This is a genomic window from Shewanella aestuarii, from assembly GCF_011765625.1.
In the GTDB taxonomy this organism is placed as follows: Bacteria; Pseudomonadota; Gammaproteobacteria; order Enterobacterales; family Shewanellaceae; genus Shewanella; species Shewanella aestuarii_A.
Genome location: NZ_CP050313.1, coordinates 3,758,132 through 3,873,474, shown reverse-complemented (window position 1 = coordinate 3,873,474; position 115,343 = coordinate 3,758,132). Strand labels below are relative to the sequence as shown.

90 protein-coding genes and 9 pseudogenes (1 of these 99 cut by a window edge) are annotated in these 115,343 nt (G+C 42.5%); 57 read left to right on the top strand and 42 right to left on the bottom strand.

Annotated elements, in window-relative coordinates; translation table 11 throughout:
* The first annotated feature begins 39 nt into the window (after window positions 1–39).
* The gene (locus tag HBH39_RS16810) at window positions 40–516 is read left to right on the top strand and encodes a CYTH domain-containing protein (protein WP_167679783.1); all 477 of its coding nucleotides are present in this window, start codon (window positions 40–42) and stop codon (window positions 514–516) included.
* A gap of 131 nt (window positions 517–647) precedes the next feature.
* On the opposite strand, the pseudogene HBH39_RS16805 reads toward HBH39_RS16810, so the two are convergent.
* A pseudogene (locus HBH39_RS16805) lies at window positions 648–2,175 on the bottom strand (DUF3612 domain-containing protein).
* A gap of 158 nt (window positions 2,176–2,333) precedes the next feature.
* On the opposite strand from HBH39_RS16805, the gene HBH39_RS16800 reads away from it, so the two are divergent.
* Together HBH39_RS16800 and HBH39_RS16795 are read left to right on the top strand one after the other, a co-directional pair.
* Entirely contained in the window at window positions 2,334–2,852 is a 519-nt protein-coding gene (locus tag HBH39_RS16800; RefSeq protein ID WP_167679782.1) for a malate synthase, read from the top strand.
* 284 nt (window positions 2,853–3,136) lie between these two features.
* On the top strand, window positions 3,137–4,072 hold the full coding sequence (locus HBH39_RS16795) for a YeiH family protein (RefSeq protein WP_167679781.1): 936 nt from the start codon (window positions 3,137–3,139) through the stop codon (window positions 4,070–4,072).
* Between the two features lie 63 nt (window positions 4,073–4,135).
* On the opposite strand, the gene HBH39_RS16790 is transcribed toward HBH39_RS16795, so the two are convergent.
* Both HBH39_RS16790 and HBH39_RS16785 read right to left on the bottom strand, forming a co-directional pair.
* Window positions 4,136–4,324 carry a hypothetical protein gene (locus HBH39_RS16790; RefSeq protein ID WP_167679780.1) on the bottom strand — a complete coding sequence of 63 codons (189 nt, stop codon included), beginning with the start codon at window positions 4,322–4,324 and terminating at the stop codon, window positions 4,136–4,138.
* Between the two features lie 93 nt (window positions 4,325–4,417).
* On the bottom strand, window positions 4,418–5,062 hold the full coding sequence (locus HBH39_RS16785) for a paraquat-inducible protein A (protein ID WP_167679779.1): 645 nt from the start codon (window positions 5,060–5,062) through the stop codon (window positions 4,418–4,420).
* Window positions 5,063–5,253: 191 nt separating this feature from the next.
* Between HBH39_RS16785 and HBH39_RS16780 the strand changes: the two genes are divergently transcribed.
* Genes HBH39_RS16780 through HBH39_RS16765 form a run of 4 tightly spaced genes read left to right on the top strand, consistent with a single transcriptional unit; the run spans window position 5,254 to window position 9,507 of the window.
* The gene (locus tag HBH39_RS16780; RefSeq protein ID WP_432280166.1) at window positions 5,254–5,883 is read left to right on the top strand and encodes a methylamine utilization protein; all 630 of its coding nucleotides are present in this window, start codon (window positions 5,254–5,256) and stop codon (window positions 5,881–5,883) included.
* A 28-nt stretch (window positions 5,884–5,911) separates the two neighbouring features.
* A complete protein-coding gene (locus HBH39_RS16775) occupies window positions 5,912–8,203 on the top strand; it encodes a bifunctional diguanylate cyclase/phosphodiesterase (RefSeq protein ID WP_167679777.1) in 2,292 nt (763 codons plus the stop codon).
* Between the two features lie 27 nt (window positions 8,204–8,230).
* Window positions 8,231–9,079: a DUF3034 family protein gene (locus tag HBH39_RS16770; RefSeq protein ID WP_167679776.1), complete on the top strand. Its 849-nt coding sequence runs from the start codon at window positions 8,231–8,233 to the stop codon at window positions 9,077–9,079.
* Window positions 9,079–9,507: a group I truncated hemoglobin gene (locus HBH39_RS16765; protein WP_244325699.1), complete on the top strand. Its 429-nt coding sequence runs from the start codon at window positions 9,079–9,081 to the stop codon at window positions 9,505–9,507. The genes HBH39_RS16770 and HBH39_RS16765 overlap by 1 nt, the downstream gene beginning before the upstream one ends.
* Window positions 9,508–9,535: 28 nt before the next feature.
* Here HBH39_RS16765 and HBH39_RS16760 read toward each other — a convergent pair whose 3' ends face one another.
* The gene (locus HBH39_RS16760) at window positions 9,536–10,729 is read right to left on the bottom strand and encodes an HD-GYP domain-containing protein (protein ID WP_167679774.1); all 1,194 of its coding nucleotides are present in this window, start codon (window positions 10,727–10,729) and stop codon (window positions 9,536–9,538) included.
* A gap of 296 nt (window positions 10,730–11,025) precedes the next feature.
* On the opposite strand from HBH39_RS16760, the pseudogene HBH39_RS16755 reads away from it, so the two are divergent.
* A pseudogene (locus HBH39_RS16755) lies at window positions 11,026–12,386 on the top strand (isochorismate synthase).
* 77 nt (window positions 12,387–12,463) lie between these two features.
* Here the strand turns inward: HBH39_RS16755 and HBH39_RS16750 are convergent.
* Window positions 12,464–14,080, bottom strand: a complete 1,617-nt coding sequence (locus HBH39_RS16750) for an AbgT family transporter (RefSeq protein WP_167679773.1) — start codon at window positions 14,078–14,080, stop codon at window positions 12,464–12,466.
* A 518-nt stretch (window positions 14,081–14,598) separates the two neighbouring features.
* On the opposite strand from HBH39_RS16750, the gene HBH39_RS16745 reads away from it, so the two are divergent.
* From HBH39_RS16745 to HBH39_RS16735, 3 genes are all read left to right on the top strand, one after another.
* A complete protein-coding gene (locus tag HBH39_RS16745; protein ID WP_167679772.1) occupies window positions 14,599–15,165 on the top strand; it encodes a LemA family protein in 567 nt (188 codons plus the stop codon).
* A 296-nt stretch (window positions 15,166–15,461) separates the two neighbouring features.
* A complete protein-coding gene (locus HBH39_RS16740) occupies window positions 15,462–16,115 on the top strand; it encodes a lytic transglycosylase domain-containing protein (RefSeq protein WP_432280165.1) in 654 nt (217 codons plus the stop codon).
* A 23-nt stretch (window positions 16,116–16,138) separates the two neighbouring features.
* The gene (locus HBH39_RS16735) at window positions 16,139–17,557 is read left to right on the top strand and encodes a M28 family peptidase (protein WP_244325697.1); all 1,419 of its coding nucleotides are present in this window, start codon (window positions 16,139–16,141) and stop codon (window positions 17,555–17,557) included.
* Window positions 17,558–17,675: 118 nt separating this feature from the next.
* Here the strand turns inward: HBH39_RS16735 and HBH39_RS16730 are convergent, their stop codons facing one another.
* Complete coding sequence (locus HBH39_RS16730; RefSeq protein ID WP_167679771.1) at window positions 17,676–18,518, bottom strand: 23S rRNA (adenine(2030)-N(6))-methyltransferase RlmJ; 843 nt, start codon at window positions 18,516–18,518, stop codon at window positions 17,676–17,678.
* Window positions 18,519–18,657: 139 nt separating this feature from the next.
* Here HBH39_RS16730 and HBH39_RS16725 point away from each other — a divergent pair, with 139 nt between their 5' ends.
* The 3 genes from HBH39_RS16725 (at window position 18,658) to HBH39_RS16715 (ending at window position 22,120) form a co-directional block, all read left to right on the top strand.
* A complete protein-coding gene (locus HBH39_RS16725) occupies window positions 18,658–19,419 on the top strand; it encodes a class I SAM-dependent methyltransferase (RefSeq protein ID WP_244325696.1) in 762 nt (253 codons plus the stop codon).
* Between the two features lie 234 nt (window positions 19,420–19,653).
* A complete protein-coding gene (locus HBH39_RS16720) occupies window positions 19,654–19,902 on the top strand; it encodes a hypothetical protein (RefSeq protein ID WP_167679769.1) in 249 nt (82 codons plus the stop codon).
* 658 nt (window positions 19,903–20,560) lie between these two features.
* Complete coding sequence (locus HBH39_RS16715; RefSeq protein WP_167679768.1) at window positions 20,561–22,120, top strand: ammonia-forming cytochrome c nitrite reductase subunit c552; 1,560 nt, start codon at window positions 20,561–20,563, stop codon at window positions 22,118–22,120.
* A 108-nt stretch (window positions 22,121–22,228) separates the two neighbouring features.
* On the opposite strand, the gene HBH39_RS16710 is transcribed toward HBH39_RS16715, so the two are convergent.
* A complete protein-coding gene (locus HBH39_RS16710; protein ID WP_167679767.1) occupies window positions 22,229–23,200 on the bottom strand; it encodes an ABC transporter substrate-binding protein in 972 nt (323 codons plus the stop codon).
* 345 nt (window positions 23,201–23,545) lie between these two features.
* Here HBH39_RS16710 and HBH39_RS16705 point away from each other — a divergent pair, with 345 nt between their 5' ends.
* The 15 genes and pseudogenes from HBH39_RS16705 (at window position 23,546) to HBH39_RS16640 (ending at window position 45,126) form a co-directional block, all read left to right on the top strand.
* Window positions 23,546–24,046, top strand: a complete 501-nt coding sequence (locus HBH39_RS16705; protein WP_167679766.1) for a VF530 family DNA-binding protein — start codon at window positions 23,546–23,548, stop codon at window positions 24,044–24,046.
* Between the two features lie 141 nt (window positions 24,047–24,187).
* Complete coding sequence (locus tag HBH39_RS16700; RefSeq protein ID WP_167679765.1) at window positions 24,188–25,339, top strand: BamA/TamA family outer membrane protein; 1,152 nt, start codon at window positions 24,188–24,190, stop codon at window positions 25,337–25,339.
* A gap of 18 nt (window positions 25,340–25,357) precedes the next feature.
* On the top strand, window positions 25,358–26,185 hold the full coding sequence (locus HBH39_RS16695) for a hypothetical protein (RefSeq protein WP_244325695.1): 828 nt from the start codon (window positions 25,358–25,360) through the stop codon (window positions 26,183–26,185).
* Between the two features lie 141 nt (window positions 26,186–26,326).
* The gene (locus HBH39_RS16690; RefSeq protein ID WP_167679764.1) at window positions 26,327–28,471 is read left to right on the top strand and encodes a M3 family metallopeptidase; all 2,145 of its coding nucleotides are present in this window, start codon (window positions 26,327–26,329) and stop codon (window positions 28,469–28,471) included.
* 176 nt (window positions 28,472–28,647) lie between these two features.
* Complete coding sequence (locus HBH39_RS16685) at window positions 28,648–30,138, top strand: ATP-binding cassette domain-containing protein (RefSeq protein ID WP_167679763.1); 1,491 nt, start codon at window positions 28,648–28,650, stop codon at window positions 30,136–30,138.
* Between the two features lie 416 nt (window positions 30,139–30,554).
* The gene (locus HBH39_RS16680; protein WP_167679762.1) at window positions 30,555–31,298 is read left to right on the top strand and encodes a PepSY domain-containing protein; all 744 of its coding nucleotides are present in this window, start codon (window positions 30,555–30,557) and stop codon (window positions 31,296–31,298) included.
* Complete coding sequence (locus HBH39_RS16675; protein ID WP_167679761.1) at window positions 31,298–32,047, top strand: PepSY domain-containing protein; 750 nt, start codon at window positions 31,298–31,300, stop codon at window positions 32,045–32,047. Before HBH39_RS16680 ends, HBH39_RS16675 begins: the two co-directional genes overlap by 1 nt.
* 155 nt (window positions 32,048–32,202) lie before the next feature.
* Complete coding sequence (locus tag HBH39_RS16670; RefSeq protein ID WP_167679760.1) at window positions 32,203–32,721, top strand: hypothetical protein; 519 nt, start codon at window positions 32,203–32,205, stop codon at window positions 32,719–32,721.
* A 212-nt stretch (window positions 32,722–32,933) separates the two neighbouring features.
* The gene (locus HBH39_RS19900) at window positions 32,934–33,203 is read left to right on the top strand and encodes a heavy metal-binding domain-containing protein (protein ID WP_244325694.1); all 270 of its coding nucleotides are present in this window, start codon (window positions 32,934–32,936) and stop codon (window positions 33,201–33,203) included.
* Window positions 33,194–34,501, top strand: a complete 1,308-nt coding sequence (locus tag HBH39_RS16665) for an efflux RND transporter periplasmic adaptor subunit (protein ID WP_244325693.1) — start codon at window positions 33,194–33,196, stop codon at window positions 34,499–34,501. Before HBH39_RS19900 ends, HBH39_RS16665 begins: the two co-directional genes overlap by 10 nt.
* A gap of 12 nt (window positions 34,502–34,513) precedes the next feature.
* Window positions 34,514–37,650, top strand: a pseudogene (locus HBH39_RS16660) (efflux RND transporter permease subunit).
* A gap of 235 nt (window positions 37,651–37,885) precedes the next feature.
* Window positions 37,886–39,955, top strand: coding sequence for a TonB-dependent receptor plug domain-containing protein (locus HBH39_RS16655; RefSeq protein WP_167679759.1), 2,070 nt, complete (start codon window positions 37,886–37,888; stop codon window positions 39,953–39,955).
* Window positions 39,956–39,963: 8 nt separating this feature from the next.
* On the top strand, window positions 39,964–40,503 hold the full coding sequence (locus HBH39_RS16650; RefSeq protein ID WP_167679758.1) for a YfiR family protein: 540 nt from the start codon (window positions 39,964–39,966) through the stop codon (window positions 40,501–40,503).
* Window positions 40,500–42,551: a bifunctional diguanylate cyclase/phosphodiesterase gene (locus tag HBH39_RS16645; protein ID WP_167679757.1), complete on the top strand. Its 2,052-nt coding sequence runs from the start codon at window positions 40,500–40,502 to the stop codon at window positions 42,549–42,551. Before HBH39_RS16650 ends, HBH39_RS16645 begins: the two co-directional genes overlap by 4 nt.
* 103 nt (window positions 42,552–42,654) lie before the next feature.
* The gene (locus tag HBH39_RS16640; RefSeq protein WP_167679756.1) at window positions 42,655–45,126 is read left to right on the top strand and encodes an alpha/beta hydrolase family protein; all 2,472 of its coding nucleotides are present in this window, start codon (window positions 42,655–42,657) and stop codon (window positions 45,124–45,126) included.
* Window positions 45,127–45,329: 203 nt separating this feature from the next.
* On the opposite strand, the gene HBH39_RS16635 is transcribed toward HBH39_RS16640, so the two are convergent.
* The gene (locus HBH39_RS16635; RefSeq protein ID WP_167679755.1) at window positions 45,330–46,313 is read right to left on the bottom strand and encodes a LysR family transcriptional regulator; all 984 of its coding nucleotides are present in this window, start codon (window positions 46,311–46,313) and stop codon (window positions 45,330–45,332) included.
* Window positions 46,314–46,453: 140 nt separating this feature from the next.
* Here HBH39_RS16635 and HBH39_RS16630 point away from each other — a divergent pair, with 140 nt between their 5' ends.
* On the top strand, window positions 46,454–48,541 hold the full coding sequence (locus HBH39_RS16630; protein ID WP_167679754.1) for an alkyl/aryl-sulfatase: 2,088 nt from the start codon (window positions 46,454–46,456) through the stop codon (window positions 48,539–48,541).
* Window positions 48,542–48,736: 195 nt separating this feature from the next.
* Here the strand turns inward: HBH39_RS16630 and HBH39_RS16625 are convergent, their stop codons facing one another.
* Window positions 48,737–49,456, bottom strand: coding sequence for an SDR family oxidoreductase (locus tag HBH39_RS16625; protein WP_280117336.1), 720 nt, complete (start codon window positions 49,454–49,456; stop codon window positions 48,737–48,739).
* The gene (locus HBH39_RS20000; RefSeq protein ID WP_280117335.1) at window positions 49,414–49,590 is read right to left on the bottom strand and encodes a hypothetical protein; all 177 of its coding nucleotides are present in this window, start codon (window positions 49,588–49,590) and stop codon (window positions 49,414–49,416) included. The genes HBH39_RS16625 and HBH39_RS20000 overlap by 43 nt, the downstream gene beginning before the upstream one ends.
* Window positions 49,591–49,708: 118 nt before the next feature.
* Between HBH39_RS20000 and HBH39_RS16620 the strand changes: the two genes are divergently transcribed.
* A complete protein-coding gene (locus tag HBH39_RS16620) occupies window positions 49,709–50,590 on the top strand; it encodes a LysR family transcriptional regulator (RefSeq protein ID WP_167679753.1) in 882 nt (293 codons plus the stop codon).
* Window positions 50,591–50,661: 71 nt separating this feature from the next.
* On the opposite strand, the gene ppiC is transcribed toward HBH39_RS16620, so the two are convergent.
* Entirely contained in the window at window positions 50,662–50,940 is a 279-nt protein-coding gene (gene ppiC / locus HBH39_RS16615; protein ID WP_167680132.1) for a peptidylprolyl isomerase PpiC, read from the bottom strand.
* A gap of 177 nt (window positions 50,941–51,117) precedes the next feature.
* Between ppiC and HBH39_RS16610 the strand changes: the two genes are divergently transcribed.
* Entirely contained in the window at window positions 51,118–51,591 is a 474-nt protein-coding gene (locus HBH39_RS16610; protein ID WP_167679752.1) for a peroxiredoxin, read from the top strand.
* A 31-nt stretch (window positions 51,592–51,622) separates the two neighbouring features.
* On the opposite strand, the gene envZ is transcribed toward HBH39_RS16610, so the two are convergent.
* Together envZ and ompR are read right to left on the bottom strand one after the other, a co-directional pair.
* Window positions 51,623–52,996, bottom strand: coding sequence for a two-component system sensor histidine kinase EnvZ (gene envZ / locus HBH39_RS16605; RefSeq protein WP_244325692.1), 1,374 nt, complete (start codon window positions 52,994–52,996; stop codon window positions 51,623–51,625).
* Window positions 52,997–52,999: 3 nt separating this feature from the next.
* Window positions 53,000–53,725 (bottom strand): osmolarity response regulator transcription factor OmpR, encoded by a 726-nt coding sequence (ompR, locus tag HBH39_RS16600; protein WP_167679751.1) that lies wholly within the window; start codon window positions 53,723–53,725, stop codon window positions 53,000–53,002.
* A 390-nt stretch (window positions 53,726–54,115) separates the two neighbouring features.
* Here ompR and HBH39_RS16595 point away from each other — a divergent pair, with 390 nt between their 5' ends.
* Entirely contained in the window at window positions 54,116–56,173 is a 2,058-nt protein-coding gene (locus tag HBH39_RS16595) for a TonB-dependent receptor (protein WP_244325691.1), read from the top strand.
* A 50-nt stretch (window positions 56,174–56,223) separates the two neighbouring features.
* On the opposite strand, the gene HBH39_RS16590 is transcribed toward HBH39_RS16595, so the two are convergent.
* The 4 genes and pseudogenes from HBH39_RS16590 to greB form a co-directional block, all read right to left on the bottom strand.
* Window positions 56,224–56,760 carry a response regulator transcription factor gene (locus HBH39_RS16590; protein WP_167679750.1) on the bottom strand — a complete coding sequence of 179 codons (537 nt, stop codon included), beginning with the start codon at window positions 56,758–56,760 and terminating at the stop codon, window positions 56,224–56,226.
* Window positions 56,757–57,995 carry a sensor histidine kinase gene (locus HBH39_RS16585; protein WP_167679749.1) on the bottom strand — a complete coding sequence of 413 codons (1,239 nt, stop codon included), beginning with the start codon at window positions 57,993–57,995 and terminating at the stop codon, window positions 56,757–56,759. The genes HBH39_RS16590 and HBH39_RS16585 overlap by 4 nt, the downstream gene beginning before the upstream one ends.
* A gap of 319 nt (window positions 57,996–58,314) precedes the next feature.
* Entirely contained in the window at window positions 58,315–59,601 is a 1,287-nt protein-coding gene (locus HBH39_RS16580; RefSeq protein ID WP_167679748.1) for a copper resistance protein NlpE, read from the bottom strand.
* 299 nt (window positions 59,602–59,900) lie between these two features.
* Window positions 59,901–60,400 (bottom strand): annotated as a pseudogene (gene greB, locus HBH39_RS16575) (transcription elongation factor GreB).
* Window positions 60,401–60,636: 236 nt separating this feature from the next.
* Here greB and HBH39_RS16570 point away from each other — a divergent pair.
* The 3 genes and pseudogenes from HBH39_RS16570 to HBH39_RS16560 all read left to right on the top strand — a co-directional run bounded on the left by HBH39_RS16570 (window position 60,637) and on the right by HBH39_RS16560 (window position 65,585).
* Window positions 60,637–62,999: pseudogene (locus HBH39_RS16570) on the top strand (Tex family protein).
* Window positions 63,000–63,219: 220 nt separating this feature from the next.
* Window positions 63,220–63,459: a hypothetical protein gene (locus HBH39_RS16565; RefSeq protein WP_167679747.1), complete on the top strand. Its 240-nt coding sequence runs from the start codon at window positions 63,220–63,222 to the stop codon at window positions 63,457–63,459.
* 204 nt (window positions 63,460–63,663) lie between these two features.
* A pseudogene (locus HBH39_RS16560) lies at window positions 63,664–65,585 on the top strand (LTA synthase family protein).
* Between the two features lie 17 nt (window positions 65,586–65,602).
* On the opposite strand, the gene HBH39_RS16555 reads toward HBH39_RS16560, so the two are convergent.
* The gene (locus HBH39_RS16555; protein WP_167679746.1) at window positions 65,603–66,097 is read right to left on the bottom strand and encodes a hypothetical protein; all 495 of its coding nucleotides are present in this window, start codon (window positions 66,095–66,097) and stop codon (window positions 65,603–65,605) included.
* Window positions 66,098–66,192: 95 nt separating this feature from the next.
* Window positions 66,193–66,981, bottom strand: coding sequence for a pimeloyl-ACP methyl ester esterase BioH (bioH, locus tag HBH39_RS16550; protein WP_167679745.1), 789 nt, complete (start codon window positions 66,979–66,981; stop codon window positions 66,193–66,195).
* A 30-nt stretch (window positions 66,982–67,011) separates the two neighbouring features.
* Here bioH and HBH39_RS16545 point away from each other — a divergent pair, with 30 nt between their 5' ends.
* Complete coding sequence (locus HBH39_RS16545; protein ID WP_244325690.1) at window positions 67,012–67,905, top strand: ComF family protein; 894 nt, start codon at window positions 67,012–67,014, stop codon at window positions 67,903–67,905.
* A gap of 11 nt (window positions 67,906–67,916) precedes the next feature.
* Here the strand turns inward: HBH39_RS16545 and HBH39_RS16540 are convergent, their stop codons facing one another.
* Window positions 67,917–70,610: a M14 family zinc carboxypeptidase gene (locus HBH39_RS16540; protein ID WP_167679744.1), complete on the bottom strand. Its 2,694-nt coding sequence runs from the start codon at window positions 70,608–70,610 to the stop codon at window positions 67,917–67,919.
* Between the two features lie 112 nt (window positions 70,611–70,722).
* On the opposite strand from HBH39_RS16540, the gene nfuA reads away from it, so the two are divergent.
* The gene (gene nfuA, locus HBH39_RS16535; protein WP_167679743.1) at window positions 70,723–71,301 is read left to right on the top strand and encodes a Fe-S biogenesis protein NfuA; all 579 of its coding nucleotides are present in this window, start codon (window positions 70,723–70,725) and stop codon (window positions 71,299–71,301) included.
* Between the two features lie 64 nt (window positions 71,302–71,365).
* On the opposite strand, the gene HBH39_RS16530 is transcribed toward nfuA, so the two are convergent.
* Window positions 71,366–72,454: a PepSY-associated TM helix domain-containing protein gene (locus HBH39_RS16530; protein WP_167679742.1), complete on the bottom strand. Its 1,089-nt coding sequence runs from the start codon at window positions 72,452–72,454 to the stop codon at window positions 71,366–71,368.
* A gap of 390 nt (window positions 72,455–72,844) precedes the next feature.
* Between HBH39_RS16530 and HBH39_RS16525 the strand changes: the two genes are divergently transcribed.
* The 4 genes from HBH39_RS16525 to HBH39_RS16510 all read left to right on the top strand — a co-directional run bounded on the left by HBH39_RS16525 (window position 72,845) and on the right by HBH39_RS16510 (window position 77,239).
* On the top strand, window positions 72,845–74,998 hold the full coding sequence (locus HBH39_RS16525) for a TonB-dependent siderophore receptor (protein WP_244325689.1): 2,154 nt from the start codon (window positions 72,845–72,847) through the stop codon (window positions 74,996–74,998).
* A gap of 175 nt (window positions 74,999–75,173) precedes the next feature.
* Entirely contained in the window at window positions 75,174–76,187 is a 1,014-nt protein-coding gene (locus tag HBH39_RS16520) for a permease (RefSeq protein WP_167679741.1), read from the top strand.
* A gap of 17 nt (window positions 76,188–76,204) precedes the next feature.
* Window positions 76,205–76,435, top strand: a complete 231-nt coding sequence (locus HBH39_RS16515; protein ID WP_167679740.1) for a thioredoxin family protein — start codon at window positions 76,205–76,207, stop codon at window positions 76,433–76,435.
* A 141-nt stretch (window positions 76,436–76,576) separates the two neighbouring features.
* Window positions 76,577–77,239, top strand: coding sequence for a YoaK family protein (locus tag HBH39_RS16510; RefSeq protein WP_167679739.1), 663 nt, complete (start codon window positions 76,577–76,579; stop codon window positions 77,237–77,239).
* Here the strand turns inward: HBH39_RS16510 and menE are convergent.
* The 4 genes from menE to menD form a co-directional block, all read right to left on the bottom strand.
* Window positions 77,236–78,771, bottom strand: coding sequence for an o-succinylbenzoate--CoA ligase (gene menE, locus HBH39_RS16505; RefSeq protein WP_167679738.1), 1,536 nt, complete (start codon window positions 78,769–78,771; stop codon window positions 77,236–77,238). The two genes, HBH39_RS16510 and menE, sit on opposite strands and share 4 nt — an antisense overlap.
* A 55-nt stretch (window positions 78,772–78,826) precedes the next feature.
* Window positions 78,827–79,873: an o-succinylbenzoate synthase gene (gene menC / locus HBH39_RS16500; protein WP_244325688.1), complete on the bottom strand. Its 1,047-nt coding sequence runs from the start codon at window positions 79,871–79,873 to the stop codon at window positions 78,827–78,829.
* A gap of 150 nt (window positions 79,874–80,023) precedes the next feature.
* Complete coding sequence (menH, locus tag HBH39_RS16495; RefSeq protein ID WP_167679737.1) at window positions 80,024–80,815, bottom strand: 2-succinyl-6-hydroxy-2,4-cyclohexadiene-1-carboxylate synthase; 792 nt, start codon at window positions 80,813–80,815, stop codon at window positions 80,024–80,026.
* Window positions 80,815–82,554 (bottom strand): 2-succinyl-5-enolpyruvyl-6-hydroxy-3-cyclohexene-1-carboxylic-acid synthase, encoded by a 1,740-nt coding sequence (gene menD / locus HBH39_RS16490; RefSeq protein ID WP_167680126.1) that lies wholly within the window; start codon window positions 82,552–82,554, stop codon window positions 80,815–80,817. Before menD ends, menH begins: the two co-directional genes overlap by 1 nt.
* A gap of 249 nt (window positions 82,555–82,803) precedes the next feature.
* Here menD and HBH39_RS16485 point away from each other — a divergent pair, with 249 nt between their 5' ends.
* Window positions 82,804–83,634, top strand: a complete 831-nt coding sequence (locus tag HBH39_RS16485; protein WP_167679736.1) for an HDOD domain-containing protein — start codon at window positions 82,804–82,806, stop codon at window positions 83,632–83,634.
* Between the two features lie 79 nt (window positions 83,635–83,713).
* Here HBH39_RS16485 and HBH39_RS16480 read toward each other — a convergent pair whose 3' ends face one another.
* Window positions 83,714–84,199: an Lrp/AsnC family transcriptional regulator gene (locus tag HBH39_RS16480; protein ID WP_167679735.1), complete on the bottom strand. Its 486-nt coding sequence runs from the start codon at window positions 84,197–84,199 to the stop codon at window positions 83,714–83,716.
* Window positions 84,200–84,353: 154 nt separating this feature from the next.
* Here HBH39_RS16480 and yjeH point away from each other — a divergent pair.
* A pseudogene (yjeH, locus tag HBH39_RS16475) lies at window positions 84,354–85,627 on the top strand (L-methionine/branched-chain amino acid transporter).
* Between the two features lie 52 nt (window positions 85,628–85,679).
* Here the strand turns inward: yjeH and HBH39_RS16470 are convergent.
* Entirely contained in the window at window positions 85,680–86,138 is a 459-nt protein-coding gene (locus HBH39_RS16470) for a TerB family tellurite resistance protein (RefSeq protein ID WP_167679734.1), read from the bottom strand.
* Window positions 86,139–86,332: 194 nt separating this feature from the next.
* The gene (locus tag HBH39_RS16465) at window positions 86,333–86,866 is read right to left on the bottom strand and encodes a DUF2780 domain-containing protein (RefSeq protein WP_167679733.1); all 534 of its coding nucleotides are present in this window, start codon (window positions 86,864–86,866) and stop codon (window positions 86,333–86,335) included.
* A gap of 149 nt (window positions 86,867–87,015) precedes the next feature.
* Here HBH39_RS16465 and HBH39_RS16460 point away from each other — a divergent pair, with 149 nt between their 5' ends.
* Together HBH39_RS16460 and HBH39_RS16455 are read left to right on the top strand one after the other, a co-directional pair.
* Window positions 87,016–87,750, top strand: coding sequence for a hypothetical protein (locus tag HBH39_RS16460; protein ID WP_167679732.1), 735 nt, complete (start codon window positions 87,016–87,018; stop codon window positions 87,748–87,750).
* A 22-nt stretch (window positions 87,751–87,772) separates the two neighbouring features.
* Window positions 87,773–89,269, top strand: coding sequence for a DUF4145 domain-containing protein (locus HBH39_RS16455; RefSeq protein ID WP_432280127.1), 1,497 nt, complete (start codon window positions 87,773–87,775; stop codon window positions 89,267–89,269).
* A gap of 150 nt (window positions 89,270–89,419) precedes the next feature.
* On the opposite strand, the gene HBH39_RS16450 is transcribed toward HBH39_RS16455, so the two are convergent.
* Entirely contained in the window at window positions 89,420–89,773 is a 354-nt protein-coding gene (locus HBH39_RS16450; protein WP_167679730.1) for a hypothetical protein, read from the bottom strand.
* A 205-nt stretch (window positions 89,774–89,978) separates the two neighbouring features.
* Window positions 89,979–90,935: a LysR family transcriptional regulator gene (locus tag HBH39_RS16445; RefSeq protein ID WP_167679729.1), complete on the bottom strand. Its 957-nt coding sequence runs from the start codon at window positions 90,933–90,935 to the stop codon at window positions 89,979–89,981.
* Window positions 90,936–91,050: 115 nt separating this feature from the next.
* Between HBH39_RS16445 and HBH39_RS16440 the strand changes: the two genes are divergently transcribed.
* From HBH39_RS16440 to HBH39_RS16410, 7 genes and pseudogenes are all read left to right on the top strand, one after another.
* Complete coding sequence (locus HBH39_RS16440) at window positions 91,051–92,250, top strand: multidrug effflux MFS transporter (protein WP_167679728.1); 1,200 nt, start codon at window positions 91,051–91,053, stop codon at window positions 92,248–92,250.
* A 33-nt stretch (window positions 92,251–92,283) separates the two neighbouring features.
* The gene (locus HBH39_RS16435) at window positions 92,284–92,892 is read left to right on the top strand and encodes a tRNA-uridine aminocarboxypropyltransferase (RefSeq protein ID WP_167679727.1); all 609 of its coding nucleotides are present in this window, start codon (window positions 92,284–92,286) and stop codon (window positions 92,890–92,892) included.
* Between the two features lie 9 nt (window positions 92,893–92,901).
* Window positions 92,902–93,291 (top strand): hypothetical protein, encoded by a 390-nt coding sequence (locus HBH39_RS16430; RefSeq protein WP_244325687.1) that lies wholly within the window; start codon window positions 92,902–92,904, stop codon window positions 93,289–93,291.
* An 11-nt stretch (window positions 93,292–93,302) separates the two neighbouring features.
* Window positions 93,303–93,979: pseudogene (locus HBH39_RS16425) on the top strand (class I SAM-dependent methyltransferase).
* Window positions 93,980–94,256: 277 nt separating this feature from the next.
* Window positions 94,257–95,651 carry a M16 family metallopeptidase gene (locus HBH39_RS16420; RefSeq protein ID WP_432280164.1) on the top strand — a complete coding sequence of 465 codons (1,395 nt, stop codon included), beginning with the start codon at window positions 94,257–94,259 and terminating at the stop codon, window positions 95,649–95,651.
* 74 nt (window positions 95,652–95,725) lie between these two features.
* Window positions 95,726–97,141 carry a M16 family metallopeptidase gene (locus tag HBH39_RS16415; protein ID WP_432280163.1) on the top strand — a complete coding sequence of 472 codons (1,416 nt, stop codon included), beginning with the start codon at window positions 95,726–95,728 and terminating at the stop codon, window positions 97,139–97,141.
* Between the two features lie 213 nt (window positions 97,142–97,354).
* Window positions 97,355–97,888: a hypothetical protein gene (locus tag HBH39_RS16410; protein ID WP_244325685.1), complete on the top strand. Its 534-nt coding sequence runs from the start codon at window positions 97,355–97,357 to the stop codon at window positions 97,886–97,888.
* Here the strand turns inward: HBH39_RS16410 and HBH39_RS16405 are convergent.
* From HBH39_RS16405 to HBH39_RS16385, 5 genes and pseudogenes are all read right to left on the bottom strand, one after another.
* Window positions 97,870–98,208: a DUF2956 domain-containing protein gene (locus HBH39_RS16405; RefSeq protein WP_167679725.1), complete on the bottom strand. Its 339-nt coding sequence runs from the start codon at window positions 98,206–98,208 to the stop codon at window positions 97,870–97,872. The two genes, HBH39_RS16410 and HBH39_RS16405, sit on opposite strands and share 19 nt — an antisense overlap.
* The gene (gene trmL, locus HBH39_RS16400; protein ID WP_167679724.1) at window positions 98,208–98,672 is read right to left on the bottom strand and encodes a tRNA (uridine(34)/cytosine(34)/5-carboxymethylaminomethyluridine(34)-2'-O)-methyltransferase TrmL; all 465 of its coding nucleotides are present in this window, start codon (window positions 98,670–98,672) and stop codon (window positions 98,208–98,210) included. Before trmL ends, HBH39_RS16405 begins: the two co-directional genes overlap by 1 nt.
* A gap of 213 nt (window positions 98,673–98,885) precedes the next feature.
* A pseudogene (locus tag HBH39_RS16395) lies at window positions 98,886–100,255 on the bottom strand (ATP-binding protein).
* Complete coding sequence (locus HBH39_RS16390; RefSeq protein WP_167679723.1) at window positions 100,255–100,953, bottom strand: response regulator; 699 nt, start codon at window positions 100,951–100,953, stop codon at window positions 100,255–100,257. Before HBH39_RS16390 ends, HBH39_RS16395 begins: the two are co-directional and overlap by 1 nt.
* Before the next feature lie 79 nt (window positions 100,954–101,032).
* On the bottom strand, window positions 101,033–102,481 hold the full coding sequence (locus HBH39_RS16385; protein WP_167679722.1) for a cytochrome C biosynthesis protein: 1,449 nt from the start codon (window positions 102,479–102,481) through the stop codon (window positions 101,033–101,035).
* A gap of 318 nt (window positions 102,482–102,799) precedes the next feature.
* On the opposite strand from HBH39_RS16385, the gene HBH39_RS16380 reads away from it, so the two are divergent.
* Window positions 102,800–103,291, top strand: coding sequence for a Spy/CpxP family protein refolding chaperone (locus HBH39_RS16380; RefSeq protein ID WP_167679721.1), 492 nt, complete (start codon window positions 102,800–102,802; stop codon window positions 103,289–103,291).
* 206 nt (window positions 103,292–103,497) lie between these two features.
* On the top strand, window positions 103,498–104,370 hold the full coding sequence (fieF, locus tag HBH39_RS16375; protein WP_167679720.1) for a cation efflux pump FieF: 873 nt from the start codon (window positions 103,498–103,500) through the stop codon (window positions 104,368–104,370).
* A gap of 12 nt (window positions 104,371–104,382) precedes the next feature.
* Here fieF and HBH39_RS16370 read toward each other — a convergent pair whose 3' ends face one another.
* The 7 genes from HBH39_RS16370 to typA form a co-directional block, all read right to left on the bottom strand.
* A complete protein-coding gene (locus tag HBH39_RS16370; RefSeq protein WP_167679719.1) occupies window positions 104,383–105,609 on the bottom strand; it encodes a sensor domain-containing diguanylate cyclase in 1,227 nt (408 codons plus the stop codon).
* 31 nt (window positions 105,610–105,640) lie between these two features.
* A complete protein-coding gene (locus HBH39_RS16365; protein ID WP_167679718.1) occupies window positions 105,641–106,144 on the bottom strand; it encodes a gluconokinase in 504 nt (167 codons plus the stop codon).
* Window positions 106,145–106,327: 183 nt separating this feature from the next.
* Window positions 106,328–107,740 (bottom strand): nitrogen regulation protein NR(I), encoded by a 1,413-nt coding sequence (gene glnG / locus HBH39_RS16360; protein WP_167679717.1) that lies wholly within the window; start codon window positions 107,738–107,740, stop codon window positions 106,328–106,330.
* Window positions 107,741–107,766: 26 nt separating this feature from the next.
* Window positions 107,767–108,810: a nitrogen regulation protein NR(II) gene (gene glnL, locus HBH39_RS16355; protein ID WP_167679716.1), complete on the bottom strand. Its 1,044-nt coding sequence runs from the start codon at window positions 108,808–108,810 to the stop codon at window positions 107,767–107,769.
* Between the two features lie 158 nt (window positions 108,811–108,968).
* Complete coding sequence (locus tag HBH39_RS16350; RefSeq protein ID WP_167679715.1) at window positions 108,969–109,475, bottom strand: DUF4124 domain-containing protein; 507 nt, start codon at window positions 109,473–109,475, stop codon at window positions 108,969–108,971.
* Between the two features lie 135 nt (window positions 109,476–109,610).
* Window positions 109,611–109,922 carry a pyrimidine/purine nucleoside phosphorylase gene (locus HBH39_RS16345; RefSeq protein WP_167679714.1) on the bottom strand — a complete coding sequence of 104 codons (312 nt, stop codon included), beginning with the start codon at window positions 109,920–109,922 and terminating at the stop codon, window positions 109,611–109,613.
* A gap of 179 nt (window positions 109,923–110,101) precedes the next feature.
* Window positions 110,102–111,919 carry a translational GTPase TypA gene (gene typA, locus HBH39_RS16340; RefSeq protein ID WP_167679713.1) on the bottom strand — a complete coding sequence of 606 codons (1,818 nt, stop codon included), beginning with the start codon at window positions 111,917–111,919 and terminating at the stop codon, window positions 110,102–110,104.
* 586 nt (window positions 111,920–112,505) lie between these two features.
* On the opposite strand from typA, the gene glnA reads away from it, so the two are divergent.
* Both glnA and HBH39_RS16330 read left to right on the top strand, forming a co-directional pair.
* On the top strand, window positions 112,506–113,915 hold the full coding sequence (glnA, locus tag HBH39_RS16335; RefSeq protein WP_167679712.1) for a glutamate--ammonia ligase: 1,410 nt from the start codon (window positions 112,506–112,508) through the stop codon (window positions 113,913–113,915).
* A gap of 465 nt (window positions 113,916–114,380) precedes the next feature.
* Window positions 114,381–115,343: the 5' portion of an outer membrane protein transport protein gene (locus HBH39_RS16330; RefSeq protein ID WP_167679711.1), read on the top strand. 387 nt of this gene lie beyond the right edge of the window; 963 of the gene's 1,350 nt are visible here — the first part of the coding sequence; it begins with the start codon at window positions 114,381–114,383; its stop codon lies off the right edge, out of view.

Below are 115,343 nucleotides of genomic sequence, written 5' to 3'. Positions count from 1 at the left end.
GAGTATAATGTTGTCTCTTTTTTTAGATTAATCATCACCATGACTCAAGAAATCGAACGTAAATATTTAGTAAACAGCGAACAATACAAATCACTCGCTCACCAAGCTGTGCGGATTGTGCAAGGTTATTTAAGCTCGGTACCAGAGCGTACTGTAAGGGTCAGAATTTATGCCGAACAAGGTTTTTTAACCATTAAAGGCAAGTCGAATGAGTCGGGTTTATCACGCTATGAATGGGAAAAGCAAATTCCGTTAGCTGAAGCACAAGCATTATTGGCGCTGTGTGAGCCAGGTAAAATTGATAAAACACGCTATTTGGTCAACTATCAAAATCAACTATTTGAAGTTGATGAGTTTTACGATGAAAACCAAGGTTTAGTGATGGCTGAGATAGAGCTTGAAACTGAGCTGCAGGAGGTTGTTAAACCTGATTGGTTAGGTGAAGAAGTAACGGGTGATAAGCGGTATTACAATTCAGCGTTAACTCAAAAACCTTTTAGTCAGTGGAATCGTTAACCTGAATGGCCATTAACACCTTAGCTAATCGCTTATATGTAGCGTAGGTGAGTTAAAAAGTATAAAAGTAAAAGCGCCGCTTAATGATAAGAGTGGGCGCTTTTATTTTATCTACTCAAGCTAAAACTTATTTATATTTCTTCACATAAATTTTTGCCGGCTGCGTAGCAACTAGGTTGCCTTGGGCACACCGCCCCGCGCGAGCAAATTAACCGTGCATCGTTTTTAATGCCTCGCTCAATCCAATTAATATTTAAAATTTTAGCCACACTGGTTAAGTCTTTTTTGATGTGCTTTGGAATCGCAATCGAGCCACCGCCAGAAACGCACGCTTGTTTTAAATCATTAGCGATAGACAATGAATCCTTGCCTTGTGCATCAATAGCGGGGTTTAAATCGATACCCGCACATAGCACGTGTGGGTTACCAGCCGAGTCTTCTACTTTTATCGATTCACAACAATAAATTCGGGGTTGATTGCCCACATTTAAAATTGATATTTGTGCTGATGTTCCAGAGCTTGGCTCGTTAATCATTCTGAACACAGCCCAGTGTTGGCAAGGATCTTCTACTAACCGCATATTACCCCAAGGTAGTGGAATCCCATTACCGCGATATACCGCTTTTAATTTGCCCGGGGCATAAGCATCAAAAAAATGCCAATGTGGGTAAGGTGATACCACTGTCATGCGGCGCATGGCAACCGAGGCTGATACCTGTAATTGTTTATGCACGTTTATTTCATAACCATGGCGGTCAAGTAATTGTCTAAAAGGCACTTTAGGGCAGAGTAAGGCGCCGGCAAAAAAGCTGGATTCAAAATCACGCCATGCGTGCAAAATATCTTGAGCGTTTAGGGTATTTGATTGCAATGGATTACCATCATCAATCTCTTCGCGGCGGCCCGAGGTCATTACCGATTTTAAGCCATCTTTGTTATGTAATACGCAGTGACCAATATGCACGGCTAAATCATATTTCAAACGGTGAGGGCGTTTTTTCAATGCATTATTTAAGAAGATTGTATTGGGGGCTCAAAAAATGACGTGACTAATTGGCGCGAGCTAACCCCATTTCATCATGGATTTCTTGAGGTGTACGGTCTATCCATTTAATCACTAAGCCCATTCGCTCGGCAATTGCGAGTATATCGTCAGCCATTAACGGCATGCGTTTTAAACCCACATCTTCGGCAGCTCGCTCTAAATCAGGGAAGTGATTTTGATGATGTTCTTGGTGAGCACGAATTAACAAATGGGCAAATTGGCGACCGCTAGTGCCGGTTTGCGACAGCATTTCGGGGATCGCAATTTGTAAAATATCGTTCGAGAATAAAAAGCTGGGTTCAAGTGGCATACCACTAATGCCGCCCTTGTTACCTTTTTCTGGGGTAATGGCATGATCTTCGGGCACATCATCTAAAAACCATTCCACTTCTTTTTGAAAAACAGCCGCAATCACGGCCAGCATATCAGCGCTAGGGACACGTTTGCCGCGCTCAATCATGGATAAGTATGACACAGAGGGTGAATTGCTTGAGTCTACTCGCATGCAGCGAGCAGATAAATCTTCCATGGTTAAGTTATTGCGTTTACGTAAGTTTCTTATTTTTGTGCCCAGAAAATGGGTCTTACGCATCAAGCTTTTTTCATTTCTCATTTTGTATAATTCACACTGTAAAATTTTTATTGTGAAATTGTTGTGAAAAATATCATAGACTAAAAATCAAGCTGCGAACAAGGCTTAATTAAAAACCATTTTGAATGATTCAACATTTAATAATGTGACCTAGGATAAAAAAGAAGAGGATTAAGGCTATGAACATGTCTACTCAAGCAAGCACCACAGCAAACCAAAACCTTAACCACTTCATTGGTGAGCAATTTGTGGCAACAACAAATCCATTAGACCGCTCTATTAACGCAAAAGCATTTTTAGATGCGCAATTTCCATTAGCGACAGGTTCACATCAAGATGTAACCAGCTATGTGGTTTACTACACTCACCTGTTGGCATTTTTAAAAGATGGCACCCAATCTGGTTTGCAAAATCCTTGTCAATTTGTGGCATTAACCGGCCACAAAAGCGAACCAACGTCAGTGGTATTAAAAAACAATGATACCCATGTGGAGATTTGTTTTGACCGTCAAGGCGAGATTGGCACAAATGACTTGGCGCACATTGAAGATATTCAGGTAGAAATGCCCATTAAAAACTTACCTACACCTTATAAGCAGTGGATCAGTTTATTGCACTCAGCTTGTAAGCCAACAGAAGGCCGTTGTAAGGTATTTACTGCTAAAGATGGCAGTGATTACGCAATGCATCAACGATAATGACTCGCTCACTTGCATGGCGCTTCTCATGATCTTTATGGCTATTTGATAGGCTGTAATGAGAGGCGTTATAGTGCGATTCGAGTACGCTGTAATCTACAGTAAGCGTCTGACTAATATTGGTTTGGTGAGTTATCTTTTGGGCTAATATTTTTAGATCAAACAGATTTAACCCACGGCGTTATCTTGATTTATTTGTTGATTAGATTCTTTCAGGTTCAAGCATCGTTCTGAACCGCCGTTATTGCTACAATAGCCGACTTGTTTTTTAGGGTGTTTTATTTATGGCAAGCGCGGCTTCACCATCCAAACTTAAATTTTGGCTATTTATTGCCTTGGGGCTGTTTTGCTTAACGCCGCTCATTTCATCTCCTATCGCGTTATTAATGGGGTTTACATTAGCCAGTATTGGGCTCGTTCCTAACAATATTGATCTCAGTAAATGGACGAAAACATTATTAGCCTATTCTATTGTCGGTCTCGGCTTTGGTATTAACTTGCCCGAGGCGATTGAAGCCAGTAAAAGTAATCTTGGTTTAATTGTCGGCTCAATCTTTTTTACTCTCATTTTAGGTTATGGCTTGGCCAAGCTGTTTGGCATGGACTCTAAAACTGGCCACCTTATTAGTTGTGGTACGGCTATTTGTGGTGGCAGTGCGATTGCCGCCGTTGCGCCGGCTATAAATGCTAAAAACGATCAAATTGCTGTGTCGTTAGCCTGCATATTTTTACTTAACTCTATCGCGTTATTTGTGTTTCCAACCATTGGTCATGCGTTGTCATTAAGCCAGTATGACTTCGGCGTGTGGAGCGCAATTGCAATTCACGATACTTCATCTGTGGTTGGCGCGGCAGCCGCTTATGGTGATGAAGCATTAAAAACGGCGACAACGGTTAAGTTAGCTCGGGCGCTGTGGATTATTCCGGTGGCATTGCTCAGTGCATGGTTTTTTGGCGGCGATAAAAGCAAAATAAGTGTGCCTTATTTCATTTTATTTTACTGCGTGGCTATTTTAATCGCCTATTTTGTGCCACAAGGCGAGGCGGTTTACAGCTTGATATTTATGGCATCAAAGCATGTTTTAGTGTTGTGTTTATTTTTGATTGGCGCAGCAATTACGGTTAAAAAAATGCGCGCAAACGGCCCGAAACCCTTATTGCTTGGGATATTACTGTGGATAGCCATTGGCTCCGCATCTTTGGCTTATATCGTATTGTAAGGGCTTGATGAGTTGTAACTGTGGCGTTGGTTGTTGCAGGTTAAGGTTACGGCGAATAAAGCCTTAAGCATCAGCGTCGTGTTGTTTAATATCCGGTTTGGCTAAGGCCAGCCAAATTAATCCACCAAAGGCCAGCAATTCAATTAAAGCGCGGGTTAAGCCTGTAGTTTGAATGGACGCGACAACCGCAATAATGCACAAGCTGATAATCGCGATGACTTTAAGTCGACGTGATAACCAAAAACGTGCCATAAGTGCCCCCATTTATATTTAAATTTATGTGAAGGCATTATTGGGGAATGGATTTTATTGCGCCAATATCAAATTTAACTATCTCATAACGGATCAGTTTGTGCTTATTGGCTGCGGCTTAGCTTGGGTTTGTTGCATATTAAACAGCGCATGGCTGGCAATGGAAAACAGGCAATAAGCCAGAAAATAATAAAAGCCAACTTCAAAATTAGCGTAAGTTTGCAATAATTCGCCCATGCCTGCTGAAGCATTTCCCGCCATATACACAATAATTAAGGCCACAACAAACACATCGGCCATTGACCATTTACCCACAAAACCAATTATAAGGTTAATAATCTGCTTAATTTTGCTGGTTATCGGTAAGCTGGCAATTAACATTAACGTTAATTTAAGGGCAGGGATAACAATACTGAACAAGCCCACCAATGCAGCAACTAGGATGTTATTTGATTGATAAAGCTCGTTGACGGTATCTAAAATACTGCGGGTTTTACGAAACACCTCTACTTCACCTTCAATCTTATCTAAGCCAAACATACTGACTGCCATGTCTAACATGCCGCGAGTATTGTCACGGGCGTTGTCAGAAAGGCTGTCAGTAAACATATCTAACCCAGTCTCCACTAATTGTGCTTTATCTATGGTGCCAGTCATAGTGAGCATGGGCTGGCTAACTCCCGGAATTAGCAAAAATAATGAAATTAATACTAGACTGATAGTGAGATAGATTTTCATAGTACTTCCTAACAATAATGTGCTGCAAAGCAGGTGCTCAGGTGTTTAAACGTTTGCCTATTAAATGGCAGTATCACGGTGACGCATTTATGGTGTTGGTAATTTATGTTGTAAATGGGTTACAGTTGTTTAGTTAAAAATTTGATTTTTAAGGTTAATGTATGCGTATAACTTTGTCGGTAAACTGCATAATATATTTATCCTTCACACTTTTTGTTTTGGTGGCTGAGGCTGCTGAATTATCTATTACTGTGGTGGATACTCAAGGTCAGCAGCTTGAGGATACGGTTGTCGAGCTTATTCCAATTAAAGAAGGGCGCCATGAGTTAAATAAGCTTATGCCGCCTACCTCACAGTATGAAATGCGCCAGAAGAATCGGATTTTTTCCCCTTTTGTATTGGCTGTGCCTCAAGGGGCTAAAGTTCATTTTCCTAATTTAGACCGTACTCGTCATCATGTTTATTCATTTTCACCAGCGAAAGAGTTTGAATTAAAACTGTATATTGGCGTAACGGAATCGCCGATTGAGTTTGATAAAGCTGGTTTAGTGGCGATTGGCTGTAATATTCATGACTACATGCAGGCTTATATTTATGTGTCATCAAGTCCTGTTTTTTCTGTCTCTAATGAGGTTGGTCAAATCCAATTTAGTGATCTTGTGATTGGAGAGTACCAACTTAAAGTGTGGCATCCCTGGCTGCGAACCCCTTCTGTTGATCGCATGTTAGTCGTTAATCAAGGTGATAATCAATTGACGATTAATGTCGATGTGGAACGCCAGCAAAAACCGACTTCTCCACCCAGTGGCTTTGGAGCGTAATGATTGAAATTAATAAGAGTAAGATTACATGCAATTTAGCTTTCGAAGTCGTCTAATTATTGCTTTTTTGTTTATGTTAACGCTGTTGCAGTTAACTACAGCCTTGTTTGTGCTGAATGCCACCCAGCGAGATTATCGTCAGCAACAAATTCAAGACCTTAATATTGGCGCAAAGGTATTTATGGAAATGCTTTCTAGCCGAAGTGGTCAGTTAAATCAAAGTTTGTCTTTATTAAGTTCTGACTTTGGTTTTAAGCGTGCTGTCGCAACGGGAGAGCAGGAAACAATCGCCTCAGTGTTGGCTAACCATGGTAAACGTATTAATGCCGATGCCGCGATTTTACTTTCACCTCAAGGTCAATTGTTATCATCCAGCCTAGGTGGAATGACAGATGAAGACGTTGAAAAGCTATTTTTGTTAACACAAAACCACTCAGATGCGTTTGAAATTGTTAATTTTGAACACACCAGTTATCAATTTGTATTGCAGCCAGTCAAAGCTCCAGTACTTATCGCTTGGGTTGGAATGGGATTTGCCTTGGACAAACAAGTCGCCGACCAAGCAAAATCAATTACAGGTATTGATATTAGTTTTGTTAATCAATCTGTTGAAAAGACAGATCTGGTGTCAACCTTACCCGACAATGCGCGTCAACAGTTGTTATCAGCCGGTATCACTTTGGGTAACGCATCTCATCAACTTGTTAGTGATGTGCCCAAAAACTATTTGTCAAAAGTGATCGATTTTACTCAGCAACATGGCCAATGGGCTGTGTTACACCAGTCTAATGCCGCTTGGCAAAAAAATTATGATGAACTGCGCAATAATATGCTCATTATTTTTGTGCTAACTTGTTTGTTCGCTTTTTTGTTTGCTGCTTGGATAGCTGGTGGCTTAACAAAACCGATTTATGCTTTGGTTAATTTTGCCCGCAAAGTCGGTCAAGGTGATAATCCTCGGCCAATTAAAGGTGCGCCTGCTGAATTACAAATTTTGGCAGATAACTTATCGGTTATGCGTGAAAATATTGAATCACGTGAGCAAGATTTATTGTACCAATCGCAGCATGACAATCTTACCGGTTTGTATAATCGAGGTGCGGCTAAACAATTATTGGCGCAACGCCTAACTTATATGAGTGGTAGCTTGCTGATGTTCGACATTGTTAATTTTCGTCATTTAAACAATATTATTGGTTTTGCTAATGCCGATGGCTTATTAGTCAGCTTTGCCAAGCGTTTATCCTCATTGCAGCCCGCCGCCGAAATCGTTTCCCGTTTAGACGGCGATTCATTTTTACTGTTATTCAAATTAAATATGATTGATATACAGCTGGACGATATTTTAGTTGATTTAGGTCGTCCTTTTGTCATTGAAGGCTCAAATATTAGTGTCAAGGTGCGCGTTGGTCTTGTCGAATTAACCCAAGAGTACCATCACGATGACATCGACACTTTAATGCGTCATGTCGAAATTGCTCTTAATCATGCCAGGGTTGAGTCTTTAGTTGTGTCGCATTATCACAAAGGAGCTGATGAGCAATATTTGCGTGAGCTTACTATTATTCGAGATATCCCTACAGCACTGGTTCAAGGACAATTATTTTTAGTCTATCAACCTAAAGTGGATATTAAGAGCAACACCTGTCACTGCGTAGAAACCTTAATTCGATGGCAACATCCAACGTTAGGTTTTCTTCCGCCTGATGAGTTTATTCTACTAGCAGAAAAATCAGGCAATATATCCATCATCAGTGATTGGGTTGTGAAAACAGCCATTACCCAATTAGCGGCCTGGAAGCAGCAAGGCATTACATTAACCGTGGCGATCAACCTATCTGCTCATGACTTAACCAATGACAATTTTGCCAATGACATTCAACAATTACTGCAACAACATCATTTACCACCCCATGCGCTTTCTATAGAAGTAACTGAAGGTGCAGTAATGAAAGATGCCCAAAAGGTGATAGCTGTATTGCAATCGTTTAGAGATATTGGTTTATCAATTGCTATTGATGATTTTGGCACCGGGCATTCATCGTTAGCTTATTTAAAGTTATTACCAGTAAATGAAGTCAAAATTGACCGTAGTTTTATCAAAGATATTCATATTGATGAAACAGATTTAATGATTGTTAATACGAGTATTAAACTGATTAAAGGCTTGGGCTTGACTGTGGTTGCCGAAGGCGTCGAATCTGAAGATGGTATTGATATTTTAAGAAAACTTGATTGCGATACCATCCAAGGCTATGTGTATTCAAAGCCGTTGAAAGCCGATGAATTGATGCTTTGGTTGGCCGATTTTAATCAATAAACGCGATACCAAACTTGTTGAGGATATATGCAATTATTATTAAAAAATAGCCTGATTATTTTATTATTTGTCAGCAGCTTAGCTTTAACAGCACAAGCTGGAACAAGTAAGCTAATCGCAACTGGGGGCGCGACCACGATTGAAGGTGCTGCTGGTGGAGGTATTGTTCCGTGGGCGGTGATTAATGGTTATGCGAGTTCTGATCAGTGGTCTACTACCGTCATGTATTCTCAGGTGGGTGTGGATGATTTCAGTTTGTCATCGGCCTCAATGGGCCTCAGTTTCGGCAATCGCTTTGAAATAAGTTATGCCAAGCAAGCTTTTGATCTAGACACAATAGGTGGTCAATTAGGGCAAGATATAATCGGTATTAAATATAAGATAGTCGGGGAGTTACTTTATAGTCGTCTGCCGCAAATGAGTGTGGGAGTGCAATATAAGCAGCTTGATGACTTTGCGTTACCTCAGGCTGTTGGCGCCAAGGAGGACTGGGGGATAGATATTTATCTTGCTGGTTCTAAGGTGTTTTTTGATGCCATCGCGGGCCGAAACTTGGTGACTAATCTAACCCTGCGAGCGACAAAAGCCAACCAAACAGGATTGCTTGGTTTTGGTAGCGCGCAATCGTCTGATTATCAAATAATGGCCGAAGTTTCAGTGGCCTTGTTATTGCTGGACAACCTTGCCATTGGTTATGAGTATAAGCAAAAACCCGATAATTTAAATTTTGCCGAAGAACAGGATTGGCAAGATGTATTTATTGGTTGGTTTATCAATAAGCATGTTTCTGTTGTTGGGGCTTATGTTGATTTAGGCAGTATTGCAGGGTTAGGCCGTCAGCAAGGATGGTATTTATCAGTAGAGGGAACCTTATAATGTTAACGAGTCGATTTTCGTTAATTAGCCTTTTGGGGTTACTTTTGCTGTGCTCTGGTTGCGCAGCCAAGTCTGACTCGTTGTATCAACAACTTGGAAGTCACAATGGTGTTAGCCAAATTACCGACAGCTTTTTACAAAATTTAGCCAAAGATCCCCTCATTGCACATCACTTTGAGCAAACGGATATTCACGTTTTTCGGCAGCGATTAATAGAGCATCTGTGCGTCGTTTCTGGTGGTGATTGTGTCTACAAAGGTGAGTCGATGTTCGACTCGCATGTGGGGTTACATATTAGTCAGGCTGATTTTGATGCGGTCGTTGGGCATTTGATCGACGCGCTCAAGCAGCAACACATTCCTATTGCTACTCGTAACGCTTTACTGGCTAAGCTTGCCCCTATGTATCAGGACATTACTTATCACTAAATTGGTTCAGTGTTATATGCAGTAATCTTTAATAAAAAGGCGCTGGATCAACATTTAAGCTACTTGGCGATATACCGCGTTCAATATTGAGCTCAGATTTAAGTAAATCAACAAAGGTAACATCGGTATATCGTTGGTGTTTGATTGAGTAAAAGCATTTTACTATGGGGTGCAATGCATCTCGGTTCTTAGCCTCCCAAACAATTCCGACCCGTTCATCTGACAATTGCACTATCGACCCCACAGGGTAAACGCCCACACAGCGGATAAATTCATACACTAATGCTTGATCTAAGTGGAATGGCGTTAAACTGATTAAAATTTTAAACGCCGCAGCCGGGCTCATGGCTTCTTTATAACAACGGGTTGCTGTTAAGGCATCATAAATATCGGTAATACAGCTCATGCGGCCATGTAAGGGAATTTCATCGCCTTTGAGCCCTTTCGGGTAGCCACGTCCATCGAGTTTTTCATGGTGCATTAGGCACACATCTTTACTAATTTGAGATAGCCCTTCAGTTTCTTCCATTATTTCAATAGCAAAAAATTGATGCAGCTTCATTTCCTCAAATTCTTCAGGCGTTAACTTGCCGGGTTTATGCAGAATTTTATTATCTACTTTCACCTTGCCGATATCGTGCAAAATACCCCCAACGGCCAAATGGCGTAAGGTTTCGACGTCTAAGTTTAAATATTTGCCAAAGGTTACTAATAGAAAAGCGACATTAATGGAGTGTTCCAGTAAATAGGCATCTTTAGTGCGCAGTGCCGACATACATTTGAAGGCGTCTGCGTCATCCATGACAGATTCAATCATTTTATCTGCCACAGCTTCAAAGGGGGCAACTTCAACCGCTTTGCCTTCAAAGGTTTCAGATAATACCTTTTTTATTAAGCCTTTCGCTTCTTGTAAAATTTGCTTTGATTGAATTTGTTTTGCATCGCGGGACATTAAGGATTTTTTGGCGAGCGGCTGGCTAATTTCTGGTGCTGATGTTGCCTTTTTTAAGCCACAGGTATCCGATGAGCGTGCAACATCGACCCAAACGTGTTTAATGTTGTTTTTAGCTAGCTTAACAATGGCGTCATGATGTTTAATTTGCCCTGCATTGCTGATTGCTATACTACTATCATTGCGATCTATTGCCGTCACAAACATACCTATTGTCAGTTTATCGACTGGAATTTTAATGGCAGTTTGTGCTTTTGTTGGGTCGCTCATTGTTGTTTATTTCCTCAGGAAAACCTAATCTTGTTATATTTTTGTAATACAAATAATGCAAAGACGATTTCGATAGCGATTAGGTATCATTAATTTTACAACATGTAAAAAATTTCTGGTAAATCTATTTGTTACGGCTAGTTAAAACCTAGTCTTTTGTTAAAGTATAATAATTGGTATATCAGCTGTTTATTATTCATAGCCCTGCACATTATCGATCACAAGCCGCAGCTCGAAAGATTGACACTTAATGGCCTGTTCATTAACTTGTGCACTTATTCTTAATTTTGGAGTTCATGTTGTCTGGCAATTTCTTTCGTGCTCATTTTTACGAGTTACAACAAAAACTTGATCAATTGATGTTGATGCCAGTCAGCGCTCCTATTGTGCAACTTTCCGTTGAGGCACCTTCTGTGCCGCTTTTGTCTTGGTTAAGTGCCCAAACTCAATATCCGCGTATTTATTGGCATGGCCGTGATAAATCTGAAGAAGTTGCCGCTGTGGGTATGTGTAAGCAGTTTTATTATCAAGATGAAGTGGACGATCACCAGTTGGCGGCTGACTATCAAGCGCAACGAGGTAAAGGTGTTAGCCAAGAACTGCGTTACTACGGCGGTGTCGCATTTGACCGCACCGTTGAATGCTGGCCAGAGTTTGGTCGTGCGCGATTTGTTTTGCCACGTATTGAACTGCGTCGTAGTGGCCAGAAAATTAAAATTTTATTAAATCTTAATTTTGAAAACCAATCTAAAGAAGCTGAGTATCAACAAGCCATTGATGCTATAGCCAATATTCAACGGCCAAAACCCTTATCGCCACCGAATAAAACCCGCTTAATGAACCGCAGTGACTTACCTGATCAAAATAGATGGCGTGAGTTAGTTGAGCAAGTAACTCAGCAAAGCTTTAATAAAACTACCCCTAAAGTGGTATTGTCTCGCCAAACACAAATAGAGATTGCTGAGCAGGTGGATCCTTGGACGGTTTTGGCTTGCTGGCAAGGACGTAATCCAAATAGCTTTCAATTTGGGTTTGAATTTAGTCCTGAAAGAGCGTTTATTTCTTGCTCTCCTGAGCGCTTGTATTTGCGTCGTCAACATGAGTTATTCACCGAGGCATTGGCGGGCACCACGGTGCGGGGCTCAATCAGGAAGAAGATGACATTTTAGCGCAGCAGTTATTAGATGATGCAAAAAATAGTCATGAAAACCAATTGGTCAGGCAGCATATTGTTGATGTACTCAAACCACTTTGCCAATATGTGGGGGCAGAAGAGCAGGCTAAAATTTTTAAACTGACCCATATCCAACATTTACACCGTGCTATTCGGGCAGAGTTAAAGCCCGGGGTGAATGATTTTGAATTGTTACGTGCTTTGCATCCGACGCCTGCAGTTGGTGGATTACCCAGAAACAATGCGCTTAACTTTATTCGCCAGCGAGAAGGCTATGCTCGTGGCTGGTATGCCGGAGCTTGTGGTTACTTTAATCATTATGAATCAGAGTTTTCGGTTGCCATTCGCAGCGCATTAATTGAGCCAAGACGTATTAGTTTATTTGCCGGAGCCGGTGTGGTTGCTGGATCTGATCCCGACGCGGAATGGCAAGAGCTAGAAAACAAACTGGCAACGATTTTATCGATATTAATTGATTTTTAGTTGCTTCAGTTATCGTAATCCCATAAAAAACGCATCGATTAAGATGCGTTTTTTATGAATGTGAGTTAATGAGTTACTTATGGTGTGTAATAGGTTGCCGCACCAGGACCAACCGGTAAACCTAATATAAATACCCATAAGAAGAAGAACATAGTCCAACCAATTAAAAAGATAATGGAATACGGCAACATGGTAGCAATAAGCGTACCTATGCCTAAGTCTTTCTTATAGCGACACGCCACGGCTAAAATCAAGCCAAAGTAGCTCATCATAGGAGTGATTAAGTTAGTGACCGAATCACCAATACGATAAGCCGCTTGAATGGTTTCAGGCGCGTAACCTACCAGCATTAACATAGGCACAAAAATGGGTGCGGTGACAGCCCATTGCGCGGATGCACTACCCAGCATTAAGTTGATAAAGCCACATAGCATAATAAACAGCACAAAAACTAATGGGCCAGTTAACCCAATGGTGCTAAGAGCTTGTGCTCCGCCAACCGCTAATACCGCGCCTAAATTAGTCCAACTGAAAAATGCCACAAACTGTGACGCAAAAAACACCAACACGATGTACATACCCATGGTGCTCATACTGTGTGACATAGCATTAATCACATCGGTATCTTTTTTCATTGAGCCAACCACTTTACCGTATACTAATCCCGGTATAGCAAAGCCAATAAAGATAAACGCCACTATGCCCTTTAAAAATGGTGAACCAGCTACTAAACCAGTCTCTGGGTGACGCAATGCGCCGCCTTCAGGGATAATGGTTAAGGCCAGTAACATACTAAATACTAATGCCGATAACCCTGCTAACTTTAAGCCTCGCTTTTCAATATCGCTGACCTTCTCCATGGTTTGCTCATCTAAATCACCCGCTTCACTGATATCGTATTTGCCCAGTTTTGGCTCAACAATTTTTTCAGTGACTAAACCACCGAGTAAGGTAATTAAGAAGGTAGAGGCAAACATAAAGTACCAGTTTACTTCTGGGCCAACGCTGTACACAGGATCAATCATTCTCGCTGCAGCTTCAGTAATACCAGATAATAACGGGTCTACTGTGCCTAAAAGTAAGTTGGCACTGTAACCACCGGATACCCCTGCAAATGCCGCTGCTAAACCAGCCAAAGGATGACGACCTAGCGAGTGGAAGATCATCGCGGCCATTGGAATTAATACCACATAACCTAGCTCGGAAGCCGTATTGGATACAATACCCGCAAATACAATGGTATAAGTTACTAAGCGCTTGGATGTACCCATCACTAGCAAACGCATACCGGCAGATAGCAACCCTGAACGCTCAGCAATACCGACACCTAACAGCGCAACTAGCACTGTGCCTAAAGGGGTAAAGCCAGTAAAGTTAGTGACTAATCCAGATACGATCCGCTGTAAGCCTTCAGCACTGAGTAGACTTACCACATGGATTAATCCATCTGGGCTTCTTCCGGCTGTACCTTCAGGGCGAGGGTCAACCACTGATAATTCGAAATAACCCGCAATCCCACTGATAACCACAACCGCGGCACAAAACATGGCAAATAAGGTGATTGGGTGGGGAAGTAGATTTCCTAAGCGCTCTACTATATTTAAAAATCGAACAAAGCCATTTGATGACGCAATATCCGAAGGTACATTAACCGGATCTTTGTCGTTCACGCTTGTTTGTTTTGATTGACTCATTGTTTTCCTTCATTCGGCTTTTTTCCTAATCGGGATCAAACGCTTATGTTAATAAACGCATTGAAAGTCGTCAGGTTTGTTTATAAGAATAGGCCAGTTTATGAGGCTACAGTAGCATAGTTAACTGAAACTTAATTAATAATCAAAGGAAATGAGGCTTTGAAAGCAAAAATATATCTAACCCTGTAAAACTGATGGCTTTAAGTGTCATTTTTGCATTTTTATCTCAAGATAACTGAAAAGTGGTTTAAAAAATGCGCACCAAGAGTTCTGTTTTAGTATATTGTTTTTGTATGTTTTTTTGTGATCAATGGTGTTTGTTGTTCTCGGTTTTGGTGTGAATGGCTTGCAATTTTTATACATGGCTCAATAAAAGCGTTTAAACAACTTTTGTCAATATTTGGTTACTATTTGGCGGGTTGGCAAAAAGTTTATTGTGGCAGATTTAGCGAGTTTTAAGTGAAAAGTGAATGAAATTGTGATTATGATGAAGGATAACAATTATAAAGGAAGATAATATGCAAGCATTGCTGCTAAGTGCCAGCTTAGTCATAATTCTTTGTTACCTTTGGTACGCAAGCCTGATCAAAAAGCGTCAATCGGCTCTTGATTCATTGAATGTGATGGATCAAAGAATGGCGTCGCGATGCTCTTTGCTGAGCGCTATTTTGACGCAAAGCCAAGCTCATCACCCCCAAACCAGCGAGCAAGCATTACTGCTGTCAGAGTTAACCGCATTGCAGGCCAGTAGCCGTTGGCAACAGCAAATTGATACCCAGTTAACCCAAGTACTCAATACATGGACCCTAATGGATCGGTTACTTAGTCGCTTATTCTTTACCGTTACTACCGATAAGCTGGATGAAAATCAATTAAACCAATACCTGCAATTTGAGCTTGATTATGGTCATGCCGCCGACTTTTATAATCGGGCAGTGACCGATTTAAACCAAGGTGTGCAAATATTTCCGGGTTCTATTGTGGCTAACATTGCCAATATTACCACCATGCCACTATTAGCGTTAAGCGAGCCAGATAACGTGCCGACTTCAGGCTCGACACAATTTAGTGAAAAAGCGAAATGATGTCACGATATCGATTCAAATGGCTATTTTCATTCGGACTTATCATAAACCTCAGTGGCTTGTTATGGTCGCAGTCATTACTGGCGGCAAGTGATAGTAGCAACAACCAGAGCCAGAGCGATAGCCAACAGCAGCAAGCATCAAGCAATGATAAAGTAAATCAAGCCAAGTCAAGAATAAAAGCACGCTATCAGCCCTCTGAACAAAGTCAGCCTAAACCGCAGTTAAATTTATTTCCAGACTTAAGCCCGCAAGGCGTGGTATCGGCCGATAAAAGCCAGCCCATTTCTAAAGCAGTGGTATTAGATAATGATTATCCGCTGCCCAAGGCTGACACCAGTAAACCCGCTAAACGACAATTAAAGGCCAGTTATTCAGAAAACGGGATAGTGTCAGATCTTGGCGTCGAAAAACGCAAAGTTTATCAATATGAAAAAAACGGCATTACCGCATTTAGTGATAGTGAGCCTGGGCATAATAACTACCGCATTTTATTATATGAATGCTTTGCCTGTCGGCCAGATTCGACTATCGACTGGTATAAAACCCCATTATTTAAATCAGAATATGCCAGCCTAGTTGCCCGAGCTGCACATCGTTATCAAATTGACCCCGCGTTAATCAAAGCGGTGATCCATGCCGAGTCGGCATTTCGTACTAATGTGGTATCAAAAGCGGGCGCAATGGGATTAATGCAATTAATGCCGGCAACAGCAAAAGATATGAATGTGCGCGATGCGTTTCAAGCCGAGCAAAATATTGATGGTGGTAGCCGTTATTTAGCCAAGTTGCTAGCACAGTTTAATGGCGATATTGACCTTGCCTGTGCAGCTTACAATGCTGGCCCAACTACCGTTAAACAATACAACGGCATTCCACCTTATCCCGAAACCCAAGCCTATGTGCAGCGCGTGAAAATTTTATATAACCGTTATCGTAAAGTGAGCTGATCACCATAAAACACAAGGTTAAAATGATGAAAGCAACCTCAATATTTAACAACATTCATAATGTTATGCCTAGTCATTTGGTGGCTTGCACCTTAGCTTTAGGGGTGTTTAGCGCTTGTTTAGTTACGCCGGTAAAAGCGGAAAATGCCGCAGCGCCATCGCAAGAAGACCTTAGGTTATACGATATTGCCACCGCTCCTAGTCCACAGCGTATTGAACAAGACCTGCGTAAACTGGTGAGCTTTGGCACTCGACATACGCTGTCAGACACCACTTCAGACACCCAAGGCATAGGCGCAGCCAGACGTTGGATTGAAGCTGAATTTAAGCGAATATCAACAGAATGTGGCGGCTGTTTAGAAGTGCTTACTGTGAGTGACACAGTGCAAGGCAAACGTATTGCCGAGCCAACGGAAGTGGTCAATGTGATTGCCATTCAACGTGGTAAGGCTGATCCTAATCGCGTGGTGATGATGAGCGGTGATATTGATTCTCGGGTAACTGACGTACTTGACGCCACCTCTATGTCACCCGGAGCCAACGATAATGCCTCAGGTGTTGCAGGGGCCATTGAAGCTGCACGGGTTTTATCTAAATATCAGTTTAACGGCACCATAGTTTATGCCGCCTTGTCCGGTGAAGAGCAGGGCTTATACGGCGGTGATATTTTAGCAAAATACGCCCAAGACAATCACTGGCAAGTGCAAGCGGTATTAAATAACGACATGATAGGCAATATTGCTGGTATTAACGGGGTTATTAATAATTCAACGGTACGTATATTTTCTGAAGGCGTGCGCTTTGTTGAAACGCCTGAAGAAGCCAAACAGCGCTATTTTGGCGGCGGTGAAAACGATTCTGCCTCTCGCAATCTTGCACGTAAAATAAAAACGCTGGTGGACCAATACATGACTAATCTGGATGTCATGTTAGTGTACCGCCTAGATAGATTTGGCCGTGGCGGGCATCATTTACCCTTTAATAAAGCCGGTTTCCCTGCGGTGCGAGTGATGGAAACCAACGAGCATTATGATCGTCAGCATCAAGATATTCGCAATGAAAATGGCATTGAATACGGTGATGTTATTGAAGGGGTCGATTTTGATTTTAACGCCAAACTTACCGCGCTTAATGCCATTAGCTTAGCGTCAATGGCATGGGCACCCGCACCGCCAACCAAGGTCACGATAAAAGGCCAAGTTTCACCTGACACCACATTAAGCTGGGCAAAAAACGCAGACAAAACCGTGGTGGGATATCGAGTGTATTGGCGTTTAACAACTGAACCGGAATGGACTCATAGCCGTTATGTTGGCAATGTGAATGAATTTATTTTAAAAAATAGGGTCATAGATAATTATCTGTTTGGTGTAGCCAGTGTGGCTGCCAATGGTAATGCTAGCCCTGTGGTATTCCCGGGTGCGGCAGGGGCGTTTTTCTAGTGTGATAATGCGGCGTTTTAGATGCAAAAAGCCCATGTAATCACTATTACATGGGCTTTTTAGTTTTGATGATTGGCGGGGGGTGTTAGGTATAACGCCATATTCATTGATAAATAACTTATTCTGGCACTTCTTGTTTTACCACGGTTTTACCACCGCTTTGACCTAAACGGCGTTCTAAATAGTCGAGCATTTCTTTAGCCGCCACATCGAGTTGCCAAGGTGGGTTAATAATCCATAATCCGGCAGCGGTCATACCAAATTCATTACTGTCAGGTTTAATTGCTTGCTCAACGCGTAGCTGGTTTTTAATGCCGCTGGTGGCTAATATTTTCAACATAGATTCAGTTTGCGCTCTATCAACCACCGGATACCACAACATAAATACCCCAGTAGCAAAGCGTTTGTGCGCTTTAATAATTGCATGAGCAACATCTTGATAGTCGGTTTTTATCTCGTAGCTTGGATCAATTAATATCACCCCTCGGCGCTCAAGTGGCGGCACCGCAGCAATTAAACCTTTTAAGCCATCACTATTGATGACTTTAACTTGTCGGTCGTTAGCAAATTGCTCGTCAAGTGAGACAAAGTCAGTGCTATGAAGCTCGTGCAACACCATACGATCTTTAGGACGCATGTTCATATCAACAAACGCAGGTGAACCGGGATAAAAAGCTAAGTCCTCTTCACCTTGGTTGAAATGTTTTACATCATCAATATAAAGCTGCAGGCTTTCGGGTAAATCTTCTTTGCCCCAAAGTTTGGCCACGCCGTCTAAGTACTCACCGGTTTTTTTGGCAAACTCATCCGTTAATGCATAACCACCCGCACCGGCATGAGTGTCGATATAGGCCATTGGCTTATCTTTTTTGTGCATCAGTTTTAGCACCTGTAACAACATAGCGTGCTTGAGAACATCGGCATAATTGCCGGCGTGAAAACCGTGGCGGTAACTTAACATGGAAGAGTCCGAAATAGCTGCGCAGTGGATACTGCAAGATGCAGACATTATAGGTGTTTAGTTTGTTGAGGTATAGGTATTCACTGTTGCGGGCTTTTGGCATAATAGCCAAGAGTTTACTTAATGCTTGGAATTACTTTTGCAAATACCGATTTTTTTTAATCAGCAATATCCGTCTCTTGTTGATATATGTGAGCGTTGGGGACTGGTATGGGACAAGCAAGCGCTGTTTGAATTGCGCTTCGACAACAATACCTTAAGTCTGCATAAACGTGACGAGCCCAAATTAGACGGTATCAGTGTCGACTTTGTGTCTGGCGCGGTGGCTCATCGACGTAAATTTGGTGGTGGACGTGGTCAATCGATTGCAAAAGCGGTTGGTCTAAAGCAGGGCGTTACGCCTACTGTGGTGGACGGCACTGCAGGATTAGGTCGCGATGCTTTTGTATTGGCTAGCCTTGGTTGCAAAGTGATTATGGTTGAGCGTCATCCTGTTGTGGCTGCATTGCTTGAAGACGGACTGCGCCGCGCCTATGAAGACGCTGAAATTGGAAGCTGGATGCGCGAGCGAATGAGTTTGTTTCATGGTTCGAGTATTACCGCATTGGCCCAAGCTGCTGAAAAATCAGGCACTGAAATCGATGTAGTCTACTTAGACCCTATGTATCCCCATCGTGAAAAATCTGCTTTAGTCAAAAAAGAAATGCGCGTATTTCAAACCTTAGTGGGCGCAGATTTAGACGCCGATGGGTTACTTGCGCCCGCCATGGCATTAGCAACAAAACGTGTGGTTATTAAGCGCCCCGATTATGCGGAAGATTTAGATGGTGTAAAACCCAGTATGGTGATTGCCACTAAGAAAAATCGCTTTGATGTGCATGTGATATCCGCAATGAAATAGTTTGTAAGTTATAGTTTTTTATTTCGATATTGGTCTTTGTTAGTCATTTTGAATAACTCGTTTAGTCGTAACGCTGGTTTAATTAGAAAAATATAATTGATTGATAATATTGAAAATAAAACTCATTACTAATTGTTTAACGACACTGACGCGCAAACGCGTTTATTTTTAGTTTGGTTATGCTAATTACGCTAAAATACACCGAGTATGATATTTGAAAAGGCAGATGTAAGTATGAATTTTGAAGGTGATGTGATCAGCTCTTTAGAGCAATTAAGACAGTTTTTATTGCTAGTTGAAAAAGGTGGTTTAGGGCTGCAAGGGGTTGTGGGTGTAGGCATGGCAACCAGCAATGCCGATGGTCGACATTTTGTGGCGGTTTTTGGAGAGGCTCATAAACTATTGCTTGGACGTTGGGTGACCGATGAGGTATTCAAAAACGGACAGGATATGGTTAAACATGGCGTCAAGCCGACACATTAATTGTATTTGCTGATCTCTGTTTGGCGGTTGAATCATGTGATTTATATCGCCAATCATATGTATTTTAATTCACGTTTTCTTTTTTAGTTAATCTAAATTTAGCGTTATATAAAAATTGATTTTGGACGGATGAAATAAATATGTGTTTCTTATCTTTCTTTATTAGTGAGTAGTTTTTAATTGGCTGCTAATTTATATTTTGCTTATTATTTAATGGTGAGCGCTATTGTTGTTGTTTTTTTGAGTTTCGTCATTTTTTTTGTATCTTTTCAATCTGAATTTTAATTTAAATTTAATAATAACATCTTCACTAAATATGAGTGTTATTTTTTTAATCATTTCCACACTTTGTTTTTAGTCCACAATTTAATTTTTTTATTCTTTAAATCAATAGCTTGCTGTTTATTCCCTTTCTTCGTTTTATTTTTTGCAACAGGGTTGAAATCACTATTCTTACAATCTACCTATTTGTGGGTATTTATTTTTTTCATGAAAACAAACCTTTGCTAATGGGTTGGATTATGATCACATTATGTAATCAATTTAATTTACCTTTGGATTTTCAGTGTAATAATCAAAATGAATTAACGGTTTTGATTTTGCCGTTAATATAGTTGGTTGTAGTACATCATAATAATAATCCCAGTGAGGAATGAAGATGAAACTAAAAAGAATTGCACTGGCTGTAATGGTATCGACAGTATTTGTTGGTAATGCGATTGCAAGTGAAGCAAAGACTGATTTTTATAATAGTGATAATTGGCAGAAAGCTTTCCCTGAGCAATACAAAACGTGGGCCGAAACTGAACAAAGCAATCCGGTATCGGGTAAACCAGATGATTTACTTGCTGCTAATCCAAATCTTATTGCTGCTTGGGCGGGTTATGGTTTTGCTAAAGACTATAACCGTGCGCGTGGCCACCACTTTGCATTAACTGATGTGATTAAAACCTTACGTGTTGGTCATCCAATGATGAATAAAGACGGTGTTATGCAAGGTGAAGCGATGTCTGCAAGTTGCTGGTCTTGTAAGTCTCCTGATGTGGCCCGCATGTATGATGAAGTGGGAGAAGGCAAGTTTTCTGACAATGCTTGGTCTACTTGGGGCCATGAAATGTCTAACACCATTGGTTGTGCAGATTGTCATGAGCTAGGGACTCAAGAATTAAGAATGAGCCGCCCTTATGCTGACCGCGCAATGAAAACGATTGGTAAAGATTTTGCTAAGCAAGACTCAGTTTTACAAGCCAGTCAAACTTGTGCTCAGTGTCATGTGGAATACTACTTTGATGGCACTGACAGTAAAAAAGTTAAGTTCCCATGGGATTATTGGGTTCCAGGTGTAGAAACTGATTATAAAGACTTTGTTGGTTACAAAGGCACTGATGGTTTATATAAAGGTTTTGCCTCTGAAGCTCAGCTAGCTTATTTCGATAACCGTGGATTTAAGGATTGGACTAACGCTGTTTCTGGTGCGCCTATGGTTAAAACTCAACACCCTGAGTTTGAAAACATGATGGACCGTACTGAGCATGCAATGGACAATCACTTAGAGTTTGGTTGTACGACTTGTCATATGACACAAACAACTAACGAACAAGGTAAGTCTTTTATTGATCATAAAGTGACTTTTGAAGCTGAAAAGCTGCCAGCCGATTGTCAAAGTTGTCATGAAGCCGGTGACTTTAAAGAGATTCTTGACGAGCGCAAAGCGGAAATTAACCAGCTACGTTTTGCCGCTAACGGAACTGATCCACGTTTAACTGAAGTTCACTTTAAAGCGCAAGCTATTTGGGCTGCTAATGGTGTGAAAGGCTTAGAGTCAGGTAAGACTATTGGCGAAGCGCAAGCTGCTTACCAAGCTGCACTTAAGCAGAAAACACCGTTAGCTGGTGAAATGAATAGCTTATTAGTTAAAGTAAGAAATGCACAGTGGTTCTGGGACAGTGCAACGGCGTCTCATGGTATTCATGCGCATAATCCGACTGAAGCGGTACGCTTATTAACTAAATCAAATGGCATTCTTGACCAAGCTATCGCTGAAGCGGATGCGTTATTAGCTAAGTACGCACCGGATTATAAGTATGATGCGACTAAGTACGATAGCAAAGAGAAGCTACAGCCGTTAGTCGGTTTAAGCTTTGAAGGCATGAGTCAGTCTAAAGAAGTGTTCTTAAAAGAGCGCGTTGAAAAAGAATGGCCAGTTAAACTTAAATAACCTGATAAATAGTAAGCATATTACCTGATTAATTGGGTTTAAAATGAATGCCAGTTGACGTGATTCAACTGGCATTTTTACGTTAATACAAATTAACCTTGGTTTTGTCTAATTCACTTTTTCTGACTTATCGTCAATTTCTGGTGGCAATACTATTTTCCATTTGGCTAACTGATTTTTGCTAAATAAGAAGTGACCTTGTTCACTCGTTTGTATCTTTATGGCGTGCTTGCCAGCCAGCATTTGCAAGGCAATTTGGCTGGCTAACAAACCTTGCTCATATCCTGATATGACAAAACCGCCAATTGTTTTTTGCTCGCCTACTGAAAAGTCCCAAAAACCGAAAGGGGGGACTTGGGCATGGGTTGAGGTCCATTCTATGACCTGCTCTGGGTCAACATGATTGCCGCTGTCATCAAATAGGGCTTGGTAAAGGCCCACAATCATTGCGTCGTAGTTTTGTTGTTTGGCTGATAGCACTAACGATTGCCACTGGCTGTAGTTATCAATAAATTTAAGGTCTATTTGTATGCCGTTTAATGTCAGGCTGTCTTGGTTATTAAAACTGTCCTCTCTAATGACCTTGCTAGTGGAGGCTGAGTCAAACAGCACTAATAGCTTTTTTATCGGTAAAATAGCATTAAGCATAACCATAGAACGTTTAAGTAAGGGTCTTTCCAGTACGCCAGATATTTGATCTTTTTGGGTGACACCATAGTTGCGTGGGTTGGCATTAATGCCTAAATAAACCACAGGGGTTTGCGTGGCGGTTAATTTAGGCCCCATATATTTTAGGGCGTTATCATCACCCAATATCACCAATGCGGGTTTGAGCTTATTGTAAAGTTGCCAAGCGGCATCGGCTTGGGCTAAGTATTGAGATTCAGGGAGTCGTTTAGTGTCCATTTCAAAATAAAACATATCATGCTCAGCATTTAAGGCTGCTTCTAGCGCCTGCTTGTAGCTTGTGTCCCAAGGGTTCTCTGCATGGTAGCTTTTGATAACTAAAATGGTCGCGCCATAGCAATAAACGCTGTTGAAGATGAAGCAAAAAACCAGCAAAACACTGCGTAGCATCATAACTATATCCAACCTGTTAACTTTGTCCCCAACTCATAATAAGCAATCTTGTTTGGGTTATGGCTGCTTAGTAGCCACAATTAATTTATGGTTATCTGACTGTATTAGTGTAGTTGCTGGGGTGATAATTGCCGTTTTAAGACGTAAAAAATTAATGAGTTCCAACGAAGAATGTGATTGAGGTTAATTGGGGGTGAGTTGCCAAATCGCTGCCTATATCGCTTGTAGCTTATTGGCTTAATACTGAAAAATAACCCGATATTTGTAATGAAAACCGCTATAATGTGCCGGTAGCAACAATACACTGCGATTTCTTTTAAATACTTATCTTTTACTGAGCCTCACATGATTGAAAAACAACAGAATAACCCACTGCACGGCCTGAGTTTAGACACTATGGTGACTGAACTTGTTGATTTTTATGATTGGAAGGTGCTTTATGCTGCGCTGAGGTTAGAGTGTTTTAACCTGAATCCAAGCATGGAAGCGACGATAAAGTTTCTTAAAAAAACCGAATGGGCAAGAGAGCGGGTCGAGTCTTTCTATCTTTATCGTTTTAAGCGGATGCCCAAAGGCAGCATGGCTCAGCTAGAGTTAAAGCCGCGTGCCAGAGGTTTTGCTGACGGTATTGCACCGCGTAAACCGCAAACATTGACCGTTGAGCTGGTTGCTGAAATGCGCGAGAAAGCTGCAGCGGATTATCAATCAATGAAGAAAATGAATCGTGGCGCACCACGTTTTGCTAAAGATAAGCCAAAACAGCAAGATGGTTATGTGCAAAATCGTAGCTCAGGGGCTAAAAGATCGGCACCGTCCCAAGACCCAAAAAATCCTTGGGGTAAATAATTTAATTAAAAATGCCGTTAACATAACGGCATTTTTAATCCCCGACATTCTGTTAAAATGCGCCCGATAATGCCTTAGTGCAAACCACGTTTGTTGTTTAATAAATAACAGCCTCCTTGCCATTAATTTGAATAGACTTTTATGAAACGGATTTTATTGCTTGCCTTGTTTATGTCTTGCTCAGCCGGTGCGGTTGAACCTTTATTTGAAACGCCAGCGGATATGGAACCCACATGGGTTGATAACATTTTGTCTGTCTTTGGCGCTGACGGTGGGTTTGATGAGACTAAAACTATCGATATGAGCTACTTACCAACGGCTTATTACACCCCTGAAAAAAAGTTTGGTGTGGGCTTATTGATGGTGGGCTTATATAAAACCGATAATACCGCCGTTGAAGAACAGCCATCATCTTTGGTGCTGAACTCCTTTGTGTCAATGAATGGCTCTTATGGTGTTGAAGTGGAAAACATGACGTTTTTCAATCAAGGTAAACAGCGATTATTATTGGATGTGGAGTTACATAATGAAGCGGCAGTTTATTATGGCCAAGGCATCGAGCAAGGCAATATTGACGCCAACCGCCATGAGTTTGATGAGCAGCTTTATAGTGTTAAGCCGCGTTGGATGACTGAAATTGCCAGTCATTACTTTATTGGTATCGGCGCTGATTTTATTTATGCCAGTGCTAATGAGTTAGAGCACATGGCAACGCAAACCCCAGTAGATCCAAGTGATCTGTTACCGAATAATTTTAGCTCAGGGCTGGTGATCACCAGTATTTATGATTCCAGAGATTATCGCTTAAATGCGACTAAGGGCTGGTTATTTCAGGTGGATGCGGGCTTTTATCACAACGATACTTCTTCGTCATTTTCTACCTATAACATTGAGCTAGCTAATTATATTGATTTAAGTTCTGTTTCTGCCCCTGGGTTAATCGCCTGGCAGGTGCAAGGCCACTTTACTGATGGTGATGTGCCTTGGAACTTATTACCCACGCTTGGCGGTTCAAGTGCCATGCGTGGTTATATCAAAGGCCGATACCGAGATGAGCAAATGATGATGGGCCAAATTGAATATCGCTTGCCGGTATTTCAGCGATACGGCATGGTTTTTTGGGGCGCTGTGGGCAGTGTTGCTCCCCAAATCAGCCAGTTAACCGATGAGCTATTAACCGCTTATGGCACAGGTTTTCGCTTTCGAGTGAAAGATAACATTAATCTACGCCTTGATATCGGCGTAGGTGAAAATGAAACTAACTTCTATTTAAATGTGAATGAAGTTTTTTAACTTTACTCCTTGATTAATATGCCAACTATTTTGACATCCTTGATTGCAGCAACCATAACCAAGCCAACAGCTTTGTTTATTCAAATCTGGCCACAGATGCGGTTGTTGTTTAAGCCAATATTGCCTTTGGGTAGTGGGTTGCTGGTGGTCGTTACCAGTTTTAATGTACAAGCAAATGATGAGCAATTTCAGTGTAGTCGCCAGTTCAATTACTCTATTTATCTCAGTGGCATTCACACTGGTAATATGACTCGGTCTGAGCATTGGCAACACGATACTGGGGTGATCAATAGTCACAGCCAAGCCAGTATTTTGGGTATTGGCACTGAATACCAGCAACGGGCACAGTTATCACGGTCAAAGTTATCGAATGAGTGGTTAACTCAGTCTTTTCATCAGCAGGTGAGTGGATTTCGAAGTCGTAATATGCAAGTGACTTTTAGTGAAGATGGGTTGCAATCTAAGGTGGATTTGGATGGCAAGATTAACACTTACCTATCAGAACAGATCCCCCTTAGAGATGTCGACACTTTAACGGTTCAACTTCGAGAATACGTACTGCAAGGGCGTAAGCAGTTTATATTAATTCGGCAAGCTTCTGACGCTATAGAGCCATATCAGTTTTATGTACAAGATGTGCAAACCCGCAAGATTGACCCGTGGGGCGAGCTGCAACTTATCCCTATCAAGCAAACTGGTGCTGAAAAAGTGACCTATTATTTTGCACCAAGTTTAGACTATCAACTTGTTCAAGCACGTTATCACGGCATTTTGCTGCAAGGTTTGATTGAGTTAGACAGTTATTCTTCTACTTGTCACTCGCCTTCTGTTTATTCAGTTTTCTAGTTGTGTTATTTACGCCTTTTTAGTGTTAATAGTGTCAATTGTTGCCCCCGATCACATAAGTTTCAGACATTTTTAAGATAGGCTTGTTACCTTGTGGGCACAAAAATAATAGACAAACAACAATTGAAGGTTTTTTTACACATGCGCAAAACATTACTGGCAGTCTCGATAGCCGCATCAATGATGATGACTGGTTGTTCATTAAGCGATAATTCGGCACAAAATCAAGCAGTAAGTGGTCAAAGTATTCAAATGCAAAATCCATTTCTAACCGCTAGCACTCTCCAATATCAAGCGCCAGATTTTAGCATCATTAAAGATGAGCATTTTCAACCCGCATTAGAGCAGGGCATTAAAGAGCATTATCAGCAAGTATTGGCGATTGCCAATAACAATGAAGCACCAAGTTTTGCCAATACCATTGTGGCATTAGAAACCAGCGGTGAGTTGCTTACTCGTACTTCGCAAGTTTTCTATAATTTAGCGGGTTCAGATAGCAATCCTACTATACGTAAAATTCAAGGTGAGATGGCACCTTTGATGGCTGCTCACTCTGATAATATTCATTTGAACAGTGCGTTGTTTTCACGTATCGATAGCCTATATCAACAACGTGAAAGCCTGGACCTCACCGCAGAAGAAGTGCGTTTAATTGAGGTGTATCATCAACGCTTTGTGCTAGCTGGAGCCAAGTTGACGGAAGACCAAAAAGCCAAAATTCGTTTATTAAATGAAGAGCACTCAACACTAACCAATGAGTTTAGTCAGCGTTTATTGAAACTCACCAAGCAAAATGCGGTAGTGGTTGATTCTGTTGACGAGCTAGCGGGTTTGTCAGAAAGTGAAATACGTGCCGCCAAAGCGGATGCAGAAGCACAAGGCCATGCAGGTAAATATCTACTTAATATTACCAATACTACGCGTCAGCCTGTGTTAGCTAAACTTGAAAATCGTGATCTACGTGAGCGCGTTTGGCTGGCATCATCAAACCGTGGTTTAACGGGTGAAAATGAAACTGCATCGTTAGTCTCTCGTTTAGCGCAGCTACGCGCCGAGCTTGCTGAGCTATTAGGCTTTAAAAGCTGGGCCGATTACCGTTTAGCGCCTCAAATGGCCAAAACACCTGAAGCGGTATACAGCATGTTTGGCTCAATGGTACCAGCCGTTGTGGCCAATACTGAAAAAGAAGCTGCTGATATTCAAGCGATGATCAACAAAACCGGTGGTGACTTTACCCTAGCGCCATGGGACTGGGCGTTTTATGCAGAAAAAGTACGCCAAGAAAAATATGACTTAGATTCAGCTTCTATCAAGCCTTACTTCGAGTTTGAGCGCGTGTTGCAAGATGGCGTGTTTTTCACTCTTGAAAAACTGTACGGGGTGACTTTAAAACCACGTCCAGATTTGCCGGTTTACCATGAAGATGTCAAAGCGTATGAAATGTTTGATGTTGATGGTAGCTCAATGGCTATTTTCTATGCGGATTACTTTGCTCGTGAAGGTAAGCGGGGTGGCGCGTGGATGAGTTCATTTGTGGGTCAATCAACATTGTTAGGCACCAAGCCAGTGGTCGTTAATGTGATGAACATTAAAAAAGCCCCAGCAGGTGAGCCAACGTTTGTTAGCTACGATGAAGTGACCACCATGTTCCATGAAATGGGCCATGGTACACATGGTATGTTCTCAAAGGTGAAATACCCTAGCTTAGCGGGTACTTCGGTATCACGTGACTTTGTTGAGTTTCCGTCCACCTTTGAAGAGGATTGGGCAGCACACCCAGAAGTATTAGCTAACTATGCTAAGCATTACCAAACCGGTGAGGTGATCCCTGACGCATTACTACAAAAGCTGCTTAACTCGCGTAGCTTCAACCAAGGCTTTGATACCTTAGAGTACATGTCAGCGGCGCTAGTTGATTTAGAGTGGCATTCATTACCTGCAGGCACACCGCTGCAAGATGTGGCGAGCTTTGAAGCGGCAGCCCTTAAAAAGCATGGCGTTAACATTGCGGCAGTGCCACCACGTTATAAATCAAGCTACTTTGCCCACTCGTTCCCAGGTGGCTATTCAGCCAGTTATTATGCCTATATGTGGAGTGAGATTTTAGCGGCAGATGCGTTTGCTTATGTACAAACGCAAGGTGGGTTAAACCGTGAGATTGGTATGAAGTATCGTAAAACCATTCGTGAAGTCGGTAATAGCGTTCCGCCAATGGAAGCCTATCAATCGTTCCGTGGTCAAGCGCCCACAACTGACGCACTGCTTAAGCGTCGTGGTTTAAACTAAGCGAAATCACTCAACCTATAGCCCTGAAAATGCCGCTACTTTTAGCGGCATTTTTGTTGGTAAAGACAATGAAAGGATAAGATTAATCGCTTCGGTTAGATATTTATTTGCCCATTGATAGAACATCAATTTACTATGGTTTTAGCATTCACATTCGCCAGAGTATCAGCAATATTATGCAAATTTGTTTTAAGCAATTTAGCGCAGCAACAGCCAAGTTAACTTTAGAGATCAATGATTGGCAGATTGAGTCTGCAGATTCTTGGGCGCTTTTTAGTACCGATGGTGATATCGGTGCCATCTTAACTCCATTATTGATGAGTGGCGAAACAGAGCAGGTGGCTGAATTGTCTATTACAGGTCAGCTGACTAAAAGTCGTGCTAAGGTTGTGGAGGTCTCACTTAATAGTCAACAGCGTTTGCTGGAGCAAGTGTTAGAACTAGATGACAACGAGCATATTGCCCCGCAAGATAGCCACGTTTCAGTGTTCGGGCTCATTTTTGAACAGTGTCACGATCAAAATTTAACCCAGCGTTTGCTGACTGAGCTTGATTTAGTCCACTTGCAGCACAGTTATTTTACCCAGTTATCTACCGGTGAATCGCGCCGATTGATGCTCGCTAGGGCGCTGGCTGAAGGGGCTGATTTATTAGTGTTAGACGATCCCTTTGCTGGCCTTGATGTTGAGCACAGAAAAAGCCTCGCCCTATACCTTGAGCAATTATCTCGCTCAATGCAGTTATTGATGATTGTGTCCCGTGAAGAAGATATTCCCGTTTGGATTGATCATGTGGGCTTGTTTAGCCATGGCAAACTCGAATCGGTTATGAGTAAAGCTGATTGGGACAAGCATCCGGTGATTGCGCAAATTAAAGCACAATCGCAAGAGCAGTCAGAACAAATGATGGCGCTGCTCAAGCGGCATCGCCATCAAGCTAAATTTGATAACCCTCTTTTTGAAATTAAGCATGGCAAAGTGGCTTATTCAGATAAAACCATTTTTACCGAAGTGAACTGGCGCATTGATAATGGCCAGCATTGGCAAGTAAAAGGCCCGAATGGCTGCGGGAAAAGCACCTTGCTTGGGCTGATTTTTGGTGATCATCCGCAGTGCTACAGCAATGATATCCATATTTTTGGCAAAAAACGCGGCACAGGCGAAACCATTTGGGAGATTAAGAAAAACATCGGCATGGTGTCGTCGGCTTTACATCTGCAATATCGGGTCAATTGCAGCGCCTTAGATGTGATAGTGTCAGGTTTTCATGATTCTATTGGCTTGTATCAACAACCCACAGCTCAAGAGCGGAAGATTGCGAGCGAGTGGCTGAATATTTTACATATGAGTCAGTTTGCCAAAACCTCGTTTAGGCAGCTGGATTATGGCCAGCAGCGATTATTGTTAATTGCTCGCGCCATTGTGAAGCAGCCTACTTTGTTGATCCTAGATGAACCTTATCAAGGTTTAGATTATTTAGGACGACGATTGATGAAAAATACCTTAGAGCTGATTGCCAAAGAGCATTTAAGTCAGTTGCTATATGTGTCGCATTATCATGAAGATAGTTTGCCCAGCATAGGGAGGTATTTAACCTTTGTTCCGGGCGAACCACAACAAGGATATCAGGCGGTGATCAGTTATGATGACGGTTTTAGCCCAGATTAACTGACGGATTATTTGGGGATAATATTTCGCCACTACGCCGCCTATCTTGGCGGCTTTTGTTTGTACCAAATTCAAACTATAAACCTGCCAAACAAGTGGTCACTATGTAAATCTAGTAGCAATTGCTGCCAGTTAAAATGAGTGCTGTGAGCTTTGAGGGGACTGCTTTCATCCTAAGTAAATTTGTGTGTCATACATAATCGATATGCTAGCGCAAACCGTTATTGTTTAAATTGTGCTTATTGTGCTGCTTGTGTGTGCAAAATATGTAAAAATGTGACTTTGAGCGAAAAACAAAGTGAATGCTTTATTTTTGTTGCTTGATTGTAAGTGGTGCCGACTTTAGGAAAGAAGTATTTGATTTTTTTCAATTAAAGGCATTGATATTTAGCATGATTTTATAATAAGAAACGCAAATGCATAAACTCGCAAGAAGTGTTCATAAATGGCTGATGCTATTTTTAGGCGTTCAATTTGTCATCTGGTCAGTGACAGGTGCATACATGGTATTTTTTGATATTGATTATATTCATGGCGACACGCTTGTTAATCAACATCAGGTGACCATTAATCCACAGAATATTGATTTCTCATTGGCTGAATTAATTAAAGCTTATCCTCAAGCAAGCCAAATCAGCATGGGTAAGTTGATGAACCAAGATGTGTATCGCTTTCATATTGAACAGGGCGATTCAACACAACTGGTGATGTTAAGTGCTCAAACAGGTGAGAGGTTATCAGCCATAAACCAAGCAGCTGCAGTGACGCTTGCTCAGTATTACTATCAGCATAGCGAACACCAAGTGGCTGAGGTCAATTACATTGCTGACAATCCGCCATTTGAGATCAGTCCTCGTCATTTACCCGTATGGCAAATCCATTTTGACCACTTCTCGTTACCTACTCTATATGTGTCTGCGCAAAGTGGTTTATTAGTCGGTAAGCGCCATGTGTTTTGGCGGGCGTTTGATTGGATGTTTCGCTTTCATATAATGGATTACAGCAGCGGTGAAAATATTGATAACAAGCTACTGTTTTTTGTAGCCTTGCTTTCTACCATTGGCGTTATCAGTGGTTTAGTCTTGACCTATTTTAGGGTGTTTAAAACGGGTCGCAGCAAACGTAAAACTCGCTTGGTTCGCCATCAAGGAGGCATGTAATGTCTTGGGTTAGAAAGCTGCATAAGTGGGCTTCAGTGCTTGTTGGGCTGCAATTATTTTTGTGGGTAGCAAGTGGACTATATTTTAACTTGATGGATCACACTAAAGCGGCAGGTCACACATATTTTCACCATGAGCATGGGCCGGTAGTGATTGATTATATTAAGTTAGTTGAACCTAAAGCGGTTCTGGAAAACAATCCACCTAGCGTGTCGATAAGTGTTATTAGTTTATTAAATAAGCCTTATTATTTGCTTACTCATCAACAAGGCTTGTACCGTCATTTTAAAAATGACTATAGCTTGGTAGATGGTGTTAGCGGTGAGCGAGTGCAAATAGATATGGATTTTGCCAGTCAACTCGCACAAGCTTCGTATGCCGGTGAAGCACCGATTGCGAGTGTGCAATTACTAGTGCCGCCATTGGATGACTTTCCCAAGCAGCAAAATGTCACTTGGCAGGTTAACTTTGCCGATGACATTGCCACAAGCGTCTATGTTGAAGCCGGATCAGGTCGCATAGTGGGCCATAGCGATCAGCACAAACGCTTGGCAGATATTTTCTTTATGCTGCATTTTATGGATTACACTAACCAAGGTAGTTTTAATAATATTCAAATAATGTTACTTGCGTTTATCGGGTTATGGTTGTCAGCAAGCGGGAGCATTTGGACGGTAGATATGCTGCTAAGGCGCAAATACCGACTAAAGTTAACAGCCAAAAAACCGCGTTTACGGTCAACAAAGTGAATTCGACGATAGATTTTGCTGATTGGCATCAAAAATTTGATACAAGGCTTATTATTTGACTTATAAACTGAGTATTATGTTAAGCATATTGAAAGATTTGCATCGTCAAGCAGGTCTATTGAGTTAACTCATTAAGCAGAATCATTAAGGTATTAATGAACGCATTTTTGGCAAAATATTGGATTATAGGCCTAACCTTGTTCGCCCTTGTCGGACAGGGGATGCTGGCTAATGGTGGTTCAATGGTGCCTGTGGCGCACGCCAATATGGATGAGCAAGCCTTAGTTGAGTCAAGTGATATGTCAGATGGATATTCGCTAGTGTCATCTTCCGAGCAAGCGACAGATTGTCATGGTAATGTGATTTCTGCTGTTGTCACTCCTATTAACCACTCAGTAAATTCAACTAACTCAATCGATTCGAAAGATAACGTCCACCTAATGGCAGTTCAAAATGAATCTGATCAACAAACTCAGTCAGAGACTAACTGCTGTAATGGTGCGGGCGGTTGTAGCTTAGATTGCAATCATTGTTTAACCATTACTTTGACCGCAGATATGATGGATATGCCGTTACTTATTGCTAACGACTCCGTTAATATTATGCCGGTATTTATGGGCGTAAACCGCTTATCGATTGATTTTCCTCCCGCATTTAGACCTCCCATCGCCTAACTTAATTTACGCAGTTTAATCGCCGTTTGGTGGGTTATCTGTGTTGCTATGCATAACTGATGTTGTGCATCTTGATAAATAAATTACGTTATTGTTTTTAAAGTTTTACATTTTATCTAACCCCATTAGTTGGGTTGGTTTGAGGTCGATATGAAAAATTACTCATTGATAGCCATGTTTATTGGCGTCTTGTTTACTGTGCTAGCCCTTGTGTGAGCTCGTTTGCTTATGCGACGGAACACAATCACAGTGCACATACTTTGGCTGAGAAAACCTATGTTTGCCCTATGCATGCTGATGTAACCGATAGCCAGCCGAGCCGTTGCCCTAAGTGTAATATGTTCTTGGTTGAAAAAGCGGATGATGCTAATGCTACAAAATCAGCTATTCAATCTGTTGCTGTTGAACATTATTATTGTCCTATGCATCCCGAAGTCACCAGTCACGAAGGGGAAGGTGCCCCAAATGTAATATGTTCTTGATCAAAGCCGAAGAAGAGGCTGATGAGCACGCAGACCATAATCATGACCCTCAGCCCATAGCAACAGCGCAGCAAACCCAAGCTGACAAAGTATTTAATCAGCCTGCTCCAGCAGCATTACCGTTGGTGCAAAGTGAGAACAATGCCACGGTGAAGTATGTTTGCCCTATGCATCCGCATGTAGTGTCAGATGAACCGGGTACTTGTCCAATTTGCGGGATGAATTTAGAACAAGTTTATACCGGTGGTCAGGTTGGTGAAGAGGTTGTTGTTGGCGTATCGGGTGGTATGCAGCAGGCGTTAGGGATGCGCAGTGAAACAGTTACTGAGGGCACCTTATGGAAGCTAGTTAAAACCATCGGAACTGTTGAGTATGATGAAAATGCCATTGGCCATGTACATACTCGGGTGACTGGCTGGATTGAAACCCTACAGGTGCATAATGTAGGGCAGCAAGTAAAAAAGGGCCAGTTGCTCTATGAGTTGTACTCACCTGAATTAGTGAATGCCCAAGATGATTACATGCAAGCCAAAGATTACCTTAAGCAGGACAAAAATCGTGGCAGTGTGTTATTGAACAAAGCCCGTCAACGTCTTGAGCTACTTGGTGTAAGCGAGAAAACCATTAAACAATTAGAGCGCACGGGTGAAACCATCTATCGTGTGCCTTTTTATGCAGAACAAGACGGCTTTGTCAGCCAGTTAACGATTCGCCATGGCATGTATGTGCAGCCGGGTGATACCTTGTTTGAAATTGTTAATTTAAGCAATGTGTGGGTTATTGCTGATGTGTTTGAAAACGAGCAAAGCTGGCTAGAGCAAGGTCGCCCTGTTGAAGTCACCTCCTCAGCCCAAGGTTTGTTTGATTTAGAATCAACGATTGATTATATCTACCCTGAGCTTGACCCTGTTACCCGTGCCATGCGGGTTCGGATTAAGCTGACTAATCCTGATAAATTATTAAAACCTGGCACCTTAGTGGACGTAAAACTGTTTGGCGGCCCTAAGCGCAACGTATTGTCAGTGCCTACTGAAGCACTGATTTTAACTGGCCGAGAAAACCGCGTGGTGGTGAAGCGAAGCGATACTGGATTTGTGTCTTTACCGGTCAAAGTGGGCATGATCGCTCAAGGTAAAGCTGAAATTATTGAAGGGTTGCAAGCTGGCGATAAAGTGATTGTGTCAGGGCAGTTTTTAATTGATTCAGAAGCCAGTATTCAAGGTAGCCTACAGCGTCTAAGCAGTGGCAATGCAGATGCTAGCGACAGCAGTGGCGCTAACCCGCATGCAAATCACTAATCGGAGGCTGATATGTTAGCAAAAATAATTAGCGCTTCGATTAAGCAGCGATTCATGGTGTTAGTCCTAACGGCGGTGATAGCCCTTGTGGGTTATCAAGCCATGCGCATGACGCCATTGGATGCTCTGCCTGATTTATCGGATGTGCAGGTCATTGTTAAAACCTCGTATCCAGGGCAAGCGCCACAGTTGGTTGAAGATCAAATTACCTACCCTTTATCCACTGCCATGTTAGCCGTGCCGGGCGCAAAAACCGTGCGTGGTTTTTCGATGTTTGGCGACTCTTATGTGTATATCATTTTTGAAGATGGCACCGATATTTATTGGGCGCGTTCACGGGTATTAGAATATCTATCACAAACACAAGGCCAACTGCCTGCAAGTGTTACTCCTACCTTAGGCCCTGATGCTTCAGGAGTTGGCTGGGTATTTCAATATGCCTTGGTTGACCGTAAAGGCCAGCATGATTTGGCCCAGTTACGCTCATTGCAAGATTGGTTTTTAAAGCTTGAATTGCAAAGTGTGGCAGGGGTGTCTGAAATTGCCACCATTGGCGGCATGGAGCAGTCATATCAAATCATTGTTGATCCCCACAAACTGGCGTTATATCAAATCGACTTAATGACAGTTAAAAACGCGCTGGATAACTCCAATAGCTCAACGGGTGGCTCAGTGATTGAGATGGCTGAAGCCGAGTACATGATCACCTCGTCTGGCTATCGTCAAACCCTTGCTGATTTTGAAGAAATTCCTTTAGGCATAGTGTCGGAGTCTGGCATTCCTGTGCTGATGAAAGATGTAGCGCAGCTGCGCACCGGCCCAGCGGCGCGTCGTGGTATTGCTGAGCTTGATGGCCAAGGTGAAGTGGTCGGCGGTATTGTGGTGATGCGTTACGGTGAAAACGCGTTGGCCACCATAAATAATGTTAAAGATAAGCTTAAAGAAATTGAAAATGGCTTACCTGATGGTGTTGAGTTAGTGATTACCTATGATCGCTCAGAGCTCATTTTAAACTCAGTGGATAACCTCAAGCGCAAAGTGCTAGAAGAAATGTTAGTGGTTGGCTTTATCTGCTTAATTTTTTTACTTCATGCTCGCTCAACTTTGGTGGCCATTATCTCGCTGCCTATCTCGATTTTAATCAGTTTTATTGTGATGAACATGATTGGCGTTAATGCCAATATTATGAGCTTGGGTGGCATTGCGATTGCAATAGGCGCTGTGGTGGATGCTGCGATTGTGATGGTTGAAAACGTCCATAAGCATTTAGAGCATTATCGCGAGAAACATAACGGCGAAACCCCTACTGGTGAGGCGCATTGGGAGCTAGTTCGTCAAGCTTCAGTTGAAGTGGGGCCCGCGTTATTTTTCAGTTTATTGATTATCACATTAAGCTTTGTGCCGGTATTTGCCTTAGAGGCCCAAGAAGGCCGACTGTTCCATCCGTTGGCATACACTAAAACCTTTGCCATGGCAGCTTCGGCCATTTTAGCCATTACCCTTATTCCGGTGTTAATGGGCTTTTTTGTGCGAGGCAAAATTCCTGACGAAAAGAAAAACCCTATCAGTCGAGTTTTGATTGCGCTTTATGAGCCCGCGTTACGCTTAGTGCTGCGTTTTCCTAAGGTCACTATTTTGTTGGCCATACTGGCATTGGCAAGTGCCGTTTACCCTATGACTCGCATGGGTAGTGAGTTCATGCCAGAGTTAGAAGAGGGGGATCTGCTATACATGCCGACCACATTACCCAGTGTCAGCTCTGGTAAAGCCGCGGAGATTTTGCAGCAAACAGATCGGTTAATTAAAACCATTCCTGAAGTCAAAAGAGTGTTTGGTAAGGTAGGACGAGCGATGACGGCAACTGATCCTGCGCCGCTGACGATGCTCGAAACCACCATTATGCTTAATCCATCTGACACTTGGCGCGAGGGCATGACCTTAGAAGGTATTATTGCCGAGCTACAAAAAACCGTTAAAGTACCTGGCATGACCAATGCCTGGGTGCAGCCAATTAAAACCCGTATTGATATGTTATCCACCGGTGTGAGAACCCCGTGGGGATTAAAATATCAGGTGCAAATATTGATGAGCTTCAACGCATCGGGACTGAAATTGAAGCCGTAGTCAGTAAGTTACCAGGCACCCGTTCGGCTTTTGCGCAGCGTACCAGTGGGGGACGCTATATTGATATTACGCCTAATCTAAAAAATGCCGCCCGTTATGGTATGACCCTTAAAGATATTCAAGATGTTGTACAAATGGCGATTGGCGGTATGCAAGTTGGTTTGTCGATTCAAGGGCAAGAGCGCTATCCCATCAATATTCGTTATCCACGTGAACTGCGTGACAATATCGAAAAGTTAAGGGATTTACCGGTATTAACCAAAACAGGTAAGTACATTCCATTAGACAATTTAGCCAACATTGAGATCAGCGATGGTGCACCTATGCTTGCCAGTGAAAATGGGCGTTTAATCAGTTGGGTGTTTGTTGATTTACAAGACATCTCTATTGGCGAATACATTGAAATGGCCAAAAAAGCCTTAGGGGAGCAAGTGCAATTACCGCCGCGTTATAGCTACTCATTTGCGGGCCAATATGAATATATGCAGCGGGTTGAAGCCAAAATGGAATTGGTGATCCCGTTAATGCTAGCGGTTATTTTCATGCTACTGATGATGACCTTTAGCTCCTTTATTCAAGCCTCAGTGATCATGCTCAGTTTACCTTTTTCATTAGTGGGCAGTGCTTGGTTGTTGTACTTCCTTGACTTTAACTTCTCGGTCGCTGTGTCGGTGGGAATGATCGCGCTGGCTGGGGTTGCCGCTGAGTTTGGCGTAGTGATGCAGGTGTATTTAAACAACAGCATTAAAGATCGACAAGCAGCCGGACAGTATCATGGCCGCAGTGATTTAGCGGAAGCGTTAATTCATGGCGCTGTGATGCGTATTCGTCCTAAAGCCATGACGGTCGCCACTATCTTTTTTGGCTTACTGCCAATTATGTGGGGCAGCGGTACGGGTAATGAGGTGATGCAAAAAATTGCTGCGCCAATGGTGGGCGGCATGGTGACTGCGCCTTTATTATCGCTGTTTGTCATTCCGGCGATTTACTTGCTGGTGTACGGCCGAACGTTGGCCAAGTCATAAGCTGCCGTTATAAATGATTAGCATGGAGTCGATTGCTAATCATTGAATTATAAATCCACGCCCTCATTTGAGGGCGTTTTCGTTTAGACAATTTGATGCTTGCAATACTATTTTTTATCTTTTCAATGATGTTAACTCGCAGAATAAGCTAATCAATCCTATGATTAATAATTGATATAGTCATCAAAAAGTATGGATGACTTATTCATTAGAGTACTTTCTGTTGGAGGCACCAATGGGATTGCGTTTTTCATTTTACTATATTGCTGGGCTAGTCGTGATTATTAGCGCGCAATCTCAAGCGGCTAATTTGCAAAATGATCTTGATTTAGATCTTGAATCATTAATGGGCATGGATGTTCAAGCGACATCAGCCATGAAGCGCACTCAGTCATCGTTTGATACGCCAACATCTATTTATGTGCTCTCTAAAGAACGTATTATTAACTCGGGCGCGACGTCTATTCCAGAAGCGCTCAAAGTGGTGCCAGGTTTGGTTGTTCGTCAGTTAGATAATAATCAATGGGCGATTACTACTCGCAGTGTTGCCTCGCGATTTGTGAGTAAAATGTTGGTGATGATTGATGGTCAAAGCCTTCATACTCCTCAGTTTTCAGCCGTGTATTGGGAAACCTTAAATGTCCCCTTGTATGATATCGAACGCATTGAAGTTATCCGTGGTCAAGGCGGCTTGCTTTGGGGGACAAACGCAAGCAATGGCGTGATTAATATCATTACCAAAAATAGCATTGATACCCGCGGTGTTTACCTAGATGCATCCGCAGGTAATAGGCTGAATTATGATGCCAATGTGCGTTATGGAAGTGATATAGGTAATAAAGGCAGTTTTCGGTTTTATGCTCATGGGAATGATCAACAAGCTTCTAAAAAGGGGAGCAACCTTCCTTCCAACGACAGCTCTGAAATGGTCAATGTGGGTACTCGATTTGATTTTACGCCCAATGATAGGTGGTCCGGCTTGCTTCAAGCTGATTATAATCGGGCAGATATGGGGCAAAATCTACGCGCCGTGTTAGATGATTCTAATAAAAATATTCCATTCAGTGAAAACACAGAGCGCCAAGAGTTAAGGGTGATGGCACGGGTCGAAAACCGGATCTCAGACTCAGCAGACCAAATGCTTCAAGCATCGTGGTTAAAGCAAGATGGTGAGCAAACCTTATTCAATGAACATTTTGAATCAGCAGATCTAGATTATCAAATGAACTTCATTTATCAGGATCTTAAAGTTGATTGGGGCTTGAATTTTCGTTATAGCCATATTCATTATGAACCCAGTATTGTGCTTAGCAGTGACTCTCGCATTGAACATCTTCGTCAGTATGGAGGATTGCTGCAGTTACAATATAAGGTATTGCCGGATCTCGATTTGATTGCGGGTGTGAGGGTTGATCATAATGAATTAACGGGATGGGAAAACCAACCATTAGCCAAAGCTGTGTGGAAGCCGACTAATAACCAAACATTGTGGGGGTCAATTTCAAAAAGCGTTCGTATTCCATCATTGATCGAGTTTAACGATAACTTTGTGGTCAACGGTGATCTTGTAAGTGAAATTGCTGAAACGCCTACAGGCATTCCTTTAATTGATAATTATCGAATTCGTACTTATTTAAATGGTAACGACCAAGTTGAAGCTGAGCAGTCAATGTCTTACGAGCTGGGCTACCGACTATCTCAAGTTTCATGGGCGATTGATGCGTCATTGTATTATACCGATTCAAAAGATGTTGCTGTGATCCAGGTTAATGTTAATGAGGCACAATTTGCACCGGTCATTGGGTTGTTGCAATTAGGCCAAATTGATGCTGCTTATCAAGCATTAACCACTACCAGTATTAGTTATGATTTAGTCTCTCAAGCGAGCGTGATTGCTCAAGGCGGGGATTTAACTCTGACATGGCAAGCAAGTGAATCAGTTAAAACGGAGTTTGGTGTCAGCTACAATGACTTCAAATATGTTCTTCCACCTAACACAGTGCCTGCAATTGGTTACGATTCAGTAACTAAGCAATATTTTGCTAAGTTTGATTGGCAGATTTTTCCCCGCCATAGCTTTTTTGCCACCGTACGTTATGAAGATAGCACGGCTTACAACGTCGATAATTATACGGCATTAGATTTAGCCTGGAATTGGGATATATCTCCCCAATGGCGTTTATCAATATTAGGTAAAAATCTTATTGCAGGTGAGCATTTAGAATATGGCAATACTGGTGAGACATTCACAATACCTAACTATATTGATGAAAGTGTTGCCGTAAAAATTCGCGCTAAATTTTAAGGACTAATATGGTTAAGTCTTTAAGGATATTGCTGTTTGCTTGTCTGCCGTTTTCATTATTGTTTAGTGGAAACGCACAGGCTATGGAGCAAGAATATGCCCTTAAAGCCGGTTTTTTGTTTAATTTTGCCCGATATGGGACCTGGACTGAAGACTTTAGTAAGCAGAATCAATTTAACCTTTGTAGTACGGATGATGATTTTAATGACATTGCTAAACAAGTGTTAGCGGGCAAAACGATTGCAGGGTTGCCAATCCATTTACTCACCGTTCAGTTAACCCAACAAGCAATTGATAACTGTCAGCTATTATTTGTCACCAGCAATAGCCTAGAACAATGGCAGAGCCAGCCTAATATTCAATTTGACAATGTCATGCTGGTGGGTGAAACCCCCAATTTTATTGAGTCTGGTGGCCATATCCGCTTTTTTTTAGCCGCAAGTAAAATTCGTTTTGAAATCTCCCCCGAGCATTTAAAGCGCTCAGGTCTGGTACTGAGCTCAAAAGTACTCCGGCTTGGGCGCATTGTTGAGGGAGCAAAGCTATGATCAAGCTACTGTCCCTTAATTCTGTCAGTAAAAAGCTGTTGTTCATCTTAATGAGCGTGGCATTAATTTCAGTGTTAATCGTCTCTTTTTTGCTAAGCGCTTATGAATTTAAGACTGCGCAAAAAGATCAACAAAGTAACTTGGACACCTTAATCAAGGTGTTATCTCCTAGTATTACTGCTGCGGTTTTATTTGAAGATAACGAATCAATTCAGGAGCTTATAAATCCTATTTTGTTGCGTTCTGATATGGTGTCTGTATTGGTAAATAACGCCCAAGGAGAAAAAGTTGCCAGCGCAAACAACGACAACAAGGTGCTGTATGCGGATGAGCACCTTACTCAAGTGACAGCACCACTTGCCTTGGATGGCATTACTTATGGTGAGTTGATTATTGTCGTTGATGACAGCTACATTCATGATCGTATTGGGTTTTATGGCTATTTTATTGTTATCGCACTGGCGTTGACTTTTGGGGTGAGCCTATTTGTCTCCTTGTGTTTACGACAACGCTTTTTAGCTCCCATTTTGCATTTAGCACAAGTGGCCAAAAAAGTGACTGACTCGAACGATTATAGCCAGCGCGCACAAACTTTAAGCAAAGATGAATTTGGTCAGTTAACAAATCACTTTAATAGTATGCTGCAGACGATAGAACAGCGTGACAGGGTGCTAGAACAAAAGGTACAGCAACGAACTCAGGAGTTAGAGTCGGCTAATTCTCAACTGCATGAATTTGCTTATATTGATGGTTTAACGGACTTGCCTAACCGTCGCTATTTTTATGAAAAACTACAAAGCTTATTAAACCTTCCACAACAAAAATTTGCCCTCATTTTTATTGATTTAGATGGCTTTAAAGAGGTCAACGATAACCTAGGGCACGATTATGGCGACATATTACTGAGCCAAGTTGCTAAACGATTGAAAAACTGTGTGCGAGCCAATGACACGGTAGCGAGATTGGGCGGTGATGAATTTACGTTAATTATTGAGGGGGTGGACGATCATCTACGGGCCTCACAATTAGCTCAAACATTAAAAGAGAGTTTGATGCAATGTATATCGATTAAGGATGAAGAAGCCTATGTGTCTGGCAGTATTGGGATTACCTTCTATCCCGCCGATGGCGACACGGTAGATTTATTGGTTAAGCATGCTGATCAAGCCATGTATCTTGCCAAAGAGAATGGCCGTAACCGTTACGAGTTTTTCTCTCTTAATATGGAGGCAGAAGCAAAACAGAAACACGACTTGATTGAAGAGTTACGAATGGCGATAGCCTTGCAGCAATTTGAAATATATTACCAACCAATATTTTGTTGTAATACGCAAAGGGTGGTGCAAGTGGAAGCACTGATCCGTTGGCATCATCCGCAAAAAGGGTTGTTGGTTTCAATGGATTTTATTCCTATTGCTGAAAGCTATGGTTTGATCAGTACCATTGATGATTGGGTGAGAGAGCAAGTGGTAAGCGATGTTAGTCAGTGGTATCAGCAAACGGGTAAGGTGATGCCTGTGTCGGTGAATGTGTCGCCACTTGAAATTGACTTGCAAAGCCATTGGGTTGATAAATGGATTTTGAATTACACCAAATATAATCTACCTGCTAACGCCATATCGCTAGAGATCACTGAAAATGCGCTGATGGATACCAGTGACAAGGCACAACAACAGCTTCAACAATTATCAAATCATGGTATTAACATGACAATTGATGATTTTGGGGTGGGCTATTCATCATTAGCTTATTTGTTACGCCTAAAGGTTAATACTTTAAAAATTGATAAGGTATTTGTGCAGGATATTGTTGATAACGAAAGCAGTTTAAGTTTAGTGCGGGCTATTATTAGCATGGCGCAAAACTTGAATATCAACGTGGTGGTGCAAGGGGTAGAAAACGAGCAGCAACTGAAAATATTGCACCAATATCATTGTGAATACTTACAAGGCGAATACCTAGCGCCACCGATGACCAAAGCCGATTTTGAACAGCGCTTTTTAGGCTTCCCCAGCCAAACGGCATTAGCACATCAAAGCCAATCCTAATGACTCATGACCAAAACATGATTTGAAACGATTAAGCGGATGCTTTTGTACGCTCAATTTGTCAAACTGTCGCCTGATAAAATAATCATAACAAGGACTCCCCATGAAAACTCTTACACTGGTGTTTACCGGTTTGGCGTTAGCGCTTTCGGGAATGAGCCATAGTGCTGAAATTGATAAAAGTCATATCAAGCGCCTTGGGCCAGTTAGCTCAAACAGCGCATTAGCTCTCTCTAAAGGCCCTAATGCGGATGTGTTACGAGCGAATTTAGTGGCTAAGTTAAGCCAGCAAGATAGCCTAAATATATTTGGCGACAAGTATGCTTGGTCAGAGGCAACCAGTTCACCAGACAAATCCGGTTGGTTAGCATATCAGGTGCCTGTTGCTACTCAGCGATTTACCCAAGGTACGCTTACCATAAAAGGGTTAGACAACCCGCAGGTTTACCTTAATGGTCAGTTAGTTAAATCAGCCAGTGAAGTGCCATTAAACTTGGCCAATGGCGATTATCAAATCTTAGTATTAGCCGACGGACAACAAGCTAACACCGAGTTTAGCCTTGACTGGCAAGGTAAAAGAGATATCGACACCCTCGACTTTAGCGCGCAAACCCGTCAGCGTGTATCAGCTGAGCAGCTATATGATGCTAAAACGATTAGTAGCTTAACTCTGTCTCCCAATGGCAAATATTTACTGCAATCAACCACAGAATATCAGCCAGCAAAAGGTGATACCGCAATTCAAGTCACTGAGCTGCGCCAAGTATCAGACAACAGCGTGTTATATCGCTGGCAAGATGCCCGACCAAGTAGTGCAGTTTGGTCATCAAACAGTAAGCAATTAGCGTTTGTTGCTAATAAGCAAATTCAATTACTGAATATTGCTGATCTTAGTATCGATATTGCTGTTGATAATATAGAAAACATTGCGGATCTGCATTGGTATGGCGACAGCTTAATATTAAGCTGGACCAAACCTTTTAAAGCGGATGATAAGGCGACATCAAAGCGTTACCAAGCCATTGAAGACCGTTGGAGCTATTGGCGCAATAATAGCCAGCTTTATCAATTAGACCTGGATTCTGGTGTGTTACGTCAGCTCACTGATGGCCCATTATCAACGTATCTACTGGACAGTCATCAAGACAACAATAGCCTATTGGTGACTCGTTCACCGGTTGATTACGCTGAGCCAGCCCACAGTTTGTCGCAATTAATTGAACTTGATGTTAGTAACTTAAAAGAAACCCTAATTGGTGAATATCGCACCTTTGGCGGCGCACTGTACGCCGACAATGGCATGTATATCATGGCTGGGGCTAACTTCATGGATGGCTTAGGAAAACAAGATAAGTCGATTGAAGTAAACGACTATGACGGTCAGTTATATTGGCGAGACAGCAAGGGGAAAGTCAGTCCATTAAGCAAAAACTTTAACCCAGCCATCAATAATATAATGAAAGTCGGCGATGAAGACTTATTAGTGGCGGTAACCGAAGGCGATTATTCACCCATTTACTATTTTGATAAAGGCCGTAAAAGCTTCACTAAAATCGACACAGGTGTTGATATGATCAACAGCGTTAGTGTCGCCAACGATGGCGCCAAGCCGACATTGGTATTTGCTGGAACTTCCGCGACTGTGCCACAAAAAGCCTACAAAATGACGCTGAAATCAAGCCGCAAGCAACTGTTGTTTGATAGCCAAGCCCAAAGTTATGCCAACACTCGCTTAGGCAAAATTGAAGATTTTGATTTTACTAACAAGCATGGCCATAACATTGATGGCAGAGTGTATTTACCCGTAGATTTTGATGCGAATAAAAAATACCCTGCGTTAGTGTATTACTATGGCGGCACGTCGCCAGTTGGTCGCCACTTTACTGGCCGCTGGCCATTTAATTTGTGGGCAGCGCAAGGCTATGTGGTTTATGTACTGCAACCCAATGGGGCAACGGGTTATGGCCAAGGGTTTAGTGGTCGACATGTGAATGCATGGGGTGAATACAGTGCTGACGATATTATTGAAGGCACACAAGCATTCTTAAAAGCTCACCACTTTGTTGACCCTAAACGCGTTGGCAATATGGGTGCATCTTATGGTGGCTTTATGACCATGTATTTAGCCACGCAAACCGATATTTTTGCGGCATCAATGTCGCATGCGGGCATCAGTAACTTGTCTTCATATTGGGGTCATGGCTGGTGGGGTTACGGTTATTCTGGCGTGGCCAGTCGCGGTAGTTTTCCGTGGAATAACCGTGAATTATATGTAGAACACAGCCCGCTCTACAACGCGGATAAAATTACCACGCCACTACTGCTTATTCATGGCGATGCAGATACCAATGTGCCAGTAGGCGAAAGCCACTATATGTACACTGCCCTGAAGCTATTGGGTAAAGAGGTTGAGCTAGTGGAATTTAAAGATCAAGACCATCATATCAATAGCCGTCAAGCTCGCTTTGACTGGTGGAATACCACCATAGCTTGGTTTGACTTGAAGCTTAAAGGTGAGCCTCAGTGGTGGAATAGCTTGTATCCTGATAGCGCCTATGATGAGGCGAAACAATAAATTCTAATCATTGACTTAAAGCAGCCTCAATACGAGGCTGTTTTTTTGTCATCTCAGGTTAATTCCAATCGTATTAAATAACTGATCATTCTAGCTTGTGAAAATACCTGATAACTATGTTAGATTTTTTGATTGTAGAATAACTACTTATCAAAAAAATCTGCCTTGTTATCACGCATTTTTCCGACGCTATTTCTGGCCACTTATTTACTGTGATTGGTATAATTAGCTTGAATGTGTTGTTGGTAAATATCGCTAATGGTTTGCCGTAACCATTTGTGCGCAGGGTTATTTTGCTGCCGTCTATGCCAAATTAACGATAATTGTATGGGGTTAATTTTAACCGGCATGTCGATAATTTGAATATGAAATGCTTGTTGGTATTTGTAGGCTAATGATTTGCTACAAGCGCCAATGCAGTCACTTTGAGCAACCAAAGAAATTAATGATAACAACGAGTTGCACTCTGCAACCACTTTGCACTCTGCAACCACTTTGCGGTTTGAGAGATTATTTTCGGCATAAAAATCAACAATTGAGGCATTGGCGCGGGTCAAATTAAGCTTAATGTGTTGTTCGGCAAAAAATTGCTCGGTGCTCACAGGCCCAGATATTCGCGGATGATTTTGGCGGCAAATGAGTACAATTTCATCAGTGGCTAAGGGTTGGTAAATTAAAGTGCTATCGCGACTATCTGTTATATCAATTGCCAGATCCGCTTGTTGGGCAAATAGCGCCTCATTAATTTGGGTTTCATTGGTGTTTTGATCTTTAAATGTGATTAACGGATTGCCTTGCTGTTGTAAACGTAAAGTATGGGGCAGTAATTGATCTGTGATTGATTCAAACGCTAAAACGGTGAATTGCAAATGAGAGGTGTTGCTGTCAAATACCTTGGTGTTCTCAACCAAGCCTTCCAAGACTTCCAATGATGGCAAGAGTTGCTCCATCAATTGATGGGCATAGTGGGTGGCGATAATACCGCGGCCATTGCGAATAAATAAGTCTTGGCCACAAAGTTGGGATAAGCGTTTAATCGACCCGCTGACGGCTGCTTGAGTCACATCAAGTTGTTCAGCCGCTAAGGTGATGGACTGATGATGATACACCTGCGAAAACACTCTATAGAGATTCAAATCAATCTTATCTGGCATAAATTCTGGTGATGTCTGCGTTACCTTATTCATAAGTATAACTTAACAATCAACCATAGTTACCTTTGTTTATCTAAATTGTTAAAAGTTTAAGATGAATGCAATTAACTCAGCGGCAAGATATTCATGTTCGCTCGGTGTTTGATAGCCACTTAAACCAAAGGTCATTATTTATGAACAAATCAGTTATTGCCTTAATCGTTATTTCAAGCTTGTCTTTTAGCTATTCTGCCGTGGCGCATAGCCATGGTACAGGTCAAGATGAGCATGCGTTAACCACTTCATTTATGTATCAAGGCAAGCCTGCGACTCAAGCGACTAAAGCCTACAATACTGAGTTTGCTAAGGGCTTAAATTTTGACGATACCAAGTCATTTCAAGAAGGCCGAGCGAATCTGATAGCGCCGCTAGATGCCGCAACCGCCGCGTTGCTTGCTGATGCCTATGAATTTATTAGTGATCAAACCCCAGATACCATCAATCCGTCACTGTATCGTCAAGCGCAGATGAATAATGAAGCTTATGGTTTGTATCAAGTAAACGAGGGTATTTTCCAAATTCGCGGTACTGATTTAGCTAACATGAGTTTAGTGCGTACCGATAACGGTTGGATTGTATTTGACCCATTAACCACTAAAGAAGCGGCTAAAGCCTCGTTAGCTTTTGCCCTTAAAAACTTACCATTTGGTAATCATGATCCCGTTGTGGCCATGATTTACTCGCATTCACATGCCGACCATTTTGGTGGTTCTCGTGGAATTCAAGAGATGTTTCCCAATGTGACAGTTTATGGCTCGGCGAATATCACCAAAGAAATGGTTGATGAAAACGTGCTAGCGGGTAATGCCATGTCTCGGCGTACTTCGTATCAATATGGGGCGACGATGGTGCCATCTGAAACCACCATTGTTGATGCCGCTTTATCAAATGGTATTGCTAAAGGCGAGATCACCTATGTGTTGCCAGATCATGAAACTAATCTAGACAGCAAATTTGAAACTGTCGTCATTGATGGTCTTGAAGTGGTGTTTATGGATGCATCGGGTACTGAGGCGGTATCTGAAGCTGTGGCTTACATTCCCAGCATGAAGACCATTTGGTCTGCTGAAGTAACCTATAAAGGCATGCACAACATCTATACCTTACGTGGTGCTAAAGTGCGTGATGCGCTTAAATGGTCTAAAGAAATCAATAATATGCTCCAAGAGTGGGGCGGCGAAGCCGAATTTTTATTTGCGGCACACAGCTCGCCAATTTGGGGCAATCAAGATATTAATGACTTTTTAAAGTTACAGCGCGACAACTATGGATTTGTACACAATCAATCTTTGCGCCTAGCCAATAACGGCGTTGTGCTGCAGGACATAGGCTGGGAAATTGAAAAGGTGTTACCACAATCAATAAAAGATGCGTGGCACACCAATGGTTATCATGGCACTTACTCACATAATGCGCGCGCTGTGTATAACATGTATTTGGGCTTTTTTGACATGAACCCTGCTAACTTAAATCCTTTACCGACCAAAGCAGAGGCGGCTAAATTTGTTGAATACATGGGCGGTGAACAAGCTATTTTAAAGCGTGCTAAAGCAGATTTTTATAAAGGCGAATACCACTTTGTTGCTACCGCAGTGAACAAGGTTGTGGTCAATAACCCCAACAATAATGATGCACGTAACTTATTAGCGGATACTTATGAACAGCTAGGTTATCAGTCAGAAGGCGCAGGTTGGCGAAATATCTATCTTTCTGGCGCACAAGAGTTACGTATTGGCCGCCAAGCAGGAGCATTAAAATCAGCCTCAGCAGATATTATTGCTGAAATGCCAGTAAGGTCGTTATTGGATTATTTAGCGATTAAAGTCGATTCAATTAAAGCGCAAAATTACGCCTTTGAAGTTAATTTAGTGCTGCCAGATAGCAAAGAAGTTTATGTGGTTGAGTTGGCTAACGGTAACTTGAGTAACGCTAAAATTGATAAGGTAAAAGACAGTGCAACCGCCACTTTTACCATCAATCAAGCTGACATTGTTAAGCTTAACCTTAAGCAAACAACGGTAAAACAATTGCTGACAAGCAAAGCGGCGAGCATTCAAGGCGATGCATCTTTCTTAGACATCTTAGCGAAGGTGATGACTGAATTTGACCCTGCATTTGAAATTGTCCCCTTGCCTACCGACAAGGTGATTGAGGCCAATAAAGCCATCTATATGAAAAATGTCGCTAGGCCAGTACACAATGGACGTCACCACCACCGCTAGGTTCATAGGTCGCGAGATTTAAGCTGATATAGTATGAATATAAAAACCGCCGATTGAGCGGTTTTTTATTGGGGCGGGTTAATATTTTAGTGTTTTGGAGGGCCGCTGCTGGGCCTGCATCTTACATTTCGCTTCTGTCATGCTTGTTTTGAAAAGCGATTTGCGCCACATAGAATGGGGCGCAAATCATGGTGATCAATTGATAACCGCTTTGAGTGATTCACTGAGGCGGGTGGTGGGGCGACCGATTAAGGCACTTAATGCCCCTTGGTTATCAAATAATCCCGCGTTTAACGCCCCTTTATCTGAATCAGCAAGCAAGGCGGCGAATGGCTCAGGGATCCCAGCACCAACAAGTGCAGCTTTGTATTCATGCTCAGGCAAGTTGACATAGGGTATCGTTTTACCCGATTGCTGACTTATTAAGGCCGCCAGTTCTGCAAGTGTGTATGACTCATCACCCGCCAATTCATATACTTTTCCTGCTTGTGGTGTGGCTGATGTTATTACCACTGCCGCAGCTTGTGCATAATCATCTCGTGTTGCTGAGCTTATCAGTCCCTCTCCTGCACTGCCTATAAAGGCGCCGTATTCAATAGCTGGCTTAACACTGGCTAGGTAATTTTCGGTATACCAGCCATTACGAAGCAGCACGAAAGGTACGCCACTTTGTTGCAGGTATTTCTCAGTTTCTAGGTGCTCTTTGGCTAAAAGTAACGGCGATGTATCAGCATGCAGTAGGCTGGTATAGGCGATAAGCGATACACCTTGGTTTTTAGCCGCGTCAATAACATTGCGATGTTGTTCTGCTCTTTGTCCCACTTCACTTGAAGAAATAAGCAGCACTTTATTTGCCCCCTTAAATGCCGAGTTTAGGGTGTCAGGCTTTGTATAATCTGCTTCACGTACCTGCACCCCAAGGCGGCTAAATCACTTGCTTTAGCAGGTGTTCTTACCGCAGCAATAATTTCTGATGGCTTTACCTTACTCAGTAAATGTGCGATTACCTGACGACCAAGCTGGCCATTTGCACCTGTTACTACAATCATTTTTCTCGCTCCATGGCTTTTCGATTTAGATGGCAATAACTATATAGTTTGCTGATTGATTAATAATTACCCGAAATGTAAACTCATCGTTAATTATAAATAAACAATGGGCCCACACATGATCTCAATAGACGACATGATGGTGTTCACTAAGGTTGTTGACAGCCAATCTTTTACTCAAGCCGCTGAACAGCTAGGCATTGGTAAAGCCAGAGTGTCTCAGATAGTCACTAAGCTTGAGCAAGAATTAAATACTCGCTTACTGCAACGAACCACACGATCTTTGTCGCTCACTGACACTGGCGCTCGCTATTACAAAAAATGTTTAATGATCCAAGAGCTAGCAATGGAGGCCAATACCCAAGCCCAACAACTTAGCGACGAACCCACAGGCCTACTCAGGATCTCAGTGCCAATTAGCGGCTACACAGATATTTTTAGCCAGTTTCTATGTCAATATCCGCACATTCAATTGCAAGTGGTGGAAAGTGACAGCTACAGCAACTTGATTGAATCCCGCTGTGATATTGCTATTCGAGCGTCATCGGCACTGGAAGATTCGAGACTTTATGCTACTAAAATTGGTGAGTTTGACGAGATTCTCTGTGCATCAGCACAGTACTTAAAGCAGTTTGAACCGCTTGATACAGCACAAGATCTGCTTAAACTTGACTGGGTGAGTCATGAGATAGTGCAGGGCAATAAATTGCTCGTGTTGAAGTCACCTCAAGGTGAGGTGAGGTTAAGCAAAAAACCAAGAGTGCAGGTTCGCACAACCAGTTCGTTAAAAGGGTTCTTGCTTAACCATGTTGGATTTGGTCAGTTACCCGCTTTTGTGGTGAGGGATGAACTTGCCAGTGGTGAGTTAGTCCGCATCTTGCCGCAAAGCCATCAAGTGACTATCCCCTTGTATGCTGTGTATCAGAACAAAGCATTAATGCCACAAAGAACACGTGTTTTAATTGATTTTTTGAAACAATCAGTCAGGAGTTTTAGCTAGCTAAATTGGGTTGCAGAGTTACATTTCCCTGTTTAAGAGTTTGTTAGCATGTTTATACTGTTACTAAACAATCATGTACGGTAAAGCACTTTCACCACATGCCAACCAAATTTGGTTTTGACGATATGTGGGGTAATTAACTCACCACTAAAGCACACTTTATCAAACGCTGGTACCATTTGACCTTGTTTGAACTCTCCTAAGCTGCCGCCTTTTTTGCCAGAGGGACAGCTAGAGTGTTTTTTGGCGAGCACATCAAATTTTGCGCCCTTGTTTAATTGGCTCACAATAGATTCGGCAAGTTCTTTATGTTTTACCAGAATGTGTAATGCCGCAGCAGTTTTGGCCATGGTTGGAGTCTCAAGCAACAAATTTATCCCAGATTATAACCTAAGCCGCCTACGTTTTACGATGTGCGATTTGACTCCTTAATCGCTCATGGCTAATAGCCTTAATATTTACAGGTATTCCTTTGGCGAGTTTCGATTTATGCTGGGGCGGTTATTTTAATTTATTAAGGACTTCAAATGATTCAACAAGGACAAGCTTTACCTGCGGGAACGTTAGGCCAATTAACCAAAGATGGTATGGTAAACCATGATGTTGCAACTCTGTTTGCGGGCAAAAAAGTCGTGTTGTTTGCTGTGCCAGGGGCGTTTACCCCAACTTGCTCTGAAGCACATTTACCGGGTTTTGTGGTGTTAGCCGATCAGCTTAAAGCCAAAGGCGTGGATATTATTGCTTGCGTATCAGTTAACGATGCGTTTGTGATGAAAGCCTGGGGTGAAGCGCAAAATGCATCAGAAATCATGATGCTAGCAGATGGCGATGCCAGCTTTAATAAAGCGCTTGGCTTAGACATGGATACTGCCGCTTTTGGTGGGATTCGTTCACAGCGTTATGCCATGGTGATTGATAATGGCGTAGTGACCACATTGAATGTTGAAGCACCAAAATCATTTGAAGTGAGCACAGCTGAAGCAGTATTAGCTTCGTTATAATGCCACATTAAGTGACAAAAATGGACGCGTGTTAGCGTCCATTTTTTTGCATATTACCGGCATGGTCTGTCTGTTTTTTAGGTAATGTTACTCTAACAAGAAGCCCACCTTCAGGGCGGTTTTTTAAGCTGATTTTACCGTGATGCCGGTCAATAATACGTTTAACAATGGCTAAACCTAATCCTGAACCCACACTGCCACGAGCGGTATCGCCTTGAGTAAATGGTTGAAATAGCTCTTCAACTTTACGTTCGTCGATGCCGGGGCCGTTGTCTTCTATACTAAAACCCACATAACGGGCATCCACAAATGAGCTGATTTTTACCCACCCATTACCATATCTAAAAGCATTTTCAACTAAGTTACTTAGTACGCGTTTAATGGCCACGTTATGCAATGGAATTTCAGGACAATCGGCTAATGATATTTCTATCTGCGCTAAGCGATGGCTTTCTTGCTGATGGATTTCTTGGATCAGTTGATTTAGTTGAAAAGGTTCGCGCACCACTTCTTGGTCGTGGCGGACATAAGCAATAAATTGTTTGATGATGGCATCCATATCTTCAATATCGTTGACTATGCCATCTTTGAGGTAGTGGTCATCTTCAACCATCATTTCGCAAGCAAGGCGAATACGAGTTAATGGCGTGCGTAAGTCATGCGAAATACCCGCCATAAGTAAAGCGCGGTCTTGCTCAAGTTGTTGCATGCTTTTAGCCATTTGATTAAAGGCATGAGTCACTTCAACAATTTCGGTCGAGCCACTTAAAGGCAGTGGTGCTGGAAACTCGCCTTTTGATACCGTGACTGCCGCTTTTTGTAGCCGTTTTAATGGCTTATTCTGATTGCGAGCAAATAACCATCCGCCAGCGACACTGAGCGCACCAATCACCAATAGGTATAATGTTAAGGGGGATAAGTCAGACTCATTGATCCCGGTTAGCGGGACTTTTATCCAAATACTGGGGGCTTGAGGGGGGCGTATCCATACATCAAGTTTGTCACCTTGAGAAAAGCGTACCTCGGCTTCGCCGCCTAAATACACTGACATTTGATCAGAGAGAAAACTGTAATAAGTGGCATTATCTAAGCCGGCTTCACGGGCTTGTTTAAGGTTATATATCGTCATGCCGTCGTCACGGACTTTGGCATTTAGGGCGTCAACCATTGATAAGTGCTCGCGGCCAACATCAACGCCATCAACAAATAAAATATTGATTTGCCTTGCTATTAACTGGTTGATTTGTTCGTAGCTCGGTTTGATAAAGTACACGGCTACCGACCAATAAGACACCAGTTGATTGATTAGCAGTAAACTGCCAATCAGTACAACCGTTTGGCTAAAAGCATTACGTGGCAGCAAACGCTGCCACCATTTTAATGGTAACGCTATCGGATCAGACACAGGTTATTTTCTGGTAGAGCCGTCGGGCACAAACACATAACCTAAGCCCCACACCGTTTGAATGTAACGTGGGTTGGCGGCATCTGTTTCAATCAGGCGACGTAAACGTGATACTTGCACGTCAATCGAGCGCTCTAAGGCAGAATAATCGCGGCCACGGGCTAGATTCATTAATTTGTCTCGAGATAATGGCTCGCGTGGATGCGAAACCAATACTTTTAGTACTGCAAACTCACCACTGGTTAAGGCGATACTTTCTTCGCCATGAAACATTTCACGAGTGGCGAGGTTTAAGGTAAATTCACCAAACTCAATCACTTGTTCTTTTTGTGCTGGCGCACCAGGTACATCAACAGTTTGGCGGCGCATCACGGCTTTAATGCGGGCGAGTAATTCACGTGGATTGAATGGCTTAGGCAGATAATCATCGGCGCCTAATTCAAGGCCGATAATGCGGTCTACTTCGTCGCCTTTTGCGGTTAGCATGACAATGGGGATAGGGTTTTCTTGCTGACGTAAGCGACGGCAAATCGATAAACCATCTTCACCGGGTAGCATCAAATCGAGCACGATTAAGTGAAAGTTTTCACGCTCAAGTAGGCGATCCATTTGTTCGGCATTGGCTGCGCTGCGTACTTGATAACCTTGTTCTATCAAGTATCGCTCCAATAGCGAACGAAGTCTCATGTCATCATCAACAACAAGAATTTTCGACGTTTCCTGGCCCATATAGCTATCCTTTGTGTTCTGCATTTTTTGACCAATATAACCACTTTATCGACAGGCTGACAGAGGCTTGGTGACTGTATCTTTATCGTCAGTTTATTTTTTATGTCTGCAAGATATGTATCTGTATGATATTTTTAACATTTTACTTGATTCTGCTGTTTGTTGGAAATTGTAACAAATCTCAATTTAAGCGATTAAAAACCGGAGTTTTTGAGGGTAATACTTTAATGCAAAAGCAATTTAAGCGTCTGAAATACTTCAATAGGCAATATGTGGCATGAGCACTTGCCTGCGACAAGTTGTCGCAGTTTGTAGCTTTGTTATTGCGAGGTGTTACTTTTTACATAAAATCAACGTCCTACTTACAAGCTTCACTAAGAAAGCGTAATTATGATAAAAGCTAATATTTCTTTGTTGTCAGCAGCTCTTTTAACGTCATTTTACTCTGTCACCTCATGGGCGGGTGATATTGAAGTTATCCAAGTCAATGGGAGTCAAGCTAATTCCAGCGGCGAGTTAATGGTGTCTCCTAACGTTATTTATCCGATAGCAGATATCGGCCAAGTGCTGAACCATTTACCCGGTGCGTCGGTGAATGGTAACGGGCCATTAACCGGTATTGCTCAGTATCGTGGTTTGTCAGGCGAGCGAGTTAATACCCAAGTGAACGGGGCCTCTCTTGCTGGCGCTGGGCCAAATGCTATGGATGCGCCACTTAGTTATGCCAGCTTAATTTTAACCGAATGGGTTGAAGCACAGCGTGGTATTGCGCCTGTTGCATCTGGGGTGGATACGCTTGGCGGCAGTATAAATGTGGTTGAGTCTCAGGCTCGATTTCAAGAGACTTCTGGCAAGCTTCGGGCGCAATATTTGCATAATGGCGAGCGCAGTACGTTGGGAGGGAAAGCCAATTTAGGTGGTGAACAACATGCACTACTGCTTTACGCTGATGTGTTGCATGGTGATGATAATGTCAAAGCGGGCGATGGCCGCGAAATCTCACCGACCTTTTATGATAAGCAGGTTTTTGGTGGCCAATATCGGTTTAACTTAGGTGATGACGAGCTATCGGATGAGTCAATTGCTGTGAGTTATCAACATCTGAAAACCAAAGATGCCGGCACGCCAGCATTACCGATGGACATTGATTACATTAAAACTGATCGCGTGAGTGTTGCAGGTTCTCATCAAGTTGTCGGTTGGGCGTTAGATTGGCATTTAGCCTACAGTGATGCCCGCCATGGTATGGATAATTTAAGCTCTCGCACCTTAATGCCAACCATGAGTTCGCGTTATAACACTGCAGATAGTCAAAGTTTGGATAGTCAGTTTGTTTTGAGTAAAGGGGATTGGCGTGTTGGCTATGACGGGCAGTTTCGTCAGCACAATTCAGTGATCACCAGCCCTGATAACCCGATGTTTCGTGTTGATAATTTTAACCATGTGCAAGATGACAAATTGAGTGTGTTTGCCCAGTGGCAGCATGAACTAGGCCTTTGGCAATTAACCGCAGGCACTCGATTGAAGTATTACCATGTTGATTCAGCCAAGGTTGATCATTCTATGGCGGCCAACATGCCAGCGATTGCAGCTTTAATGCAACGCTTTAATGATGCCGATAGAAATATCAGTCAAACCGGTATTGATGCGGTTTTTAATGCACGATACCAATGGCGTGAGCCACTAACTTGGGTGTTTGGTGCGGCGCGCAAACAGGCTGGAGCAACGTATCAACAAAGGTATTTATGGGTGCCAATGCAATCTACTGGTGGGCTAGCTGATGGGCGAACCTATGTGGGTAATCCAGATTTAGATCTCGAAACCGCTTATCAACTTGAGTTAGGACTAGATTATCAAACTGGTAATTTTAGCCTTAGTCCACGGGCATTTTATCATCGTATTGATGATTATATTCAAGGTGTTGCCGCCACTGACCCCACCGTAATTATGGCTGCAAAAATGATGGGCGATGATAATCCATTGATGTTTGCCAATGTTGATGCCGAGCTTTATGGCATGGATTTAACTGCGGCATACCAATTAACCCCACACTTTTCGCTCGATTTAATTGCTAACTATATACGTGGTCAGCGCCGTGATGTTGAGGATAACTTGTATCGTATTGCACCGCCTAAGTTAAAGCTGGGGCTTAATTATGTGCGTAACCAATGGCGGGCACGGCTTGAATCCGTTGCTGTGAGTTCCCAAGATAATATCTCTGCTGGGCAGTTAGAGAAGACAACCGCAGGCTATGCCTTGTTGAATATTTCGCTGGGTTATCAAGCTACAACGTGGCAAGTCGATGTTGGGGTGAATAATGTATTTGACACATATTATAAAGATCACTTGGCGGGTTATAACCGAGTGATTGCCTCAGCGCTAAATCCAGGTGAGCGAATGCCCGGTGAAGGCATCAGTGCGTGGCTAACCGCCGAGTACCATTTTTAAACCTGTAGACGGGTTTGGGCCGCTTAAATAAGGCGGCCCTTTTTTATTGTTTAGCGATGATCTGCAATGGGCTTTTTGAGTAGTTTTCGTTGCAGTGTTCTTCGGTGCATTCCTAGTAATCTGGCCGTGGCTGAAACATTGCCATTATTGGCATTTAAGACTTGTTGAATATGTTCCCATTCAAGTAGCTTTGGGGGAATGGGCTGTTCTGATAGTAATGTTTCTGGTTGAGCGCTTGGCGTAACCTTGAGCGCGTTTAATAAGGTTTGGGTATCAACCGGTTTTGCTAAATAATTGTCGGCTCCTAATCTAATCGCTTCAACTGCGGTGGCAATGCTGGCGTAGCCTGTGAGTAACACAATTAATGCTTTTGGCAGGTGTTGGCGAAGTGGGGTAATTAACGATAAGCCATTTTCATCAGCCAGTTTCATATCTAATAAAATATGGCTGGGTGTATGTTGCCGCGCTTTTAATAGGCTGTCGCTGGCGTTATTGCTCACTATGCAGTGAAAGCCGTGACGATTTAAACGGCTGGCAAGTACCGCTGCTAGAGCGTTATCATCTTCAATAATAAGTAAATTGTTCATGCTTTTTCTATTGGTAAGGTGACGGTTGCTATCATACCTTTATCTTGATTAGGCTGTAAGGTGAGTTCGCCACCTAAACGCTCAAAACTAGCATGACTTAATAACACTGCGATACCAAGCCCTTTTGGGTTTTCAATGAGTTTATGGCCAAGCTTGGCTAGCAAACTTTCTGACATGCCTTGTCCAAAGTCATAAATAGCAATACTTAGCACAGCCATGGTTTTGAGGGTGATGTTTATCTCGACTTTAGGTGTTTGAATCACTTCTTCACTGGCTCTGGCTGCATTTTCAATTAGTGCCAATAATGCGGGTAGCAGACTCATATCACTATGAATAGTGGCATGGCTGGCATTGTCCGATACAGTTATCGATAGCTTTACTTCTGGCATTAACAAGTTAACTTGATCTTTCAGCGTTTTGACCAGTGCGGCAACGGTTTGGGCGTGCATTTTTTCTGAGCGTATGGATTCTGTTGCTTGTCTTAAATCCGTTAAGCTTGCTTCGCAACGACTAAGCGCTTTGTGCATTTCAATTGTCAGCGGGCTTGATTGATTGTCTTCGACCAGTTCTTCTAAAAGTAATCTTAATGTGGCTAGCGGGGTGGCGAGTTGGTGGGCCATTTGTGCTGATACTGTCCCTAGCGCCAATAGTTTTTCTTGGCGCAATTGCGCTTCGCGAAGGTAATTTAACTCAGCGTCTTTTTGACGAATTCTTTTGGCGATAAAGGCAACCGTGGTGGTGAGAACTAATGCTGAAATGACAAAGTTAAACCACATGCCTAAATAGTGCGAGCTCATGTCCATGCCATGATGCAAACTATGATCGGGTTGTGAGAATATCATCGCACTATAAGCTGTGGTAGAAATGATTGCTAAGCACCAAGGTGCCCACTGTGGCAGCATAATTGCTGCAATGGCGATGGGCAGTAATAATAAGGAAGTAAAGGCGTTGGCTGCGCTACCGGTACAATATAGCCAGATGATCCAAAAAATAGTATCTAGCAATAAAGTGATAAACAATAATTGCTTGCGGCCGAGCATATAGCGAACTCGAAAACTAATAGCGACGTAAAGCGCCTCAATAACGAGTACATAATTGAGCTCAATAGGTGGGGTAGTTAGGCCAAATAATTCAGTCGCAAAGAAAATAAGCCCAAGCTTCAATAGCCAGTAAGCCAGCCTTAATGTGGACAATTGGTCTGTGGTAGTCCCCATAAAAGATGGGCTGTTATTCATAGTGTTAGGGTTGATTTTATGCATTTTTATGATTGTAAATAAGGCGGCATGTCTGGCTATACACTAGTCTAATTTGTGTGGTTTTTATATAAAAGATTGCTGACGATATAATATCAATCGTCATCAATAACTGATCATTCTAGCTTGTGAAAATACCTGATAACGGCGTTAAATTTTTTGATTGTAGAATAACGGCTTATCAAACATTCAGCCTTGTTATCACGCATCTTTTCTACGCCATTTCTGTCCATTTATAAACTGTGATTGTTCATCTTAATATTAGGGCTGTGTGATATTGATGCATTTACTGATGCTAAAATTACTGACGTTGAAATAGCAGCTCAGTTTCGTGTGAGCCATCCTTGTCTTTATCAATCAGCAAGGTCAATGTGTTGTCATCTTCACTGATATAGAGCTGTGTATTGCTTGCACTAAAATCGGTTAATTCGGTGTCGTTATTGGTATCAAAGGTTTGAGCTAAGGTGACTATATTTGTTTCAGGATCAATACTGTAAGTTCCCCATTCCACCCCTGAGTCGTCTGGGTTGTCAAATTCAACTTCACCCTGCAAGTAAGTCCCATCTGCATTGAATATCAACACCAGTAGATCGTTTTCGTTGGCGGGTTCATCGTCAACTTCGTGCATCATCCATGTGCCGACGATACCCTCATCGATTTGAGCGCTAAAAGTGATTTTGCTATCTATGGTGGCGTCTGGGTCTTTATCAAATGATAAGACCAACTTTCCGTTGTCATCAATTTCACCATAAAGCGCAGAGGCACCGCTGGCATCCTTAAATTCGGTGAGTCCCGAGTGACCATTATTATCAAATGATTGACGAGTCATCACACGGTTGGTGCCACTGTCGCGACTATAAACACCCCATTCCATACCCGAAATTTCATCCGGATTGTCTTGTGCCACCTCAAAGTGAAGATAAGTGCCGTTATTAAAAAATACTAACGTGAATGAGTTGTTTTCATCGTCATTGCTTGGCCGCCAAGTACCAACAATACCGACTTGTATGCCATTGGCGACCATAGATGCCAGTAAGTGAGATAGGGCTTGAGTTTGATCTACTAAAGCGCGGGTAGCGGTATCTTGGCCACCATGTTCAATGGTGGCTTTTACGGCATCACTGGTAGCAAACTCGCTCACAGTGAGTGTAAAGTCAACAGGCTCGGCGCTGGCAATTGCTGTGTCGGTAATCGTTATGCCATTACTTGGGGCGGCGTCTTTATCTAAAGTTTGCAATAATCTTGTGATGTTAATGACCACATTATTTTGGGCATTTTCACTTGCAGCAAGATTAAACGGGGTGGCAACCTCAGTGGCCAAAATGGTGGGAAATTCAAGTGCGCCAATAAAGAAGGTGACGGTTTCACCTGCTAGATAACTGTAGTTACCCTCGGCGTCGGTGACACCCGATTGGCTGGCGGTTTTATAACCTATGCCTATCACTGCGCTATCAATCAATACGCCTGTTATTGGCTCGGCTTCTGGTGCTGTGGTATAGGCAATAACAGGGGCTGGGTTATCATCATTACTATTGCCACACCCCAAATACAGACCTGATAGTAAACATAATAATAGTGTTCTGTTCATGATTGGTCCTTAATCCATTAAGAGAACATGCAGAGGCGTCACTGTTGGCAATATTGCGGTTGTTTTTAGTTGATTAAGCCTAGCCGATATGTCGTAAATAGCCATTTCAGCTTGATGGTTAATGGCGTGCTTAAGGGCTGAGTTGGTGTTATCAGTGGCGTTGCTAAGTGCGAGATTAGTGCCGCCACTGTGTATTTTGAGTGCTGATTTTGATGGGGTATAGGCTATTTAAGCTTTGTTGTTATTCTTTGATAATCTCAATCAATCTGACTACGATTGCTGATGTTCAGGTTTGAAAATTAAGCGTTATCAGCTTCTTTTTGCGGTGCTTTATAGCTAATTTTATTGACATACCAAACTTGCACGCCGACAGGGTCGGTACCGCAGCCTCGTCATCCACTTGTTTTTTCAATAACGCCCTTGCCATCGGTGAGTCGATAGAAATATAGCCTTTGGCATCGCCATAAATCTCATCGGGGCCAACAATGCGAAAGCATTTGATATCGCCATCATCATTTTCAATTTCAACCCAAGCACCAAAAAAGATTTTGCCTTCTTGCTCAGGGGCATATTCGACCACTTTTAAGGCTTCAATGCGCTTTCTTAAGAATCGAACTCGGCCATCAATTTGACGTAATAAACGCTTGTTCTCCTTGTAATCGGCGTTTTCTGAGCGATCCCCCAAGCTTGCTGCCCATGCCACTTTTTTAGTGATTTCAGGGCGATATTCACGCCAAAGGTAATTGAGTTCTTTGGTTAATTTGTTTAGCCCTTCAAGGGTGATGAGATTGGTTTTCACAATACTAGCCTTAATAACAAATACACTGGCATCAGGTTTATGGATCTTTGTTGTAAACACAGCCACTTTGAATGAGCTAAATATACTGTGAATTGTCAGCAACGCCAATGAGGCAGAGAGGGATCAATGATGACTGCGGGAAATTGTCTTTGAAAATGATAGCTAAAGCGTCAAATTATTGTTGGAATATGTTATCTTTGAGCTAATTTTTCAATCTGAAACAAATCTTTTATTTTATGCAAAATATTGCCCAGATTATTGCCCAAGAACTCAATGTTCGTGAACAACAAGTAAACGCTACTATTTCTCTGCTTGATGATGGTGCAACCGTGCCATTTGTTGCTCGTTATCGTAAAGAGGCAACGGGGGGTTAGATGATACTCAGCTACGTCATTTACATTCTCGCTTAACCTATTTACGTGAGATGCATGACAGAAGACAAGTGATTTTATCGAGCATTGAAGCCCAAGGTAAATTAACTCCCGCATTAACGCTTGCAATAAATGAAGCTGACAGTAAAACCCGGCTTGAAGATTTATATCTGCCATATAAGCCTAAGCGTCGCACTAAAGGTCAAATTGCAATTGAGGCGGGTATTGAGCCGTTAGTTGATTTGTTATTGACTAACCGTCAGTTAGATATTGATGCTAAAGCGGCAGAGTTTATTAATGTCGAGGCTGGATTTGCTGATGCAAAAGATGTCCAAGACGGTGCTCGTTATATTCTAATGGAGCGTTTTGCTGAAGATGCCGAATTACTGCTAAAAATTCGTCAACATTTAACCCAACACGCGGTACTTGAAAGCCGTGTCATGAAGGGTAAAGAGAAAGAAGGGGCTAAGTTCCGCGATTACTTTGAGCACACAGAAGCTGTGACCAAAATACCTTCTCATCGCGCATTAGCGATGTTGCGTGGTCGCAATGAAGGTTTTTTAAGTTTAAGTCTTAATGCCGACCCTGATACTGAGGCCACCCAGGGTAGTTACTGTGAAGTGATAATTGCCGAGCATTTTAAACTTAACTTGAGTGACAGCAGTGTTGATCAATGGCTTAAAACTGTGGTCACATCCACATGGCGCATCAAGATTGCTTTGCAAATGGAAACTGAGTTCATTGCAAAAATGCGCGACAGTGCTGAGCAAGAAGCCATTAAAGTGTTTGCTCGTAATTTAGGGGACTTACTCATGGCTGCACCTGCGGGGGCAAAAGCCACCATGGGCCTAGACCCTGGTATTCGTACTGGGGTTAAAGTCGCCATTGTTGATAACACAGGTAAGTTGGTTGCTCATACCACAGTCTTCCCACATGCGCCGCAAAATCTGTGGGATAAAGCCCTAAAAACCTTATCCAATCTTATCAATATGCATAAGGTTGAAATTATCGCCATTGGCAATGGGACTGGGTCGCGTGAAACCGATAAGTTAGCCGGTGAGTTGATTGCGATGGTGAAGGAGAATAACCCAACCCTAACTAAAGTGATTGTTAGTGAAGCCGGTGCATCGGTTTACTCTGCGTCAGAGTTTGCTGCCAATGAGTTTCCTGACTTAGACGTGTCTATTCGTGGTGCCGTCTCAATTGCGCGTCGTTTACAAGACCCGTTAGCCGAGCTGGTGAAAATTGAACCTAAATCTATTGGTGTTGGCCAATATCAGCATGATGTAAGCCAAAGCCAGTTATCGCAATCGCTTGAGGCTGTGGTTGAAGATTGTGTAAACCACGTGGGTGTTGATTTAAATATGGCATCAGTGCCGTTACTTGCCCAAGTGGCAGGGTTGAACAAAACCTTAGCTAAAAATGTGGTTGAGTATCGTGATACCAATGGCCAGTTTACTAATCGAAAACAATTATTAAAAGTCGCTCGTTTAGGGCCAAAAGCGTTCGAGCAAGCTGCGGGTTTTTTACGTATTCGCAATGGCGATAATCCACTTGATAGTTCAGCGGTTCATCCTGAAGCCTACAGTGTGGTTGAAGCGATTGCGGCCGCAACCTCGCAACCCTTGGCCCAGTTGATAGGCAACAGTGATGTTTTGCGCACGATTAACGCTGAGCAGTTTGTTACCAATGAGTTTGGTTTACCCACGGTAAACGATATTTTGGCTGAGCTTGATAAGCCGGGACGCGACCCTCGCGGTGAATTTAAAACTGCGGCGTTTAAAGAGGGTGTAGAAGAAATCAAAGATCTGAAGCCTGAGATGATCCTCGAAGGGGTGGTGACTAACGTGACCAACTTTGGCGCATTTGTGGATGTAGGTGTGCATCAAGATGGTTTAGTGCATATTTCATCGTTAACGGACAAGTTTGTTAGTGATCCTCATACCGTGGTTAAAGCTGGTGATGTGGTTAAAGTCAAAGTGATGGAAGTGGATATTGAACGCCGCCGAATTGGTTTATCTATGCGCTTAGATGAACAGCCAGCAGCGCAATCAAACACTAACGCTCATCGTACAGCAAAAGCCCCAAATAAGGGACAAGCTAGCAATAGTGCTCATCACAATGGCAAAGCGGGTAAACAGCACAAAGCTGCGAGTAAACCTAAGGCGCCAGCCAATGCGGCAATGGGTAATGCTTTTGCAGATGCATTTGCTAAGCTGAAAAAATAAATTTTAGGCCGCTAACTTGCTTCGCAAGTGAACATTTTTTGTAAAGTATCAGTAAGCCCTTTCATATTGATTGAAAGGGTTTTTTGTTAGTGCGGTTGCTTTCTATGCTTATTTAACTAATTCGTATGGGAAGGTGCATGTATGTTTTATTATGAGGCTTAAGTTCACTTTAAGCTAAGCAAGCTTACTATCACTTATTATCAAAAAGGTAAGTGTAAAATTGAAATTATCAGTACTAAAAGTTCGTCAACCTAAGTGGGTATTTAGTTACGAAGTAGTGGTGTTTACCATCGCGATTTATTTTGCCTTGGTATTAAACTATCCGGTTATTCATCGTATTTATGAGTTATCAACCCATAGTCATATCGCATTTTCATTGTCATCAGTCCTATTATTAACGGGTTGTTTTATGGTGGTATTTAGTCTTTTTGCAGATTTTGATGGATTCTTTAGCCGCTAATACCGATGCGGGAGTTTCAGTAAATAACCATAATTTAAGGGTATTTGGTTAATTTTAGTGGTCATATTTTTCACTATCTTTACAGTACCGATTGAATAATAACAATAAAAAAGAGATGTATCTTCAATGACACTGTTTTCCCCAAGGTCTGGTAAAGACTATATTGGCGGGCTTGACTCGCGAGCCAATCGACAATCCCATCATATGTTTACAGCATTAGCTGTGTTTAGCTTGTTATTTTTGCTTGTCACTACTTTAAGTCGTATCGGCTTATCTTTATGGCAAATAGAGCGGGTAAATGATGCAAATGGCTGGTTGCCAATTTTATTACAAGGTGCGCGAGTCGATTTTGCGACCTTGTGTTGGTTAATTGGTGTTGCTGGATTAGGAACGGCTTTATTTGCAGGGCAGTCTATTGTTGGTCGATTGTGGGGCCACATTTTACGGGTGTGGCTGACTCTTGGTTTGTGGTTAATTGTATTTCTTGAAATTTCGACCCCTTCTTTTATTCAAGAGTATGGCTTTAGGCCAAATCGTCTTTATGTTGAATACCTCATTTATCCTAAAGAAGTGTTTTCGATGTTATGGTCGGGACGCAAATTAGAGTTGCTACTGGGCTTGGTGGTCAGCACCTTGACGGTATATGGCGGCTGGCGCATAGCGAGCCACTTTTGCCGAAACATGCGCGCCCCCAAATGGTATTGGCGTCCTGTGTTGGCGGTTTTGGTCATTGGGATCACCATCTTAGGTGCGCGTTCTACTTTAGGTCATCGACCGATGAACCCTGCTTTGGTGGCATTTTCAGATGATCCATTAGTGAACTCTTTAGTGCTTAACTCTGGCTATTCGTTAACCTTTGCCATCAAGCAGATGGGCAGCGAGCAGGATGCGGCTAAGGTTTATGGCAAATTGGATCAACAAACCATAATCGACATTGCCCGCCGTGAAAGCGGTCGTCCGGCAGCAGCGTTTACTTCTGACACCATTCCAAGTTTGTCATTTAATCAAGCTAGCTATCAAGGCAAGCCTAAAAACTTAGTGATTATTTTACAGGAAAGTTTAGGGGCGCGATTTGTTGGTAGTTTAGGCGGCTTACCGTTAACGCCAAATATTGATGCATTATCAGAACATGGCTGGATGTTTGAAAATCTCTACGCAACCGGCACTCGTTCAGTGCGAGGTATTGAGGCTATCACCACAGGCTTTACTCCTACACCAGCCCTTGCTGTGGTTAAGTTAGGCAAAAGTCAGCACAACTTTTTTACCATTGCAGAACTGCTGAGAAACAATGGTTATAGCACGCAGTTTATTTATGGTGGTGAGAGCCATTTTGACAATATGCGCAGCTTCTTTTTAGGTAATGGATTTAGCGATATTGTTGAGCAAAAAGATTACAAAGACCCGGCTTTTGTGGCTACTTGGGGGTGTCTGACGAAGATTTACTCTTTAAAGCCCATCAAGAATTCATTGAAAAGCATAAGCAAGGTCAGCCGTTTTTTAGCCTAGTCTTTAGCTCAAGTAATCATGATCCATTTGAGTTCCCTGATGACCGCATCGAACTCTATGAACAACCGCAATACACTATGCATAATGCGATTAAATATGCCGATTATGCTGTCGGTGAGTTTTTTAAACTGGCTAAAAAAGCGGATTATTGGAAAGACACTATCTTTTTAATCGTAGCCGATCATGACAGTCGAGTCGGTGGTGCGAGCTTAGTGCCTATTTCACGATTTCGTATTCCGGGTTTAATTCTCGGAGAGGGGATTGAGGCTAAGCGTGATGCTAGAGTGGTGAGTCAAATTGATATGGCTCCAACCTTGTTATCGTTAATTGGGATTTCTGATAGCTATCCTATGCTGGGGCGCGATTTAACTCAGCAAGCCGATGATTGGCAAGGCCGTGCCTATATGCAATATGATAAAAACTTTGCCATTATGCAGGGCAAGGATGTCACTATTTTGCAGCCTGAACATGCGCCAAGAAGTTTTGTTTATGATTTTGCAAATGAAAAACTAACACCTCGTGAGCTAGATGTTAAGCAAGCCGAAACAGCCTTGGGTATTGCGTTGTGGGGAAGTGAAGCCTATAACCAAGGTTGGTTTAAAGCCGCATCGCAACAATAATCAGATTTTTGCCGGCGTTAAATAACCACGCTGAACATCGATCCCGCGTGAGGGTTCGGTTGTGCATTATAGAAGCGTTCGAGATGATCGCGTACTTGTTGATAAAACACGGCTGACTCAGCATCAGTATGCTTGGCCATTTTACTGTGTCTTCGGTTGGTTTGGTCTTGTTGATCCTGCCTATGCTTACTGCGAATATCTTTACGTAGCAAGGTAGGGTTATCATCAGCGACGACCTTAATGGTTTGAGCCACTAAAGGTGAGGGTGACAATAGTTGTTGTACAAATGCTTGTCGCTGAGAAGCAGAGTGTTGCTGTTGATGTTGTCGCTCAAGTAGGCTGTAAGCTGGCGCTCGTTCATTTTGCGGGTTATATGCCCGTTCTTCATGACCTTTAGATGGCTGCTGCGGTGGAATAATTGGCGGCCGCTGTTGATTATCTGCACGTGCAAGATCCGTCGCAACATTGCTGGTTGCTAACGGGACTTGTGGGTAGTGCGAGTTGATCAACATTAAATTTAAGACTCCTAAAAACAACCACAGCATTAACGTATACGGGTTGATATGTGTGCCTAAATTATAGTCAACAATGTTATTTTGTTAAAGCTTTACCTGCTAATCGACTTAATCCACTGCTCAAGTTGTGTAATAAATAGATCAGAATGTGAAATAAATGGTGCGTGCGAAGCGTTATGTAAGAGGATATCGCTGACATTATCGCCTTTTATTAACATATCAGGTAAGCGTTTAGGGACTAAGCCATCAAGCCTGCCCCATATCCTTAGCCAAGGTTGCTGGATATGTTGTAGCTGATTTCGTAGGTCAACCTCCGTCAGTATCGACAGCCCTTGTTGTAAACTTTGCTTATCTGCTAAGGGTTTTGCGAGTAATAGTGATTTAAGCTGTTGGATGTCTGATTTGGCGGTATCGCTGCCCATGGCTTGTATTGCTAAAAATCGCTCGATGGTTTTTGGCAGATTATTATGCAACTGTTCCGAAAATTGAGACAATACCTGTGGGCTAATACCCGGCCAAGGCTGAGGTTGTTCATCGTGTCGTGCCATAAAGCAAGGGGAAGAAGCAACCGTGATCAAGCCGCTAACTTGATTTGGGTAATCGATTGCCATTTTGGTTGCCAATAAACCACCTAAAGACCAACCCAGCCAAATAGCTGCTTGCGGCAGTTGAGCGGCTAATGCGGCGACCCAATCATCAATGGTACCGTCAATATGAGGGCTATGGCCAAAACCCGGCAAATCCACATAATGCACTCTATACTCTGTTAAGGCAGTTTTTAACGGTTCAAAAACCGCGCTATTTACTCCCCAGCCATGCAGTAACACAATCTTTTGGCCTGTGCTGCCCACCGTGTCGATATGTAGTTTGGGGAATGTCACCGCCGTTACCTCTATTTAATGGAATGAATAGTGAAATATTACATGGAAAAAGTGACACATATGTCACGGAGGTTAGTGAAGGGCTGGTTATTCCACTGCCGTTCATTTACAACTAACCTATCTCAAATCAATCTTTCCACGCTTATACTGCCATTGGTACGTGGGCTGCAGATTATTCGCCTTAGTTTACCTAACCGTTGCCTGCTGTGCCAGCAGAGGATAGAGCAGCAAGGCTATCAGCAACTATTTGACCAGCATGTATTAACTGGCTTGTGCCAAGATTGTTTAATTAGTGGTTTGTATCAGCATGATGTGTGTTTAGGCTGCGCTAAACCATTAACACGCTTGCAGCCATACTGCGGTCAATGTATGGCGATTAAGCCCATCAAAGTGATTGCGCCTTGTAGTTATCATCAAGGTTTGGGCGTGGTGATTAGTGCCATTAAATATCAACGACAGATGGCGGCGGTCAATGTATTGGCCGATCAATTGGCGCAGCGGATTTTGAACTTGGTTTCGCAGCAGATGATTGACTTGCCCCAAGTGCTGATCCCCGTCCCATTACACCCCAATCGCTTGCGGCATCGTGGCTTTAATCAGGCGTGGATTATTGCAAAGCGAATGAGTTTGATACTGGGTATTCCATTGGATGATACCTTGCTTATCAGGGTTATTGATACTGCATCACAAGCTGGGCTTGATGGTAAGCAGCGGCGAAAAAACTGTTATCAGGCGTTTGCTTTAAATCATCAGGCTGAAGCTAATCAGCAAGTGCATTTGCGTTATCAACATGTGGCCATTGTGGATGATGTCGTGACGACGGGGAGCACGGTTAACGAAATTGCCGCATTATTTGCAACGCGGCATATCGCCTGCCAAGTATGGTGTTTAGCCCGAGCCGAAGCGCCAAATTTACGTGATTAAACCAAGCAAGGTTATAAGCCTGTCGGTATAAAAAATAGTGCGTTGGCGTACACTTTTTCGCTGCCTAGCCAGAAGTTACGAAACAGCAAGTTATCGCTCATTGCCACTATCGCCCCGCGACCTTTCGGCTCCACTAACATTGCTGGATGATTAGCAAATGCCCGTTGATATTCTTGGGCCATATACCCACTGACCAGCAATTTATCTTGATAGTGAGCGGCTACGGTAAAAGGTGTATTGACCGAATCAAATGCCAGAGGTTTATTTTTCATGACACTTAAGGTGCCAGCTAAGCCAAAGGTCAATGGATGGGAGTTGTCTAAATTCAGGTTTACAATCGCGCCGCCAATGTGCTGTTTTGCCTTAAATGCCGCTTTATCATTAAAATTAAGCTGATCACTGTTAAACAGTTTTTCATAATAACGGCTGCTTTGCGGTTCATGCCTTAATACATTGCGTTTATTAAGCCAATTGAGTGCACCTTTTTGCGCCACAATAACCCCACCGTCTATAACGTATTGCCCTAACTTGCGAGCGCTGACCTCGTTCATGCTGCTAAAGCTGCCTTCGGTCATAAATATGTGGCTATAGCGGCTTAAATCTATGTCATTGATTTGTTCGCCATTCACTAGACTAACTGGCAATTTGAGTGTTTGATCAAAGTGATACCATAATTCACCCACTTCAAAAGGATCTGTACCAAAGCCACTGATAATCATCGGCTGCACAGGCTTAATGGTGACAAAACTATCTGAGCCCAAGTTGATACCACTCAAGCTCGCCGATGTTGAGGTTGCGACCACATCCACCTGCCAGTCTTTAGTGGCTTGCCAAGTTAATTGCATCACCTGTTGCACGCTTTTACCACTTTGCTTTAGCGGAATTTGTAAGCTGCCTGCGACAAATTCGCGCGAGAATATTTGCTGGCCTTGAGTTTGTTTGATACTAAAAGGTTGCTTGGCAAACTTAACCTGGACCCCCTGATTAACCAATTGATTAACAAAGCCACTGGCGTTTGATTGCTGCCAGTTAATCAGTAAGGCTACACTATTTCTGGGCCAAGGCGGGGTGTCTGAATCGCCAAGCTGCAGATGATGGTAAAGCATAGGTTGGCGAGTTAGCACATCCACATCAGGGCTCACATTCGGCACCACATCGAGTGCAAGAGCCGATTGGATATCCCAGGTTGAGATATCGTAAAAGGTGGTATCTTTAAATTCAGTACGTTTATCAAATAATGCTTCTAATAAGCTACTTTGAGCTTGATTGTCGGCCACAAAAATACTGTCGAGTGGGCGATATTCTTTACCGGCATGATGCAGTGATTTGGTTAAATACTGAAACTCAATTTGGTGTTGGCTTAATAAGTTAGCTAGCTCATCGCGGCGGGCTGTGTCATTTAAAGCACGAATTAAGCGCCCCTTTATACGTGCAATAGGTTGCTTATTTTTTTCGCTAAAAAAAGCGCTTTGATAGTTCAATAACTCTCTTTTTAACGTTAATGCACCCTGTAAACTAGAAATTGAGGTGGCAAAATGATTAGCGATAGCGCTTTGAAACGTCACTATGCCGTTGGCTGAAGCTTGTGCTTGACCGCGGGCGCTGGCTTGTTCAAATAGCACACCAATCGAGCCGTTAATGTCAGGGTAGGTTGAGCCTTTGCCGTAAAAAAAGTCATCAAACAATTCACCACTGAAATAAACTTGTTTCACTTCATCCAGTGCGCTGCGATGGTAATTAGCGAGTTTTTCGGTGAGTTCTTGGTTAGCTGGCGGAGTCAAAGGGTAAACCCTATCGGCGACACCGGGCTGAAAAAAGTAAGATTGATTGTTCCACATCTCATGGAAATCGCCAACATAGTGCGGTTGCCATTTATGGAAAAAAGCGACTCTTCCTTGGCTGGCTTTATGGCGTAAAAACAACCAATCACGGTTTAAGTCAGCCAGGTAATGATTCCCCCGTCCACTGGGCCAGTCTTGGCTATGTTCTCGGTGTTGGTTGTCGGTGACCAGTACTTGACCTTTGTGGTTATTTGCCCAAGTGGCAAAGCGGTCAAAACCATCTGGATTTTGGCTTGGAGTTATCATTACAACAGCTTGTTCAAGTAGTTGTTGTACCCAAGGCTCTTGGCTTGCCGCTAAGTAATAACTCAAGGCTAAAGCTGCATGTGCGCCACTGGCTTCGTCGCCATGAATGGAATAAGCCAACCAAATTACCACAGGGCCATTTTGTGGCAGCCCTTGTTTTGCTAGGCTGCGCTGCTCAATAATATTGGCGAGATTACGTTGGTTTTTATCTGAGGTAATAATGGCGGTGAGTTGGTCCCGCGCTTCAAAGCTTTTGCCTGCAGAGTCTAACGAAACGCGTAAGCTTTGGTTCGCTAATTGCTTCAAATAATAGTTAATTTGGTCATGACGTAAATGCCACTCACCTAAGGGGTAACCCAAAAAGGCAGCGGGTGATTCAATACGCTTATCCAGTTGAATGTGAGCCATGGCTTTTTCAAGACGTGATGGTTCAAGCTGCTCGGCAACCGATAAGCCATTAAACAGCAAACAACAGGTGGCGAATAAGCCAAGATTAAACCAGCTAAAGCGAAAAAGGCGAAACAAGATCATAACAAACAAAAAATTACCAAGTGAGAATGGCATAACCATACTGGTTAACGGTAAAATTCGCCAATAAAAGCATGCAATAAAGTCCATTTTTTGTGAAACAAACTTACTCTCAGGGCTACAAAGCCACTCCAACAGAGAGTATCATAGGGCTAATTTCTTACTAATTTACTCAGGTATACCCTGACGGAGCCAGGTTTTTATGATCACCATTTCCGAAGCAGCTCAGGCACATTTTGTTAAATTGTTGGCAGATCAAGCAGAAGGCACTCATATTCGTGTTTTCGTTATTAGTCCAGGCACAGCACAAGCAGAGTGTGGTGTATCTTACTGTCCGCCTGATGCAGTAGAAGCTGATGATATTGAATTACCATTTAATGGTTTTAGCGCCATGGTAGATGAAAAAAGCGCCCCTTTCTTAGAAGAGGCCACCATTGATTACGTGACGGATCAGCTTGGTTCGCAATTAACCCTGAAAGCACCTAACGCAAAAATGCGTAAAGTCGCTGATGATGCGCCATTAAAAGAGCGTATCGAGTATGTCATTCAGTCTGAAATTAACCCACAGCTAGCCAGCCATGGTGGCAATATCATGTTGGTTGAAGTGACTGACGAAGGCGTAGCTGTACTACAATTTGGTGGTGGTTGTAATGGTTGCTCACAAGTTGATATCACTTTGAAAGATGGTATCGAAAAGCAATTATTAGATCTTTTCCCAACAGAGTTAACCGGTGTTCGTGATGTGACAGATCACCAGCATGGCGCACATTCTTACGCATAAACTGGCTTGTATCCATAATAAAAAAGCGGCTTAATTAGCCGCTTTTTTTGTGTTTACTGATTGATTACCTTGTGGCTTTTTTCTTCTTAAAAATACGACGGTAAAAAGTCACTGTGCTAAACAGTAAAATGATCATAGTGAAAAATGAAATCAGGGTAATAAGCAGCACGTAGCTAAAGGGCATATTTAGCGCATCGTGTAATGGTCTGACAAAGCTGGCTATTTGTCCTGATAGTGGTCTATCACTATGTTTCAAAGCGGCTTCAATTTCACCCGTATCATAATTCATGGTAATGCTGTCAGCTTGTCTTAACCAAACGTCACTGTGGCTGTCAAAACGAATGTTGTAGCTCAGTGGTTGAGGTTTTACGTTAGCCGATTGATTATCTTGTGCTTCAGGTTTGCGGTTCATTGGCTTGCTAACGGCAACCAATAAGGATTCTGGCCATAGGCTTTGGGCGGTTTTTAGTTGGTTATACCAATCATGAGCGTTACTCGTTGGATAATTAATCTCAGTAGCAGGCGCTGTCTTTAAATAATCTACCCATAAACCTTTGTAGGTAATTAAAAAACCGCTAATACAAAGTACAAATAAGGGCACTGAGATAAATAGTCCCACTTGGATATGGCTTTTAACTAAACTGCTTGAACGAGTATCACTTGGCAGAGTGTGTTTTAAGCGAAACGTTTTTCGTACCCGCCACCATAAATAAACGCCAATCAATACAATTAAGCCTGCCACTAATGATGCCCATGCATTAATGTATTTGCCTACATCACCAATTAAAAAATTACGATGTAGCCAAAACATGGTGGCGTATAAAGGAATGTCTCGATTGGAATGCACTGACAACTCATTGAGTTGGTTGTCTAGGGCGATAGATTTTCCTCTGGTTGCGGCCTCAATATAAGGTGTGTGTTCAGTTGGAAAACGTACGGTACTCATCTCTGGGTAGCGTTCAAATACCTGCTCAACGACTTGTGCTTTTTGCGCCGTGGTAAGTGGTAGAAATTGTTGGCCGTGGTCATCAAGTCGTTTAAGCATGTCGACACTGCCAAGGTATACCCCTGTCGTGAGCACAATAAACATTGAGATACTGACAAAAAAACCTACCCAGTTATGAAACCACTTTAATGCTGGTACTACTTTCATTTTTGTTTTTCTCTGGCGGTATTTTTAGTGACTAAAACACTTGCAAAAATACATTATTAAAATCGATAGTGGCGAATGATAATCAATATCATTTGGGTGTTCAATTAAAGAAATGTAAAGATGTCCAATAAATAGCAATATCCTCGTTCGGTTCACACTTTTATTTATCTTAGGCTAACTCATTGATTCAAAGTCCTTTGTTATCTAATGGTTAATTGTTCGGTTGTTTTGTGTAACGGCTTTCTTGTTAGCATTCACCTGTTGATGATTAAGATCACAGTAATCAATTTCAGGCTATTTTATTGCTTCACACCCATTTAAATCTAAATGATAATCTATCTCATTAAGGTTTATCCTTTGTCAAATTCTCTTTATTAAGGTCGGGTTTATATGAAAGTTTCATCCATTGCGTGTGCGGTTACTTCTGTTTTGATGACAAGTGGGTTAATGGTGAGTGCTGCTTTAGCAGAAGAGTCCAGCGTAAGCGCACAATATGGAGAAGACTTCTCGTTAAATATTGAACGTATTCAAATTACAGGTATGAACTTTAATAATTACAAAGTGGGTTCGGCATCAGGAGCGATGCGTGGTGATATCGATCTGATGGACACACCGCAGTCTGTGAATGTTATCCCAAGCTTTGTAACCGACGAGCAATTAGCAACAAACTTGTCTGAAGTATTAGTCAATGATTCCAGTGTGACAGGAGGTACTGAAAAGTGGAATCGCCAAGTCTTCAATATTCGTGGTTTCGAATTAGCCTCTGGCAGTGGTTTTTTAATCAATGGTCATCAACAGTTTTCTCATTACGTGCAACCGATTGAAACCCTGCAGCAAGTAGAAGTGTTAAAAGGCCCTTCAAGCATGCTTTATGGTCAATCTGGCCCTGGTGGGTTAATTAACATGGTGACCAAAAAGCCAACTTATGATCGCCTATTGGATGTTGCTTTAGATACTGACGAAAATGGCTCTACCCGTATTCAGTTAGATGCTGGCGGCAGCATGAATGAAGCACAAACTATGCGTTATCGAACTGTGTTAGTTAAGCAAGACACTAAATACTGGCGCGAGTATCAAGATGATGATGCTGTGCAAGAGCGTGACCGCTTTTTGGGCTACTTAAACCTTGAATTTGATTTAACTGATGATGTGATGTTGTCGCTAAAGTACGACTATACCCAAGATAAAACAGGTCTAGATAGCGGAGCTTGGTTAGATGACAATGGTAAGGTGATTGGTAGTAGAGATGACATTTGGGATATGTCATGGGCATTTACTGATAATGAAGTACAAAACCTAGGTGCTGATTTAACCTGGCATATTTCTTACGATTGGACCATGAAGACAGGTTATAACCATCAAACCTTTACACGTCAGCGTTTGGATTCGTCACCAAGGTTGATGACAGGGTCGAAAAATCCGTTTGAAGATGGCTACTATCTTAATGCATTTGACCGTCACGATGACTGGCAGCATAAAACGGCTTATATCGATTTTACGGGTGAACTATCCGGCTTTGGTGTTGAGCATAAGTTATTAATCGGTGCCAATATATTGGATTATTATTATGGTCAAATGCGACAAGATGGTGAGAAAAACCAGCATATAATGCCGGGTGAATCAGTGCCAAGACCTGATTTAGATTACCGTAATGGTGACATCAGTAGTCAATCTAAATACAAGCATTACGGTTTCTATATTCAAGATTTAATGACCATCAATGATCAGTGGCAAGTACTAGCAGGCTTACGTTACGACGAACAAAAAAGAGAGGGAGCAGGGCAAGATAGTTACTCTGTTTCACCTAAGTTTGGCGTGGTTTATTCTCCAGCGGATAACGGCAGTATTTATGTCAATTATTCAAAAAGTTTTGAACCGCAATCGATTGTCACTAGCGATAATGATGTCAATGAAGGAATGAATCTTGATCCTGAATACGGTGAGCAGTTCGAAATTGGCACCAAATGGGAGCTGTTTGATGGTGGTTTAATGTTAACTGGTGCGGTGTTTGACACTAGGGTAACCAATGTGACAGTTCGTGAAGAATTAGCGCAGCCTATTGGTGATAAAGACTTTATTACGACTCAAAGCGGTAAGCAGCGTCATCAAGGCTTTGAAGTCGGCGCTCAAGGGGCGGTGACTGATAATTTATTTATCACTAGTTCAATGATGTTCCTTGATGCACAGTACATTACCAGTGCAGAAGATACGGCTCAGTTAGATGGTAAAACGCCAGTTGATGCACCTAAATGGTCGGCCAATGTGTGGACGCGTTATGAAGTGACCGATGATGTGGCATTAAACTTTGGTGCTGTGTATGTTGGTGAGCGTTTTGCCAACACGCAAAATACCATTGTGAAAGAGGGGTATGTTCGTTTTGACTTTGGGGCAGCGTACAACTTTGCGGTGAACAATGTTGATATGAACTTGCGCCTTAACGTCAAGAACCTATTTGATACTGACTACCTTGATGGCGGCACCAATACAGATGTCACTATTGGTGAAGGACGCCACTTTGGTTTAGCCTTTGAGGTCAAGTTTTAATCCATAACACCTTGATGCCAATCACCGACTCATAGTGATTGGTAACATCAACCAAATGCGCTGCGCTTATTCTGCCAGCGCATTTTTTTATCCCGTTAAATCGCGATCTAGCTCAGATACGCCATGGAAATAATCCGCTATTGTAATCCTATGATGCTTTTTTGAGCGCCAGCTTATGTTTCAGATTTTTACTGATTTTGCATCTTGGCTTATTTATGATCTTGTTGGTTTGTCGTCTCAAACCAAGCTTGGCAGTGCGTTGCATTTTTTTGTCGAGGATGTGACTAAAATTTTTGCCTTATTATTGGTGATGATTTACCTGATTGCCCTAATAAGAGCGTCACTAAACGTTGAGCGGGTCAGAGATTATCTTGCCGGAAAACCGAAAGGCTTGGGCTATTTAATGGGGTCAGGTTTTGGGGTGGTTACGCCATTTTGTTCCTGCTCAAGTATTCCAATATTTTTAGGATTCACTTCTGCCGGTATTCCTCTTGGGATCACTATGAGCTTTTTGATTACTTCACCGCTGATCAACGAAGTGGCGATATTGCTACTAATGAGCCTGCTAGGGGTAAAATTTACCATCTTGTATGTTGTGGTGGGGATGAGTGTCGGCATGCTCGGCGGCTTTTTTCTGGATGCGATTAAGGCCGAGCGTTGGCTGCAATCTTTTGCTGCTGATGCGTTAAAGCGCGCTCAACAAAACGATGCAGTTTCTTCTTGTATTGCTGTCACACCAAGCATGTCGCTGCAACAAAGGCATCAATTTGCCAAAATAGAAATGATCGACATTTTTTCAAGGGTGTGGAAGTGGGTGATTATTGGCGTAGGGCTTGGTGCTGCGCTACACGGTTTTGTACCTGATGGTTGGATAGAGGCGCATCTGGGTGACGGTCAATGGTGGTCTGTACCTGTTGCTGTGTTACTTGGAATTCCACTTTATTCAAATGCCACAGGCGTGATCCCTGTGATGGAAAGTTTAATTGTAAATGGGCTACCCATTGGCACTACACTGGCCTTTTGCATGAGCACAGTGGCGGCAAGTTTTCCTGAGTTTATTCTACTTAAACAAGTCATGCAGTGGCGATTATTAGCAATATTGTTCAGCATGTTATTGATTTCGTTTACTCTTGTCGGTTGGCTGTTTAATGCCTTTACGCCATTTTTATCCTTCCCTTATCAACACTAATTGATTGAGGCTGCATTATGAAAACCATTAAAATTTTAGGTTCAGGTTGTAAAAAGTGTCTTGAAACTGCACAACTAGTGCAAACCCTTGCCGATGAAAAATCAGTGATGGTTAATATTGAAAAAGTCACCGATGCGGCACAAATTATGGCTTATGGAGTCATGAGTACCCCGGCAGTGGTGGTGGATGATAAAGTGGTTCACAAAGGCAGTGTTCCCACTAAGGAGCAATTGGCCGCTTGGATTTAGTGGCGCGCCATAGAGTTCACAAGTCAGATTGACCTGTTATTTATAACACTTGCTATAGTATGGCTGTTGGTGTCACTTAATGGCTATGCCGTTGTTATTATCTATAATTTGCTCAGTATTCTAGCTTCTTAAGGACTGTTTGTGATTTCAAAGTTGCCCCGCTGGGTCGAATATGGATCGTTTTTACTTGCCTTGGTGGCAGGCTTAATTAACGCCATTGGTTTGTTAGGTTTTAAGCATCAATCCATTTCACATTTATCGGGTACTGCTACCTTGCTCGGCACGGGAATGGTTAACTCAACCTTCAGCGATGTTTTTTATTTTGCAATGATTTTGCTTAGTTTTCTTGTGGGAGCTGCGGTTTCAGGGTTCTTTTTGCGCGGCGGGGCGTTACGGCTAGGACGTAATTACTCTGGCTTGCTCTTGTTAGAGGCAATATTGATATTGGGCGCGATTTACTTTTTGAGTAAAGATTCTATGAGCGGCCATTATTTTGCTTCCGCTGCGTGTGGACTGCAAAATGCATTGGCAACCACTTACAGTGGCGCGGTGATCAGAACCACCCATGTAACCGGGATTTTTACCGATTTAGGTATCATGTTGGGTGCAAAGTTACGTGGAGAGCAATTTGATAAAAGAAAGGCGCTATTATTTTTATTAATCATTGTCGGCTTTACTTTGGGCGGCACGTGTGGCGCTTTTTTATTTAGCCTATTTCACTTTAATGCGTTATTTATCCCAGCCTTAATTTGTATGCTTTTAGCATTATCATATTCTATCTATAACGCTAAAGTGGGCCATTAGTCGTGGTGACTTTGTGGTGTATCTTTGTCAGCTAAGTGATGAGAAGACACTGCGGCTATCATCTGTTTACGGTTGATTTTCAATCCTTGAGTGGCGATGGCTGGCCAATTGAAAAACTGTCTTGGTCTTTTAAAGCTGGCTAGTTGTTGGCTGACCATCTGTGCCAGTTGTTGTTCAATATCTGTCGGCAAATCAGTGGTGTTATAGCCGATAATGGCGGCAGGCAGCAGGCCAAACTTGGCATCAGCTTGGCCAAATACAATGGCCTGATTAACTAAAGGGTGTTGCAGTAATACCGATTCGACTTCTTCTGGTTGAATATTTTCACCGCCGCAGATAAACATATTGTCGGCACGGCCCAGTAAGGTTAGCTGGCCTTTGTCATTCAACTGGCCGCGATCATGGGTGCAAAACCAACCTTGCTCATCAACTGGCAGATGTATTTGATAGCTTTTTGATTTTGCTTCAAAGCTTAAATAGCCTTGAAACAAGCACTCGCCTTTAACCCAAATTACGCCATCGACTAATTTAAGCTGTCGCCCCGATAATGGCCGTCCATGATGCTGCTGTAAATTGGCTTTGGCTGTGGTGATTTGCGAGCTCATCTCGGTCATACCGTAGCTGGTGTAAGCATGAATACCTTGCTGCTTAAGTTGTGAAATCAGTGAGCTTTCAATCACCCCGCCGCCTAATAGCAAGGCTTTTACTTGGTTTAATGCATCCGGTGTGTGGTTGATCATTTGGATTGCTTGAGTTGGCACCATAGACACATGGGTGATTGCATCGCTAATCATTTGCTCGGCTAATGTTTGGCTATCTGATTGTAATACAAGGGTTGCACTGGCTAAGGCGCAGCGATTAACAATGGCTAGGCCACCAATATGAAATAAGGGCAAAGACAATAACCAGCGATGATCAGCCGCTAATGGTATCGCGCGGCTTGAGCCTTGGGCGCTGACAATATGATTGAGCAGTGAATGCACCGCAGCCTTTGGGGTACCGCTTGAGCCTGAGGTTAAAATGACATTGGCGGGTAAATGTGGGTTTATTTTGTTGGCCGTCAAGCTGCTTGTGGTGAAGTGTGGCTGAGTTTGAAAGGCCATTTCTGCTGAGTTTAGCAAGGTGATACTGGAATTTAATGTCGCTTTTAGCTGGCTTAATTGGCTATCGCTTGCCCACAGATAACCAATATTAAAGCGGTTAAGTAGTTGGTTAATTTGGCTTTGGGCAAATCGGCCATTGAGAGGGAAAAATATCGCGCCGATTTCACAGCAAGCCCAATACAAACTAATCACTTGCTTGGTTTGTTCAGCGATTGAATGATGTTGATGAGTACTGGCGTTGTTTGCCGATGGGATAGGAATAATGACCCCAACAAGACTGCCTTGGGTTAACCCTTTTGCATGTAACACCGCTGCCAGCTGCTGCACTTCTTGCGCCCAGCTTTGATAGCTTTGGCGGTGGCCGTTGATGATAAGTGCCGAATGATCGGGCGTTGTCATTGCAGCTTGCTGCAAGGGGGTTAACATCATAACGAGTACCTTGTGATTAACTAAGATGCTTTTGTCAGGCGTAGAGTCTTTAGGGTTATTGAATGATTTTTAAAAGTGTCATGTCAAGTGAGCCATCGGCTAAACGTAATTGCTGATTAAAAGCGCTTAATGTATCAAGCCCTGGTGGGTTATCTGGTGTTAACGCTTGGCTAATTAACCTAAGGTCGTCAATGCCAACGTCGCTTTCAAGGCTGGAGCTTAAAATGCAACGCACATTGCAATGTTCGGCTTCGGTGACGATATCTTGTAGCAAGTCGAGTGAGCCAATTAACATAGGTTTTAAAATTAAAGCACCAATACCCGGTTGCGTTTTGAGTAAGGCTTGATAGTCAATATCTGCTGCTAATAAGCTCTCATCTAAGGCATATTTTATGCCTAGTTGGTTATAGACCACCTGATTGTCTTTGCTGTGAATGCAAGGTTCTTCAATGTACTCAATTTGCTGTTTGGGCAAGCAGGCTAAAAAGTCGATAGCCTGTTCAGGAGTAAAGCCACAATTGGCATCTAATCTTAAGGTTAACTCGGGCTTGCGAGCTAAAACTTGATGCACAAATGCAATTTCACTTTGCATATCGGTTTGTGCCACTTTTATTTTGACGCTGTGTATATGCTCTAAATCCGCAAGTTTGTTATCAATTTCAGTTTGGGTTAAACCACAATACAGTAATGGAATGGCCGCCTGAGGCAGCTGGCGAGCGGGGAGTTGTTGTTGGCATTTTGCCGCAAGGACACTTAACCCAAATTGAATAGAGGCAAACTGCCTCTGCTGTCCGGTAAAACGGCTGTTTTGTTCAATTAACTTGGTGAGTTGCGATAATGGCTGCTGCACGAGTTGGTTTTTAATCTGTAATAGCTCAGCTTTGACCTGCTCTTGGGTTTCAGTGCTAAAACCTGTTAATGGTAAACCTTCAATATCAATGCCTGTCAGTGGGGATATTTCAGCAAAAGCCTGATGTTTGTCATCTAACATCATGATGACAATGAACCCAAGGCGATGGTCAATGCGCTGTTTAGCAACAGGTAAGGGCGGGGTTAAATCAATTTGATATTGATAAAGCTCAAATGCGGTGATCATTGGCATAAATTTGTTCTCTTAAATAATACCAACCCTAATAAATTACGGGTCATGCTAGCTTGTGAAAATACCGGATAAAAAGGCATTTTCCTCTGCTATTTCTGTCCACTTATTTACTGTGATTGATATAACCTGCCTAAGTAAGTTGGCGTCTGCTTAATGCTCAGGGTTAAGCAAAGATAATAACCTGTCACTGAACACTTGCGGCTGCATTGCATGAATATTGTGACCCACGCCGTTAATTATCGATAACTGTAACTGGGTTGACGTACTGGCTAAGTGCTGTTGCCAATCTTTAGCGAGTGCTTGAAATTTATGGTCATGCTCTCCGGCAATAAAAAAGCTTGGGCAAGGTAATTGACTCAATACATCGCGGCAATCTTGCTGCAAGCTTAATGAAGTTGCTAGATAACATTGTTGTAATTGCTGCGGATTATTCCACTGGCGCTTTTCAATCAGTTGTTGCCGTTGCTGTGCCGTTAAATCCGCAAACACGGCTTGTTGGTACCACTGGGATAAAAACTGTGGCAATGGCATGTGTATCAACTTATCTGCCCACTGCTTATCACTTAGTTGGCGTTGTTGTTTTTCTGTCGCGGTTTTTAGCCCAGGATGCGCCGATTCTAAGGTTAAACTTAATAATGATTTTGGGTAGAACTTGGCAATGTGCAAAGCGATACGCCCGCCTAATGAATAACCCACTAAATGAAATTGTTGGTAACCCAGTTGAGTTACTTTATCAACAATATCTTGTGCACTAGCCATAAACCCAGGGGTAGGCAGCGGCAAATGATTACTGCCATGGCCGGGTAAATCTAAACAGATACAATGATAATGTTGGCTTAAGATTGGCATGAGTGCTTGCCAATCATCTTTTGCTCCCATAAAACCATGCAAAAAAACCATGGCGGGTAAATCTGGATTACCGAAGCGGTTAATTGCGGTCATTAGTGTTGTCTCACCCATTGACTGATTTGGCTGATTTGATCGCTAGCTTGATTTGGGCTGACATTCACCTCAATCACGCTGGCATAATTAAACTCCATTGCTTCTTGGTAGGCTTCGGTGAGTGACTGTAAATCGTCAACCTGCCTGTAAGCTAAGCCGAACATGGCTGCGCCATAACCAAATTCTAATCCGTGTGATAAACGATAAAAGTCAGCTCTGAGTTCTTCTGTTGGTACGGGCAACAAGTTAAAAATATTGCCGCCATCGTTATTTAATACAATCAACACATACGGGCTGGTAACTTGCTTTAACATGGCCAATGAATTGATATCGTGTAAACAAGAAATATCCCCAATGATCAGGGTCATTGGCCGTTGTTGATCGAGTGCTATTCCTGCGCTGGTGGCAATAATGCCATCAATGCCTGATGCACCACGGTTGGTATAAATTTGAGGTAATGCAGGTCCAATTGGAGCGTACATGTCGTATAAGCGGATGGGCAAGCTGTTACCTATAAACAATATATGTTCGGCGCTTTGCTGTTTCGCCACCCAGCGAATGGTTTGCGCTTCTCCAAAGTGTGTTTGGTCAATATGTTGCTCAAATAAAGCTTCTAATACTTCATTGTGTTTGAGTAGCGCTATCCCCCAGTCTGCGCTAGACGAACGAGGCCAGTTCAACGCACTAAAATTGCTAACACTGGTTTGCCAAATCTGTTTGCTTTGATGGCTAGGATCTAAACGGCTTGCGCTAGGCAATACCTGCCAGTAGCAATGCCATGTTTGGTTGGCCAAAAAGTTGATTAGGCGTTTAGAAATAAAGCGGCCACCAAACACTAACACCCTGTCGGCCTGCTCAAGTAATTTGGCGGCTTTGGGGTTAAGTAGCAGTTGATCAACATGGCCTATCACGCTGGAATGTTGACGCAATTGTGACTGGGCATCGACCACAATCGGCCACGCTAACTTTTGGGCTAAGTCGATAATTTGTTCAGGCTTATCTTGTGGTGACAATGTACCGACTACGATGACCCCTTTACCATGAGCAAAGCGCTTCAGGCTGTCATCCGTCGGTAACACCGCGCCCTGTTGTGGGTGGTACAAACTGTAAGGATGTCGATGATTTAGCCAAGCTCTTATTGGTGTTAAGTATTGCTCAATAACCACAGGAGCCTGCTTTAACGTTTGCGGCAAACTCGTGACTTTATTGGGGTAAAAAGGTTCACGATACATGCAGTTAATGTGCACTGGCTGGCGATGTTGGCTGATAGCTTGGTCAATCGTTGTCAGTAATGCACTGGCTGGAAAGGCTAAGTCTGGTGTAGGTAAGTTAACTTGTGCAGCATAATTAGCAAAAATTGCTGGCTGGATAATAGCTTGATTCGCACCACAATCAATTAATTCGCTAGGGCGGTCGCCTGACAATACAATTAAAGGCACATGGGTTAACCATGCCTCAACAATGGCTGGATATAAATTGGCAACTGCTGTTCCTGAGGTGGTAATGATTGCCACAGGTGCATTAGTTGCTTTGGCTAATCCTAAGGCCATAAAACCTAGGCCACGTTCATCAAAATGAACATGACGAGTTAATGATGTTTGCGCCGCTGCGGCTAGGGTTAATGGGGTTGAACGGGACCCCGGTGCCATGCACACATGTTTAACCCCTAAACGGGTTAATTCTTCTAGGATCAACTGACCCCATAATAGGTTTATATCGGCACTGCTCTGCTGTTGCATATCAAGACTTACCTGCATTAAAAAATCTGTTTAAGTGTAACCTTTAGCGATGGCTATATCTAAGATTTAAGCGTTATTTATTTGAAAGATGTCATAAATTGTTCATCTACAAAATTCAGTAAAAAATCAGTTGACTGTATTTTTGTTGTGCTAATGTTAGTTATAGGATTTGTATAAATCTATTAACTGAACAATTTTAAGTAAGCGTGCTATTGGAAAGGTTGTTTGGATACAACAAGGAGAACAGATATGCAGTCTGCGGCATTGTTAAATAGAGTTGATGAGTTACCTCGCTTACCTAAAGCAATTAGTGAATTATTAGAAGCTGTAAATGATGAAAGCAGTTCGATAAGAAGTATTTCTGCCAAAGTGGCTCAAGATCCATTAATTAGCGCGCGGGTGCTGCGTTTAGCTAACTCAGCCCATTTTGGTCGCAGTCGTGAAGTGGGCTCGATTGAGGATGCAGTGATCCGCTTAGGAATGCAAACATTGCGTACCCTAGTGATAGCCTCCGCTGTTGTTGGCGCTATTCCTAAAGTTGAGGGTATTGATTTAGCGGCTTTTTGGGGAGAAACCTTTGAAGTGGCTTTATATAGTCAAGAGTTGGCTAAACGCTGTGGTGTCGGACCTGACGAGGCATTTACCTGCGGTATATTGCATCGCATTGGTGATTTGTTAATTGCAACGGTTGAGCCCTCTTTAGCTGCACAAATTCGTGCCGCGGCTGAGCAGGGGGGCGACACGCAAGATTTAGAAACTAAGCTACTGGGGTTTGATTCGCCATCAGTGGGCGCATTATTGGCAAACAACTGGAAATTCGCGCCCTCTTTAGTTGCGGGTATTGAGTTTCAGCGTAATCCTTTATTGGCCGAGCCAGCTTCAAAATTAGCCGTGATAATTTATTTGTCGAATCAAATTTTCACCCATTGGGATGATGACCGTGGTGAAGAGCCTTTCACTGCTTGGCTGGCTGTGCTTGCTAATAAAGCCGGTATTATTAAAATGGATATGTCTGGCTTAACGGACAAACTGATTGATTTACGTGGTAAAGGCCTAGAGATAGGGCAGCAATTAGCTTAATGTTTGAGCCATATGAATCATCAGGCCAGTCATTTATATGACTGGTTTTTGTTTTTAGGGGAAATCATTCAGATTCAACTTAAGGGTGATTGTTAATCCATTCACTGAGTACCACATGGGTTTTTATCGAATCTGTCGAGAAAACCTGGTGATCCGAGCGAAGCGATGTCGCGGGGGAGTTCACTTTGATAATATCGTCCTGTGCATCAATATGTTCACGTATTTCATGCAAACGTTGCATTGACTCACAGCGTACATAAACCAGCAAATCCATCTCGCCGGTTATGCCATGACAAGAAATAATTTCGGGGATTGTGTGAAAAACATGTACCACATCTGCACAACGGGCACATTGATGTTGAATTTCAAAATACGCCGAGACGACCGCTTTTTGAGACTCACTCAGTAGTACCAGATACCCACGAATTACCCTATTACTTTCGAGCTTTTTAATTCTGTCGGTAACTGCACTGCGGGATAAGTTGACCTGTTCCGCAATAGTTGAAACACTTTGGCGTGCATTGTGACGCAATTGATTAATGATGGCCTTATCAAACTTGTCCATATTTAGTTCCATATTCAATGCCGTCATTTTGGCGGTATTGTTTGTAAAGTCCGGCAAAATGTCGGACATTGCGCGCAACTTGGCGATAACATTTCGCAGAATGTAATCAAAAGGCAATTTATACTAGGGCAAGATAACACTACTGGGCATGAGAATGAATCAAATAACTGCAACGATCGGCCGCTGGCAAGGCGCCGGATTAATGGCTACTACCTTGTTGGGTACAGGGGTATTTATTTTACCGCAAATGACCATTGCGGTAGCCGACTCGGGCGCCTTACTAGCTTGGTTAATTTTAACTGTGGCTATTTTGCCCGTTGCCTTAGTGTTTGGTTTGCTCGCGGGGCGTTTTCCTCATGCTGCTGGGCCGGCTTATTTTGTTGAAAAGGCCTTTGGTCAAACTGCTGGACGCACCATTGGATTAATTTTTTTATTGGTGATCCCTATTGGTGCGCCAGCCGCAATTTTAATGACATTTCAATTTATGAACGCCTTAGTGTCACTGCAAAATGGCTGGCAATTGGTCGCTGAGCTATTGGTTGTGTTAATGCTATTGCTGCTCAATATCCGCGGTATTCAAGTCTCTGCTAAGTTACAGTTTGGTTTAACCTTGGCAATAGTCTTTGTGGTGGCATTATTATTTGGCGCAAGTGGGCTTAATGCAGATCAACTAGAGTCGTTCAATCAAGCTAGTCATCCGCAAGTGAGTACTGTGATGTTAGCTATGGGGATTGGATTTTGGAGCTTTTTGGGGATTGAAGCCATGACCCATTTAGCCGGAGATTTTCGCCACCCACAAAAAGACATGCTACCGGCCATTTTGATGGGCACTGCGCTAGTGGGGTTATCTACCTTGCTTGTACGTTTTTATTGTTAATGGTACCAACAGACAAAAGCGGAGTGGCGATGATCAGCGCTTTTGATTATTTGCTTAATGAAAGTTTTTTACAGGGTTATGGCGCTAAAGTTATTGGCATTTTAGGAATTGCCAGTGGTTTAGCGACTGTGAATGTGTATGCTGCGAGTGCGTCTCGTTTGTTGTGGAGCTTTAGTAAAGAAGGTATTTTGCCAAGTTACTTTGATAAGTTAAATCAACACGGTGTGCCTTTTAGAGCACTGTTTGCTATTTTAGGTGCGATGGCTGTGGTCATTATACTGACTTTTTTTAGCGGCCAAGATTTAGAAAAGCTGATTGCTTGGAGTAATGGCGTGTTTGTGATTATTTACCTATTAACCATGCTGTCAGCGCTTAAATTGCTCAGCAAGCGCTATTGGCTGTTGGTGCTAACAAGCTGTGTTTTTTGTATTGGGCTAGGTATCGCGCTGGCAGATAACATGCTTTATGCCATGATATTGGTCGCGATTATTGCGCCATTCATGTGGTGGCAAAAGACGCACTTGCAGCGTAAAACAGTGCAGCAAATCTAGTGTTAAGCTGATTTTTTGAGCTTAAAATCAACCTAATTAGCCTTTATGATGATTAATCAGAGGTTGTTTGCTGAATAGCAATATTACGCATTTGAATCAGTTCGCTGTGCTTGAGATAAAGTAAATCTGAGGTGCGGCGAATGATTTGGTCTTCATATTGCGACAATTCACCATCTGCATAAGCTAGACGCCACATGGCTAGCAATAATTGCTGTTTTTCTTCTAAGCTAAATTGCTCGTTAATTTCAGCGGTAAATTCAAATAAGGACGTAGCATTACCGCGCACTTTGGTAGCCTCAGCAATTAATTCTTGGGCCTGAGTTTGAGAGGTCCCTAAGGTATCCATCAACATTTGTGGCAGTAGCTCAATTTCGAACTGATTGAAGGTTTCATCGGCATAAACCACTTCAAGCAATAATGTTGCTGCGGCTAAATTAAGCTGTTTGGCTTTGTCTTCAGGGCTGATAGCTTGTGAGTGTGATTGAAGAAATTGTTTCAATTTGGCGATCATAATAGCCCCTCAAGGTGCACAGATACTTTATCGTAGCAAAAACAACAATGCCGAGCGACGAGCTCGGCATTAATTTATGTTTAGGTTTGTTATCTAAACCGCGTTAACAGCAGAGTTAAATTAACCTCGTTAAGTCAGTTTCTAATAAGCCTTATAATGAAACCTTTGGCTAAAACTTATCGAATAATAGACTGTTATAAAATAGAGCCTAGGCCTTTCATTAACAAATCAACTGTGCCATCGCCAGATTGGCTTTGTAGATATTGTTTGGCAATATCTACCATAGGGACAATGTAATCTTTTGAAATACCCAACTTTTCGAACGTGTCATATACCATGGCACTGCCTTGCAGTGAGGCACCAATATCACCGGCCTTAGATAGTAAACCTGACATGCCAGAGCTTGAATCTAAGCTAGGCACGGCAGCAAGTAAGGCATCGGTACCCGGAATACTGTCGCTAAGCTGGCTAAAATCATTATCGCCTAAATTTGATTGCGCCAAGCTAAGTAATGAACCTAAACCGCCCGCAGCTTGTGTCTCATTCAAGCCTAGTTGTGACATCACATTACCCACAAGAGCGTTATCCGCAAAACCGCCAGCAACACCTGAGTTTTCAGTAACGGTTTTAGCCGCTGTGTCGGTGACCTTGTCTAACCATCCCGCTTGGGCTGGCGAGGTTAATAATGTGGCAGATAAAATAGTGCTAGCAATGATCAAGCGATTCATACAATCAATCCTTCGGTAAATACAATCATTGCGCATGTTAACTTTTTTTACATCTTTACGACATAACTAAAGATTGATTTGTGCAAATTCAATCGTTTTTGGGTATCCTTAGCCGCATATTAATTAAAGTCGTTTTTGGAATCATATTTATGTCACTGTCAGCGATATTGACTGAAGCTTATAATTTTTTTCGTAATCATCTACAGCAATTGGCGGCGCTAACGTTTCCGCTTTTACTTATTCAAGTGGTTATCCAATTATGGTTGGGTAATGAAATGTTGAACGCTGATGTTGAAAACCCACAATTTGGTGGTATTCATGCCGCAGCCATGATGCTGTTATTAATTGTGTTTTCATTTTTAATTGCGGCGTTAACCTTGTATTTAGATGTTCGCTCTCGCGGGCATGATGTCACCCCTGCTATGGTAATGAAGCAAAGCTTCCAATATGTGCCGCCGTTATTACTTGCGGGGGTTTTCTCTGGTATTGCGATTCTGTTGCCATTTATGCTGTTTGCGGCTTTTGGGTCTTTTTGGTTGGTAGGCTTAGTCATTAGCTTTTATCTATTTGCGCGCCTTGCTTTTGTCAATTTTATGGTAATTGTTGAGCAGCTAACCCCGCTTGAAGCCATGAAACGCAGCTTTGTATTTTCTGGTCCTATAGTGTTAAAAACCATAACAATATTAATGCTTTATTTGCCACTATCTGTAATTGGCGGCGCAATATCGCAAACGGTAGCGCCAGTAGGATTTCCATTACAGCTTATTTCCGACACTATTTTTGCTTTCTTCGGTTTATTCGTTAACGTCGCCTTATTCCGTTTATACATGGTGAGTAAGCCTGTGACTGATGAGCCAGCAGAAGATGATCACACTGAAATCTAGTTAAGTTGGCTAGATAAAAGCTTTGAAGGGGAATTGTTTGATAACCGATATTGAGTTTGTTAGTCAATTCTCAACGGAGCTGGGTGAGGATTATGCCTGTGCGAAAAGTTATGTCAGGGATATTCCCACTCAAGCGTTGGTATTTGTCCGCAGTTTTACTCATAAATTAGCTGCATTAGTGGCTAAGCAACAACAGCTGCAATTTACCAGTCCTAATTTGTATGATCGCATTGAGCAATTGAATCAACATCGATTGCTTGATGTGACCGCCATTCGTGCAATGCATAAGCTTCGGGCAGACGGTAATCGCGGTGCTCATCCTGAAAAATACCATTTAACTCAAGCACAGTTAGTGGCGCTTGCGGAAAAGTCTATTCATCAAATATTGGCTTTAGTCAGCAAAGTTTCTGCTCAGCTATGTGAGCAGGCTTTACCTAAATATCGCTTTGTGGCCTTTGATTCATTTGCCGGACGTGACTTGTGTTATCGCGCCATGATGCACAATGATCACCATGCGCAATATTTGGTGGCCATGTCGTTTAAAGCCCAAGCGTTAATGGCACAAGAACAAGCCAATACCGTAAGCCTTGATCAAACGTCAGTAGATAATACTGCTGCAGAAGTGCAGCGTTTGTTCAGTCAGGCTGCTTACTGGTTTGCTCAGGCTGCACCCTTTGAAGATGCTGCATTATTTGAGCATGGCGTGAGCCTTTTACATGGTTATGATCAGATTTCTGCTGTGGCAAACGCACACCCATCAAAAGAGGATGCTCAAGCTCAACAAAAAGCACAAAGTAAGCAGGGCGAGCTTTTCATTGCCAAAGCGGCAAGTGTTGGCGTGGTTGAAGCACAAGCTTTGTTGGGGTATTTCTATTTGGTGGGAAGCCAAGCATTTAAGGTAGATTTGGCCAAAGCGCAGACATTACTGACCCAAGCTGCTGAGGCTGAAAATGTTGAAGCCATGTCGAACTTAGGGGTGCTGTTTTATCAGTCGCAACAGCTTGAGCAAGCCTATCTGTGGGTCAATAAAGCTGCGCAATCTGGCTACCCGCATGCCATGTATCACTTGGCGTTAATGCTTGCTAATGGTGAAGGTTGCCAGCAGGATGAGGCTGAAAGTGACAGATGGTTACAAGAGGCCGCAAGCCAAGGTCAGTTAGATGCCATGCTGCACTGCGCAACGCAAATATTGCATGATGATTGTGCTTCTAAGGAGGCATTAGTCAAAGCGGAAGCTTATCTGCATGATGTGATTAAATATGGCCATAATGTGGCCGCAATGATTGAGCTTAGTGTGGCGTTGGCTGATGGGATTTTAGGTAGAATTGATGTGATGCAATCAGCCTATTTACTGACTCAAGCTAAACTTCATGCAATGCAAAATAGTAACGAGATTCAGCTGCAAGTGATTGAGCCATTATGGCAATCACTATTAATGCAAATTGAGCGGGTGATTGAGCTAACCCCTTCTGAAGATGAGTTAACGGCGTTATTAGAAGCTAAGCGTTTGCTTATCTGATGCCTAAGGTTGAGCAATGTTGAGCAATGTTGAGCAATGTTGAGACCAGTCATTGATGTGCAAATTAGCTTAGAACTTAGCAAAAAGCCTGACTGTGATGCCAGGCTAACCAATGGGGCGAATCCATTAAGCGAGTCAGTGACTTCTTAATTAATCTGCTTGATGCTCGAATGTGCGACCACTGTGGTGAGATGGCTTGTTAGCTTGAGATGAAAACATATCGGTGAAAGGTGCACGTTGCTCACGTTGTATATCACTACGACCTTGATAAATATCCTGATACTGTTGCTGTGCCCTTGCCGCAAATGGCTGCATTCTAGCAGTAAATCTACGCCCTAAAATCTGCATGGTGATAAAGCTTAATACTGCAAAAAGTAAGATGAATGGCAGTAAAAAAATCGATAAAAACATAATGATGACTAATGACGCAAAAGCCACAATTGGGTTAATTGTGATCAAACGATTTTTTAAATTAGCAGTGCTAAATGATGGGTTAAATCTCATAATGGCTCCTAAAAGCGACGCGTCGATAAAGAGGATAACAACGATTTAGGGCTAGTGTGCCTTTGTAGACATATTATGTCACGTTAAGTCTGGTTAATGTTCAGCCTTGTTCGGGTGCTGAAGCAGCATTGTGCCTAAATGGCCTTAACGCCATTAATCGCCAATGAGTCAACCTTCCGTATAGTGATCTTTTTAGCCAGTTATTTTAGGGTGTCGCTTGGCTCACGCTATTAAATATCATCTCTCGCAGCCATTGATGACCGGGCTCTTGGTTGTTTCTTTCGTGCCACATTAAAACATAGGCCATGGGCATAAATTCAAATGGCAAGGTAATTTGCGTTAATGGATAGAGCTTTTGCGCATGCTTGGCAAAGCTTGAAGGTAAAGTGAATATTAAATCTGTGTGAGCACAAATACTGGCGGCACCGTAAAAGTCGGGTACGGTTGCGGATAAGTCTCGGTGTAAGTTTTTGTTGGCAAGGTAATAATCTAATGCCCACCACTTGTTGCCTTCACAGCGCACTTGCACATGGCGTAAGCTTAAATAGGTTTGCATATCCCATTTGCCCTTGTTTATTTGCTCTAGAATGGGGTGGTTTTCGCGCACCAAACACACTTGATGATCATTAAATAGGGTTTGGCATTCAATGCCATCGGCAAGGTTATCGGTGGTTGCTGTGAGTGGTGATTGAATATCACGCCCTGCAATACCAATGTCGATTTGGCCTTGTTGTAAATCGTGCATCGACTTCTCAGTCCATACATAAGAATCCAATTTAACCTGAGGCGCTTGCTGAATTAATGGCCCGATAAAATACGGGAATAACGTCTCGTAAGCACTTTCAACTATCGAAAATGAAAAATGTCGCTCACTGGTTTGCGGGGTAAAACTTGGCGGCTGGGTTAGCTGATATAAATGCTGCAAAACTTGAGGTAATTGCTGCCCTAAGGCTAACGCGTGTGCAGTGGGTTTTAAGCCATGGGCGGTACGTTGGAATAATGGGTCATCTAGAGTTTCTCGTAAGCGTTGCAAACTTTTACTTAAAGCTGATTGGCTAAGATGCAAACGGTGTGCTGCACGTGTGACACTTTGCTCTTCTAGCAACACTTGCAGTGTCACCAATAGGTTTAAATCAATACGAGAAAGGTTGTCTAAATTCATACCTGTTATTCCTTGGTGGAAATTCACTTCTGATTTTATATCATTTCTGTGCATACCATGTATCAATTATAATTAAAGCTGTGATTCTTTATTTTATTAAGTTGTGAGAACAGTTATGCGACGTCATTTGTTGCCTTTGTTAATGCTGATGGTGGTATTAAGCCCGTTAGCCATTGATATTTATTTACCTTCCATGCCAACGATGGCGCTGGAGTTCGGCGTAACGGATAGCCAGATACAATCAACTTTAGTGTTATTTATGTTTTCGATGGGGCTAGGTCAGCTATTGATAGGCCCTTTAGCGGATCGATTTGGTCGAAGGCCTGTCGCCATATTCGGTATTGTACTGTACGGTGTCAGTAGCTTGCTGGCGGCATATTCGATTGATTTTGAGCTACTGCAATTGGCTCGAGTGTTTCAAGGGTTAGCGGCTTGCTCAACCTCAATTGTGGTATTTAGTGCGGTGCGTGACTGCTACACCAGTAAAGAAAGCGCCACTATGTACAGTTATCTCAATGGAATGATCTGTGTTATTCCTGCGTTAGCCCCCACCTTAGGTGGGATGTTAGCTTTGCAGTTTGGCTGGCGCTCAACGTTTTTGTTTATGGTAGCTTACGCCATTGTGGTGCTGATAATCGTTGGTTTTAAATTTCCTGAAACCCGCCCATTAAACACTGACTCAAGTGGAAAATTATATAACTGGGCTAGATATAAGCCGGTAATTAGCGACGCTCATTTTATGTTTTATGCTACTGCCTGCATGATCGCTATGGCATCGATCCTTTGTTATGTGTCTTATTCACCCGTGTGGTTGATTGGTAAGCTAGGTATTTCAGAGCTTGCCTTTAGTGGTTTGTTTGGAGTCAATGCATTGGTCAATATAGTAGCTTGTTTTGCTGCGCCGGTATTAATAAAGCGGATTGGCAATCGCCCCGGGGTGATCGTTGCGTTAAGTGTTATGGTGTTATCAGCAGTGATTGAAATCATCATGCAACTCGTAGGTCCTGAGACTGGATTAGCAGCTGGGATGGCCTTTATGTTACCTATGATGTTGCTATGTATTGGTTTTGCTATTTTACTTGGCCCTGCGACTTCAATGGCTTTAGCAGGCTTTGGAGAAAGAGCGGGGACCGCGACTGCGATGCTAGGTTGTATACAAATGATGGGAGCATCAGTCATTACCGGTTTGATTCAAATGACCTCTATTCCGGCCCCTTATGCCGTAGCATTGGTGATGGGCGGATTTAGCTGTTTATTGTTGTGCATTATGGCAATGAGCCGCTTTAATCATTGGCATCAAGAGCAGCATGTGTAAAATTAAATAGATAATTTCTCTGAACTTGTTATTTTGTCAAAACGTCAATATTGCTCAATTTGCCATTACCCACAAAGTGCTTGTGTGTGCCATGCAATTCGTCCATTGCAGGTACACACAAATGTGGTTGTAATGCAGCATCCCAGTGAAGTAAATCATGCCAAAAATACCGTTCGGTTAATGCGCCTCGTGATGCCGCAGTTGCAGGTGTTTGTGGGTGAAACGGCTGAAGATTTTGCTGATTTACAAGCATACTTAGCTCAAGCAAATAAGCCGATATATTTGGTATATCCCAGTGACACGAGTCAAACGGTTGCCCAAGCAAACGCACCGGTTGATGCGATTATCATTTTACTGGATGGGACTTGGCGCAAGGTATATCGCCTGTTGCAATCAAACCCTTGGTTAGCAAAATACCCTGCGCTGCATTTGGAGGTAAATCATGAGTCGCAATATATCATTCGCAAGGCTAAACGCAGTGATAGTTTGTCGACGCTTGAAGCAACAGCATTGGTGCTAACAGCGCTTGATAGCCGTGTAGATACTACGCCATTATTTGCAGCTTTTGAGGCTATGGTGCAACATAGGCTGCAAGCCATGCCTATAGAGGTTAAAGCGCGTTATGATTACCAAGATAAGTAAGGACAGTCAATGAAAGCATTATTCAGTGGATTAATCTGTGCGGCGTTATTATGCCCAAGCGCGAGTTGGGCTGCAGAGTCTATCGATGAGATAAACCCTGAAAAGCCACGTAGAAAGTTGTCGCTTGAAAAACAAGCCGAGCAAGGCCGCATCGACTCTAAAAAGCTTGAGCAGACTCAGCTTGAAAAAGCTCGTGCTGCAGCAAAGGGTAGTGCTGAACGTGAGCAAGAAATATTAGCGCGTCAACAACATGGTGAGTGGCAAGATAAACAACGTGAAAAAGCCAAAGCCCAGTTTGATGAACGCGCTGAGCGTGAAAATAAATACTTAAGGCAAGCTCAAGAAGCGGCGGGTAAAGAGCGAAAAATCACCGAAGAAACACCAATAAAACAAGACTAATCGAGACCTTCATGCCTGCTGATTTAACCCAAGCCAATCCGGTGGCATTATCGCCGCCAACAAGTTGCCCTTTATGCCAACACGCTAAGCTGGTGCTTTTTCATCAAGATAAACAGCGCAGTTATTTTCAATGTCAGCAGTGTAAATTAGTCGCAGTGCCCCAGCAATTTCATCTTGATAGGCAAGCCGAAAAAGCATTTTATGATTTACATGACAATACCGTGGCAGATGAAGGCTATCAGCGCTTTTTATCGCGAACTTTAACCCCAGTACTTAAGGTCATACCGCCCGATGCCAGCGGTCTCGATTTTGGCTGCGGAGAAGGTGCAGTGCTTAGCCAGATGGCGGCTAAACAGGGCGTGTCGGTGGCAAACTATGATTTATTTTATCACCCAGACATGGGGCAATTAGCCCAACAATATGACTTTGTCACCATGACCGAAGTGTTAGAGCATATTGCTAATGCGAAACAGATTTTTGACCAACTACAAGGTTTAGTGAATAAGGGCGGTTTGCTCGCCATTATGACCAAGCGGGTGCGAGATCATGCAAGCTTTATCAATTGGCACTACAAGCACGACCCAACTCATATTAATTTTATAGTATCGAAACCTTTGAGTGGCTTGCAGAGCATTATCAATGGCAACTTGAAGTGATAGATAATGATGTGGTGTTTCTGCGTTGCTAATCGTCAAGCCATTGCAGCACTGGCATAACATTTTTGCCGCACATAAATAGATACAATTGTTACTCAATAAAACCACACAATTTATTAACAACGCCCCTGTTCAAGGTAAGTTAACTTATACCAATCCTAATAAATAACTGATCATTCTAGCTTGTGAAAATACCTGATAACTGCGTTAGATTTTTTGATTGTAGAATAACTACTTATCAAAAAAATCTGCCTGGTTATCACGCATTTTTCCTACGCTATTTCTGGCCACTTATTTACTGTGATTGGTATTACACTTGATTTTCAACGGTTCATCTTAACAATCAATGATAGAAAACAGCTCAAAGGAGCGAAATATGAAACATACGCTAACGGCGTTGCTGTTGTTGGTAGGTCTTGTGGGACATCTGTTGTCAATGCGACAACTGCCAAGGATATTGACAGCTTTACTCTAGATAATAGCATGAAAATTATGGTGTTAGAGGATAGCTCTATTCCCAATGCCAACATGTATCTTTTTTGGAAGGTTGGCTCACGTAATGAAGTTCCCGGCATTACTGGTATTTCACATTTTTTTGAGCACATGATGTTTAATGGTTCGAAAAAGTACGGACCAAAGATGTTCGACCGCACTATGGAGGCGGCGGGTGGCGCAAACAACGCCTACACCACAGAAGACATGACCGTTTACACCAACTGGTTTCCCGCAAATGCGCTTGAAACCATATTTGATTTGGAAGCGGATCGCATTGCCAATCTAGATATCAATGCTGAAATGGTTGAAAGCGAGCGTGGGGTTGTGCAATCAGAGCGCACCACCGGGCTTGAAAACTCTAACTGGCGCACCATTCAAGAAGCACTAAAAAGTGTGGCTTTTGCAGCTCACCCATATAGTTGGTCGGTGATTGGCTACGAGTCTGACATTGCCGCTTGGACCTTAGCGGATTTACAGCAATACCATAAAACCTACTACGCTCCCAATAATGCCGTGGTGGTAATAGCGGGTGATGTCAAACTGGCAGAGGTGAAAAAGCTAGCTAATCAATATTTTGCGCCAATTCCAGCACAAGCTCCTCCTAAAGCCGTACGCACAGTGGAGCCTTTGCAAAAAGGTGAGCGTCGAGTATTTGTTAAAAAAGAATCTGTTACTACACCCAATGTGATGCTGGCTTATCACGTGCCAGCCACAAGCCACGCTGATTATTATGCCCTTGATTTATTGAGTGCCATTTTAAGCCAAGGTAATAGCTCGCGTTTTTATCAAGGTTTGGTTGATAAACAAATCGCTACAGAGGCTGTAACTTATATGCCAATGTCTTTTGACCCTAATTTGTTTTATATCCTTGGAGTCGCTAATTCAGGCATTGACGCTAAAAATTTAGAGCTTGGCTTAATTGAACAGATCAATTTAATCGCAACCGATGGCGTGACAAGTAACGAGCTTGAAAAAGTAAAAAACCTAAAACTGATGGAGTTTTACCAAACAATGGAAACCATCAATGGTAAAGCAGATACATTAGGCACATATGAAATGTATTTTGGTCGTTTTGACAAGTTGTTTGATGCGCCTGATCGCTATAACACAGTCACCGCAGAAGACATTCAACGCGTGGCGCAAACTTATCTTATTCGCGCAAACCGAACCGTAGGCGTGTTAGCTGCCACAGAGGAGAGCGACAAATGATAACGGACAATCAATCACCTAAGGTCAAAGTGTTTCATAAAAAAGTTGTGAAGGCCTCATTATCATGTTTAGCGATGACTTGTACATTGGCTAGCGTAGCTATGTTATCGGGTTGCGCAACAAGCTCAAAGGAAGTGGGTGGCGTAGCAACTGTGGTTGAGACTGGTCGTTTCAGTTTGCCTCAATATCAAACCATCACATTGGAAAACGGCCTTAAAGTAAACATGATGGTACAAAAAGAAGTACCGCTGATCACCATGAGTGCAGTGGTACGTGTAGGCGCGGTAAATGACACCACGTCTGGTTTAGCGAGTATGACAGCCGATGGCTTAATGCTCGGGGCTGCGGGGCAATCAAAGGCCGATATTGAGCAAACCTTAGACTTTATGGGAGCAAGCTTACAAACCGGTGCAGATAATGAAGGTAGCTATATTAGTACTCATTTTATGAGTAAAGATCTCGATAAAGTCCTGCCGATTTTTAGTCATGTGATATTACAACCTGATTTTGATCAGACTGAATTTACCAAGCTACAACAGCGCCAAGTTGTGGGATTATCGCAGCAAAAAGAAAGCCCAAGAGCGGTAATAGGTCGCTATTTTAATAAATTGATTTTTGCTCAGCATCCTTATGGCAATCCAAGTTCTGGTAACAGTGAATCCGTTGCCCAGTTAACTATTGACCAATTGCGGGCATTTCATCAAAGCTATTATCAACCTAATAACACCGCCATCAGTATTGTGGGAGATTTTAACCCAAGCGACATGCGAACCAAGTTAGAGGCTGTATTTGGCCAGTGGCAAAATACCGAAGTCGCAGTGCAAGCGGATTTAAGCCAAGCTTTACCGACATTGACTAAAAGTCGGGTATTGCTGGTGGATAAACCCGACGCGATTGAAACTACCTTTGTAATTGGTGGTTTGGGAATTAGTATGGATAACCCTGATTATGTCGGGTTAACGGTAGTGAACACTATTTTAGGTGGGCGTTTTACCTCATGGCTTAACGATGAGCTCAGGGTAAATGCAGGGTTAACCTATGGCGCACGTTCAGGCTTTAGCCCTTACTCAAAAGCCGGGGTGTTTCAAATTAGTACCTTTACTAAAGCCGACACCACTAAAGAGGCGATCGATTTAGCGTTAAAAACCTATGCTCGCTTGTGGGAAAAGGGGATCGACCAAGCTACATTAAACTCAGCAAAAGCTTATGTTAAAGGTCAGTTTCCGACTAAGTATGAAAAAGCCAGTCAGTTAGCCGGTTTGATGTCTGACATGTATTTATACGGTTTTAATGATGATTTTATTAATCAATTTCAAACCAAAGTGGATGGGTTAACACTGGCTGACACTGAGCGCTTAATTAAGCAATATTTTCCGCAACAACACTTGCAGTATGTGTTAATTGGCAATGCCGCAAAAATAGCTGATATTGCTAAGCAGTATGGTGAAGTTACTCAAATCAGCATAACTGATAGTGGCTTTGGTCAATAAATTACTGTTAGCAGTTCGTATAAATAGTAGTTAGTTTAAAATAGTCGTCACTAAAAAATTGACCCACATAAGTGGGTCTTTTGCTGTTAAAGCGGTATATTTTCTTCATCAACAATTTTTAGGGATAACGTGCAAGGTTTTCCTTCATCAGATCCTTGCTTTTAGATGGCGATAGAGTGACATAAGATGATATTTCAAGATTTGAAATCCAGCATGATTAAACGGATTTATATGCTCTGCTTAGGACTAGGTGGATTGCTGTTACTGCCGACCTTGTCTTATGGTGCAAAAATTGATTTAAAACCTATATGCCCTCTGCTTGAAGGGGAATGGCAGGGCAGTGCCGCTAATCCTAACGGTGAGTCAAAACAGGTGACGACGTCAGTGATGTGCTCTGCCGATCAATTGAATTTGTACATCAGTGTTAGCCAAGGGGCGCGTTTTTCAAATAGCGAGACTTGGTGGTTTCGTCAGCGTGGCGCCAATATTGGGCTAGTGTATTCGGATGGTATTAATACCGATGTGCATCAGACTTTTACACTGTACCAACAAGATGGCAGTTTTACCCTGTTAGGCAAGGGCGAGGTGAAACAGCGCCCTGCACTTATCAGATTGTCATTTGAGGCTAATGAGCAAAATCATTGGCTATGGCAGCAAAGCGCCCATTTTTTAGATGATGATAGTGATAGCTACACTGTGGTGCGGGCGATAGGCTTAACGCCTATCACTCAAACATTAGTAAAATAAAAAGCGGCAAAGCCTACCCAGCTGACAATTAACAAGATTAACAGCACCCATACACTAGTGGTCATTTGGGGTGAATCGGGGGTGTTTGAATCAGGTTGTAACTCATCGTCTGGTTGGCAATTAGATTTGCTTTTTAGGCTTTGCTTACGCACTTTGTCACGCAATCTAGCCTTCGCTTTTTGCTGTTTTTTGTATTCAGCAATGCCTTTTTCTATCCCTGCGGCAATGAGCTTAGTTTGCTCCTTGGTTTGGCCTGGTTTTTGGGTGGCCTTGGCTATAGCCATTGCATCTTGCTGAGTTTCTACTGAAGCCTTTTTCATTACTCGGCACCAGCAAAATCAAGCTGACGCCAAGCTTCATAGCTGATAATAGCAACCGAGTTTGACAGGTTTAAGCTGCGGCTGTTGGCTGTCATGGGTATGCGTAAACGCTGTTGTTGCGGCGTGGCATTGATAATATCCATTGGTAAACCACGAGTTTCTGGGCCAAATAGTAAAACGTCGCCTTCAGCAAAAGCGATTTGCGTATGTGGACGACTGCCTTTAGTGGTGCAAGCCATAATGCGATGGCCTGCCATGGCTTGTAAAAATTCAGCGTAATTCTTATGGCGAGTCACGCGAGTGAGATCAGAATAATCTAGTCCTGCACGACGTAATTTTTTTTCTTCTAAATCAAAACCTAATGGTTCAATAAGGTGAAGTTGAGTACCATTGTTGGCACATAGTCGAATAATATTACCCGTATTAGGGGCAATTTCTGGCTCGTAAAGGGCGATATGGAACATGGCAACCTACTTAACCGATAAAGGGATCTACTGACAGAGCCAACACGTCATTGTGGTTTAGACTATGGCTAAACTTGAGCTCAGATCATCAAAATAAGCGCTTATTATACCTACATCTTACTAAACTACTGCAACTAATTAGACTGATGAGTTTTGAGCTCTGCGCAATAAACTGTGTCGCTTTCGGTTTTGGTCGTTGATGAAGTATATGCCTTAGTGCTGTGTTGGAAATACCAGCTTGATTTGCAGCCCGTGGGGCAAAATGTTGTTTGCTATAATCGTGCCTTTATGTGCGTTTACTGCGGCTTGAGTAATGGCTAAGCCCAAGCCCCAGCCACCACTATTGCGATCGCGGGCATTGTCTGGGCGGTAAAATGGCCTGAATATCGCTTCTAATTCTTGCTCTTCAATACCGGGTCCATCATCGGTAATATCAATGACTACAGCTTGTTTATTTTGACATGCTGTAATAGTGACATTGCTGCTTGCGTAACGAATGGCATTGCGCAGTACATTTTCAATTGCGCGGCATAGTGGCTTTGGGTAATGCTCAAACGCCATATCTTCATCGATATGAATGTGCAGTTGTTTATCTTGTTGCTCGGCTTCAAATTCGGCATCATCTAACACTTGGCTTAAGGTTTCATTTAGCTCTGCATGGATTTTCACTTCGCTGGCATTTAAAGTGACTCGTGATAATGTCAGTAGCTCACCAATGAGTTCATCTAGCTGGTTAGCTTCATATTCAATACGGGTTAATTCGGTACTCTGCTGGCCTTTTTTACGCGCTAATGCGAGAGATAACTGCAAGCGCGTGAGTGGCGTTCTGAGCTCATGGGAGATATCACCCATTAACCTTTGTTGGTTGTTTACCATGGCTTCAATCGCATCGGCCATGGTATTGAAGGTTGACGCTAATTGGCCCATTTCGTCGTTTCGATTAACGGTGGCCTCATCCACTCGATTGGCTAAATCTCCTCTGGCGAGCGCATTTGCACTGCGTTTTAAGCTGTTTAATGGCTTACCAAGGTGCCAAGCTAATAGTCCACATAACAAACCAGAAAACAGTATGGCAATCACTGCGCTAAGGGTTTTATTTTCAGTGAAGTATAAAAACCAAGGGCGGGGATGATTGGCAATCACACGGCCATAAACATGATACTGCTGATTATTGACATTAAAGTGATGCGGGCCAAACATCAGTTCATCACGAAATTGATGGCTAATAGGCTGTTCGGCATCTTCTACCATTAATAAAAATTTTCTTAAAATACGCGGCACTTTTGGGGTGTTAATCACTTGGCCGCTTTCATTAGTGATATAGATCCGCAAGGATTTGTTTTTAATATTACGCAGAGGGGGAAGCCACTGCGATCGCTGCTGGTTAAAAGGTGAGGGTCTTGTTGAGCTTGTTCTGCAACAGTTTGTAGCACTTTCTGTAAGCGATGCTCAATGGGCGCTCTGTCATGGTTTTGCATGATAATAGGTAGCATAAGCACAAAGGCAATAGTGAGCGAACTGCACAACCAAAAGCCGATCAGCAATTTAAAAAACAGGCGATTAAAAGGGTTGTTTACATGCATTAAGGGATCCAAATATAACCTTTGCCACGCAAGGTTTTAACTCGTGCACGAGCATCTTGACGCTCAGGTAATTTTTTACGCAAATTAGATAAATGCATGTCTAAACTGCGGTCAAACGGCATTAGCTTTTTGCCTAACACGCTTTCGCTTAATGACTCTTTCGTGACCAATTCACCCGCACGGGACACTAAGTTGAACAGTAAGCTGAACTCGGTGGCGGTAAGAATAATTAACTGTTCGTTACAGTAGGCCTCTTGCCTAGCGGGATCTAAACGTAAGTCGCCTAATTGCAGGGTGTCATTGTTGCTGGTTTCTGCTATTTGGCTGTTATCACGAATGGTTGCGCGGCGTAAGATTGCGCGAATACGGGCAATCAATTCACGATCATTAAACGGTTTGGGTAGGTAATCATCTGCGCCAATTTCAAGACCTATCACCCGGTCAATTTCATCACCGCGAGCGGTTAGCATCAGCACTGGTGTTTGTTTTTGCTGCCGAATGCCTTTTAACACTTCAAAGCCACTGAGTTTTGGCAGCATGACATCCAGTAAAATCAAGTCGTAGTCAGCTTGGGTGGCTTTAGCTAACCCTTGCGCGCCATCAAACGCTTGATGCACTTCAAAGCCTTCTAACTCTAATAATTGGGTTAATAGCTCTGATAATCCGGTGTCATCATCAATAAGTAAAATTCGATTCATTTCAGCCCAGCCTTGTTACATTCATCAGCAATGTAACGTAAGCCGAGCTGAGAATAAATCATCATTGCACAGTTTTACATTAGCCTTGCTTGGATGCTCTGATGGATTTAGTGATTTTTACCACAATAAAGGTCACAATAATTGACCCTAGAATTAATCCAATAGACAACACAGGGTTTTGCAGCGACATGGGATTGATAACCAGCATGCTGCCTAAGCCGAGCATCATAATGCCTGACATCAGCTTTAATGTTTCTCCTTCTTTCTCTGTCAGTTTTCGTTTTCCTAAGGTCATTGAAAATGCAATGACAATGGCGGCGAGAGGGATAACATAAACCACATTGTAGGCAATTAAATACATGTAGCGCTCAACAGTATCTAGGTGTGAAATCGACAGCACAGAGGTATAAATCATAGGGAAGCCCGCTGTGCATAATAGCTCGTAGGCATTGGCTAAAATGGCTAATACCGATGAGCCAATAATCATGGTGGGCAACGAGCTCGTTTTAGATAATTTCCCCATGCGCTTAATTAGCGTGCCTCTATTTTCTACTGACATCGACAGACTGACATCGCCGCGCCCAAAGAAGTAATCTTTGATATTCACACTGGCAGCAACCAGTGCCAATATGCCTGCAAGGGTAATAATAATGCCGCCATCTGTTCCCCCTAATAGCTGGAATAAGTTTAGCCAAGCACTCATGAAAATAAAGTAGATAAAGCCTGAGAAGAATACAAAAATACCGCCCACTAATAACATGCGTTTACGGCTGCCCGCATTAACCATAATGCTTAGTAAAAATAGCAATACAAAGAAAGCACATGGATTAAAAGCATCCACGCCAGCCAGCACGACTGTCAGTAAAGGCAATGACATTTGGTCGGGTTGTACAGCCCCTAATAGCGGTATATCAATGGGTTGTACCGGCGGTGTTTTATTATCGCTAGCGCTTTGGGGGATGGTAATAGAAGACATATCACAGGTGCCATCTGAGGTTTCTGCAGAGCTTGAATCACTACAGGTGCCAAATAAGGGCGCATCATGGGTTTCAATTGTGCTACTGAAGAAGTCATTGAGCTTATCGCCAATGTCGGCATGGCCGCCTTGCTGTTGGTAACAAGCTATTACTCGTTCAAGAATATACCGGCCAGTGACTTCATGGCTGTTATAGCCTGTTATGGCTTCACCACAAACGGCAAAGTAGGGCACAGATTTAGGCTCTACGCCGGTCAGTTTGCCCATCGCCATCAATTTATCAACATTACCTTCTTCACTAATTAAGTAATCATTGACTTCAATCCAATCAAATCGATCACCAAGTGCATCGATATAAGGGTGGGCTTTGCGGCAATGTGGGCAGGTTTGTGACCAAAAGAAGTGTAGTTTTACGGCGGTTTGTTCGCCCGATTGCTGGATCCAGGTTGATGATGCGTTGGTTTGTTCGGCATATACACTGTGTGAAATAACTAATGCAGCACTCAAACACAGCATAAAAAGAAATGTAATTCGTTGGCTTAAATAACCCATAGCTTCCCTCAAACCAAAACAAAACGAGATAAAATGATACTAATTAGCATATTAAGCATAAGTGTATCGTTTGTATCAAAATGGTTGTCGTTACGTTAGCTGGCTCGCATTATTTTTGATAATTAGCATTGGGTTGTTTGTTTTTTCTGCATCGGCCTCTTTCAAAGAGCCCTTTACACAGCTTTACGCTTACAAGACCCTCATTGACATTGCATTCGCTACAATGTTTATCAAGTTGGAACGAGGCATTGATTTACCTCAATCCTTAAATCCATATTCATAGTTAAATGATTAATGTCATTCATTGAGGAAACCGTGATGAAAACACATCTTGTATTAAAATCGAGTCTTATTGCGTTAGTTGCAAGTTCAGCTTTAATGGCGGGGCAATTATATGCAGCTGATCCAGTATCTGATACCGGCGTTAAAACTAGCCAAGAACATCGTCAAGTAAAAGGCCATCATGGTCATGACAAAGGTGGCATGCACAAGATGCTACGCAAACTTGACTTAACCGATGCTCAAAAGGCTGAAGTAAAATTGATTGTTGAAAAATATAAAGCACAAGCTGGTGAGCGTCCAACAAAAGAGCAGCGCGCAGAACATAAAGCGCAAATGTTGAGCTTAGTAACCAGTGCTAATTTTGATGAAGCGGCTGCCCAAGCTATGATTGAGCAAAAGCAGCAAGCTCATCAGCAAACAGCCTTAAAAATGTTAAAAATGCAGAACGAAATTTATCAAATATTAACCCCTGAGCAGCAAGAAAAGTTTGCTAAGCGTTTTGAAAATGGCCATAAAAAGCGTAAGTAATTAAGCTAATAATTTGTTCAAGTAACGTCTTTCCGGAAGCGCCAACCGCTAAGTGATGCTTAGCGGTTTTTTTGTGTTTTAAGAATGGGTATTAGCTCACATTTTAAGACTTCTTGTTGCAGTACAGAGCAAACAATATCGTAGTTTTGCTAGTTTAATTGCTATTATTAACAATCTATTTTCAGCCAAAACGAGAGCCTGTAACTTTGACTAATGCAAATACGGATTACGATTTTTGGGTTAAGTTAGCTAGCCGAGCCTCGGTTGCTACAGCGCTCTGTTTAATCGTTATTAAATTAGTGGCTTGGATGTATTCTGGCTCGGCCAGTATGCTGGCATCGTTAACGGATTCTTTTGCTGACGCACTGGCTTCTATTGTGAATTTTATTGCCATTCGTTATGCGATTGTGCCAGCCGATAAAGATCATCGCTATGGTCATGGTAAGGCTGAGCCTTTGGCGTCATTAGCGCAGTCGGGGTTTATTCTTGGTTCGGCGTTTTTATTACTGCTTTATGGCGGTGAAAAACTCATTAATCCTGTGGCGGTTAGTCATGCATCTTTAGGGGTGATTGTGTCGATTATTGCCATTGTGCTGACGCTCGCTTTAGTGATGTTACAAAAGAAGGCGCTGGCAATGACCAATAGCACAGTGGTTGAAGCTGACTCATTACATTACAAATCCGATTTACTGCTTAATTCTGCGGTATTGCTCGCCTTATTACTCGCCAGTTATGGCTGGTGGTGGGCAGATGGGCTATTTGCGATTTTTATTGCGCTTTTTATTGGCCAGCAGGCGTTTGATTTAGCCTATCGGTCTATTCAAAGTTTATTAGACCGTGAGCTCGACAGTGATACTCGCGAGCAAATTAAAGCGTTAGCTTTACAAGATAACCGCGTAAAAGGCATGCATGATCTGCGTACTCGTCAGTCTGGTAAAACGACTTTTATACAATTACATTTAGAGTTAGATGGTCATCAACCGCTGTTTGAAGCCCATGCTATTGCTGACAGCGCTGAAAAAAGAATACAAAATGCCTTTAAAGACGCTGAGGTCATTGTTCATCAAGATCCCGTTTAATGAGTTTGTCAGCTAGAAATCGCTTGCGACTTGGTTTTTACCTTGGGCTTTAGCTTGGTAAAGAGCCTTGTCTGCTCGATGTAATATTGTGTCTAACGTGTCGTTTTGACGCCAATTCGTTAACCCGAAACTAGCAGTAAACTGAATGGTTTGCGCCTGTTGGGGATGAGTTACTTGCAGGGCATTGAGTTGTTGTAAAGCGTTAACACGTTTTATTGCATGCAGGTGATCATTAGCGGGGAAAACCATGACAAATTCTTCTCCTCCCCAGCGAGCTAATATGTCTTCTTCGGTGCAGCATTTTTGGCAAACAGAGGCCAACGAAGTAATTACTTGATCACCAACTAGATGACCATATGTGTCATTAATTACCTTGAAATTGTCGATATCCATTAACAAGCAATAATAGGGGTGATTAACCTCAAACTGATGTCGGTATTTAGTAAATTTTTCGATAAAAGCACGGCGGTTGAATAGTTGAGTTAATTCATCAATATTGGCTAGATGTTCAAGCCGTTGTTGTAGTTGGTACTGTTCGGTAATGTCGGTAAGAGCTACTTGGGCCGCTGGTTCACCTTCCCAAATAATTGGGCTTTCAATCAAACTAACCCATACCTCAGAACTATCTTGGCGGATGCATTTTATTTGCACTTTGTTGGCAGTAAGTTTGTTGTTGAGTAAGTGTTGATAGGCTTTTTGCCTTTGTTCGCGCCACTCTGGTGCAATGACTTCAAGAATTGAGTCCAATACGAGAATACTGTCCGGTTTTTCGAATCCCAAAATATCGGCATAAGCTTGGTTACAAAAAACGGGTTTGAAGTTTTGGTGCACTAACACGCCTTGGATCGAACCATCGACTAGTTGACGGTAGCGTTTTTCGCTAGCTTGTAATTGTTGGCGAATTTGCATTTGGTTGGTGAGATTGACTATAGTGATTTGTAATGCCGGAAGACCTTGCCATTCCACAATGTGCTCAATGGCAAGCACTTGCATCATTTCACCGTTACGATTGCAGTTGGTGTAATTTCTGACTTGTGGCTGCTCAAAGCCGCTCATTAAAGCGTAATATGTATGTTTAGCGATATCACGGGCATCAGGTTCAACAAGCTCTAAAATACTGCTGAGATTAAGTATCTCTTGAGCCGATTGATAGCCAAAAAGCTGTGCGTATTTATCATCTGCATAAAGCGGAATGAAATTTCTGTGAATCACAACACCGTAGCTAGAATCAAAGTTCAATGAACACCTGCCTTAACATGAAGTTACTTATTTAATGCTGCAAAAGGCCGACTGCTTTTTCGACGATATCTTCAATGCTGTTATCAATATCCACAATAACGGTATTTGGCTCATTGAGTGGCACTTCTAAAGTAGCAAATTGACTATCAAGCATATTTTGCTTCATAAAGTGACCACGTCTTGCCGTTATTCGCTGCAAGATAAGCTGATAATCGCCATGTAAATATAAAAAATATACTTGGTTATTGCCTTGTCTAATGCGGTCCCGATAACACTTTTTTAATGCCGAGCAAACGATAACGCCAGTTTCATTTTTAGATTCAATGCTGTAAACCGCATCTGCGATTCTTTCTAACCAAGGTGCGCGGTCAGCATCATTTAATGGCTCACCGTTTGCCATTTTGTTGATATTAGCGCGAGGGTGTAAATCATCACCATCAATAAATTTGGCATTAAGCGAGGTAGCAAGCTGCTGGCCAACGGTACTTTTTCCGCTACCACTGACGCCCATTACAATAATTGTTTTACCCGCCATAATGCTTCCAAGGTATCAGTTTGAAATTAATGCATGTTAATGAGTGTACTGATGTATGGGGTGTTTGTGAACAGGTTGGTGGTGATTGTTTATTTTTATTTGTTTGTTCAGTTGCTTGGGTGAGAACAATAGGTGTGTTTTAAAAATTTAAAGGAGCCTAGGCTCCTTTAAATTAATTGTCGGTTATTCTATGGCGAGCTCTTTGAGCTTGCGGGTTAAGGTGTTGCGGCCCCAGCCCAAGCGTTTAGCTGCTTCTTGCTTATGGCCTTGAGTGTGTCTGAGTGCAGTTTCTAATAAAATGCGCTCAAAAGCGGGTTGGATTTCAGTCAGTAAATCATTTTCGCCCGCAGCAAGCTTGTCATCAATCCAGTCTGTTAAGGCTGTTTGCCAGTCGCCATGGCTAATCGTATGTTGACTAGCACTAACCGGATCTTTAAGGAGTTCTGGCGGTAAATCTTGCGGCAAAATATCTTGGCCTGAGGCCATTACCGTTAACCAGCGACAGGTGTTTTCAAGTTGGCGCACATTACCCGGCCAAGGGAGTTGCGATAGCTTTGCTGCCGTTTCTTTGGTGAGCACTTTAGGTTCAACACCAATTTCTTTGGCGGCAGAGGCTAAAAAGTGATTGGCTAACTGCGGAATGTCTTCTCGTCTTTGTGATAGGGGAGGCAGATGAACGCGGATCACATTCAGACGGTGAAATAAATCTTCACGGAAAGTCCCATTTTGCACTAACACTTCTAAGTTTTGGTGGGTGGCAGCAATAATACGTACATCGACCTGAACAGCTTGGTGACCACCAACACGATAAAACTGGCCATCGGCTAATACTCGTAACAAGCGAGTTTGAACATCTAAAGGCATATCGCCAATTTCATCTAAGAATAATGTGCCACCATTAGCTTGCTCAAAGCGACCTTGGCGGACGTTAGCGGCCCCTGTAAAAGCGCCTTTTTCATGGCCAAATAGTTCTGACTCAATTAAATCTTTAGGAATTGCTGCCATATTAAGCGCTATAAAGGGATTGCCTTTACGAGGACTATGTTTATGTAATGCTCCTGCGACTAGCTCTTTACCCGTACCGGATTGACCATTAATTAACACGCTAATGGATGACCGTGATAAACGACCAATAGCACGAAAGACCTCTTGCATAGCGGGTGCTTCACCAATGATTTCAGGGGCTTTTAATGGTGTTTCTGGGGCTGTTGTTGGTGTTTGCTCGGTGGCGTGAGTTAACGCTCGCTCGACTAGCGCAATAGCTTCGTCAATATCAAATGGCTTGGGGAGGTATTCAAATGCACCGGCTTGATAAGCGCTGACAGCACTGTCTAAATCCGAATGCGCCGTCATAATGATCACGGGAATGTGAGGGTAATGAAGCTGCAAACGATCGAGTAAAGTTAAGCCGTCAGTACCCGGCATACGAATATCTGACACAATAACTTGTGGCTGTGACAATTCTAATGCTTGCCAAAGTGATTCAGCTGCGGCAAAGCTGGCACAGGTGAGTTTTGCCCCTGATAAAGCCTTTTCTAGCACCCAACGAATGGAGCTATCATCATCTAAGATCCATACTTGTTCGCTTATTGTCATCTTGTTACCTCATGTTGCCTTTAGCTTCACTGTAATTGTAATGGCAAAGTAATAATAAATTCGGTGTGTCCGGGGGCAGATACACAGTCGATGCGTCCACCATGTAATCGGGCAATATTGTGTGCAATAGATAATCCTAGGCCCGAGCCATCTTCGCGTCCGGTGACCATAGGGTAAAACAGGGTGTCCATCAATTCAGGCGGAATACCTGGGCCGTTATCAATAATTGATAGCGTGAGAACCATCTTGTAACGCTGGGTGCCAATGGTGACTTGATGTTGAGTGCGGCTTTTGATTGATATTTCGCCACCTGTTTTTTCTAAAGCTTGTACCGCATTTTGGACAATATTCAGTACTGCTTGTTGTAGTTGATCGTGATCCATCAAAATATCGGGTAGCGATGGGTCATAATCACGCTTGATCGTAATATTGGCCGGTAGCGTTAATTCAACGAGCTTGAGTACCTTTTGCACCACTTGATGAATATTGTGCTCAGCATGTTGGGTTGGCATTTGCGGGCCTAACAATCTGTCGACTAGATTTCTAAGTCGATCTGCTTGCTCAATAATAAGATGAGTAAACTCTTTTAAATCGGGCGATGTGAGCTCTCTTGACAGGAGTTGTGCGGCACCACGCAATCCGCCGAGTGGATTTTTGATTTCATGGGCTAAGTTTCGTACTAGATATTGTGCAGCTTGTTGTTGTGCATCCATATTGAGTTGCTGATGGATACGACGTTGTTGATCCACTTGACGCAATTCCAGCAGACTTAAATTTTGTTTATCCTCTATCGGTACAAGGGTTAAATCTATGGTGTGATGCTGACCATCTAAGGTGATTAATGGTGCCGTATTAACGGTAATACCTTGGTTGGATTTTACAGCGTCACGCAAAATGCTCGCTTCGACACCCAAGAATTGGTAAAGGTCAGGTAAGCAGAGTTCTAATAGCTTATGATTCGCCACAGCCAATAGTTGCTCTGCTGCCGCATTAGCAAAGCAAGGTTTAAGATTGGCATCAATCACTAAAACAGCAGTGACAAGATTATTAAGTAAGTTATTGGTATCCATTCGCCATCCTGAAATTCGAGTCGCACCATGATGGTGCACCAGTTTGGTGCATTCTGCAACTCGATTCACTCAAGCAAATGGTTTAATTTAGTAAAAACAAGTTAACTATATCTGATTGTTTTTATTAGTTAAATATTGAAAATGTACTGGTCTTAGTACTATTTGCCAACACTTGCTTGGTGAAGAAAGATCTTTCTTGGGGAACTAGATGCAAGGACTTTGCCGTTTTGATCCAATGCTTTCACTACAATGGTGTGTTCGCCACGATAAATCCCTCTGAGTTGAAAAACAGTTGAGGTTTGTGGCTGCACTTTAATGGTGCCATCAACAAATAAAGCCAGTGATACGCCATTGGGTAATTTGGGTGTGATGCTTACTGTGACGTCAAAATTACCAGAGTTATCACGGATAGTTTCTTCATGAAACGGTGAGACAATGGTTATTTCAAGTTGAACGGCTTCCTCTTTTTGTGGGCTAACGGATTCAATTCTGGTTTCTTTGAGGGCAATTTTATTTTGAGTATTATCTTTTAATTCGACGACTTCGGCATTGGCGATTGGTTCGTCACTGTAATGGACTTTGCCATTCTCATCTACCCAGCGGTAAACTGTCGCCATGCAGCTGATACTTACCATCAATAAAGCAAGTATTAATAAGATCCGCATATCGGATTCCTTTTCCTATATTAATATCTTTATTAGATTAGCTTTTTTTAATAAAAATGACAGCCAAATTGTTTTCGGATTTGGCTGTCATATATTCAGCATACAAAGACTGCTATTAGTATTTGGTCATGAATTTTATAAGTAACTACAGCAATATTCTGCAATACCTTGAGTGCGAATGCTAAAGCTGACATTGGCAGCCAATTCAAATTGTGTACCAGCAGGATAGCTTATCCACTCTTCAGCATTAGGTAATAACACAGCAAACTCTCCCGATGTGACTTGCATTATTTCACCTTGAGAGGTTGAAAATGTGTACTCACCAGGCAACACCACGCCTAGGGTTTGCTTGCTTCCATCGGCAAAAAATACTGTTCGACTAGTCACTTTACCGTCGAAATAAACATTGGCTTGAGTTGCGACATTGACGTTGTTTATTGTGGTCATATAAATTCCTTACAAATGATTTGTAGTGAATTTATATTTAATTAAAGTGAATATCTAGTTAAATGTTGATGGTGTAGATGGAAAATTTTCATCTTAAAACGAGTTTATTCTAACAGCAGGCAAATCACAGGCACAAAAAAGCCCAGTTAAACTGGGCTTTTTAGATAACATCTTACGAATTATGCACCAGCGCGACTCGCACGCTTACGGTCATTTTCAGTTAAAAACTTCTTACGTACACGAATGTTTTTAGGCGTGACTTCAACTAATTCATCGTCATCAATAAACTCAAGTGCTTGCTCAAGTGTCATTTGAATGTGCGGTGTTAACACTTGCGCTTCGTCAGTACCTGATGCGCGCATGTTAGTTAGCTGCTTACCTTTAAGACAGTTTACTGTTAGGTCATTTGAACGCGAGTGAATACCCACAACTTGACCTTCATATACTTCTGCAGCGTGACCAATCATTAGGCGACCACGGTCTTGTAAGCCGAATAGTGCGAATGTCAGAGCTTTACCGGTTGCATTTGAAATTAATACACCATTTGCACGTTGACCGATTTCGCCACCTTTGTGAGGACCATAGTGATCGAATGAATGATAAATTAAACCTGTACCAGACGTCGCAGTTAGGAACTCAGTTTGGAAACCAATTAGACCACGGCTTGGAATGATAAAGTCAACACGTACACGGCCTTTGCCATCTAGTTGCATGTCTTTCATTTCAGCTTTGCGGGTACCTAGTTTCTCAATCACGGCACCTTGGTGAACTTCTTCTACGTCAACCGTTAGGGTTTCGTATGGTTCACATAGCTCACCGTCGATAACTTTGGTGATAACTTCTGGACGTGATACGGCTAATTCATAACCTTCACGACGCATATTTTCAATTAAGATTGAAAGGTGTAATTCACCACGGCCAGAAACACGGAAGCGGTCTGGAGAATCTGTCTCTTCAACACGTAATGCCACGTTATGAACTAATTCTTGTTGTAAACGCTCAAGAATATTCCGTGAAGTAACATACTTACCTTCTTTACCCGCAAACGGAGAGGTGTTTACTTGGAAGGTCATCGTCAGTGTTGGTTCGTCAACAGATAACGGTGGTAATGCTTCTACATTACCTACAGCACAAACTGTATCAGAAATTTTTAGTTCGCCTAAACCTGTGATAGCAACAATGTCGCCAGCACTTGCAGATTCAACTTCGTGACGGTCTAGACCCATATAGCCTAATACTTGGCCTACTTTACCGTTACGGGTTTTACCGTCAGCGCCAACAACAGTCACTTGTTGGTTAACTTTAACGCTACCGCGCTTAATACGACCAATACCAATTACACCTACATAAGAGTTGTAATCAAGTTGCGAAATTTGCATTTGGAATGTGCCATCTGCATCGGCATCTGGGAATGACACTTTTTCAACAATAGTTTGGAAAAGTGGTGTCATGTCTTCGCTCGTTTCGTCTGGATCTAAAGACGCAAAACCATTTAATGCAGAAGCGTAAACAATAGGGAAATCTAACTGCTCGTCAGTTGCACCAAGGTTGTCGAATAGATCAAATACTTGGTCAATTACCCAATCAGGACGAGCACCTGGGCGGTCAATCTTGTTGATAACAACAATTGGCTTTAACCCTTGCGCAAACGCTTTTTTAGTAACGAAACGAGTTTGCGGCATTGGACCATCAACAGCATCAACTAATAGTAATACTGAATCAACCATAGATAGAACGCGCTCAACCTCACCACCGAAATCGGCGTGGCCAGGGGTGTCTACGATGTTAATACGGTATTCGTTCCATTTGATGGCGGTGTTTTTTGCAAGAATGGTGATACCACGTTCTTTTTCAAGAGCGTTAGAATCCATTACACGTTCTTCGGCTTCGCCCCGACTTTCAAGGGTGCCTGACTGAGCCAGAAGCTTGTCTACCAAGGTCGTTTTGCCATGGTCAACGTGAGCAATAATGGCGATGTTACGTAAATTCTCTAACACGGATAAAACCTCTAATACCATCAAATAAAAATAGGACTTCACAGTGGCCATTACAGCAATTGCAGTTTTGCCACCATAAAAAAGCGTGCCATTCTACTCTACCAAGGCTTGAGTAGATAGGATTTTTTTTGAACACTTCTGTATTTAAGTTGAAATAATACTCAATTGAACAGCGGTTCAGGATGCACTTGAAATAATGCCTGGTTAATAAATGCACAGAGATATAATAGTTTGATGAGAATGAAAGCGCAAAACACTGTTTCCGTAAATCGGATGGGGTATTTATCGTTTGAATACATTTTTTTTGTTTCAGCCTCGATATAATCGAAGTGCACCAACTTGGATGGGTGCACCAATATTGTGCGTAGTGAGGATCTTTTTGGTGCATTTTTCGATCTTAACGTTGAGGCAAAAATTGCAAGATTATATAAATCAATAATTTATATAACTGGCATGATAATCGCTTCATGTGTGACATCATGTAAACATAACCATTTTATTTTGGTTTACTCGAGTATGAATGACTCGAGTTACAGAAAAATTATATTTAAAAGGGATACCCCTTGACCCTACCGGAGGCTTGAGAATGTCAGTTGAATCAGTATTAAAGCAACTTGAAGAATTAGAAGTTAAATTCGTTGACTTACGCTTTACCGATACTAAAGGTAAAGAGCAGCACGTTTCTATTCCAGCTCATCAAGTAAACGAAGACTTTTTTGAAGACGGCAAAATGTTTGACGGTTCTTCTATTTCAGGTTGGAAAGGTATTAACGAATCAGACATGGTGTTAATGCCAGATGCGTCTACTTTTGTTTTAGATCCTTTTACTGAAGAAACAACAGCGTTAATTCGTTGTGATATTTTAGAGCCTGGTACCATGACCGGTTACGACCGTGATCCTCGCTCAATCGCTAAAAAAGCAGAAGAGTACTTAAAGTCTACTGGTATTGCTGACACCGTATTAATTGGTCCAGAGCCAGAATTCTTCCTATTTGATGATGTTAAGTTTGGTACTGACATGTCAGGTTGTTTCGTTAAGTTAGATGCTAAAGAAGCAGCATGGAACTCAGGTACAAGCTATGAAGATGGCAACACTGGTCACCGTCCATTTGTTAAAGGTGGTTATTTCCCTGTTGCTCCTGTTGACTCTTCACAAGATTTACGTAGTGCAATGTGTTTAGTCCTTGAGGAAATGGGTCAAGTTGTTGAAGCTCATCACCATGAAGTAGCAACAGCGGGTCAAAACGAAATTGCGACACGTTTTAACACACTAACAACTAAAGCTGACGAGATTCAAATCCTTAAGTATGTCGTACACAACATGGCACACGCTTATGGTAAGACGGCTACCTTTATGCCTAAGCCAATCGTTGGTGATAACGGTTCTGGTATGCACGTTCACCAATCACTTGCTAAAGATGGTGTGAACTTATTCTCTGGTGACAAGTATGCTGGTTTGAGTGAAACTGCACTTTACTATATTGGTGGTATCATCAAGCATGCTCGTGCATTGAACGCATTCACTAACCCAAGTACTAACTCATACAAGCGTTTAGTACCACATTTTGAAGCGCCTGTTATGTTAGCTTACTCAGCGCGTAACCGTAGTGCTTCAATTCGTATCCCAGTGGTACCAAGCCCTAAAGCACGTCGTATCGAAACTCGTTTCCCAGATCCAACCGCTAACCCATACTTAGCGTTCTCTGCATTATTAATGGCTGGTCTTGATGGTATTCAAAACAAGATCCACCCTGGCGATGCAATGGACAAAGACTTGTATGACCTACCTGCTGAAGAAGCGGCTGAGATCCCACAAGTTGCGACTTCACTAGAAAATGCATTAGAAAACTTAGAAGCTGATCATGAGTTCTTAATGAAAGGCGATGTATTCAGCAAAGATTTCATTGAGTCATACATTAATTTGAAAAAGGCTGAAGCTGAGCGTGTATCACGCACAACTCACCCATTAGAGTTTGAGCTTTACTACAGCTTATAATTTGTTCAGCCTAATTTATTAGGAAGATAAAAACCATTGAAAGCCCTGCAGATATTCTGTGGGGCTTTTTTGTTATTCATGAAAAAACTTTTAAGTGTGTGAGCTCGTTAATGTGGGCTGCAATCTTGGGGGAAGTGATTTTTTCAGCTTACTCGTGTGTTATTTAAATGTATAAAAACTTGCTTTTATTATTGATTTTAAAGAACAAAATTAAGGCGTGTATTTATGTGATGTTTTTCAGCAAACAGAGTTGTACTTTTTTGTTGGTTGAATTGTAAAAATGTGATCTATATTGCAGCAATTTTGCAGTAGCTATGTTGAACAAATATCAGTTGCACTGTTGCATTGGTGTTTTAGATCAGTAAACTTGCGGCCATCTCGTATTGAGCTTTTACTCTAAATTAAGTAATTGTGCATATATGAATCCGTTTTTAACAACAAAAATAAATGATCAAGAGACTCTCCATGAAAAAGACAGTGTTAACTTTAGCGGTTGCTGCCGTAGTCTTCCAAATGCCATTTCACGCCCAAGCAGCAGGTTTTCAATTAGCAGAATACTCAGCCACAGGCCTTGGTCGCGCGTTTGCGGGGGAAGCCGCTATGGCAGATAATGCCGCTGCGCAATCACGTAATCCAGCTATGCTAAATTACTTAGCTGGGCGTCAATTATCAGCAGGTGCAATTTATGTGATGCCTAACATTGATGTGACAGGTGATATTGCAATTAGCTCTCCTTTACTTGGTTCTGAGGTAATACATATTCCTGCGAGTGCGCATGATGTTGCTGGGGATGCGCCTGTGCCAAATTTTTATTATTCAAATCAGTTAAATGATCAATGGACTTGGGGTTTAGCTGTTAATTCAAATTATGGATTAGCGACTGAAATTGAGTCGACTCATGCCGCAGCTATATTTGGTAACTCCACAGCTGTTACCACTGTTGAATTTAACCCAAATATTGCGTATCGCGTAAATGAACAATTTACATTGGGTGCCGGTTTACGAGTGGTTTATGGTGAGGGCGAGATTGGTGCATCTGCGCCATATTGGATTGAAGGTATCAAAGCAATTCCAACACTTCCAGACGCAATTAAAGCGCAATTGCCAAGTGCGGGAACGTCACTAAAGTCGATGGAAGGTGATGACATCAGTATGGGCTGGAAAGCGGGAGCAAGCTGGCAGATCAACAAAGATCATCGTCTTGGTCTGGCTTATCACAGTGGCGTAAAGTTAGATTTAGATGGCAAAGCATCTGGCTTGGTATACGTTGGCCCTGAAGGGGGTCATATCGATGGTTATTTACCTTTAGAATTACCTGCATTTGCTGAATTAGCGTCTTATCACCAGTTAACTGAAAACTGGGCTATGCATGCCAGTGTTAATTGGACTCAGTGGAGTGTGTTCGACCAGCTTGTGGCTTATTTCCCG

What these genes read in the sequence shown, in the direction of transcription:
- HBH39_RS16810 (WP_167679783.1), top strand. Translation starts at nt 40, where the DNA reads ATGACTCAAGAAATCGAACGTAAATATTTAGTAAACAGCGAACAATAC.
- HBH39_RS16800 (WP_167679782.1), top strand. Translation starts at nt 2,334, where the DNA reads ATGAACATGTCTACTCAAGCAAGCACCACAGCAAACCAAAACCTTAAC.
- HBH39_RS16795 (WP_167679781.1), top strand. Translation starts at nt 3,137, where the DNA reads ATGGCAAGCGCGGCTTCACCATCCAAACTTAAATTTTGGCTATTTATT.
- HBH39_RS16790 (WP_167679780.1), bottom strand. Translation starts at nt 4,324, where the DNA reads ATGGCACGTTTTTGGTTATCACGTCGACTTAAAGTCATCGCGATTATC.
- HBH39_RS16785 (WP_167679779.1), bottom strand. Translation starts at nt 5,062, where the DNA reads ATGAAAATCTATCTCACTATCAGTCTAGTATTAATTTCATTATTTTTG.
- HBH39_RS16775 (WP_167679777.1), top strand. Translation starts at nt 5,912, where the DNA reads ATGCAATTTAGCTTTCGAAGTCGTCTAATTATTGCTTTTTTGTTTATG.
- HBH39_RS16770 (WP_167679776.1), top strand. Translation starts at nt 8,231, where the DNA reads ATGCAATTATTATTAAAAAATAGCCTGATTATTTTATTATTTGTCAGC.
- HBH39_RS16765 (WP_244325699.1), top strand. Translation starts at nt 9,079, where the DNA reads ATGTTAACGAGTCGATTTTCGTTAATTAGCCTTTTGGGGTTACTTTTG.
- HBH39_RS16760 (WP_167679774.1), bottom strand. Translation starts at nt 10,729, where the DNA reads ATGAGCGACCCAACAAAAGCACAAACTGCCATTAAAATTCCAGTCGAT.
- HBH39_RS16750 (WP_167679773.1), bottom strand. Translation starts at nt 14,080, where the DNA reads ATGAGTCAATCAAAACAAACAAGCGTGAACGACAAAGATCCGGTTAAT.
- HBH39_RS16745 (WP_167679772.1), top strand. Translation starts at nt 14,599, where the DNA reads ATGCAAGCATTGCTGCTAAGTGCCAGCTTAGTCATAATTCTTTGTTAC.
- HBH39_RS16735 (WP_244325697.1), top strand. Translation starts at nt 16,139, where the DNA reads ATGATGAAAGCAACCTCAATATTTAACAACATTCATAATGTTATGCCT.
- HBH39_RS16730 (WP_167679771.1), bottom strand. Translation starts at nt 18,518, where the DNA reads ATGTTAAGTTACCGCCACGGTTTTCACGCCGGCAATTATGCCGATGTT.
- HBH39_RS16720 (WP_167679769.1), top strand. Translation starts at nt 19,654, where the DNA reads ATGAATTTTGAAGGTGATGTGATCAGCTCTTTAGAGCAATTAAGACAG.
- HBH39_RS16715 (WP_167679768.1), top strand. Translation starts at nt 20,561, where the DNA reads ATGAAACTAAAAAGAATTGCACTGGCTGTAATGGTATCGACAGTATTT.
- HBH39_RS16710 (WP_167679767.1), bottom strand. Translation starts at nt 23,200, where the DNA reads ATGATGCTACGCAGTGTTTTGCTGGTTTTTTGCTTCATCTTCAACAGC.
- HBH39_RS16705 (WP_167679766.1), top strand. Translation starts at nt 23,546, where the DNA reads ATGATTGAAAAACAACAGAATAACCCACTGCACGGCCTGAGTTTAGAC.
- HBH39_RS16700 (WP_167679765.1), top strand. Translation starts at nt 24,188, where the DNA reads ATGAAACGGATTTTATTGCTTGCCTTGTTTATGTCTTGCTCAGCCGGT.
- HBH39_RS16695 (WP_244325695.1), top strand. Translation starts at nt 25,358, where the DNA reads ATGCCAACTATTTTGACATCCTTGATTGCAGCAACCATAACCAAGCCA.
- HBH39_RS16690 (WP_167679764.1), top strand. Translation starts at nt 26,327, where the DNA reads ATGCGCAAAACATTACTGGCAGTCTCGATAGCCGCATCAATGATGATG.
- HBH39_RS16685 (WP_167679763.1), top strand. Translation starts at nt 28,648, where the DNA reads ATGCAAATTTGTTTTAAGCAATTTAGCGCAGCAACAGCCAAGTTAACT.
- HBH39_RS16680 (WP_167679762.1), top strand. Translation starts at nt 30,555, where the DNA reads ATGCATAAACTCGCAAGAAGTGTTCATAAATGGCTGATGCTATTTTTA.
- HBH39_RS16675 (WP_167679761.1), top strand. Translation starts at nt 31,298, where the DNA reads ATGTCTTGGGTTAGAAAGCTGCATAAGTGGGCTTCAGTGCTTGTTGGG.
- HBH39_RS16670 (WP_167679760.1), top strand. Translation starts at nt 32,203, where the DNA reads ATGAACGCATTTTTGGCAAAATATTGGATTATAGGCCTAACCTTGTTC.
- HBH39_RS16665 (WP_244325693.1), top strand. Translation starts at nt 33,194, where the DNA reads ATGTTCTTGATCAAAGCCGAAGAAGAGGCTGATGAGCACGCAGACCAT.
- HBH39_RS16655 (WP_167679759.1), top strand. Translation starts at nt 37,886, where the DNA reads ATGGGATTGCGTTTTTCATTTTACTATATTGCTGGGCTAGTCGTGATT.
- HBH39_RS16650 (WP_167679758.1), top strand. Translation starts at nt 39,964, where the DNA reads ATGGTTAAGTCTTTAAGGATATTGCTGTTTGCTTGTCTGCCGTTTTCA.
- HBH39_RS16645 (WP_167679757.1), top strand. Translation starts at nt 40,500, where the DNA reads ATGATCAAGCTACTGTCCCTTAATTCTGTCAGTAAAAAGCTGTTGTTC.
- HBH39_RS16640 (WP_167679756.1), top strand. Translation starts at nt 42,655, where the DNA reads ATGAAAACTCTTACACTGGTGTTTACCGGTTTGGCGTTAGCGCTTTCG.
- HBH39_RS16635 (WP_167679755.1), bottom strand. Translation starts at nt 46,313, where the DNA reads ATGAATAAGGTAACGCAGACATCACCAGAATTTATGCCAGATAAGATT.
- HBH39_RS16630 (WP_167679754.1), top strand. Translation starts at nt 46,454, where the DNA reads ATGAACAAATCAGTTATTGCCTTAATCGTTATTTCAAGCTTGTCTTTT.
- HBH39_RS20000 (WP_280117335.1), bottom strand. Translation starts at nt 49,590, where the DNA reads ATGATTGTAGTAACAGGTGCAAATGGCCAGCTTGGTCGTCAGGTAATC.
- HBH39_RS16620 (WP_167679753.1), top strand. Translation starts at nt 49,709, where the DNA reads ATGATCTCAATAGACGACATGATGGTGTTCACTAAGGTTGTTGACAGC.
- ppiC (WP_167680132.1), bottom strand. Translation starts at nt 50,940, where the DNA reads ATGGCCAAAACTGCTGCGGCATTACACATTCTGGTAAAACATAAAGAA.
- HBH39_RS16610 (WP_167679752.1), top strand. Translation starts at nt 51,118, where the DNA reads ATGATTCAACAAGGACAAGCTTTACCTGCGGGAACGTTAGGCCAATTA.
- ompR (WP_167679751.1), bottom strand. Translation starts at nt 53,725, where the DNA reads ATGGGCCAGGAAACGTCGAAAATTCTTGTTGTTGATGATGACATGAGA.
- HBH39_RS16595 (WP_244325691.1), top strand. Translation starts at nt 54,116, where the DNA reads ATGATAAAAGCTAATATTTCTTTGTTGTCAGCAGCTCTTTTAACGTCA.
- HBH39_RS16590 (WP_167679750.1), bottom strand. Translation starts at nt 56,760, where the DNA reads ATGAACAATTTACTTATTATTGAAGATGATAACGCTCTAGCAGCGGTA.
- HBH39_RS16585 (WP_167679749.1), bottom strand. Translation starts at nt 57,995, where the DNA reads ATGAATAACAGCCCATCTTTTATGGGGACTACCACAGACCAATTGTCC.
- HBH39_RS16580 (WP_167679748.1), bottom strand. Translation starts at nt 59,601, where the DNA reads ATGAACAGAACACTATTATTATGTTTACTATCAGGTCTGTATTTGGGG.
- HBH39_RS16555 (WP_167679746.1), bottom strand. Translation starts at nt 66,097, where the DNA reads ATGTTGATCAACTCGCACTACCCACAAGTCCCGTTAGCAACCAGCAAT.
- HBH39_RS16540 (WP_167679744.1), bottom strand. Translation starts at nt 70,610, where the DNA reads ATGGACTTTATTGCATGCTTTTATTGGCGAATTTTACCGTTAACCAGT.
- nfuA (WP_167679743.1), top strand. Translation starts at nt 70,723, where the DNA reads ATGATCACCATTTCCGAAGCAGCTCAGGCACATTTTGTTAAATTGTTG.
- HBH39_RS16530 (WP_167679742.1), bottom strand. Translation starts at nt 72,454, where the DNA reads ATGAAAGTAGTACCAGCATTAAAGTGGTTTCATAACTGGGTAGGTTTT.
- HBH39_RS16525 (WP_244325689.1), top strand. Translation starts at nt 72,845, where the DNA reads ATGAAAGTTTCATCCATTGCGTGTGCGGTTACTTCTGTTTTGATGACA.
- HBH39_RS16520 (WP_167679741.1), top strand. Translation starts at nt 75,174, where the DNA reads ATGTTTCAGATTTTTACTGATTTTGCATCTTGGCTTATTTATGATCTT.
- HBH39_RS16515 (WP_167679740.1), top strand. Translation starts at nt 76,205, where the DNA reads ATGAAAACCATTAAAATTTTAGGTTCAGGTTGTAAAAAGTGTCTTGAA.
- menE (WP_167679738.1), bottom strand. Translation starts at nt 78,771, where the DNA reads ATGATGTTAACCCCCTTGCAGCAAGCTGCAATGACAACGCCCGATCAT.
- menC (WP_244325688.1), bottom strand. Translation starts at nt 79,873, where the DNA reads ATGCCAATGATCACCGCATTTGAGCTTTATCAATATCAAATTGATTTA.
- menH (WP_167679737.1), bottom strand. Translation starts at nt 80,815, where the DNA reads ATGACCGCAATTAACCGCTTCGGTAATCCAGATTTACCCGCCATGGTT.
- menD (WP_167680126.1), bottom strand. Translation starts at nt 82,554, where the DNA reads ATGCAACAGCAGAGCAGTGCCGATATAAACCTATTATGGGGTCAGTTG.
- HBH39_RS16485 (WP_167679736.1), top strand. Translation starts at nt 82,804, where the DNA reads ATGCAGTCTGCGGCATTGTTAAATAGAGTTGATGAGTTACCTCGCTTA.
- HBH39_RS16480 (WP_167679735.1), bottom strand. Translation starts at nt 84,199, where the DNA reads ATGGACAAGTTTGATAAGGCCATCATTAATCAATTGCGTCACAATGCA.
- HBH39_RS16470 (WP_167679734.1), bottom strand. Translation starts at nt 86,138, where the DNA reads ATGATCGCCAAATTGAAACAATTTCTTCAATCACACTCACAAGCTATC.
- HBH39_RS16465 (WP_167679733.1), bottom strand. Translation starts at nt 86,866, where the DNA reads ATGAATCGCTTGATCATTGCTAGCACTATTTTATCTGCCACATTATTA.
- HBH39_RS16460 (WP_167679732.1), top strand. Translation starts at nt 87,016, where the DNA reads ATGTCACTGTCAGCGATATTGACTGAAGCTTATAATTTTTTTCGTAAT.
- HBH39_RS16450 (WP_167679730.1), bottom strand. Translation starts at nt 89,773, where the DNA reads ATGAGATTTAACCCATCATTTAGCACTGCTAATTTAAAAAATCGTTTG.
- HBH39_RS16445 (WP_167679729.1), bottom strand. Translation starts at nt 90,935, where the DNA reads ATGAATTTAGACAACCTTTCTCGTATTGATTTAAACCTATTGGTGACA.
- HBH39_RS16440 (WP_167679728.1), top strand. Translation starts at nt 91,051, where the DNA reads ATGCGACGTCATTTGTTGCCTTTGTTAATGCTGATGGTGGTATTAAGC.
- HBH39_RS16430 (WP_244325687.1), top strand. Translation starts at nt 92,902, where the DNA reads ATGAAAGCATTATTCAGTGGATTAATCTGTGCGGCGTTATTATGCCCA.
- HBH39_RS16415 (WP_432280163.1), top strand. Translation starts at nt 95,726, where the DNA reads ATGACTTGTACATTGGCTAGCGTAGCTATGTTATCGGGTTGCGCAACA.
- HBH39_RS16410 (WP_244325685.1), top strand. Translation starts at nt 97,355, where the DNA reads ATGATTAAACGGATTTATATGCTCTGCTTAGGACTAGGTGGATTGCTG.
- HBH39_RS16405 (WP_167679725.1), bottom strand. Translation starts at nt 98,208, where the DNA reads ATGAAAAAGGCTTCAGTAGAAACTCAGCAAGATGCAATGGCTATAGCC.
- trmL (WP_167679724.1), bottom strand. Translation starts at nt 98,672, where the DNA reads ATGTTCCATATCGCCCTTTACGAGCCAGAAATTGCCCCTAATACGGGT.
- HBH39_RS16390 (WP_167679723.1), bottom strand. Translation starts at nt 100,953, where the DNA reads ATGAATCGAATTTTACTTATTGATGATGACACCGGATTATCAGAGCTA.
- HBH39_RS16385 (WP_167679722.1), bottom strand. Translation starts at nt 102,481, where the DNA reads ATGGGTTATTTAAGCCAACGAATTACATTTCTTTTTATGCTGTGTTTG.
- HBH39_RS16380 (WP_167679721.1), top strand. Translation starts at nt 102,800, where the DNA reads ATGAAAACACATCTTGTATTAAAATCGAGTCTTATTGCGTTAGTTGCA.
- HBH39_RS16365 (WP_167679718.1), bottom strand. Translation starts at nt 106,144, where the DNA reads ATGGCGGGTAAAACAATTATTGTAATGGGCGTCAGTGGTAGCGGAAAA.
- glnG (WP_167679717.1), bottom strand. Translation starts at nt 107,740, where the DNA reads ATGACAATAAGCGAACAAGTATGGATCTTAGATGATGATAGCTCCATT.
- glnL (WP_167679716.1), bottom strand. Translation starts at nt 108,810, where the DNA reads ATGGATACCAATAACTTACTTAATAATCTTGTCACTGCTGTTTTAGTG.
- HBH39_RS16350 (WP_167679715.1), bottom strand. Translation starts at nt 109,475, where the DNA reads ATGCGGATCTTATTAATACTTGCTTTATTGATGGTAAGTATCAGCTGC.
- HBH39_RS16345 (WP_167679714.1), bottom strand. Translation starts at nt 109,922, where the DNA reads ATGACCACAATAAACAACGTCAATGTCGCAACTCAAGCCAATGTTTAT.
- glnA (WP_167679712.1), top strand. Translation starts at nt 112,506, where the DNA reads ATGTCAGTTGAATCAGTATTAAAGCAACTTGAAGAATTAGAAGTTAAA.